Here is a 98,770-nt window from a genome sequence, read left to right as displayed (position 1 = left end):
TCATTTGCCCGATGAGCAGAAGGCAATCTTTGAAGCCAACGACTGGCAGATCGTCGACGCTGCTCAGCCGGCTCACACCGAGCCGCCCGAGCTGTGCTACTCCTCTGTGTGGCTGTCCATGAACGTGCTGGTGCTCGACCCCGACACCACCATCATCGAGGCTTCCGAGAAGTATCAGCAGGAGCAGGCCGACCAGCTCGGTCAGAACGTCATCCCCGTTGACCTGCGCGGTGCCTACGCCTTCGGCGGCGGCCTGCATTGCTCCACGGCTGACGTTTACCGCGAGGGCGAGTGCCTCGACTACTTCCCGAACCGCGTTGCCGACCCGACGCTGATCCACCCGGAGATGTGGAACGACTAATCGCGTGAGCGCGTAGCTCGTCTCAACTGGAGGCTAACAGCTTCACATGAGACAAAGGGGGGCTTGCTCGAAAGAGAACAAGCCCCCCTTGATGAGGGGTTGATTCATCCGCTGGTCATGCAGACCAAAAATCAGACAGGGGATTTGAGTTCTGGTTTTTGAGACGGCATGATCTATGCCTGTGGTGCAGGTGCCCCTCGATTGTTCATTGCCAAAGGTTTTAAGGAGATACCCATGGCAGAAATCCACGTATCTGCTGTTGAGCAGCAAGCAACCCTAAAGAAGGTCGTGTTCTCGTCCTTCCTAGGTAACTTTATCGAGTGGTTTGACTATGCTTCCTACTCGTATCTGGCAACTGTCATCGCCGTCGTGTTCTTCCCCGGCGAAGACAAGCTTGTTTCCACCATGTCGGCGTTTGCCGTCTTTGCTCTGTCCTTCCTGGTTCGTCCCATTGGTGCTCTGTTCTGGGGCAACATGGGTGACAAGAAGGGCCGTAAATGGGCGCTGTCCATTTCCATTCTGTTGATGTCCGGTGCAACGTTCCTGATCGGCTGCCTGCCTGGTTATGCCGTTATCGGCGTTGGCGCTCCACTGCTGCTGCTGTGCCTGCGCTGTCTGCAGAGCTTCTCTGCTTCTGGTGAGTATGCTGGCGCTTCCACGTTCATCGCTGAGTTCGCTCCCACCGAGAAGCGCGGCCTGTACGTGTCCGCCGTTCCGGCTTCCACCGCAACTGGCCTGCTGGTTGGTTCGTTCTTCGCAACCGGCATGTTCGCCATCTTCGGTGCCGAATCTGACTTCGTGGTTAACTGGGGCTGGCGTATCCCGTTCCTGCTGGCTCTGCCGCTGGGCTACATTACGCACTACATCCGTACTCACCTCACCGACTCTCCGGTGTATGAGGAAATGGTTTCTCACTCCGAGGGCGGCACGGGTGCCAAGACCCCCGTTCGCGACGTTATCTTCAAGTATCCTCGCACCACCCTTATTTGCTTCGGTTCTGCAATGCTGAACGCCATCGGCTTCTACGCAGTGCTTACCTTCATGCCGAACTACCTTGAGGCTGTTTTGCTGTACGACCCCGCTAAAGCCGGTACGATTACCACCATTGTTTTGGTTGCCTACATCGCGATGATCTTCCTGTCCGGTCATATTTCCGACACGTTCGGACGTAAGAAGATGCTGATTATCGCTGCTGCTGGCTTCATTATCTTCACGGTGCCCGCTTACATGCTGCTCGGTACGCTGAACTTCGCGATCTGCTTGGCTGTCGAGCTGTTCATGGCGCTGCTACTCTGCATCAACGACGGTACGCTGGCTAGCTACCTGAACGAGCAATATCCCACCGAGGTTCGCTACACCGGATTCGCCTTCACGTTCAACCTGGCGAACGCTATCTTCGGCGGCTCCTGCTCCGCTATCTGCTTGTGGCTCGTTGACGTCACTGGCAACCAGCTGGCTCCCGGCTTCTACTTCGTGGCTATCGCCATCATCGCGCTCATCGCCATCATCTGCTCCAAGGAGCACTCTGGCACGAGCTTGACCGAGATCCACGGCCAGAACTAGTTCTTTTTTCGGACGAGTTTAACTCGGAACTCATAGGAGTTTTGAATCGCGCCCCGCATACGCGGGGCGCGATTGCGTATAGGTGGCCACTGATTAATGCTGTCATCCCTGCTGATTAACACATGAAAAGACGGCTTCAGCCAGTGTCTCCCTATACGTGTTTCATCGTGTTCTATCTTTTGTGATCCTCTGTGACCCTTATATCACGCGACAATTTGCGGATTCGACAGGTTTTTTCTCGAGACTACTTCAAAGCGGCACTATACTTGCCAACGGCAATTCCGCCGATACCGTAATGTACTTGAAACCAGAGGGAGCGTTATGAACGAAGCAGTGAAGAATCCGAAGTCATTGAAAGCGCAAATTACAAGGACTTCTTTGGTTTTAGCTGCTGCAGCGTTGCTTCGTGAAGAGGGGCCGGGCGCGGTTACGTATCGTAAGGTTGCCAAGTGGGCGGGCGCTGCATCTTCTTCCGTTGGTTATTACTTCGAATCGACATCTCAGTTGCTTCAGGAAGCTGCCCGTTACAACATGCAGTTGTGGATTCAGCGAGCCGACAATGTTGCAGCGGAGGCTGAATCGATGGATTGTGCGAAATGCCGTGCCAACGTGGTTGACTTATTGGTGAAGGCGTGTTTACCGAATGAGGACACGCAGCTCTCTGCGCACTATTTGCAGTTGTTGTTGGCAGATGAGTCTCCGAGTGTTACCGAAGCGTATCGCACGGGGAGGGCATCACTGAATCGGGCTATCGAGCGAATTGTCACGCGAAGTGGAGTTGCCTTGTCGTCCGATATGGTGTCGATTCTTGTAGATGGTGCGATCGTCCAGGGTATATCGGAAGGGCGCAGCGCGCGCGAGTTTGCTACGGAAGTGCTGAACACCTATATCGAAACACATGCTGTCATGGCGTAATGCCGCTTACTGAACATGATAGTTAAATTATCGCTAACATAAAAGAAACCCCTTTTCAATTATGCTAACCATGGTAGTATAACCATGGTTAGCAAATGAGATCGCTCATGAGCGAACCATGGCGATGAAATGGCACCTCTTTTTCGGCTGCATTCTGCACATCGCGACGGCCAAGTAGTACATAACTTGGCCGTGGTTTTGTGTATTCTGCATGATGTAAACGATGGTATCTGCAAAAGCAGTGTGCTATTTCGTAGAGTGCGTTGCACCCTACGATGTTGGCAATAACGGTAAAACCTATTCAAAGTCGTTACGTTTTGAGAGGATTGCGTTATGGGAAAGGGGAAAGTAAGCCTTGCGGCTATCATAGGCTTCTGCGGGGCGTGCATCGCGTTCTACATCGGTGCCGGTTTTGCGACCATGCAAGAGGTCATGCAGTACGACGCGTCGTACGGCTCGTTGTTCTTCGTGGTCGTTATTGTGGCCATGGGTATCTATTTGTACACGAACTTGTCGTTTGCCACAAACGGCAACCGGCTTAAGCTTGAGCGTGGTGGCGACATCTATGGGCACTACTGCGGCAAGTATATTGGCAAGTTCTATGATTACTTCGCAGCCATATTCTGTTATGTTTGTTTCTTTGTGATGTGCGGCGCCGCTAACTCAACCGCACAGCAGCAATGGGGCCTGCCGAACGGTGTTGGTGCCATTATTCTGACCGTTGCAGTAGTGGCAACCGTTGTATTCGGTCTTGATGGTATCGTGAATGCGCTGGGCAAGATTGGCCCGGTGATCGTTGTTATGATTTTCGCGCTGGCCATCATTTCACTCGGCAACAATATTGAGAATCTGCCAGAGAACATGGCAGCTGTTGATGCTGGCGAATACTCCGACGTGATAAGTCAGGTTGGTGGTGGTAACCCCATCGCGTCGGGTGCATCATACGCCGGTTTCGTTATCCTGTGGTTTGCCACGTTCCTTGCAGAAATGGGCGCTAAGAACCGGTTGCGCGAGGTGAACATCGGTATGATCTTATCGACGGTGTTTATCGCTGCTGCTACCATCCTGTGTGTGCTGGCGCTCATCGCTGACATTCCGAACACGAGCGTTGCCGACATTCCTGCACTGGTTATGGCGAACAAGATCAATCCAGTTTTCGGTACCATTTACGCCTTCATTGTGTTCTGCGGCATCTATACCACCTCGGTTCCATTGCTGTGGACCGGCATTGGTCGCATTGCCAAAGAGGGTACGGCAATGTATCGCCTGTTCGTTATCATTGGCGGCTGTCTTGGCTGTGCTGTTGCGTGCTTCTTGCCGTATCAGGGTTTGGTAAACATCTTGTACGGCTTGAATGGCTACGTAGGATTTGCGCTTGTTGCGTTTATGATTATCCACGATGTTCGTACGCGCATGGGAACAAAAAAGGCGAAGAGTATCTTCCCCGGTGGCGATCCCGAACCGACAACATCGTATGTGCTTAACGAGTACGACAAGGCCAGAGAAGACGGCTTCCATCGCTATGATGCGGAGGCTGAAGCGGCCGCCGCAGCAGAAGCGGAAAAGAACAAGATTGTCATCTGCTATCACGATATGTTCCAACAGCATTTCGTGCAAATGGAATCTCTGGAGGAATTTAAGGAATACTATCCCGACATCGAGCCCGATTTGGTGTTTGATATGACGTATGAGTTGCGGGCAATGAAAGAGAATGCCAAGTTGCCCCAGGGGAAGACAAGCTAATAAATAAGACTACGAGTAGAGCCACAAGGCCCTTGACGCTACGTTGCAAGGGCCTTGTTTTTTGGATAAACGAATTACAATCGAGGTAAAATGTACCGAATGTAAAAACTGTGCATAGAAAAGGGCATACTTAGAAGTAAGCTAACCTCGTGGTGCCTACGACCTGCCCTGTACGATTAAAGAGGTGAGTTCCGTTGGATGTGAGTCAAATCGTTTCCATCGTGGTATTCGTGGTGGTTATGATCTTCATCATGTCGGAGAAGCTGCACCGCTCACTTGCGGCTATTTCTGGTGCGGCACTCGTTATGTTGATCGGCATCTTGCCATTCGACGTAGCGTGTGAACACGTGGATATGAACACGCTCGGCGTGCTGTTCGGCATGATGCTGTTCGTGGGAGTGGTGAAGCAGTCGGGCTTGTTCGAGTTTCTGGCCATTAAGTGTGCCCGCGCCGCGAAGGGTAACCCGTGGCTCATTATGGTGTTGTTCGTGCTGTTGACCGCCTTATTGTCGGCGTTTTTGGACAACGTAACCACGGTGCTGCTTATCGGACCTATGACGGTGACGGTATGTAAGCTGCTCGAGGTTAATCCGTTTCCGTACTTCATGGTAGAGATTCTTTCGTCGAACATTGGTGGAACCGCTACGCTTATCGGTGACCCGCCAAATATCATGATTGGTTCGGCTGCGGGATACTCGTTTGCCGACTTTATTATGGTTGATGCGCCGGTGGTTGTAGTCATTTTGGCAGCGGTTATCGGTATGTTCTACCTTATGTACGGCAAGAAGATGCACGTTGATGACGAAAAGCGTCAGCGCATCATGGAGCTCAATGAGTACGATCAGGTTAAGAGCATGCGCCTGCTGAAGCAAAGCGTTGTGGTGATGGTGTTTGTGGTCATTGGTTTTATGGCCCACGGTGCGCTTCATGTTGAGTCGAGCGTCATTGCACTTACGGCTGCTGGCGTGCTGTTGCTCATTTCGGGCGAAAGCATTGAGCGTGCATTGCATGAGGTGGAATGGACAACGCTATCGTTTTTCGCCGGGTTGTTCATCATCGTGGGCGCCATGGCTGAAACCGGCGTTATCGAGATGCTTGCCAACGCGCTTATCTCTGCAACCGGCGGCGACGTGTTTGTCACCATGCTCGTGTTGCTGGTGGGCTCGGCTGTAATCTCCAGCTTCCTGGACAACATCCCGTTTGTTGCCACCATGATTCCGATTCTTCTGACCATGGAATCTACCGGCATGGATGTAACGCCTTTGTGGTGGGCGGTATCCCTTGGTGCCTGTTTGGGTGGCAACGGTACCCTTATCGGTGCTTCGGCCAATGTGGTGCTCTCCGATATTGCCAAGAAGAACGGCCACGAGATTACTTTCATGCAGTTCACGAAAACTGGCTTCCCGATGATGCTGATTACAGTTCTGATTGCTGGTGTGTATCTGGTGCTGCGCTACCCGCCGATGTAGTGGCAGACCTGCATCAATGCTTCGAACAGCCTTCCCTCTTTGTGTCGTACAATAGGGGAGGCTGTTTTGCGTAAATAACTAGGAAGAGGTGCGCGATGGATTGCGTCGACTTGAATTCCGACTTGGGTGAAAGTTTCGGTCGTTATACGCTGGGGCTTGACGAGCAGGTTATTCCCTTGGTTTCGAGCGTGAACGTTGCTTGTGGTATGCATGCAGGCGATCCGATTGTCATGCGAAACACGGTACAACGTGCTGCTGCAGCGGGAACCTCAATCGGTGCGCATCCGGGATATCCCGACTTACAGGGCTTTGGACGACGCGACATGAAGTTGTCGCCCGACGAAGGATATGCTTACGTGCTCTATCAGGTTGGTGCGATGCAGGCGTTTTGCCGTGCGGTAGGCGTTGAGTTGGCTCACGTAAAGCCTCATGGGCAGTTGTACAACCGTTGCGCTGTTGATCGGCCGTTTGCTGATGCAGTAGCGCAGGCTATCTACGATGCCGACCCGCAGCTGGTGGTGGTGGGGCTGGCGAACGGTCAGCTGATTGAGGCCGCGCGCACGCTCGGCATGCAAACGGCACAGGAGTTCTTCACTGATCGTAACTACACCGATGAAGGTGTGCTGGTGCCGCGAACGCAGGAAAACGCTATGATCGTCGACGAGGCGTTTGCGGTTGAGCGCGTGGTGCGTGTGGTGCGTGATGGTACGATTGAAAGCGTGAACGGAAAAACCATTACGGTGCAAGCTGACACGATCTGCGTTCATGGCGACAATGCTCATGCATTGCAGTTTGTGCAGCGGGTACGCGAGGCGCTCGAGATAGCGGGTATTGATGTGAGGTCGCCGGGTAGGCGATAGGCAATAGTCGCTCGCACATTGTGAGCCTTTGCTTTTGACAGGCTTGGAGTGCGGGATTTTACCGAGATGTAGTTTCATCCGACGTCACAAGCTGGAAGAAGAAACGAAGAACACCTGTGAAACGAAGAGCCCCTGTGTTTTAGGTAGAGCCTGAAACACAGGGGCAAGTTATTGCTGTGATCCGCTGGCTAAAACTACAAAGCCTTAAGCTGCCGGCGGTTCGTTTTTGTTCTTATCCGCTGATAAGGGCGGTGAGCGACGTGATGAAAGCGTTCATGTTGCGGTAGCACATGAACAACGTGATAACGATAATTAGCACGCCACAGACGTTTGCGAACGCATGGTTTCTAAACGTGCCCAAATCCTTGCTGTTGGCGCAGTACAGAACGAAGAACGCCATGATGGGAAGGATGATGGCGTTTGCCGCCTGCGCAACCAAGATGAGCTGCGTGGGACTGGAGCCCCACACGATGGCCATAACACAGCCGCACAGGAGCACGACAACCCATATAGCCTTGAACTGGATGTCATCGGTCGACTTCTTCCAGCCCAAAACGCCGTTCACGGCGTAGGCAGCCGAATACGGGGCAGTCATGGCACTGGAGAAACCGGCAGCCAGAAGACCAAGAGCGATCAGCCACGTTGCCCAGTCGCCCAGCACCGGCGACAGTGCCACGGCCATGTCGGCGCCGTTTTTGACCTCAACGCCGGTACCGAAAATGTTTGCACCCGCGCAAATGAGAATAGCCATGGAAATGATGCCGCCCAAGCCGATGGATAGTGCGGTGTCGAAACGCGCGTCGCTCACATGCTCGGGGTCGGTCCAGCGCTGGGCTGCCGATGAGGCATGGAGGAACAAGTTGTACGGCACGATGGTAGTGCCAATGAGGCCTACGGCAGTCAGGATGCCGGCACCTTCGGGAATCTGAGGAGTGAACAGGCCCTTCAACACTGCGCCCCAATCGGGACTGGAAGCGAGGGCGGTTACGAGGAAAACCACACCCATAAATACGACGATGGCAGTGAGTACCTTCTCAATGACCTTGCGACCACCGAACCACATGCAGGCAAATGCGGCCAAGCCAAGCACGATGACGATGGGGATCAACTGCAGGTCGGAATTGATGGCGCGAATGCCCAAGGTGCCACCGGTAATGTTTCCAGTTTCGTAGGCAACGTTGCCCACGAAGATGGCAACAATGACGATGATGATGGCGATCCACTTCAGCACTGCATTGGGGATACGGTCGCGGATGTTTTCGCCGAGTCCTTTCTGCGAGATGATGCCCACGCGGGCTGCCATTTCCTGGAAGATGATCGTGGCAACTGTAGCGAAGAGCAGACACCAGAGCATGGTGTAGCCGTAGCTTGCGCCGGAAACGGTGCACGTGGTGACGGTGCCAGGGCCAACGAAGCCAGCAGCCACCAGCGCGCCCGGGCCGATGTTCTTCAGCTTTTCGACGAACTTGTTCACGATTCCCCTCCTTTCTGCTCTTCCGAGCTTACGGTTTTCTGTGCCTTCGAACCTATGAAGGCACAGACTTGAACCACTATTGTACCCACACGCAGGTAAATTACTGTTACAACGGACGAAACATAAGTGCTTTACGTGCGGTTTTTCCGGTGCGCTGTTGTACTGCTGTGGTGGAGTGAAGCGTCTTTCCACCGTGGCGCGTATGCAGGAAGGCTCCCGAGCGTTCTAACCCTTCAAATCGACGTTCTTCGTGTCGGTGATGAGCATGTGCCCCGGTGCATGAGTGATGGCAAACGGCGGTTTGCTGCTCATAACCACCGATTGCGGCGTGACACCACATGCCCAGAACACAGGTACTTCGCCCGCATGGATTTCCACTGCATCGCCGAACTCGGGTTTGTTGATGTCTTTCACGCCGATAGCAGCGGGGTCACCGATATGCATGGGTGCGCCGTGTACTTTAGGAATAGCACCTGATATCTGCGTGGCCTTCACTACCTGGTTGTAGGGAATGGGGCGCATGCTCATGACCATGTTGCCGCTCATGCTGCCAGCTGGCGTGCATGCAACGCCGGTTAGGTACATGGGTACGTTGCAGCCCATGGTGTTGTGACGCATTTCGATGCCCGCCTCAATAAGCTCACTTTCGAAGCTAAACGAGCAACCTATTACGAAGGCCACCAAGTCGTCGCGCCAATAGTCTGCGACACTGTCAACTTCGGCGACCAGCTGGCCATATTCGTAGATGCGGTATTTGGGGAAGTCAGTGGCGATGTCGCAGTCGGTGGCGCAAATGGTAGCTTCGCGCTTGCCAACCTCGGTTACTTCGAGCAGCGGACAGGGTTTGGGGTTGCGTTGCGCGAACAGCAAGAAATCGAACGCCTGCTCTTTCGGCAGCACAATCAGGTTTGCCTGGGCGTAGCCGGGGCACAGCCCGCTGGTGGGAGCTGCGTATGCGCCGCTACGGATGAGGTGGCGTGCTTGCTGTGGCGTAGCGGAAAGCATCTGCTGCCATACGGTGTCGTCTACACCGGCAGGCTTTGTGAGCGTGTGGTTCTCGGTCATGGTTTTGCTTCCTTTCCGAAACGGGATGTGGTTAAACGGGGGGCGGGGTTGGCTTGCTGCGAAATGTGTTCGCCATGCCCACTACACTTCGCCGGCGAGAAATTTCTCGATGAAGCTCGTATTGGCGAGTCCCGCTTTGAACGTTTCGTTTTCCATGATGGCGAACTGGAAGTCGAGGTTCGTGTGAACGCCCACCACCACCATCTCTTCAAGGGCGGTGCGCATTTTGGCGATGGCTTCGGTACGATTGCGGCCGAGCACGATTATTTTTGCGATCATGGAGTCGTAGTAGGGGGAAATCTCGAAGCCGTCGTAGGCAGCGGTATCCACGCGCACGCCGTTGCCGCCGGGTAGATGCATTTGCGAAATGACGCCCGGCGAAGGCATGAAGTTTTTCTCGGGCGTTTCGGCATTGATGCGGCATTCGATAGCGTGGCCCTGTAAGCGCACGTCGTCTTGCGTAAACGACAGCTCGTCGCCGGCTGCCACGCGGATCATCTCGCCCATCAGGTCGATGTGCGTGACCATTTCGGTGACGCAGTGCTCAACCTGGATACGTGTGTTCATTTCCATGAAGTAGTAGTTGCGGTTCTCGTCCATGAGAAACTCAATAGTACCTGCGCTCGAGTAGCCCACGGCACGCGCCGCTTTCACGGCATCGTCCATCATAGAGCGGCGCAGCGTTTCATCGAGCAGCGGCGAGGGGCTTTCCTCGATCATCTTCTGGTGGTTGCGCTGTACCGAACAGTCACGTTCGCCGAGTGCCACCACGTTGCCATGGTTGTCGGCAATAATCTGCACTTCAACGTGACGCGGGTTCATGACGCAGCGTTCCAGGTACATGGTGTTGTCGCCGAAGGCATTCACGCTTTCGCGCTGCGCGATGTTGAACTGGTCAACGAAATCGCTTTCGTCCAACGATACGCGCATGCCTTTGCCGCCGCCTCCCGACGACGCTTTGATCATGATGGGCCAGCCGATGGCTTGTGCTTCGGCAAACGCCTCATCGGCATCGTGAAGGCCGCGTTTGGTGCCGGGTACCACGGGAACACCGGCGTCCATCATAGTTTTGCGGGCCTGGCTCTTGTTGCCCATGCGGTCGATGACCTCGGGGGTGGGGCCAATGAACACGATGTTATTGTCGCGGCAGAGCTTTGCGAACGTGGAGTTTTCGGAAAGGAAGCCGTAACCAGGGTGAATAGCATCGGCACCGGTTCCTTCGGCGGCCGCTAAGATGGCGGTGGTGTTCAGATACGAATCGCGTGCGGGAGCAGGGCCGATGCATACTGCCTCGTCGGCAAGGTAGGTGTGCAGCGCGTGACGGTCGGCGGTTGAGTACACCGCAACCGTTTTAATACCCATTGCCCGGCAGGCGCGGATGATGCGAACGGCGATTTCTCCGCGGTTCGCGATGAGGACCTTGGTGAACATGGTCTGTCTCCTGATCGTCGGTGCGCTATGCGGTTGCCTCAGTGGCGATGAGGAACAGAGGCTGGTCGTATTCGACCTGCGTACCGTTGGCCGCCAGCACTTCGGTCACGATGCCGGGAACGGGGGCGGTTATCTCGTTCATCATCTTCATGGCTTCGACGATGGCGAGCGTTTGGCCAGTCAGCACTTCCTGACCAATCTTCACGAACGGTTCCTCGTCGGGGCTCGGGCTTACATAGAACGTTCCTACCATGGGGCTTTTCACGGCGGTTACCGAGTCGTCTTCAGCAGGGGTGGGGGCGCTCGCTGCGCCGCTGGTGATGCCGCTGAGATCGTTGCGGGTGTTCAACAGCTGCCCAACGCGCTCGGCCATGAGCGGCAGGGTGGTTGCCGATATCGAACCGGGTGTGCGCTCGAGCTCGATTTTTACGTCGCCGTCGTCGTATCGCAGCGCGGACAGCTCGCCTTCGTCCATGATGGCCAACAGTTCCTTGATGTTGCCCGTTTCCATACGTATCTCCTTCTATCGGTTGCGCAGTCGCAGTTGTTTCGTTCACAAAAGCCTGCGGCTACGCAAAGTTACCAGAGTTACCAAAGCTACCCTTGTTCGCCGCGTGCAGTGGCGTGTTTATGCGCATCGGTCTGCGACAGCTCGATCCATAGCTTCTCGCCGTCGGAGGCGAGTGCCTGTGCTTCAAGGATGGGGGTGAGTCGGCGTGCAGTTCGGCGAGGCGATATACCACCTGAACACGGGCGCCTCACCATTTTCTCCAACGCTTTCATGTGCCGCGCTTCCTCGCGGAAGAGCTGCTGGGCCTCCTGTACGCTGATGCGTTTAAAGCGTATAGTGCGTCCCGGGGCGCATTGCACCAGTTTAGGGACATCGACCGAGACAACTGTGCCTATTTTTGCGTAGCCGCCTGTGGTTTGGCGGTCGGCCAACATGATGATGGGCCGCCCATGGCTGGGTATCTGCACAGCTCCGTAGGCAATGCCGTCGGATATAATGTCCGAGCCATTAACTGTTTCAATTTCTGGGCCGTCTAAGCGAAACCCCATACGGTCACATTTTGTGGTGGTGGAAAACGGTTCTTCGAAAAACGTTGCCATGCCGCGTTCGGTGAACAGGGAATCTTGCGGCCCTGGTACTACGCGTAGCACAGTTTCAGTTTCGTCGAATCCGTAGAATGCCGCGTCGCCGTTCAGGGCATGCGAGCCGAGGTTTGGCAGGAAATCGAGCCCTTTCGTTTCGAAAGGAAGGTAGTCACCGGTGTTCAGCGCGCGACCCTTCCATCCGCCGATGCCGCATTTCAAATTCGTTGAGCGACTTCCCATGACTTCGGGTACGCGGAAGCTCTCGCCGGCAACGGCTAAATATCCGTACATGCCGCGCCGCGGTGCGCCGAACGACAACACGCTGCCGCGGCGCACGAATACCGCTGCGTACATGGGCACGGGGCGCCCGTCGACTTTCGGATCAAAATCACCGCCCGTGATGGCAATAAAGGTGTTCGTGGTGAATCGCAGCGTAGGTCCGGCCAGGCAAAATTCCAAAACAGGGGCGTTTTGCGAGTTGTCGACCAGCAGGTTTGCAATGCGGAAAGCCCGGGTATCCATGACGCCCGAAGGCGAGAAGCCGCTGCCCATGTAACCGCTGCGACCCCAGTCTTGCACGGTGGTGAGAACGCCGGGCTTGATGGTGGTGACGCCCATGTTTTCACGCTCCTTCCACAATGAACTCGTACTCGTATTCGCCGGCGGTGATCTGCGTTTCGATGGCCGCATACTGCTCAGGAGTTATGGGTGAAAAGCGCAGGTATTCTCCCGCCGAGTACAGAATGGGTTGTTCGCGGGTGGGGTCGTACGGGCGCACGGGGCTTCTGCCGATAATCTGCCATCCGCCGGGCGAGTCGAGCGGATAGATACCTGTTTGGGCACCGCCGATTCCCACTGATCCCGCTTCGATCTTTGTGCGGGGAACGGCCAGGCGTGGCGTGTGGAGCCGCTCGTCAAGGCCGCCCAGATAAGCGAAACCAGGTAGAAAGCCCAGCATGTCAATAAGGTAGTCGTGTCCGGTGTGGATGCGCACCACGTCATCCTCGGAAAGACCGGAATGTTCCATCACCGTTTGCATGTCGGGGCCAAACGCGCCACCGTAGCACACGGGAATGACGCAGATGCGCCGCACTTCGTTCTCGGCGCTGTTTAGGTTACGCAGCTTGCCGCGGATTTTTGCCACCAGCTCATCAAAGCCGATGGCGCAGGGGTCGTAGATGACCATGAGCGAGCAGAAGGTGGGAACCAGTTCGCGCACACCTTCGATAGGGTCTTGCTCAAGTGTTTGAGCAGCTGTTCTGATGAGCCCGCTTGTTTGAGCCGATATGGTGGTGGCGAACTCCAGGTTCAACGCGGAATCGCCCGCAATAGTGATGGCAAAATCTGTCACGGCACACTCGTTTCTCATTAGCGAACACTCGTGCGGGCTGCGGCGTGGGTTGCACGGGTGCGGCGCGCATGAGACGGACTCGCGGTTCGCGCATTACAGAAGAAGTAGGACGGATTCGCGATAGGCGCATCGCGAGCTTTCGTACTATACTAAGAACCCCTTCACTCCAATGCGCTATCGCGAAATAGTTTGAGTATCCGAGGATTGTACCACATATGAATAAAGTGATTTTTCTTGCTGCGTTTCTATTTGGTTACACGATGCAAGCCATAACGGGCTTTGCGGGCAACATTTTCTGTATGCCCGTGGGTACGCATACGCTGGGGCTCCATGAATCGGTGAGTGTGCTGAATGCTATGGGCTTTTTTGCGTGTGGTTTGCTGGGTGTGATGAACATCAAACACGTGAACTGGCGTGAGCTGGGTAAGATCGTGGGCATTATGCTGCCGTTCGTGTTGTTGGGAATTTGGCTTGACACCGTGCTGCCGCTCGACGCGCTGCTGATCATTTACGGTGTGGTCATCGTGGCGGTGGGCGTGAAGAACCTGATGCAGAAGCAGCAGCGGTTCCTACCCGAAGGGGCGCTTGTTGCTGTAGTGATGGGAGCAGGGCTTATTCAGGGTATGTTCGTGTCGGGCGGTGCGCTGTTGGTTATCTATGCCGTGCAGAAAATACGCGACAAACAGCAGTTTCGGGCCACGCTGTCTATGGTGTGGGCCATACTGAATCTTATTTATGCTGTTATCGCATTCCAGCAAGGGCATTTCACGTCGGATGTGGTGCAGGTAATTGCTTGCTGTGTGCCCCTTGCCATCCTCGCGACGTTTCTGGGCAATAAGCTGCAGGCTCGCATCAGTCAGCAGCGCTTCCTCACGCTTACGTATGCGCTGCTTATTGCCATTGGGGGCGTTTTGCTGGTTACGTCGTTGGGCTCTTTGTAGGCGCAGGCGTGGGCGTGTAGCGCCGGGTAGGTGCTACGAACGAGAGCGATGTGAGTGCGGTCGCGATTCGATCGAGGGCGCGTTACGTGTATGCTACGAGTTCGTTACCGTTCGTTACCGTTCAGCAAGGCTTGTGTGTTTTGGGAAGGGCTTTGCTGTCGGCGCGTTACAATGAAGCTGCAGGAGGTTTTCCGAAGAAAGGGGCTAAGATGTCGTTGCATTCTCGTATCTTCGTAGCGTTAGATGGCTCATCCACGCAGGATTTCGTTTCCCGTAAGGCAATTGAGGTTGCCGACCATAACGAAGCCGAGCTCATTTTTGGCCACGTGATCGATTCCGTTCCATACGAGGCGTCGGGTGTCGATTTTGAAGAGCTGTGTGCCGAAGCTGAACAGCGAATCAGGACTGATCTGGCTGAGGTGTTTGAAATGGCGCGCAAAAACCCGCGCATCAAGTCGGTTGAGCTAGAGGTTCGTGCAGGTCGTGTTGCCGATACGTTGATCGCGCGGCTGATTGAACCATGCAACCCTGATCTGGTTATTTGCGGTGAGCGTGGTCTGTCGAACTTCAAGTATGCGTTTGTGGGCAGCGTGTCCACTAATCTGGTGCGCGGTGTTGCGTGCGACGTGTTGGTAGTGAAGACCGAGGCCAACGCGGCAAAGAACGCGCCGAAGAACACGCCGAAGCGGTAGCGCGACGCGCTGTGCGACGATGCTGTGGGCGATGAGCTGCGGCAGGTTGTCATCGCCGATAGTGTGCGCCGCGCGATGCGCCATGTTATAAGGAAGCAATGCGCGCTATGCGCTGCTTCATGTATACAGGAATGTTGTCAGGAAGAGGTGTCCCATGAATCTGCTCGACTCGATGAGCGCCGCTTTGAGCCGCGGAACCAATGTGGCTGACCGTGCGGCCAAGAACCTGAAATACGAGGTGCGCTTGCGCGAGATAACCCGGGAGCGGCAAAGCCTTGCTGCTCAGTTAGGCGCAAGTCTGTACGAAGACACAAAAGATGACCCAGATATGCGTGCGGGGCGTGAGCGGCTTTACGACGGTATTGCTGCACTCGACATTGAGCGCGAACAGGTGAGAGCTCAAATAGCCAATCTCGCCGAGCAGGCGCAGACCGAGGCGCAGCAGTCGCCGCTGTGTCCATTCTGTGGGTCGCGCGTGGCTGGCGATCACTTGTTCTGCAGCGGATGCGGACGGTCTATCGACGACATTCGTGCCGCATGGTTTGCGCAAGCGGCTGCGGCGGAACCTGCGCCAACACCTGCCGCTTCGGCACCCGAGGGCGGTGCACCAACTGCGGATGCGCCAACCACAGCGGATCCGATCGAGGTTGAAGCCACCATCGTCGACAATCCGCGCGCATAATATGCGCTGAGCGCGCAAGACAGTGGGGGATTGAGAGGGTTCTATTACGGCATACTCTTTCAAGACCCCGCCAATTTTCCGATAATGTGCAGATCGCGAATATACCTTCATTTTTCCGTTGACTTTGCCTGATGAGGGCGGATACAATGCAAAAGTTCGCTTATCAAAAGCCCCGTGCATGCAGCAATGGGCGGAAGCGCCGTTGCCTTAGGTAGTCCAGGCCCGAAGGTGGCGTGCTGGCGTAGGAAACCAGCATCCGTTTGAGCTGCACTTTTGACAAACGACATTCATTGCAGAAACGAAACGAGGCTGCTTCTCCTGGTTTCGGCAAGCGATGGCCGCCTGGTGGGAAACCGCACAGGCGAAAGAGCTTATTGGAGGAATGTAGAGTGAAGACGTATTACGCGAAGCCCAACGAAGTTGAGCGCGAATGGGTCTTGATCGACGCTACGGATCAGGTTTTGGGTCGCGTCGCTACTAAGGCCGCGCACATTCTGAAGGGCAAGCACAAGCCGCAGTACACGCCGCATGTGGACACCGGTGACTTCGTGATTATCATTAATGCGGACAAGATCCGTCTGACTGGCACGAAGGCAACCAGTAAAGAGTACTACCGTCACAGCGGATATCCGGGTGGGTTGAAGTGCGAAACTTTCGCCGAGGCTATGGCCAAGCATCCTGAGCGCGTTATCGAACATGCTGTGAAGGGCATGCTGCCGAAGAACACGCTCGGCCGCGCCCAGGGCAAAAAGCTCAAGGTGTACGCCGGTGCGGAGCATCCGCATATGGCTCAGAAGCCCCGCGAGATCAAGATGGAGGACTAACCCATGGCAGGTGAAGCTTTGTACTACGGCACCGGTCGTCGCAAGAATGCTGTCGCCCGCGTGCGTCTTGTTCCTGGTACCGGCAAGGTGACCGTCAACGGTCGCGAAGGCAAAGAGTATTTCGGCCGTCAGGCCTTGCTTGATGCCGCGCTCGTTCCGTTCAAGGTGACCGACACCGTTGATCATTTTGACGTTATCGCCCGCATCAATGGCGGTGGCGTTTCGGGTCAGTCTGGCGCGTTGCGTCACGGCATTTCCCGCGCCCTGCTGGCAGCTGGCGACTATCGCGCCGAGCTGAAGAAGGCTGGCTTCCTGACGCGTGACGCCCGTGTGGTCGAGCGTAAGAAGTACGGTCTGAAGAAGGCCCGCAAGCGCCCGCAGTTCAGCAAGCGCTAAACTCAAACACGCAGCAAGTTTTCGTTTCGCCGGCTTTTCAAGTCGGCGAAACTTATTTTTGGGCGAGAAGCGTCGATGAAAAACAGTTCGTTCGCGTTTGGTGGTGGGCGAAGGGATCTACTTGGATTATCGGAGATTCCTTGTGTGCGCGTATTATGGGTCTCGGGGTGCTTCAAGAGGCTTTTTCACCTGCAGCAACCTGCGGCAATCGGCGCGAAACATTGCGACGTTACTTTGGTAAGGGTGCAATGTCGCTGCGCTTGTTTGCGCAGGCGTGCTATTGTATGAGAGTTACCTTCTCGGCTGACATGGTGTAAGGAGTACGGGGTCACATGACGAACATTTCCGAAATTTACGGTTCTATGGTGTTTGATGTTCATACGATGCAGGAGCGCCTGCCTTCCGCAACGTTCAAGCAGCTTATGAAGACGGTACAGGATGGCGATCCGCTGAACCCCGAAGTTGCCAACGTGGTGGCTCATGCCATGAAGGAATGGGCCATCGAACTGGGCGCCACACATTACACTCACTGGTTTCAGCCGCTTTCGGGTATTACGTCCGAAAAGCATGACAGCTTCATCGATCCGAAACCCGACGGCCGCGCCATCATGACATTTTCGGGTAAGGAGCTTATTCAAGGCGAACCTGATGCGTCGAGCTTCCCGTCGGGCGGTCTGCGTGCCACCTTCGAAGCGCGCGGGTATACCACGTGGGACCCCACCAGCTATGCCTTTATCAAAGACGAAGTACTGTGCATTCCCACGGCATTTTGCAGCTATACCGGCGAGGCGCTCGACAAGAAAACCCCGCTGCTGCGATCGATGAAAGCAATTGATGTGCAGGCTAACCGCGTGCTGGCACTGTTTGGCGAGCGGCCGCAGCGCGTGACCACCACACTCGGCGCTGAGCAGGAGTATTTCCTCATTTCTGAGAAAATGTACGAGCAACGGCTCGATTTGGTGCTCACCGGCCGCACGATGTTTGGCTACTGCCCGTGCAAGGGCCAAGAACTTGAAGAGCACTACTTCGGTGCTATTCGCCCCACGGTGAACGAGTTCATGAAGGAGCTCGACAACGAGCTGTGGGCGCTTGGCATTGCTGCGAAGACCAAACACAACGAAGTAGCACCCGCCCAGCACGAACTGGCACCTATTTTCACCACCACGAATCGTGGTATCGACGAGAACCTGCTCACCATGGAGAAGATGAAGCTCTTAGCTTCGCATCATGGCTTGGTGTGTTTGCAGCATGAGAAGCCGTTCGCTGGAGTAAACGGTAGTGGCAAGCACAACAACTGGTCTATCTCGGCAGGCAAGAAGAATCTGCTTGACCCAGGCGAGAACCCCATGGAGAACCTGCGATTCCTGGTGTTTTTGACAGGCGTCATCCAAGCCGTCGATGACTATCAGGAGCTGTTGCGCATGTCGGTGGCTTCGTGCGGCAACGATCATCGCTTGGGTGCCGACGAGGCACCGCCTGCCATCGTGTCGATCTTCTTGGGTGACGAGCTAGAAGCCATTGTGGAAGCGTTGGTGAGTGATCGCGAGTACGAAAGTGCTCACAAGGTATCCATGGATTTGGGCGTCGATGTGCTTCCGAACTTCCTGAAGGACAACACCGACCGCAACCGTACCAGCCCCTTTGCGTTTACGGGCAACAAATTCGAGTTCCGCATGCCGGGCAGTGCGGTGAACCTGGCTGACTGCAACACCATTTTGAATGCAGCTATGGCCAAGAGCCTGAAGGATTTCGCCGATGCCATGGAGGGCAAGCGCGGCGAGGAATTCGAGGCGGCTGCCATTAACTACATCAAGGACACGTTGCGTGTTCATCGTCGCATCATCTTCAACGGCAATGGCTATTCTGCCGAATGGGAACAAGAAGCCGCACGTCGCGGTCTGGCGAATAACAAGACCACAGCCGAAGCGCTGCCGTGCTTTATCGAGCAGCGCAGTATCGATTTGTTCGAGATGTTCGGCATCTTGTCGGAAACCGAAGCGCGCAGCCGCTATGAGGTGAAGCTGGAGAAGTACAACAAGCTTATGAACATCGAGGTGCGCACGATGAAGCGCATGGTGCGTCGCATGTTCCTTCCCGCTATCAACGAATATGCGGGCCGCATCGCCAGCAACATCGCCGCCATCAAGGCCGTTGCTCCGAACGCGCCGGTGCGCCAGCAAGAAACATTGCTGAACAAACTGCTCGGCGGTGTCGACGAGATCAACGAGCATCTGGAGGCGCTGCACACGGCGCACTATGCGGTGCTTGAGGTTGAGAACGGGCAGGAGAAAGCCAATACGTACGCCCACGAAATCATTCCCATTATGGATGCGCTGCGCGCGGCGGTCGATCGCATGGAAATTCTGGTTGACGACGCGCTGTGGCCCGTGCCCACCTACAACGAGATCTTGTTCTATTCGTAAGAAAGGCACAGCTATGGCCGAAATCAGAACGAAGGAAGTCGATGATCTGCTGCGCGTGCTTGCCGAGCTTAACGACGAAGACACCATCTTTGCGTTGCTGGAGGACCTGTTCACTATCCGCGAGATCAAGGACACCTCACAGCGCCTGACTGTGGCGCGCCTATTGTCGGCGGGGAAGTCGTATGCGGCTATCGAAGAGGAAACGGGCGCGTCGGCCACTACCATCGCGCGCGTGTCGAAGTGCTTAAGCTACGGTGCGGGTGGCTACGAGATTGCGCTGGGCATCTTAGACGGGGTATCTTAGACGGCGAAGCGCCCAAGCGGTAGGTGCGATAGGCGCGGTAGGCTCGGCCGCTGAGTAGGGAACTCATTTATGCATGGTAAAACGGGAGGCGCCCACCGAAGTGGACGTCTCCCGTTTGTAGTGCGGCAAAGTTCGCTTTTCGCAATCCGTGCGATTTGCGCGGCTGTGCGGCTTTGCAGGCTAGCAATGCGCTACTGCAAGATAACCATCGCTGCGGTGAGAACCAGCATGCTGACCACACCCAAGATGATGAATAGTTTCGCGCCGAACTTCAACCAGGTTGAGTACTCGATTTTAGCAATTGCCAAGCCGCCCATGATAGCACCGCAGGTGGGGGTGAACAGGTTCACCAGGCCATTGCCGGCGCTGAAGATGACCACCATTGTCTCAACAGAGAAGCCGAGATGACTTGCCAAGGGGCCCATGATGGGCATGGACACCGTTGCCATGCCCGACGAAGACGGAATCAGGAACGACAGTATGATGTAGAGCAGGTATGACAGTGGGGCGAAGATAACTGCCGACATGCCAGCCAGTGCGTTGGCGGCGTTCTCGAGAATCCAAACCGACAGGCCTGTTTCAGCCATGAGTACGGTGATGGAGCGGGCGAGTGCGATGATGAGCACGACCGACATCATACTGGCGCAGCCGTTAACGAACGCCTTCACGAAGCGGCTTTCGGAAATGCCGCCGATCAGGCCGATGATGATTGCCATCAGCAAGAACCACGTAGATGCTTCGTCAAAGTACCACTGACCAAGCGGGAGGCCCGTCAGGAACGATGACCAACTGCTCGACACTTGCTCTTCGGTAACAGCAACACCGGAAGCTTCGCCATTAAGCGTTAAGGCAGAGTCGGTGGCCTCGTCGTATACGGCGGTAATTTCGTCGCCGTTCACATCGGTGGCAACCTCTTCATAAGCAGCGCCGGCGTTAAACATATCTACGCCAAGGTCTTCCCACGGAATGAAACTGATAACCATGACCAAAAACGTCAGGCCGAACACGATAAGCGTTGCCTTCTGGCGGCCGCTGAGTAGCTTTGCGTTTGGGTCTGCTTTGGCTTCCTGTGCAGCTTTGGCTTCCTCGCCAAATTCCTTATTCATGACTTCTTGTTCTTGCAGCGACAGAATAGTGGAACCCTTGTCAGCTTTAACCTTCTTTGCGTAGCGCATGACAAACACGATTGAAATAGCCAACGAGATCAGCCACAGTGCAGCACCCAAGCCGATGATAATGCCTTGGTTTACCTCAAGGCCGGTGCCTGACAGCGAGTCGACCGCAGCGCCGATGGCGAACGGGTTTACCGTGGAACCCAGCACACCGCAGCCAGCGCCCAGCAGCACCACGGATGCGCCAACCATGCTGTCGAAGCCGGCGGCCACCATGGTCGCCGCGAGCAGCAGGTAGAATGGCACGGTTTCCTCGAGCATGCCGTAGGTGGTGCCGCCAATGGAGAAGATGAACATGAGGATAGGAATGAGGATAAGCTCGTTGCCGTGCATCTTTTTTACCAGCGCCGCGATGCCGGCATCAAGCGCACCGGTTTCGGTGACAACACCTAAAAAGCCACCGAGGATGATAACAAACAAACAGATGGGTAAAGCGTCCGTAAAGCCCTTCACCGGAGCAGTGAGCACGCCTGACAGCGTTGCCCCCTCAATGCCTTCGGTTCCGGTAAACGCCATGATGAGCGTAAGAATGGCCAGAACCACCAACATGATCAAAAGAATGGTGAATGAAGATATCGAGCGTTTCTTTCTGCTTTTCTTGGCAGCGTCAGACATGATAGCCCCTCCTTTTCTGGTCGTTTTCCAAGGGTCCTTCCCAATGGATGCGAACGGTACATCTATGCTTCACGCTGCAGAACTTTGGCGGACGTCAAAGCGCAGCGATCGTGCTGCAAGGGTGCGAATCGAAGGTGTTGCGCTTCTGTCTTGTTTGGATGTCCCTCTCCCGTGTTACTACATAGCCACCATTGCATGGTTTTGGCGTGCCGTGAAGGATTAACGGGGGTGCACGGCTTGGTGTATCTTGTGGTTAACGTGTTTGTAAAACTTGCTAATCCCTCAATAAACGCCTGATGAAAGTATATGTGCGAAAATCAGAAACGCGTCTTTTCGTTTACGCAGCGCTTCCTTTTTGAGATAATCCTGTTGAACGAAACGCGCGTGTTTATGAAAGCAAAAAGCACCCGATTCCACCGCGCGGCGCAAATGGTTTGAGTTCGGCTTTTGAGTTTCAAGTGAAGTAATCTTCGAGTTTTGCTTTGGGTGTTGGCAAGCGTCCGATTATCACCTGAAGACTATTCATGTAGACGCCATCCCCCGTGGATGTGAGCGAAAGGTCGAGCGTCATGGAACTACTGCTGTTCTACGAGATGATCCTCACGCTGCTCGCATCGTGTTTGGCGGCTGCGGCGTGCTTGTCGGCGTTTTTGGTAGGCCGCAGCAAAATGATGCTCTATTCCTTCACGGGTTTCCTGTCGTACTTTTTCGATGTGGTACTGGTGTTTCAAGACGTGTTCATGGAGCACATTGATGCGGCATTTGTACACGACGGCACGTACTTGCTCGTTCGGTCGTTTTTGGTTATCTTCACCGGTGCGGGTTTTCTCGTTTCGCTTTGGCTGATCATTTGCGAGTACGTGGGAGATACGCGTGAAGCGATGCGCATCGTGCCTGGCCTGGTGTTCATTGGTTTGAGCGAGTTCGTGCTGGTGGGCTTTCCTGATAGCGGGTTTCAGCGCTTTGCATTCTATACGTTGCGTAGCGTGTTTTTGCTGTGGATGCTCTGCGCGGCAACTATGCGCTTCCTCCGCACGAAAGACGAGTTCGAACGGGCGCGTCTGTGGCGGAAGCGCTGGATTGCGGCCACGTTGGTCGTGTTGGGTGCCTGTATTGTCATTGAGGATGTCTACGGGTTTTTGATTTGCGATACGCCGTACTTCCAAATTGGACCAGTTCTTATAAGCTCAGAGCGAAACTACGCCGAAAATGTACTGCTGCTCGCCTGCGCCTTTTTTGCCTGTCGTGACGCAGCACGCATGCTGCTCATGCGTTTTCACGAGCCAACTGCCATTAAGGATGGCCCTGATGACGAGAAGATGCGTGAGAACTTGCTTGCCTATGCGCGTCGTTATGGGCTGTCGGCGCGTGAGCGCGAGGTGTTGGGGCAGGCGCTGTCGGGTAAGGACAATCAGAATATTGCGTCGGGCATGGGCATCGCGCTCAATACGGTGAAGGTGCACATGCACAACATTTTTAAGAAGACGGGTTGTGCCAACCGCAAGGAGCTTTCGCAGGATTTCTGGAAGCGCATGTAAGAAAACGCAGTGGCAGGATAGACGCAGGTGGCGCGGCTGTCGGATGCGGCAAGGCTTGCAGCGCGATTTGCTGCGTGCTTGCTTCCAAACGCAGGAAAGCGACCACGTGGGCCGCTTTCCTGAAGGAGAAAGAAGGGGTGAAGCGAAATGGGGTAAGGGGTTGCTTCACCCAAGGGGGGCTGGTTCGGTAGCCGGTGAGCTGCATGGTGCAGTTGTCGGCTACCGCTTGCCGGGCAGCTTAGTCGATGGCGATGCTTCTCGACTCTTCCAGCTTGGGCTGCTCCTGCTTCTTCGGTACCGTAATGCTGAGGACACCGTTCTCGAAGCGGGCGCGGATTTCGTCCTCTTCGATGTCTTCGCCGGCATAGAAGGTGCGGCTGCACTTTCCGCTGAAGCGTTCCTTGCGAACGTAGGTGCCAGCCTCATCCGTGTCGCTTGACTCGCTGCGAGTTTCAGCAGATACGTGCAGGTTACCTTCCTTCAGCTCGATCTTTACGTCCTCTTTCTTGAAGCCAGGCAGATCGATAGTCAGCTCGAAGGCGGTCGGGGTTTCCTTGATGTCGGTGCGCATGAGTGTGGGTGCCATCTTCTGCGCGGGCATGGCCGGCATGTTAAAGAAGGCATCGAACGGATCGCTCATCAGCTCGTTGAGTAGGCTGCGGTGGGCATTGCGCGGTGTGGTTACCATCATCTTCGTCATGAGTGTCAACTCCTTTGTGCGTCGTGGCCGGTTTGGCTTCGATGCGCCGAGTTAGTGGATGCATGAGCGCAGGCGGGTGATGTGTGTACCCTGTACAGGTGGTGCTGTTACATGCCTTCCGTATCGCTTGCGCTTTACATCCTCGCATCGGGGGTCTCGAACCGGACCGTTTTTTGGTTCGCAAAGAGTATGGCACGATTATTAGCACTCGTGAAGCGAGAGTGCTAAATCGTCACATCGTCGTTACGCTTCCGTAATAATGGGTGCTCAAGCGTTGTGAACGAACGTTGCATATCGGAGGTTGGGTATAAGGAGGGGTGAGTGAACGGTGGCTATCTGCGCATGGAGGGCTTGATCCAGTGAGATTATGCGCAGATAGCCGGATGGTTTGTTTTCTAACTTACGCGTTCGTTAAAAATGCTGCGTAGCCTTTGTAGGCTTCGAAGATGTCGGCCTTGCTGGTTACCTCCCACGGCGAATGCATTGACAGCACCGGCACACCCGAGTCAATGACGTCCATGCCATATTCAGCGGGAATGTAGGCGATAGTGCCGCCGCCGCCCGCATCGACGCGCCCTAACTCGGCGGTTTGGAAGCTTACGTGCGCATCGTCCATCACCCGGCGCACACGTGCCACGAATTCGGCACGAGCGTCGTTGCTACCGCTTTTGCCGCGCGCCCCCGTGTACTTGTTGAATACCAGGCCACGGCCTAAATATGCGGTGTTTTTCGTTTCGAACACGCCCGCATATAGTGGGTCGAATCCTGCCGACACGTCGGAGGACAGCATACTCGACGCCGCCAGGCAGCGGCGTAGCGCAAGGCCGCCGCCAACTTCGGCGCGCCGTCCGGCAAGCTGCTCGTCGGCCAACGCTAAGATTTCGGCCATGGTGTTCTCAAAGAAGCGCGATGTCATGCCGCTGGCTCCGACGCTTCCGATCTCTTCCTTGTCGACTAGGAGGCACACCGCCGTTTTGTTCAGCTCGGCTGGCGCATCTAACTGCGCTACCAGCGAGGTGTACGCGCATACGCTGTCGTCTTGTCCGTAGCCGATTACCATGCTGCGGTCAAACCCGAGTTCGCGCGCCCGTCCGGCGGGCACCACCTCAAGCTCGGCGGACAGGAAGTCCTCTTCGCTGATGTCGTATTTCTGCTGCAAGAGAGAAAGCACGTATGTCTTTACCGGGTCTTTTGTGCTCCCTTCTTTATCGGTGGCTCCGGCAGGCGTTGCGGGATCGTTGGCGGCAGCGTCGGTATGCTTTGTGTCTTCGGTACGAGCCTGCGTGGCCGGACGGCTGCCTACCAGCACGTCGAGGTCTTCGCCTTCGACGATCTTCGCTGCGGGCTTCTCCATCTGTTGCGCACCCAAGTGCGGCAGGATGTCGGTTACGCAGAACACCGGGTCGGCCTCGTCTTCGCCGATGCAGATATCGATCACGGTGCCGTCGGTTTTGGCAACTACCCCGTGAAGTGCCAAAGGAAGCGTTACCCATTGGTACTTCTTAATTCCACCGTAATAATGCGTGTCCAGCAGCGCGAAGTCGCCCGATTCGTACAGCGGGTTCTGCTTGATGTCTAAACGTGGGCTGTCCACATGTGCCCCTAAGATGTTTATTCCCTGTTGCAGCGGGGCGCTTCCTAGCTGCACGAGCATGAGCGCCTTGCCTTGCATGTGCGCCCACACCTTGTCACCTGCGTGAAGCGCGCGGCTGTCGCTCACGGCGCGCTCGAGCGGCATGTAGCCCGCTTGTTCGGCCATGCGGATCGATGCGGCCGTCACTTCGCGCTCGGTTTTGTTCTCTGATATGAAATCGATGTAGCCCTTGCTAAGCTTCTCAAGCTCGGCTAAGGCTTCCTCGTCGTAGTTCTTCCATGCGTTTTCGCGTTCCATAGCACACCTGCCTTTCGCGTTGGGCCGTCCGCGTGGGATTTTGCCCTCTGGCTTGGGCTCGCACTTCCGTGTGGCCCCTTGTTCGCGGACGACACTTGTTGAACGCACCGATTCTACCGCGAATGCGGCCTGCACCTAAGCGACAACTTGTAAACCTTGCGAAGCTTCTGCTATTGCTCGCCAATCCTGTTCTGGGTCCAATTGAAAAACGATACAAACTGCTGTTTTCTATGGTGGGTATCATAAAGAGCGACCCATAGCAGCGCGATAGAGCAAGGCGGAAAAGTACGGATGGTGGTGTCTGTGCCGCTGAAGCAGTCTACGGGATTCTAAAGCAAACCCAGCTGTTGAGCCTTCAGTATGGCCTCGCGTTGTCCAGAAATGTTGAGCTTTTCGTAAATATGGTGAAGGTGCGTGCGAACGGTTCCTGTTGATACATAAAGCGTTGCAGCAATTTCTTTTGGAGAATGGCCGTCGGAGAGTAACGTTAGTATTTCCAGTTCCCGAGAGGTGAGAACGCACTCTTCGCTTACAATAGTTTGGGGAAAGAGGTGTAGGAGACGCACAACAAAGCGGGGAGACAGTCCTCTTTTTCGAGCTTTGACAAGAAGGCTTTTCATCGCTTCTCCCTCATCGAGAAAAACCCGTACGCTTCCGCAGCTTTCACCTATGCGCAATGCTTCGGATAGGGCATCAAGGGCGTCTATTTCACGGTGTGTCTTCGAAAGCAGGATGCTTCGAATGGCCTGTGCCTCCATGGTATATCGCAATAGTCCGATTGATCGAGCATCGTCAGCTACGCTCTTCAAACTCGAATCTGCATAATCCCATTTCTTTTGCTCAATAGCGGTTTGCGCAACTCGTCGCAGGTGCCACAGATGTGAGAATCCCCTTGATGAAACTCTTGAGTGGGAATCATCGTCTGCGCTCTTGTTCTCCATGATTTCGGTACACATCGATAAGCGCATGAAGGATGTTGGCATCGCGTGACTTTGCTGCCGATACTTCCGTCGGTATTTTTCTATCCCGCCCATATCGTTAAGTGCAGTTAATACATAGAACAGGATCTCGCATCCAACGGAAAGGAAGGGAGATGACGGTTGGTCTCGTAGGATAGATGTGCCTTGCAAAGCTTGGCTGCGACACTCTTCAAGCTTGTTGGTATCGTAGAGCACCCATGCATACATAATCCGAAGCATGCCCTCGATTTCAAGTGATTCTCCGCGATTGTTGTGTGCTTTCGCAATCGACTTTTCTATGAGGCGTTGTGCATCATCGAGACGTGCACGCTGATACAGGATTAAAGACATGTAAAACGCTGCCAAGAGTGGTACGTACAGTGCAACTTCCTCGTCGTCGAGTTTCTCGAGTTGACGAGAAAGTTGCTGTTCAGCAGTTGAGAGGTCTCCTTGCAGCATGTTTCCGATGCCGTTCATAAGCGTTATGCTACTTTCGTAAGCTTGGCTGCTTTGCGTTCCAAGTAGTTTTTTCGTTTCGGCTGCATAGGCAATCAGGCTTGAGCCGTTATTCATAGCAAAAGCGGCGTTGTAGGCACGAATAATAGGTGGCCCGCAGAAAAATGGGAAGTTATCTTCTGAGATGTCGTGAGTATTCGGTTGTCTTTCGAGATTCTGGGCTACTTTGGCGAGAAGGTGCTCTGTTTCCTCTAGCGGGCCGGAGGGTATGAGTGCCGTGGCTTTCGCCAGGTTGAGTTCGGGGTTGGCATCGAAGTATTCGTGAGGAATTTCATCGAGCCACTGTATGAGTTTCTTGAATTGTCCTTCCATGCCAATCTGTGAATACGTTTTCAGGATAAGACCAACGGCCATATCCCAGCACTCGCCTTTGCATGCGTAGGGGATGGCCTCGATGGGTCTTTGGTGCTGCACAAGCGTATTGGCTATGTTCTCGTTGAGACTGTGGTGCAGTTCTGGGTTCTCTTGTTGAAGCTGCTTTTGAAGTATTGAAGCTATGACGGGATTGCAGCGATAACCGTAGCCGCTCACTCGTTCCAAAAGACAGTAGTCGCGGTAGAGTCGTTTTATGTGCAAGTCTGCGGAACTGCCGATAGTATGGCAAAGGGGAAGCACTATTTGCTCAAAGGTGCTTTGTGCTATGACGGGCAACGCTGAGACGACCTTGAGAAAGTCAAGAGAGTCGGAAGGCACGTTCACAAAGACTTCCTCTTGGATAAAATCAAGTGCGAGAGTATTAGAATGAGGGACGAGAGCTTCTTTCAGATTCGAATTGCCTTCCTCCCAGGATCTGATGAGAGCAAGAGCGATAGTTGGCCATCCGCCGCTTGATTCGTGGAGGACGGTTGTGGCGGGTCCTTTTCCCGATGGCATAGATGCTTCGATGAGTTGGCTGATTTCCAACCTATTGAAGGCAAGTGCCGAGAATCCGATCTGTCGCATCCGATTGTCGATAGAGGTGCGGGAAAGCGGAAACTTCGGTAGCGACCGACCGGCGAGCACAATACGTCCAAAGGGCGATACGCTACTGCAGAAGCTGTCGAGTTCCTGCCAAATGACTTCACTCTTTATGTTTTCAATATTATCTATGACGAGGGAAAAACTGCGCTGCTGTTTTGCCAGGCGGTTAATCAGTAAATTGATGGTGGCGCGGGTCATTCGGTTTGAAATGCCCTGGAGTAGAGTTTGCGCTCCTATTTCGGGAATGGTATGTCCGAGGGAACAGATGACGTAGCTCCAGAAAACGGTGCTGTCATGGGTGTTAGGCTCAACGGAAAGCCAAGCGCATGCTCGGTCTGTCGATGCTTTGCACCATTGAATGAGCGCTGTGGTCTTTCCGCTTCCTGCAGGCGCCGCAATAACCATCGGGTTTCCACTGCTGTCTTCGATAAGGTTCGTTATGCGCTTGCGATAAAACACGGTGGCGTGTGATTCAGGCACTCGGCAGCGAGAAATGAGCACTACGGATTCAGCGGTATTCAATGAGTCCCCCCTTCTCTTTTGCGGGCTTAAAGTACAAAAAGCCCTGCTTAAGACGGATGATGGACAAGCAAGCTGTCATATTCTCTATCAATTATTGAAGTGACATACATTATCTGCGATGAAGCTCTGCTAATACATATACCATTTGATAGATGTTGCCGAGATTGAACTCTCGTATTATCAAACTGCTTCGAAGCAATGAAACCAACCAAGTCGGATAGGCCACTCGATAGGAGTGTGGTTACTGTCCTGACGTCTTTTCCCAAGGAGTTGGAAAAATGAAGGAATTCATGCTTCAAGATAAGGTCGCCCTCGTCACAGGATCTACTTCCGGCATCGGTGAGCAGACTGCCCGTCTGTTTGCTAAAGAAGGTGCCAAGGTTATCATATCCGGCCGTCGTGCCGAGCGTGGCGAGAAACTCGTTGCAGAGATTAAGGCTGCTGGCGGCGAGGCTACGTTCATCCAGTGTGACATGACACATACCGAGCAGATCAAAAATCTCGTCGACAAGACCGTTGAAACCTACGGACGGCTTGATATTGCCGTCAACAACGCCGCTGAGAATCCCGACAACAAACTCATCACCGATATGGATGAGGATAAGATGGATCGTCTGCTGATGATCGACATCAAAGGAACCGCTGTGTGCATGAAGCATGAGATTAACCAGATGCTCAAGCAAGGTGATGGCGGCTCGGTGATCAACATTGGATCGTGCATTACGAGTCGCGTCCAGCCGGCTTCTATCGGTTACATTGCCGCTAAGTACGCTGTCCTTGGTATGACTGAAGGTGTTGCCAAGGAGGTTTCGGGACAGGGCGTTCGTGTGAACTGCATTCGTCCCGGTGCTATTTGGACAGATATGCTGGCTGAGTATTTCCAGGAAATGGGAGCCGAGAAGGACGCCTACGCGCAGTCTCAGACCGCTCTCGGTCGTTGCGCCGACCCGAAGGAGATTGCTGACGGGTGCCTATGGCTGGCCTCTGATCTTTCCTCTTACGTTACCGGTTCAATTATTGACATCGACGGCGGTTACCGTCTCATCTAACCGGTGTAGTTCTAAGTCCGGAGGGGCGTAAGTCTCCTCCGGACTTTCACAGATTGGAGTAATCATGTCTTATTTCCTCACTGAAGAGCAGGAGCTTATTCGTGAATCCGTTCGCGAGATGGCTGTCAACGAGATTCGTCCGCGTGTCATGGAGATTTACGACGTTGAGAAACATGAGCAGTTCATCCGCGATATGCAGAAGCGTTTCGGGGAGTTGGGTGTGCTCGGAATCATTGCACCCGAGGTTGTAGGTGGCAGCGAGATGTCCCTGAGCGCGCTTCTTGCTGTGCAAGAAGAGGTGGCCAAGGAATGTCCCGAACTGGCTCTTCACCTGATGCTTCAGTGCGCCTACACGCCTGCGCTTATGCTTATGCCCGAGGTCGGCATGAAGTGGTGCCCGAAGGTCTTCAGTGGTGAAGCGATTTTTGCAGGCACCATGACTGACCCCGCTGGCGCCATGAATCATGGCGAGTGGAGCGAGGGCGTTGTCAAAGTGGGGGATGAATTCATCATCAACACCACGAAGAATTTCTGCACCGCTGGTGATATCGCCGACGTGCTCTTTGTCTATGTGCAGTATCAGGGCTCGATGATGGGCCTGGTTGTTGAGAAGGACACCCCCGGTGTGGAACTGTCTCTAGACCCCACGTGTGGCCTGACGGCTGGATTCACCAACATCTCGTTCACCGATGTGCATGTGCCCGAGTCGTGGACATGCGATATGAGTTGGTGGTCGAAGGACGGCGTGCCCGTCATGGGAACGGTGGGCGGTCCTGCCTCCACTCTGACGGCATCGGTGTGCAACTTGGGTTTGATGGAGGGTCTGTTTGATCGTACCGTTGAGCATTGCAAGAGTCGCACCATTCAGGGCAAGCCTATGATCGAGCGCTCTGACATTCAGGCGAAACTTGCCCGTATCAAGGTGAAGATCGAGGCGCTGCGTGCTGTTCTCTACGATGCCGCGCGTTTGAGCGAAGAAGGCAAGCCCAACATGGAGTTGGTGCATTGCGCGAAGGTTATGGCCAACGATCTTGGTGCTCCGGTGTGCTACGAGCTCGTTACGCTGTTTGGCGGTCTGGGCTTCGCTGTCGAAACTGGTGTGGAACGCTATTACCGCGATACGCTTGGTCTGGCCATTGCTGACTGCACTACGGACATGCATCTGTCCTCCCTGGCAGCTCAGATGGGCTTCCCGGGTGCGGTGAATGCGGCGTTCTAAGCGCCTTGTCGACAACAGCACAAGAACTGTTGGGTAGCGATAATTCTGACGAAATTGATACCTGCCAATGAGCGAAAGGGAAGAGATGAAGATACTGGTCGCTTTCAAAATTCTCCCGGATGATCAAGACATCAGGGTGGCAGCTGACGGAAGTCTCGATTTCTCCAAGGCGAAACCAATCGTGTCGTCTTACGATGCGAACGCTATGGAAGAGGCAGCGCAGTTGGCGAAAGCGTGCGGTGCTGAAGTGGTGGGAATTACGGTGGGCTCTTCAGCTATCGATGATTCCAAGGTGAAAAAGAACGCGCTGTCCCGGGGTTTGGATCGACTGGTGATGGTGGCAGATGATACGTGCGACAACTTGGATTCTCACGCTACAGCAGCCGTTTTGACCCAAATTGCCGAGAAAGAAGCCGGATGGGATCTAATCCTGTGCGGTGATGGATCGGCGGACAACTACGCTCAGCAGGTAGATGTGCAGCTTGCTGCAGCTCTTGGCGCTCCAAGTGTTAACGGGGTGACCTCCATCAAGCTCCAAGATGGATGCATCGTCTGCGAGAGGGCGCTCGAATCCTCGATTGAAACAGTTGAGGTTTCCTTGCCGGCCGTTGTGTCGGTGACGCCCTCAATCGCAGAGGCCCGTGTTCCAGGTATGAAGGACATTCTGGCGGCAGGCAAAAAACCCGTAGAGGCACTGGTTTTGGAGACAGATCTGAGTGCATCGGTTGAAGTTGTTTCGGTTAAAGCTCCTGATCAGGCATCGCGGGCATGTGAAGTGCTCGAAGCGGGAGAAGACAGAGCTATAGAAAAGGTCGCTGCAGCCATTCGCGCTGCTCTGTAAGGAGGATTCCATGACTAAGGCAATGGTAATTGCGGAGCATGTCGATGCGGCACGCGAACTTTGCGCCGGAGCACGATCTCTTGCTGATGAAGTGGTGCTGGTGGCGTTTTGTGCGGCTCCAGATAATTGTGCCGACCGCGTAGCGGCGGTCGAGGTGCCGAGCGGCTGTGCTCTAGACGATGCCTATGCGACGCTCATACCTTTTCTTGAAGAAGAAGGCCCCGAAGTTGTTTTGGTGGAGCCGACCAAGCGTATGAAGTCGGTTGCCGGTAGGTTGGCGGCCTATATGGGAACGGCCGTGATTACCGATGTTGCAGCGCTTGAAGACGGTGTTGCGCGCGGCATGTACTACGGAGGCGTGGGGCAGAGAGATCAAAGGCCGACAACGAGTTGCGCGATGTATACGATTCAGCCAGGTGTTTTTGCCGAGTGCGTGCCTTCTGGTGAGAACCAGGTCGTTGTCCTGGACTGGGTTGCTCCTGCAGCGGCTCTAAAGGTTCTCAGTACTACTCCGATTGAGAAGAAAGGTGTCGACTTAACGAAGGCCGATGTCGTTGTTGCGGTGGGTCGTGGGTTCGGCAGTGCCGAGGAACTGCAAGTAGCAGAGGATTTGGCTGCATCGCTCGGCGGTGGCGTGGGTTGTACACGCCCGCTTGCCGAAGGTGCCGATTTGATGCCCGCAGAAACCTATATCGGAGTGTCGGGGCTTGTTGTTGCACCGAAAGTGTACGTTGCTGCTGGCTTGTCCGGCCAGATGCAGCACATGGTTGGATGCGCGAAGTCGGGTCTTGTCGTTGCGGTTAACAAGGACAAGAATGCCCCGGTGTTCAAGCAATGCGATTACGGGCTGATCGGCGACGTCGCAACAGTTCTTCCCGCACTGACTGCTGCACTGTCATAACCGCGCGGTACGTTCGAGAGGCGGTTAAGTATGGAAGAGCGAGATTTCGACATCATCGTTGTCGGTTGTGGATGTGCTGGAGCTATAGCGGCATATGTGGCTGCGAAGCAGAGCAAGTCGGTTCTTGTGGTCGAGCGAGGAGAATTTGCCGGAGCTAAGAACATGACCGGTGGTCGTCTTTACACCCATTCACTTCGGGCGGTGCTTGAAGCATATGCCGATGGCGAGGTGGATTGGGACGATATTCCTTTTGAGCGCAAGATCACTCATGAGCGAATGTCACTGCTCGGTACGTCATCTGCGATGACTGTCGATTACACGTCGGAGGCGTTTGGTCGTGAGGGGCAAGAGAGCTACTCAGTACTGCGTGCGACGTTTGACCAGTGGCTATTTGATCTGGCCGAGTCTGCCGGTTGCGAAATGATAACGGGCATTGCCGTAGAGTCTCTGGTGAAGGATGAATCGGGTGCTGTCATTGGCGTAAAAGCTGGCGATGATGAGATTACCGCCCAGGTTGTCATCATCGCCGAAGGTCAGAATTCGCTTCTTACTGAACGTGAACTTGGTGCTCCGCGACCTAAAACCAATCAGATGGCAGTTGGCATCAAAGAGGTGTTTGCGCTTGATTCCGATGTGATTGGCGATCGTTTCCTTTGTCAGAAGGATGAAGGCGCTGCCATGCTTTTTGTGGGCGACTGTACGCATGGAGTTGTTGGCGGGGGGTTCATGTACGCCAACAAAGAGAGCGTGAGTTTAGGCTTGGTGTCAACGATATCCGAGATGGAGAAGGCAGACACAACGATTTATCAGGCTATGGAGGATTTCAAACATCATCCTGCTGTTGCGCCCATTATCCGTGGTGCGGAAATGGTCGAACATTCTGGTCACATGGTTGCTGAAGGCGGCTTCAATATGATTCCCCGTTACGTATATGATGGGGCGCTTGTTGCAGGGGATGCCGCCATGCTGTGCATGAATCTCGGTTATATGGTTCGGGGAATGGATTTGGCTATTGCCTCGGGCCGTTTCGCCGCCGAGACTGCTTGCGAAGCCATAGACAACCACGATGTGAGCACGAAGGGTTTGAGCTCATATCAGAGTCGGCTTGAGAATTCCTTTGTCGTGAAGGACATGAAGACGTTTAAGGAATGGCCGGAGACAATGGAGCGATGGGACTCCATGTTCAGTGACTATCCCCAAATGGTAGGAGAGTTGTTTGACACGATGTTTGTGGTGGACGGCACCCCGATGAAGCCATTAGGTAAGCGCATGTTTCCCATCATCAAGCGTCGAGGGTTGCTCAAGCTTGCCGGTGAGGTTCGCCGCGCGTTGCGAGCATTGTAGAGAGGGAGCCAGAAGATGACGAGCTTTCCCGAGATAATCGTAAACGTTGACGAATTGATTAGCGTTAACAGGTACGAGGTTGATGAAGACAATGCCCATATCGAGCTGAATTCTCAGGATATCGACAGTCTTGATGACGTTGAGTTTGGAAAGCTCGTGCGTGTTTGTCCGGCGGCTTTGTACAAGGTCGATTCCGACGGCCACAAGTCGTTTGACTATGCAGGTTGTCTTGAGTGCGGTACGTGCCGCATAGCCTGCGAAGGGACCATTGTATCCAAATGGGAGCAACCGGGTCCCACGATGGGTGTTCAGTATCGGTTCGGATAGGTGAGGCTGATACGCGCTTGTGCAAGGCGCGTTGAAGTACAAGGGGGAGCAAGGAGGCTCCCTAGAAAAGAAAGGAAGAGAGTCATGGCAGAGAAGAAGCGTTATTACACCGACGAGGAACTGCAGCAGATGGCAAAGACGCCGGTCGAGATTACTCGTGAGGCGCTTGAGAATGGCGACGTGGAAACCGCTAAGCAGGGTTTCGAAGGCGTCATGGGTTATTTCAAGATGGTACATGATATGTATCTCGATTGGTGCACTGCTCTGATGACCTACATCTACGAGAACGAGGGCGCTGATGCTCTGGAGAAGGCATTTACACCCAGCGTGCGTGCATCCATGGCCGATACGCTGCGCATGCTTCCCCAGATGACCTACGAACAGGCCGTGCAAGCGATGGTCATGACGTATATGTGCCATCTGGAGCCTCTTGAGATTTCCGAGGACGACGAGAAACTCACCGTGAACATGAAGCACTGCGGGGCTTGCCAGCGTCAGCGTGAGGACGGATGCTATGGTTGCGACGGCCCCTTCGCCGCGATGTCTAAGCATTCTACGACGTGGGATACGGATGATTTCCCCGTTTATGGTGTGCATGCGCCCATCATCGACAAGATCGCCATTGAAGAGACGGGACGCATTTGGTTTGCTTATGAGCATGCGAATCCGGTTGGATCGGCTCCTTGCAAGATTTCCCTGTACAAGGATCCCAATGATATTCCCGAAGAGCTTTATACCCGCATTGGCTACGAGAAGCCCCAGATGTAGGCCATTGTCCTGTAACCTCACAGTCTCCTGAAACTGCTGCCCCCTTCCAAAACGGAAGGGGGCGTTTTTTACTGTCGGTTTACGTTGGCGGACAGTGGGCGCTATGGCTTGCTGAAGCGGGCGGAAGTTGGAGATAGCGTATAATTACCCGAAAGCTCGCGCGGCGCGCACTTCACCGCGCAGATGAGGTATCAAGCGAGAAAGCGGCATTCATGGACAAAGGAACTCCCGGCATCTACGAAAACGGGATCTTTCGTAAGGGCAACGTGCGTATATCCGATCTGGCGGGCCGCAAGGTGTTGCCTGTTGGTAACAGCAGTTTCACCTCTGTTGTTGAGAACGCAGTGTTTGTCGATAAATCCATGCTTATAGCTGACGTACTCGATAGTGGGTCGGTCGCCATGCTGTTCTGTCGCCCGCGCCGTTTTGGCAAATCGCTCAATTTGAGTATGCTGCAGCGGTTTTTCGAAATTCCTTCTCCGAACGACTTTGTTGGTGCGGATACAAAACCTCTGTTTTGTGGACTTGCTATCTGGGATGCAGAGGGTGGGCGCTACCGTGAGTACTATCAAGCATATCCCGTTATCCGTTTTTCGTTCAACAACTTAAAAAGCCTGGACTGGGAGGGTTTTCTGAGTGGCATTGCCGCTTCAATTGCTGCAGAGTACCGTCGGCATGGTTATCTTGCGGAAAGTGATCGTTTGAGCGATATCGACCAAGGGCTTTTTGCTCGTATTGCCACAGGCGAGACAGACCAAGGCTCTCTCGTGCAATCGTTGTTGCTACTGTCGACGCTTCTGGCCAGGCATTATGGTCGCCGTTCTGTGGTGTTGATCGATGAATACGATGCACCGGTAATGGCCGGGCATTCCTACGGCTACTATGACGAGGTTGTTGCTTTTTTAAAAGCTTGGCTCACGGGCGCTCTTAAGGATAACGAGGCGCTTGCATTCGCTGTGCTCACAGGTGTGCAGCGTATTTCGAGAGAGTCAATCTTTTCCGATCTCAATAATCTTGTGGTAAACACATCATTGAATGTCGATTCAGATGAGCGTTACGGATTCACCAAGGAGGAGGTGGATGCGCTTGCGGAGTACTGCGGAACGACATCATGCATGGATGACGTGCAAACTTGGTACGATGGCTATCGGTTTGGCAAAGTGGACGTGTACAACCCTTGGAGTGTGGTGAGCTGTTTCAGCCAGGGATATCAGACCGACGTATATTGGGGCAACACCTCCAGCAACTCGGTAATCGGTGAAGTGGTGCGTAATGCAAGCGAGGATGTGCTGGCTGAGTTGTTTTCCCTGTTAGAGCAAGGCGGCACGATTGCTTCCCCGCTTGATTTGCGCGTTGTTTTTCCCGATCTGGGTGTACGGGAGGAAGCAGTATGGAGCATGCTGTATCTGGCCGGTTATCTGACGACCGACGACACGGAATTCCCGAATGACACCGATGTAATGCGCCTTCTGCGTATTCCTAATTTGGAGGTGGCGAAACTATTCCGCAGCGAAATCCTCCAACGGTTTTCCGAAGCAGCTGGTGGGCGAGATCGGTTGAGTGCTTTGCATCGGGCGTTGATTTGTGGTGAGGCGCAGGCTGTGCAAGAAGAGCTCACACGTATTATGCTGAGCTCGGCTAGTTTCTTCGATTTAACGCGCGAAAACAGCTACCACATGCTTATGCTGGGTCTCTTGTTTGGCTTGCGCGGCTATGCAGATCCGGTGTCGAATCGTGAAGCAGGGCGCGGACGTTTTGATATCCTTCTCACTCCTTGTGAGCCTGACCGCAATCCTGCTATTGTCATCGAGTTAAAGTACGCTGCACCTGATACACCTGGCGCAGCCGACTTGGCCGCTCTTGCCACTGCTGCGCTTACACAAGCAATCGATCGTGCTTATGGAGCGGCGAGTGCGCACGGCGCTGCCGGAGTACAGTACTTCGGCGTGGCTGCGAGTGGAAAAAACGTAGTCGTTGCATGCGCTTAGGTATCAACTTGTAAACCTTGCGAAGCTTATTGATATTTTGTATCAATAAGATACACTTGCGCTAGCTTGAGGGAGGAAATGCGCTGCCAACGTTTCGGCGGATTGCAGAGGAATCCTGAAGCACTATCCCGAAGACGAAAAGGAGATCATGATGATCGTTCGCGACGTTATTCCCACCCCTGAGAATTCTTCCAACTTCCATGCGGTAACTGAGTCCGCCACCACGGCTGGCACCACGCTGGACAACCTGAAGGCAGCCGTTTGCGGCGAAACAGGAGCTTCCGCCAAGTACGCTGCGTGCGCCGTTAAGGCTGACGAGGAAGGATTCGCGCAGGCTGCCAAGCTGTTCCGCGCCGCTTCCGCTGCCGAGCAGATTCACATTGGCATGGAAGCAGCTCTTATTGCCGAGCTGGAGGAAGGCTATGAGCGCCCTACCGCTGATGAGGTTGTTGTTGAGGCAACTGACCTGAACCTCATTGGTGCTGCGCAGGGCGAAATCTACGAGACTGCTGACATGTATCCTACCTTCATCAACAAGGCTATCGAAGAGGGCAACGCCAAGGCTGTTCGCGTGTTTACCCGCGCCAAGCTGGCTGAGTCGGTGCATGCAGAGAAGTATATGGAGGCGTACAACAACCTGGATGCCGTCGATAACGACGACTACTTCCTGTGCCCCATCTGCGGCTACATCGAGAAGGGTGACAACTTCGAGAAGTGCCCCATCTGCGGTTGCGCCGCCGACAAGTTCCAGCGCTTCTAAGCTGTGCGGAATCGCAGAACAGCACCATCGCGTGTGACGAACGGGTCCATTCGGGCCCGTTCTTTTTTGCCGTGTGCGGGACTGCGCCAGGTATTCCCGTGCTTTGCGTAGTACAATAGCGCGATATTCGTTCATCCATCGTGCCGAGTGAAGAAGGAGATCTCATGGCCTACTATTTCGAAGAGCCGTCCCGTACATTTAATGAGTATCTGCTCGTTCCGGGGCACACTCCTTCCACGTGCGTTCCGACTGCAGTCAGCTTGAAAACGCCGCTGGTGAAGTATCGCCCCGCCGAAGAGGAATGCCCGCTGTCGCTGAATACACCCATGGTGAGCGCCATCATGGCTGCCGTGTCGGATGATCACATGGCGGTGGCGTTGGCGACCGAAGGCGGCTTGTCGTTCATCTATGGCAACCAGTCTATTGAGGATGAGGCTGCCATGGTGAAGCGCGTTAAAGACCACAAAGCCGGCTTCGTGGAAAGCGATGCGAACCTGTCGCCCGACATGACCTTAGCCGATGTTGTGGAGCTGAAGGAGCGGCTGGGACACTCTACCATGCCGGTTACCGTGGGCGCAAAATCCAACGGCAAGCTGTTGGGTATTGTAACTGAGCGTGACTACCGTCTTTCGCGCATGAGCTTAGACGAGAAGGTTGCCAATTTCATGACTCCGCGCGAAAAGCTGATCGTGGCACCGGCCGATACCACGCTGAAGGCTGCCAACGATATCATTTGGGATCACAAGCTGAACTCGCTTCCCGTGGTTGATGAGAACGACTGTCTGAAGTATATGGTGTTCCGTAAGGACTACGATTCACACAAGTCGAACCCCAACGAGATGCTCGACTCACAGAAGCGCTACATGGTGGGTGCGGGTATCAACTCGCGCGACTATGCCGAGCGCGTTCCGGCGCTGGTGGAGGCCGGCGTCGACGTGATCTGCATCGACAGTTCCGAGGGTTATTCCGACTGGCAGAAGATGACTATCGAGTGGGTACGCGAGAATTACGGCGACACCGTGAAGATTGGCGCTGGTAACGTCGTTGACGACGAAGGCTTCCGCTTCTTGGCCGACGCAGGTGCCGACTTCGTGAAGATTGGCATCGGTGGCGGTTCCATCTGCATTACCCGCGAGACGAAGGGCATCGGCCGCGGCCAGGCAACTGCCACCATCGAGGTTGCCAAGGCTCGCGATGCCTACTTCAAGGAGACGGGTGTGTACGTGCCTATCTGCTCCGATGGTGGCATCGTGTATGACCATCATATTTCGCTGGCGCTTGCCATGGGTGCCGATTTCGTGATGCTGGGTCGCTACTTCGCCCGCTTTGACGAAAGCCCGTCTGCTAAGGTGATGGTCAACGGCACCTACATGAAGGAATACTGGGGCGAAGGCTCTGCGCGTGCACGCAACTGGGGGCGCTACGATTTGGGCGGCAAGAAGAAGGCGCTGTCGTTCGAAGAGGGTGTTGACTCGTACGTACCCTACGCCGGCAGCCTGAAGGATAACATGGATGTCACACTGCTGAAGCTGAAGTCGACCATGTGCAACTGTGGTGCGCTTACCATTCCTGAATTCCAGCAGAAGGCAAAACTAACGCTCGTGTCGTCAACATCTATTGTTGAGGGCGGTGCACATGACGTGCTGCTGAAGGACAAAGCGCCGTACGTGAGTAACGCGCGATAATATCGAACAATAACGATGTATAGCGGCACCCCTTAACTGCGGGGTGCCGCTTGTTTCAACCTATAGAATGCGGCGGTTTATTCTCCGCTTTAACGCTTTCCCATAACTGTGGAGTGCCGCTGCGTTTCAACTTACCCCAAATAGTGCGTGACAGTGGGGTTCGCTTCAATGATGCGGTGTAGTTCCGACAAGTAGCTGCGAAGCAGGGCATGTGGCTTGCGCTCGTTGTGCATGATGTAGCCGACCTGCATCACTTCGTCGCAGGTAAGCGGAATACGGCTGATTCCCGATGTCATTTCTCCTGAAAGCACGCCGGTTGACAGCGTGTAGCCGTTGTGACTCGAAAGCAGCTGTGAAAGGGTGCCGCGGTCGGAGATGCGGATGTTGCGGGAATGTGGCAGGTATGACAGTGGCTCTTCTGCGTAGTAAAACGAGTTCATGGAACCCTGCTCGAATGAGTAGCGCGGGTACGGCTCTAAGTCTTCGGGAGTTAGCGATGTGTGGTTTGCCAGTGGGTGTCGCTCGCCCACGAATACGTGTACCTTCGCGTCGAACAGGGGAAAGAACGCCACGTCGGCATCGTCAAGCGCTTTTTGAATGACACGCTTATTAAAGCTGTCCATATATAAGATACCCACTTCGCTGCGAAACGACCGTACGTCATCGATGATCTCGCTCGTTGCGCATTCGCGCATGATGAATTCGTAGTCTTCTCCCTCGCACGACTCGATGACGTTCACAAACGCCTGCACCGAGAACGCATAGTGTTGTGTGGAAACAGCGAGGCGTACGTGCGAGCTGTCCTGACCGGCGTAGCGCGCCTCCAACATGTCGGCCTGTTCGATGACCTGGCGGGCGTAACCCAAAAGCTCGGTGCCGTCGTTGGTGAGGGTGACGCCGCGGTTACTGCGCGTGAAAATGCTAATGCCCAGCTCGCGTTCGAGCTCCTTGATCGCAGTCGACAGGTTCGACTGCGATGCGTACAGGTTTTGGGCGGCGGCGTTAATGGAGCCGTACTCGGCGATGGCAATGAGGTATCGAAGCTGGGTGAGGGTCATGAGGGACCTCCGTTGAAGCAGTGGGCGTAAACAATCGGATTCGGTGGCAATGCGCTGCGCAGCGTGCGACGCGCGAGGTGTTTCCATAGCTTAACGGTAATAACGAAAACGTGGCAATACAATATAGCGATAATAGGTTATCGGTATGTGAAAGGGGAGGGGGTCGAAGAAAGGGTGAACGCAAGGCGAGATGAGGACTCGTTCTTGCAAGGGCGGATTCCGGCAGAAGTTGAAGCGACATCATCTCAGTCTTTTATTTCACCTGGCAATCTATTATACAGATAACAAAGCATCAAAACATCGAATGACGCCAAGGGTTGATCGATACGTGTCGCCATGGTTTCATAAGCGGTGCTGTTTTCAAGAGGATACGAGAGAAAGCGACCGACATGGCAAAGAAGGACATTCCGTACGATCAGAAGTACTACGACCCGGAAATCGAGTGCATGCCGCGCGAAGAGCTTGAGGCGCTGCAACTTGAGCGCCTGCAAGCCATGGTGAGCTATGCCTACGAGAATGCGCCGTACTACAAGCGCTCGTTTGACGAGGCGGGCGTGTCGCCGCAGGATATCACGTGTCTCGCCGACATCGCAAAGTTCCCCTTCATCGATAAGAAGACCGAGCGTGAAACACAGCATGTGGGCAGTTTCTTCGGTGAGCTGTGTACGGTTCCTGAGGAAGACGTCATCTTTATGGCAACTTCGTCGGGCTCAACCGGCGTGCCCACGGTGTCGCCGTTCACGCAGGAGGACTTCGACCTGTGGCAAGACACCGAAGCGCGCCTGTTCTGGCAGGCGGGCATGCGTCCGAACGACCGCTACGTGCACGGCCTAAACTTCGCTCTATACGTGGGCGGCCCCGACGTCATCGGCGCGCAACGTTTGGGCGCGCTCGCCATTTGGGTGGGTGCCGTGCCGTCCGACCGGTTGTTGTTCGTGCTGAAGCAGTACCAGCCGACGGTCATTTGGACAAGCCCTAGCTATGCGTGGACTTTGGGCGAAAAGGCCAAGGAAAAGGGCTACGACCCGCGCACCGACTTCAACATTCACACTATCATCGTTGCTGGTGAGCCGGGCGGTTCCATCAAGAGCACGCGCGAGGCTATCGAGAATTTGTGGGGCGCGAAGGTGGTTGACTTCTTCGGTCTGTCCGACATCTACGGCGCGTGCGCCGCGGCGTGTGAAGCACACGATGGTCTGCATATCGTGGAAGACCAAATTCTGGTCGAAACAGTTGACCCGGCAACTGGGGAGGTACTTGAACCCGGCAAGACCGGTGAGCTCGTGTACACCACGCTCATGAAGAAGGCTCGTCCGATGATTCGTTTCCGCACGGGTGATATCGGGTACGTGTCAACCGAGAAGTGCGAATGTGGTCGAACGCTGGCGCGCATTCACATTACCGGCCGCAAAGACGAGATGTTCATTGTGGGTGCTGTGAACGTATTCCCCAGCGACGTCGAGTACGTGGTTCGCGCCGAGAAGGGGCTGACTGGCGAGTACCTGATTCGTGTATACGATCAGAACTACACCACGAAGTACGAGGTGTCGGTTGAGCGCGCGCAGGGCAGCGCTGAGCCCTTCGACGAGGTGGCTCGCCGTGTAGAGGCGGCGCTGAAGGCCCATTGTGGCGTGCGTCCGGCCAAGGTTTTGGTGTACGATGCCGGCAAGCTGGGAACGTCTTCCGAGCACAAGGCATCCCGCTTCATCGACGAAAGGGGCAACTAATGTCTATCGCGTTCTCCGTTTCCCAACAGCACTACCTGTTCGGTGTCCAAACGTTCGCCCATACCGTTTTGGCTGCGGGCGGCGATTCTTACCGCTATCTGCTGCGCGACACCACTACGCAAGGCGTGTTCGACGATGTTTCCTCGGGCGTGAGCGAAGTGGGCCTGATTATGCGTACTACCACGTCGGAAGCGGTGCTCGACGCGGCTATCGCCGAGGCTGGTTTGGAATTCACCGAACTGGCGAAAAGCGCGCCGCGTGTGGCGCTGCCGGTAAGCCATCCGCTGTCGAATGCGTCACGTCTTTCCTTAGACGATCTGGAGGATTGGCCTTACATCCGCTTCGATCAGGGTGCTGATGTGCCAGAGGAGTTCTTTGAGGAAGCGCTGTCGGACGTGGCGCGCGACAAGACGATCATCTGCACCGACCGCGCTACCTTAAGTGAGCTGGCCACGGCGCTGAACGGCTACACGGTTACCAGCGGCATTTTGGTGGGCATTGCCGACGGTACGAGCTTGACCACGGTTGAGCTTGATACCGATGTGAAGCTGCACCTAGGTATTGTTACGAAGCAGGGCGCGTGCTTAAGCCCACTTGGTGAGCGCTTCGTGAGTGGCCTGAAGAAGAGCCTGGAGCGTTACGCTCGGGAGTAAGCGGTAGGTTCGAGGTTCGTGCGTACCGCGCTCGCGTGATATGTGGAGGCCCGTCTCCCCGCAGGGGGCGGGCCGCTGTTGTTGTTAGAAGCGCGGGCAGTTCGGACGGTTGCGGGTGGCGGTGTGCGAGGGCGAGCCATCTGTCGACGACTTTTTCTGAAGCAGCGCGGGAGCGGTATACTTGCATTCTCTGTAACTGGATGAGAGTTATTCGTCAGAGAGGGACGTGCATGATCGAAATACTGTGGCATGGACGCGGCGGACAAGGCGCGTTCACGGCGGCGCGCCTGTTGGGCGCAGCGTCATCGCTGCGTGAAGGGCGCTATGCGCTAGCGTTCCCGTCGTTTGGGCCGGAGCGGCGTGGTGCGCCCATGCGTGCGTTTACGAAGGTGTCCGATGCGCCCATTGGCGACCGCAGCGCTGTCACGCGCGCCGATTATGTGGTATATCTGGACGAAACGCTGCTTTCGAGCGGATGGCAGGCTGAGGTGAAGCCGGGCGGTTGCGTGCTGGTAAACAGCGCTCGCTCGGCAGTCGATCTGACTGCCGCCTTCGGAGACTCGGCGGACGCCCACATTATCGCCATCGACGCGAACGGGATATCCGAAGCGTTGCTTGGCAGACCCATTCCTAATACAGTATTCTTAGGAGCCATTTCGGCGCTTGGCAACACGCTTTCTGCCGACGAGGTGAAGCAAGCCATTCGTCAGTACATGCCAGCGAAACTGCACGAGAAGAACGAGCGTATCGTTGACGAGGCGCGCCGTGTAATGCGAGAGGGTAGTGTCGATGGCAAGGAAGGAACACTCCGATGAACAACGACGTTTCTCGCATTGGTACGGCGGCGAATGTGCCAGTTGGCGATGTGGTGCGCACCTGCGAGCATATTCCCGTTCTGCGTTCGCATCTTGCCTGCCCACCGAGCTTAGATCATGCCGTGTATGCGCGTACTACGTGTTATCCGGCGGGCCACTTGGTGGCGAAGAACGCCGGGTGGCGCAACATACGCCCCGTCATCGATGCCGAGAAGTGTACAAACTGCCTGCAATGCTATCTCTATTGTCCCGATGGCGCTATTTATAGAGTTCCGTCGGTCTGCCGACCGACGGAACTCGCCGACGCTGCGGCCGCACAGGCCACGCCATCTTGCGGCTCCGATCCCTCGTCGCGGCCCGAAGGCCGCTTCCTCGGACTCTCACCGCAATCTGACGTACCCTGTGCGCCCTCGCTGACTGATGTGGACCAGGGAGGTACAAGTCGGCAGGTTAGCCCAGGTGGTGTTGCTGTTGATTACGACTTCTGTAAGGGCTGCGGCATTTGCGTGCGGATGTGTCGCTTTTGGGCCCTTCGCATGATTCCTGAAAGCGAGGCGAATGAGTAGATGAAGCGCTTTCTTTCTGGTGACGAGGCGTTTGCTGAAGGCGTGCGTCTGGCTCGCCCGCAGGTAATTTCCGCCTATCCCATCACGCCGCAGACGGTGGTGGTCGAGCGATTGTCCGAAATGGTGGAATCGGGCCAGCTTGCCGCCGAGTACATTCATGTGGAATCCGAGCATTCGGCTCTGTCTGCTGCCATGGGCGCTGCCGCCACCGGTGCCCGAACGTTTACAGCAACGAGCAGCCAAGGGCTGTTGTACATGGCCGAGGTGCTAACCTACGCGGCAGGCGGGCGGTTTCCCATTGTTATGATGAACGCCAACCGAGCAACGGCACTGCCCTGGAACATCTACGGCGACCAGCGCGATTCACTGGCGCTGCTCGATCACGGGTGGATTCAAGCGTACGCCGAAAACAACCAAGAAGCACTCGATTTGGCGCTCATGGCCTACGCTGTTGCGGAAGACATGCGTGTTCGTATGCCGTTCATGGTAAACCTTGATGGATTTGCGCTCACACATACGTACGAGAACGTGGACATTCCCGAACCCAGCGAAGCTGACGCGATTCTGCCTCCGTACGATGCGGCGGGCAACTGCTTTGATTTCGACCATCCGGTGAACATGGGGTATTCTGCGGGTCCGGAGTTCAATCGTTACTACAAGTATTGGGCACATCGCGATATGGCCGAAGCGGTGCCGCAGGTGGTATCCGTTGTGGAGCGCCGTTTCGAAGAGGTTACCGGACGGCGGTACCCAGGCATGATAGAGGCGATTGATTGCGATGACGCCGAAGTGGTGTTAGTTACGCTCGGGTCGGTTGCCGGGCTCGCCCGTGGTGTTGTGAGCCACTTGCGTGCAAGCGGCGTGCGTGCCGGCTTGCTGAAGATTCGCTACATGCGTCCGTTTCCGGCGCGTCAGATCGCGCGTGCGCTGCACGGTGCAGAAGCGGTGGCCGTGCTGGAAAAAGATATCTCCTTCGGTGCGGAGGGCACGGTGTTCACAAATGTCAATTCGGCGCTGCAACAGGCGGGGATAACCGCTCCTACGTACAACTTCATTGGTGGCTTGGGTGGCGACAATATTTCGGAAGATCACGTTGTGAGTATATTTCGTGCGTTGCAGTGCGTGGCTGCTCAGGTGCGCGAGCAGGGGCGTGCTGCGGCAACCGAGCTACCGCGTGTAACGTTTTTGGGTGTCGATTCTCTTGACCCTGAACCTGGCTGCGGTCGAGTGCTTGGTGGCGAGCTTCGCGACAACGGCGCCGGGTGCGCCGCGCCGAGCTGCGATGGCGACGGCGACTCCAGCAAAGCGCAGGTTTTCTCGGTACGCGAAACGGAGGTGCGGTAATGGCCATCAATGCACGCAACATCACCGATGACGAGCTGTTTTTCGGCCACAAAGCATGCGCGGGTTGCGGCGGATCGCTTGCGGTACGTGCGGCGCTCAAGGTGCTTGGGCCACATGCCGTTGTGGCGCTGCCAGCGGGCTGCATGAGTGCTGTGGGTTTTAACTTTCCGCAGCTGTGCTTTTCCACCAATGCCATCATCACACCGTTTGCTGCCACCGCCGCCGTGCTGTCGGGTATCGAGGCAGGGCTGCGCGTGCAGGGTAAGAAGCTCGAGGATTGTACGGTAGTGGGCTTTGCTGGCGACGGAGGCACGGCTGATATCGGCATCCAGGCGCTGTCGGGTGCTATCGACCGCAACGACGACATCCTGTACATCTGCTACGACAACGAGGCGTACATGAATACGGGCATCCAGAAGTCGTCGCTGACGCCGTTCGGCGCGAAGACCACGACGACACCTGCGGGGAAAAATGCGCACGGGTGCCTGACGCAGAAGAAGAATATGTTCGAAATCGTGGCCGCGCATGGTATTCCGTATGCTGCCACGGCGTCTGTCGGGTATTTACCCGATTTCATGCGCAAGGTGCAGCGTGCAGCCTCCATTCGCGGCACGAAGTACATCCATGTGATTGCGCCGTGTCCGACGGGTTGGGGCTGTGCGGTGGACGACACCATTGATATCGCGAAGGAAATGGTCGACTGCGGGCTGTGGTATTTGGCTGAGTATGAGGGTGCGGACGTGTCGGGCGTGCCGGGTGGCAGTTTCAAGTTGAGCCGCAACCCAAAGCGCTTCGAGGCCGATCCAGTGGCGTTTGGCAGCGTCGAGCATTACCTGCGTCGGCAAGGACGCTTCCGCGCGCTCACCGACGACGAAGTTGCCAGTGTAGTGGCCGGCCGCGATGCGAAATGGGAAGCAATGCGCCGCGATTGGGTATAGGACAACGTGGAATCAAGCACGCAACCTTGCCAAGACTGCTACAATGGCACCTGCGATTTTACCCCGTTACAACGCAAGGAAGAGCGATCATGAAAGCTTATAATCCGCACGAGATCGAACCTCGCTGGCAGCAGGCCTGGGCCGACGCCGACCTGTATAAGGTGACGGAAGATCCTTCGAAGCCGAAAAAGTACGTGCTCGAGATGTTCCCGTATCCCTCGGGCGACATTCATATGGGGCATGTGAGCAACTACACCTATGGTGACGTGGTTGCGCGGTATTCCCGGATGCGCGGGTACAATGTGCTGCATCCTATGGGTTGGGATGCGTTTGGCCTGCCAGCGGAAAACGCCGCCATCAAGCACAAGAGTCATCCCGCGAAGTGGACATATGCGAACATCGACACGCAAAAGGCAAGCTTTAAGCGCATGGGGTTTTCTTATGACTGGGACCGCACCGTGGTGGCGTGCGACCCCGAGTACTACCGCTGGGGGCAGTGGATCTTCCTGCAGTTCTGGAAGCGTGGGCTGGTTGAGCGTCGCAACTCGCCGGTGAACTGGTGCCCGAGCTGCGCTACGGTGCTCGCAAACGAGCAGGTTACCGAAGGCCGCTGCTGGCGCTGCAACTCCGAGGTTGAGAAGCGCGATCTCACCCAGTGGTACTTCAAGATTACCGACTACGCGCAGGAGCTGCTCGACGATCTCGATCAGCTGGAAGGCTGGCCGGAGCGTGTGAAGCAGCAGCAGGCGAACTGGATCGGTCGCTCGGAAGGCGCCGAAGTCGATTTCAAATTAGTTCCGCTTGCCCTGACGGGACAAGCGGAACAGGCCGACGCTGCGACTTTCTGTGGCACCCAATCTTGCCATGCTGACGAAGGCTCGCCTACCGAAGTAGGCTTCGCCTCCGCCAGCCCGTCAATCTCGGGCACCACAGAAATCCTCGCTGACGCTACGAACGACCAGGGCGACCAAAACAATCCAAACGATCAGAACAACCAATCCTCCTGGGAAACCATCACCGTGTTCACCACGCGTGCTGATACGTTGTTCGGCTGCAGCTTTTTCGTGTTGGCTCCCGAATACAAAGGCTTGCGCGACTTGGTAGCGGGTACCGAATATGAAAAGCCTGTCATGGAGCTCGTGGAGGCTGCGGCAAAGGTAAGCGCCGTGGAGCGCGCTCAGGGCGATCACGAGAAGCACGGCGTGTTTACGGGCCGCTACGTGGTGAATCCCATCAACGGTGAGAAGGTGCCTGTGTGGGTTGCCGACTACGTGGTGGCCGACTACGGTACCGGTGCAGTCATGGCCGTTCCCTGTGGTGACCAACGCGACTTCGAGTTCGCTCGCAAGTACGACTTGCCTATTATTCCGATTATCTTAGGTGAGGATGACCCGCTGTATCCCCAGCTCAAAGACGAGCAAAACCGTGCAGTTACCACGGTTGATTGGGAGTGCGCCTATGCAGCCGAGGGTATTCTTGTGCAGTCCGGCCCTTACACGGGGCTTGTGGGCGGCAAGCACTCGCCGGCCGAGGAAGCCGTAGTCGCCGAACTTGAGCGGAGTGGCACGGGCCGTCGTAAGGTGGAGTTCCGTCTGCGCGACTGGCTTATTTCCCGTCAGCGCTATTGGGGCAACCCTATTCCTGCCATCCATTGCCCCACGTGCGGTGTGGTACCCGTTCCCGAAGAAGACCTGCCGGTGCGTCTGCCTGAAGACATCGATCTGGCCGCTGGCGAAACGCTTGCTACACACGAGGGTTTCGCGTCCTGCACGTGCCCTGTCTGCGGAGGGGTCGCACGGCGCGAAACCGACACCATGGATACGTTTACGTGTTCAAGCTGGTACTACATGCGTTACACCGATCCACACAATGCGCAGGCACCGTTCGATCCGGAAAAGACCAACGCATGGATGCCGGTTGACCAGTATATCGGTGGTATCGAGCACGCCATTTTGCACCTGTTGTACAGCCGCTTCTTCACGAAGGTGCTGCGCGATATGGGAATGCTCTCCTTTGATGAACCGTTCACCAACCTGCTGTGCCAAGGCATGGTGCTTGATTCGAACGGCGAGGTTATGAGCAAATCGAAGGGCAACGTGGTGTCGCCTGAGGAAATGATCGCGAATTACGGTGCCGATGCGGTACGTGCTACCATGCTGTTCATGGGTCCGCCCGACAAGGAGAAGCTGTGGAACGAAGACGGCCTGGCGGGCATGTATAAGTTCCTGAACCGCGCCTGGCGCACTGTGTGCGATCTGGTGGGCGAGGCAGGCGACGATACCCTGTTCAGCGGCACTGAAGCCGACAAGGACGCCACACATGCGGCCATGGACGAGTTGCGACGCGAGCGCCATCGCGTGGTGGGTAAGGTTATTGAAGACTTCGAGCGCAACAACTTCAACACCGCCATCGCGGCGATCATGGAACTCGTGAATGCTGCTGGAGCATTTCTGCGTGCAGCTTCGCCCGAGCGCCGGTTGGGGTGTGAGAAGGCAGGTTCTTTCAGCCGCGAGGTGGCCGAGGTGTTGGTGAAGCTTATGGCGCCGATTGCGCCGCACTGGGCTGAAGAGCTGTGGCAGACAGCGCTGGGGCACGCAGGGATTTCCGTACACACCCAGGCGTGGCCCGAGTTTGACCCCGATCAGGCCAAGGCCGACGAGGTGGAGCTTGCTGTGCAGGTGAACGGCAAGGTGAAGGCCAAGATCACCGTTGCCGCCGACGCCGCCGAGGATACGGTGAAGGACGCCGCGCAAGAGGCCGTTTCGCGGGCGCTTGAGGGCAAAAACGTCGTGAAGGTGATCGTTATTGCAGGTCGTCTGGTGAACATCGTGGCGAAGTAAGCGGCTCGTTCACGCTGCTGCTCGTTTACGCTGTTCTACGATATCAACGATAGGGACCCGGCTGTAATGGCGCGGGTTCCTATCGTTGTGCCAGAGCGTGTCAGAGACGCCCACTGTCACACGCTGACACATTTTCTTTTGATCGGCATGCGTCGTGAGTGCGTTATCTCCGGCTGAATGGCGGCAGCGTTGCAGGTATGCCGCCTTCCATGATGAGCTTCGGTTCGCCTTCGATCAGCGGACGGAAGTACGACAGCGCCTCGTCTGTCACGCCGCGGTAGTCGGGAAGAATCCACTCGGTAGGAAAGTGACGCACGTAGTTGGCGAGCTCGCGTGCGGGTCTGGCAAAGAAGCGAGCGTTGTATTCGCCAGCTGCAATCTCTTCGGCTGAGCGTGGGGCCACGCCCACCACTTGTGCGGTGAAGTCGGGGTGTGCACTGCGCATGTGGGCACTGAGCCCCAGCTCATACGCTTCGGTAACATCAACCAAACTTTGTGCGAAGTTGCTCGACCGCGCGGCGCGTGACAGGTCCTGAACCAAGCCGCGTGGCGCGATGTGCGCGTCGATAATCATCTGCTTGATAACGGCTCCAGCGCCCCCGAGCACCGCATGTGAGAAGCCGTCATCTTCGCTTTTGCCTGCAGAAACATACGTTCCATCTGCGTAATGCGCTCCTTCAGACACCACGATGTAGCATTCGCCTTTTGCTTCCATACATGCTTTTACCTGGTCAAGGAACGAGTCGCGGTCGAAATCAACTTCGGGCAGCACTACCAGGTCAACGTCGCCAGTGACGCAACAACTCGCCGCCAGCCAGCCGGCGTCGCGTCCCATGGTTTCTAGTACGAACACTTCAGGTCGTGTATATGCGGCGTAATCGAGAGCGGTTGCATGCACGATCTGATTCGCCACTTTTGCCGCGCTGGCAAATCCGGGGCAGTGGTCAACGTTCACGAGGTCATTGTCGACCGTTTTCGGTATTCCTATAAAGCGCTTGCCCGAACCATGGGTGATGGAGTATTCCGCCATTGCAGCCACGGTGTCCATCGAGTCGTTGCCGCCGATGTAGAACATCGCGTCGATATTGGCGTCATCTAAGACATTGAGTAGTCGCTCGAAATCGGCAGGGTTGTCGCGTCTCATCTTGTACCGGCACGTTCCCAGTGTGGATGAGGGTGTTTGTTCGAGTAGGTCGAGCTCATGGCTGGTCAGATTTGTCAGGTCATACAGCGCTCCGTTCAGCACGCCTTCGATACCACCGATGCCGCCAAACACGCGGTCGTAGATGGGGTTGAGCTGGTTTGCTCGGATGACGCCCGCCAAAGTGGCATTGATGACGGCGGTTGGTCCGCCCGATTGCGCGACGAGACAGTTTCCCATAGGCATTCTCCTGTTCGTAAGGTTCGCTTTGCTTTGCGGGTGTAAAGCGAAGGCGAAACGCGTTCGCTTACAGGGTACCCTAATCGGCGAGTAATTCGCGATGAAATGCAGGGAGGGTTGTGGGACAATAAGGCCAAATGACGTTTACAGCATGTGAGGCGCGATTACCATGTCGGTTCAGTTTAGCATTAAGTCGGCCGATTCGGCCGTCGTTCAGTTGATTCATCGCGAGTTGGGCATTCCCCGGTTTGTGGCGCGTGTGATGGCTTCGCGCGGCATTCGCACCGTCGAAGATGCCAAACGCTTTCTCACGCCGTCGCTCGGTCGCGATTGGCTCGATCCGTATAGTATTCCCGGTCTTGCCGCTGTTGCCGACGCGCTTGAGAGCGCCATGCGTGCTGGCGAACGCATTTTGGTGTTCGGCGATTTCGACCTTGACGGTATTTCGGCTACCACGGTACTTACGCGTGGACTGCGCTGCTTAGGGGCCGATGCTGTGCCGTTCATTCCGCGGCGTTTCGAAGAGGGTTACGGTCTGTCGCAAGCGTCTATCATGCGCGCGTGCAGTTTCGGACCCGACTTTATTGTAACGGTTGACTGCGGCATCTCCTGCAAGGAGGAAGCCGCCATGATCGTGGATGCTGGCTTGAAATTTGCTGTTACCGACCACCACGAACCCTCCGAGTCGGTACCCGTTGGTGTGCCGGTTGCCGACCCAAAGATCGGAGACGATTGCCCCAGTGCCATTCTGGCAGGCGTTGGCGTGGCACTCAAGCTCGTGCAGGTGCTAGGCGCGCGCTTTGGGCAGCCACACCTGTGGCGCGAGTTTACCGACTTCGCCACGTTAGGCACAGTGGCCGATCTCATGCCCATGCGTGACGAGAACCGTGCGCTCGTTGCTGACGGTCTGGCTCGTATGAACGCGCATCCGCGCCCATGTATCGCGGCGCTTTTGGAAACGAGCGGTGCGGCCGGTAAGCAGGTAACCTCAACCAACATGAGCTTTTCCGTGGTGCCGCGCCTGAATGCGGCAGGACGTATGGGCGACGCGCAATTGGCACTCGACCTGCTGATGACCGATGATTTCGAAGAAGCTCACCGTTTAGCCGAGCGGCTCGAAGCAGTGAACGATCAGCGCCGTGCCATCGAAGCCGAGCTATCGGAAATTGCCAAGGCTGAAGCCGAAAAGACCTACCATGGGCAGCGGGCACTGGTGGTGGCGGGCGAAGGCTGGCATGAGGGCGTTAAGGGCATTGTTGCAAGTCGCCTGTCGAAAGCGTACGGCGTGCCGTGTTTGCTGTTTACGATCGAGGATGGCGAGGCTCGTGGCAGCGGTCGCAGCGTGGGTACGGTAAACTTGTTCAAGGCAGTGGAAAGCGTATCTGATCTGTGTATTCGCTTTGGTGGGCACGAGGCGGCAGTGGGTGTGACGTTGCCAGCCGACGTGTTGCCTGAATTTGAGCGGCGCTTGTGTGCGTACATGGATGCGCTTCCTGCTGACGATTTCCACCCACTTGTCGAAATTGATGCTCGCGTGGAGCTTGATGAGCTCACGCTCGAAGGTGCACAGCAGCTGAACATGCTGGCTCCGTTTGGGCAGGAGCGCAAGTCGCCGGTGTTTTTGGCGAGTAACGTGACGCTGTCGAACTGTCGGGCCGTGGGCGCAGAAAAGAACCATTTCTCCTGTACGCTGTCGGATGGTCGAGGAACGGTTTCCGGTATCATGTTCCATTGCTCGAACATCGACACGCTTATGCACACTGACAGCGTGGTGAATGCCGCATTTGAGGTGCAAATTGACGAATGGCGTGGTCGGCGCAGTGTGAAGGCCATGTTGCAGTCACTTTCCCCCGCCCGCGCATGTGCGGCGCTTGAAGCGTGTCTTGACCCCGATAACCTGAATTTCGTGGCCGATTTGTACGCCATGAGCGATGTCGACTTGTGTACCGATCATCAGCACACTCCTGAAGAGGTGGAAGCGTACGAATCAGCGCAGGAACGTCGCCGAGCTATTTGGCGGCGTACTGCTGATGCCGACCCGCAGGGTTTGGAGCGCGCCGTGGTGCACGCCATTATTGGCGACGCGAAGTTGCATCCCGCACAAAGGCGCATCCTCGACCATTTGGGGCAAAATGTCTCTACGCTTGCTGTTATGGCGACAGGCCGTGGCAAGTCACTCACCTTTCAGGTGCATGCCGCCACGCGTGCATTGCGCGATGGCGAGGCAAGTTTGTTCGTGTATCCGCTACGAGCACTTATCGCTGATCAGGCATTTCATTTGCGCGCTTCGCTTGAATCGTTTGGTGTTGGCGTGGCCACGCTCACGGGGGAAAGCACACCCGAGGAACGGCGCCGCTCCTTTGATGGACTGGCGGATGGCTCGATCGATGTCGTGCTAACTACACCGGAGTTTCTTGCCTGGCACGCCGACGAGTTCGCTGCCGCGCGTCGCATTCGCTTCGTAGTAGTGGACGAAGCTCACCACATCGCCCTTGCTCGCGCCGGACAGCGCAGCGCGTATGCGAACTTGGGGTCGTCGGTGGCTAAGCTTGGCGACGTCGTGGTTTTGGCGCTCACTGCAACGGCTGACGATGTGGCAGAGGCCGCTATCATGCGTGAGCTTCCCATTAAGGAGCGTGTGTTCGATTTCTCCGATCGCCCGAATCTGCGAGTTGTCGACAAGCGCAACTGCCGAAACCGCGACGACTACCTAGCGAACCTCATTGCGCAGGGGCAAAAGACGCTCATTTTCGTAAATTCCCGCGAGCGCTCAGTCGCTGTGGCGCGCGCTCTTCGTCGCCGCGTGCCCCAGTTGGCACCGATGATTGGTTTCTACAACGCGGGGCTCTCGCGCCTTGAGCGCAAGCGTATTGAGGATTTGTTCCGCACCGGGTCGCTGTCGGTACTGGTGGCTACGAGCGCGTTTGGTGAAGGTGTGAATATCGCTGACATTCGGCACGTGGCACTGTACCATTTACCGTTCAATGAGATCGAGTTTAATCAGATGAGCGGCCGCGCTGGTCGCGATGGCAAACCAGCATTTGTGCATCTTCTATTTAGCCGGCAGGACTGCTCCATAAATGAGCGCATCTTACATGACATGACGCCCGATCACGATTGCATGGCGCAGGTGTATCGCCGTCTGCGCGCGATGCAGCGCGAGTGCGGGGCGGGGTCCTTTGCGGTGGGTAACGCCGATCTTGCCGCGGCGGCGAGTACCGACGCATTTCCGGTAAGTGCGGCTGCGGCGGCGTGTGGAGTTGCGGTATTCCGCGAGCTAGGACTTATTGAAACCCATACGACGCATGTTGCCGATGGCGTTGCACATGCTATCCGCGTGATTGACACGAAGAATAAAGTCGAGCTCACTGACAGCATCCGCTACCGTGAGGGCCTCGATGAGCGCGAAGTGTTCCATGCATTTCGCGACTGGGTTATGAGAAGCGATCGGGATGCCGTGCACGGGCGCATATCGAGACCGATCATGCCTAACGATGCACGCAGCTTCGATGATGACGAGAATTCGGGTGGATGCAAAACCCCCGGTGCGCTACGATAGGCGCTGCGAAGGAAGGAGCGCGCATGGACGCATCGAACGACCGCGAAGAGCTGCTTGGCGAAGCCGCGAAGCAAGCTGTGAAGCCAACACCTGGCATCGTAGCAGAGCATCACGACGACATGATCGGGCGCGCACATGTTGCGCAAAAGGCGTTTGCTACCGACGTCAAAACCAGGCTGGCCTCGAACGGCTCGCCCGAAGAACGTTTCGCCGAATTACAGCGCTTAACAAGAATCTATCTGTCCGAGACCGACGAGGCGCTGCTCGAGCGGGCATTTCGCTTCGCCTCCGAGGCACACGAGGGTCAATGCCGCAAGAGCGGCGAGCCCTTCATTGCACATCCGGTGGAAGTTGCCATCATTTTGTCCGATTTGCGCATGGATGTCGAAACGCTGTGCGCGGCGCTGCTGCATGATACGGTTGAAGATACCGACGTGACAAGCGAGCTGGTAGCGAAGCGCTTCAGCCCCCAGATATCCCAGCTTGTCGATGGCGTGACGAAAATCACGCGCATTGAGGTGGAAAGCCTATCCGATAAGCAGGCGGCGACCATCCGTAAGATGTTTGTGGCCATGAGCAAAGACATCCGCGTCATCGTCATCAAGCTTGCCGACCGTCTGCACAACATGCGTACGCTCGGCGCGCTGCGTGAAGACCGACGCATCTTCAAGAGCCGCGAGACGCTGGAAATCTACGCGCCTATTGCACACCGGCTTGGCATCAACTCCATTAAATGGGAGCTTGAGGACCTGGCGTTTTTCTACCTTGAGCCCAACAAGTTCAAGCAGATATCGCGCATGGTTACCGAAAGCCGTGCCGAGCGTGAAGAATACCTAGCGCTTGTTATTGGCGTACTGCGCGGCGAAATGGACAAGGTGAGCATCGATGCCCAGATTATGGGGCGTCCGAAGCATTTGTGGTCCATCTACCAGAAGATGACGCGCAAGGGAAAGGGATTCTCGGAAATTTACGACCTCATAGCCGTGCGCATCATCGTGAAAACGGTGAAGGATTGCTATTCGGCGCTCGGCGCGGTACACACCCTGTGGCATCCCATGCCTGGACGCTTCAAAGACTACATTGCTATGCCCAAGTTCAACATGTACCAAAGCCTGCACACCACTGTTATCGGACCTGCGGGTCGTCCGCTTGAGGTGCAGATCAGAACTGAGGACATGCATCACGCCAGCGAGTATGGCGTGGCGGCTCACTGGCGCTACAAGGAAAAGGGTGCCTCTCGCGACGCTGCGATGGATCAGCAGCTTGCGTGGTTGCGCCAGATGATTGACTGGCAAGACGACACACAAGACTCGCGCGAGTTCCTGAAAGACTTAAAAGTCGACTTGGCACCGAGCGAAGTGTTCGTGTTCACGCCGAAGGGTGAGGTCATGAACTTGCGTGCGGGATCAACCCCGATCGATTTCGCCTATGCTATCCACACCGAGGTAGGAAATCACTGCGTTGGTGCGAAGGTGAATGGCTCAATTGTGCCGCTGTCGTACGAGCTGCAGCTGGGCGATCGTGTGGAAATTCTCACGCAGAAAAGCGCCACTCCATCGCGCAACTGGTTGAATATGGTGAAAACTACCTCGGCGCGCCATAAGATTCGTGCCTTCTTCAGTAAAGCGAGTCGATCGGACGATTTGCAGGAAGGACACGACCGTCTGGTCCGTGAAATGCGCAAGCATGGGTTGGGCATTTCGAACGCTCAGGCAACACGCGCCGTTAAAGGTGTCGCCGATACGCTGGGCTACAAGGATGATGAAGACATGCTGGTAGCCATCGGCACCGGTCGTGAGAACCCTCAGGCTGTGGCGAATCGCCTGCTGAAGATTCTGGTTGATCGCGGGTCAGAGTCGGGTGAAGAGGTACGTATTGCCAACTCTGCCATGTCGACGGGAAAGATGCCACCCATGCTCACTAGCGTGAAGCGGCCCAAGCGACACGAAACACATGCCGACAACGGCATTGTGGTGCGTGGTGTTGATGACGTACTGGTGCGCTTGAGTCGGTGCTGTAATCCTGTTCCGGGCGACGAGATACTCGGGTTCGTGACGCGTGGTCGCGGTGTTTCGGTGCATCGAGCCGACTGTCCGAACGCAGTTGATCTCAAGCGCTCGCCGGAACGTATCATCGAAGTGTCGTGGGAAAACGATTTGCCGCGCAATACCTCGTACAAGGTTGAGGTGTTTTTGGAATGCCTTGATCGCACGAATCTGTTACGCGACGTGGTGGTTGTACTCAGCGACATGGGGGCGAATGTCTTGTCGAGTTCGACCACGTCGCATCGCGACAGCATGGTTGAGATGCGCTTTTTGTTCCAAGTGTCGGATATTAACAGCATCGAGATAGTGCTTGACAAGTTGCGCCGGATTGAGGGCGTGTTTGACGCACGCCGCATGGTTCCCGGTGTGTCGAAGAAGGCAAAGTAAGGCGCCGATGCGCGGGATGCGCCCAAGTGTTTGTAACGGAAAGGATTGCAATGCCGAGGAAGTACGCGATTGAGAATACCTGCGTTGACGTCGCATATCAGCGCACGGGTTATTTGGAAGTTAATACGTACCAGATAAGCGATGGGGCAGGGCTTATGGTGGTCGATCCGGGTGGTCAGGCCGACGCTATTATTGAAGCAGCGGGTGGTGTGCCCATCGACGCTATCGTGCTCACTCACTGGCACGCTGATCACGTGGGTGCCGCGCGCGAACTTCGCGAGAAGACCGGGGCTATAACCATCGCTTCGGCGGTTGATGCGCCGCGTATTTCGGGAGACGTTGCCCTTCCTGAAGGCCATGTGAAGGCCGATCCATGCCCGGTTGACCATGTGGTTGAGCATGGCGACATCTTACAAATTGGTAATATGGCCTGGAAGGTTATCGCCACGCCTGGTCACACGAAAGGCGGTATTTGCTTGTATCTCGATCCGCAGTTCGGAGTACACAAGCAAGGGAAGCCGGTACTGTTGTCGGGTGACACGCTGTTTTACGGAACCATCGGTCGCACCGATTTCGACGATAGCAGTATGGATGACATGCGAGTATCGCTGAAGCGGTTGGCGGCGCTGCCTGATGATACCATCGTGCTTCCTGGGCATAACTACTACACCACCATTGGTGTGGAAAGAAAGCGCGTGTTCGCGGCATTTGCCCAGTAGTGTGTCAAATTGTCACCTTACGCGGTTTTTACGTTTCAAAGTGCGCTACACTTGAGTTGCGCGTTATTTGAACGCGGGCTTTAAGGAGAAAGGCGCTGCTATGGCTAAGAAAGACAGGTTTGACTACTTCGACGCATTTGAGCATCAGGCGAAGCTCGCAGTTCAAGAGGCCGAGGTGCTTCTCGAAGCCATCGAGAACTTCACCACTGCCGACAAGTTGCAATCGGTGATAGATAAGGCGCATGAAATCGAGCATCAGGGCGACGAGATTAATCATGCGGTTAGCAGAAGTGTGGCAAATGACTTCATCACGCCGTTCGATCGCGAAGATCTTCTCGCGCTTGCTCACAACCTCGACGGTGTTATTGACCTTATTGAAGACGTTATCCTGCGCTTCTACATGTACGACATTCATTTCATGCACGAACATGCGATTGACTTTGCGAAGCTTATCAAGAAGAGCTGCCAAGCGGTTGAAGAGGCTATGGGTGACTTCCGCAACTTCAAGAAGTCGAAGCACTTCAAGAAGCTTATTATCAAGGTGAACGACTGTGAGGAAGAGGGCGACCAGCTCTATATCGATGTCATCCGCAGCTTGCACACTGAGGATCGTGATGAGCCAATGCGCGTGCATGTGTGGTCGCAGATCTTCGAGCGCATGGAGCGTTGCTGCGATGCGTGCGAAGACGTGTCAAACATCATGGAAGACGTCATGTTGCGCAACGTGTAAACTCTCAAGGCTCACATAAGCTCTTTGATAGTTACCATGAGGGCGGGTGCTTCACAAATGGAAGCGCCCGCCTTTTACTGTGCGGCGCAAGGTCGCAAGGAAAACACTGATCAAGGCCAGCTTACTCAGTGTTTCCTAGCGTTTTGAGGCGTTTACCTGGTGATGCTTCTCGTAGAGCTCTTCGAGGAAGCTACGCAGCTCGCCGCGGTCGACGCTTATCAGGTCGCTTTCGATACATTCTTCTTCATCGGGGCAGGACATCGATTTATTCTTACCGCTTTGCGTGTTGTTCTCAGTATTCTTAGGGATAACGGTTACCTCGTCAACCTCGAACTGCGTGACCCACTGCTGCAGGCGCGCCGCGATTTTGCCGTAGGTGCTTAGCGACTTTTCGCGGGCGAGTTTTCCTTTCGGCGGGCGTGCCTTCTGCGCGGCGATAACTACCGGCTTCGTGATGGCACGTACTACGATGCCCGAATGGTCGCGGGCGGTTTGCGTGCTCCAATTGAAATACAGCGCGGCGTAGCGCAGCACAATGACCAGAATCACGCATGAGGTGGCGGCGTATTGTTCGAGCAGGTGATTCTGCTTCATGAGCGCAAACACCGTGGCTCCCACGAGCGCTGCCACGGAGTACAGTGGGCCTGCTTGAAACGTCGACGGGGGGCGTGTCATGCAGATGTCACGCACAACACCGCCGCCGATTGCGGTTATCATGCCCAGGATGATGGCAGGCACCACCTCTTGCCCGGCCGACAGCGCTTTTCCTGTGCCCAGTACCACGAACAGGGCAGTTGACAGGCACTCGACGAAGTCGGTGATAGGATTGAAATACGTGACCAACCTGCCCAGGTAGAACACTACCAAGCCCATAATCACACAGGCGAGGATGAGTGTGGGTTGCTGGAACGCGTAAATGCCGTAGTTTTGTAAGAACACGTCGCGGATCATGCCGCCGGCAAGCCCCGTGACAATAGCGAGACACACGACGCCGAAAATGTCGTAATGTGCGCGTACCGCCGCCATGGCACCGCTGATGGCGCAAAACACCGTTGCGGTGAGTTCTAGCCAGTAGGGGATGGCAAGCACTACCTCGAGCATGCATCCTCCTTCGCGGCGATAGGTTCGACGCTGGTGATGTAGGCGGCTGCGGGTTCACCCGAGAAGTTCAACTCGCCGGTGAGCGCACGGGCTTCGGCTTCGCTGAAAGAGGGGCTTTCGAATGCGACAATGTTGCGCTTCGCCACATGAAGGGCCTGATCGTACAATTCCCAAAATCCATCGGTGCTGGTGCTTCCCGTGAATGGGCACGTCCAAGGCGCATGGTCGTGATTGTCGAATGCGCTGTGCGAAAGCGCAACGTTGCGATGGCTCATGGCGCGGAAGAACGAGTACGGGCGAACAATTTCTTCGGCGGCTCCCACAATGCTGCGCTTGATGCCGGAAGGCGAGCGGAACGCACGCTGCGCGATGCGGAAATCGTGTACGGCGATAGAGAACAAGTGCTTAGGCACGCGCACGCCATAGGTGGTGCTCGCAACGAAGGCATACATGGCACTTATGATGCGCAGTACGCGTTCGCTTGCCTGCAGGATTTCGCGTGAGGGATTAAACGACGCAATGGTAAGCCCTCGTTTGGTGAACAGCACCATTTCGTCGAACTCGCTTTCGATAATGGCATGTACTTCAGAGCCGTCTTCGCGCGAAAGTCCGTGTACGCCGGCATCGCATAGGGCGAACTGGCTTGCGTAAACGAATGGGTGCATCGTGCTGTCGAGTGAGTAATGGCAGATAAACCCTAAGGCGTAGGCTCGACCGATTGCGCGGTCGTGCTCGTCAAGCTCGAAAATGGACGCCTTCAAGGCATGTATGAGTTCGGAAGGCGCATCTAGGTGCATGCGTGTGCCCAGTGTGTGGAAGCGCGCGACTGTAGGTGTGATGACACTGTAGAACAGTGGGTCGGGCCCTTGGTTTCCGAGCAGGAACGCATCCGCTTCGTCCTTCGAGCCGCCAATGAGTTGGAACAGGTCGTCGTATACATCTCGGCCAAAGAAGTCGTGGGTTATGATCGCTGGCATGTTATGCCCTCCTTGTCGTTTTTGTTCCAACAGCGAGGGAACCGCTGATTAATTTCGCCACCCCGCTCGTTCTTGACTAACAGTGAACTCTAACTGCCCCATATGCTTTTTACAAGCCCGTGAACTGGCTCTACATATTCGAGAGTTACGAGAAACACGCTAATAGCGTTAACTTAGGATATAGTTAGGATATGAAAAGTTTACAATCTCCGGCACATAAAACGCACAAAGAGCGGGGAATTCCGAAGGACACACCGCAGATTATTGAGCCCTTAATATGCGTGAGTTGAAACCGATCGGCGACACCAGCTCAACTTTCACCGCAATCCTTGTCAAACGTACAAAATATAGAGATTCACCTCATATTATTTCAAAATTTTTCTTGCATTATTATGTGGTATACCATATAATATCAAGTGCCAGGAAACGAAAGGAGGTGAAGCGATGAAAAGGGTTAGCGTGGAGCTGGCTCTGGGTGACTGGGTTATTCGTTTTAGCGTTTGGCACCGCAAGAATAACCGGAAAGCCACCCGATAGCCAAAAGGTGCCGCTTGCAAAAGCGGGCGGCACCGCTTCACCGCCCATCATACCATCGCTATAGATATGAAAACAGATGCACAGAGAAAGGCAGAGAACACCTACAGGAAAAAGAGCGTCAAGCAGCTTGTACTACGGTTCTATCCGAATGCCGAAGATGAAGCCATGTACGATTGGCTGAAATCTCAAGAAAACGTCACCGAGTATCTGAAAACACTTGTTGCAGACGATATGAAAAAGATCAGATAGACAACTTTCGTAATCGCTCTCTAACGCACGAATTTGGGGCACCGATTCCACGGTGCCCCAAATTGTCGCTAGACTACAAGCCTTTGCCCTGGATAGATTTTGTTCGGGTCAGCAATACCGTTCTTTGCCGCAATGTCTACGTAAGTTGTACCGTACTTTGCAGCGATACGAGAAAGCGTATCACCAGGCTTGACGGTGTATGTACGCCCTGCTGACACATTGCTGTTAATCACGGACATAAATATCAGCAAGTTTCACCTGGTTCGCTTTGAAAAACTCGTCTTCGTATGCATCGGGTCCATCTGGTGTTCTAAACTCAACGTAGCAGTCGCCGTTATCGAAAAGCTCGATGATGTGGCCAATCCGTCCATCGGGTACGATAACCTCGTCGTATTCCTTCATATCACACCACCTACTCGTTAACGTATATTGAAGTCAGCCTAAGCTTGCCTAATTATCGTATTCCTTCCACTGCCGATACAGCTCGTTGGACATTTCCCTTGTATGGGACAAATAATCTACGAAAGTATGGTAAAAACGTCATATACAGAGCGTAGGTTAAGAAAAGAAAAGAACCCTCGAAAGGGTTCTTCGTGAGTCAGAATATGCCACCTACGTGGCGCCTTCGAGAAAGGCATTTTTGGCTAAGCCGTATTTTGACTCGCAGTAACGTCCTGACTGGTATCAAGACGTTGCCACTTTAGCACGCAGGAAAGGAAATGGGAAGCATGAACCTGAGAAATGTTGACGAATACAGCATAGGCCTCGATATCGGAACAGGCTCCGTGGGGTGGGCGGTTACTGATGCCGAGGGCAATCTGTGCCATTTCAAGGGCAAGCCTACATGGGGTAGTCGTTTGTTTCCTAATGCTGAACCGGCTTCAGCGGCGCGTGTTCCGCGTGGCCAGCGGCGTCGTTATGTGCGAAGGCGGTGGCGTCTTGATTTGCTACAAGAGTTTTTCTTAGAAGAGATGAACCGAATCGATCCAGAATTCTTTGTGCGCCTCGGGCAATCGCGCTTGTTGTCAGAAGATCGCGAAGAAGGTCACGTAAGTTATACTTGGCCCCTCTTTAATAATTCTAACTTCTCTGAAAAGGACTATTACAAAGCGTTTCCTACGATATATCACCTGCGTGCATATCTGATGGAAACAGACGAAAAGGCAGATATCAGGCTTATCTATCTGGCTTTGCATAACATTGTCAAGCATCGCGGGAACTTCCTTCAGCAGGGCAATAAGGAGCTTTCTTCCAAACATGCAGACATGGATGCTTCAGTACAAGATTTGTGCCTTAAGCTAAGTGAATGGTGTGATGAAAAAGGCATTAGCTGCACCGCTCAGGATAATGCAGAGGCGATAGCCGAGGCTTTGGGTAATACACAGCAGTCACGCACAGCTATCAAAGAACGCATCGTTCCGCTTCTTGGAATTGCGGCACTGAGCGATGCAGACGAAGATGCGCTTGCTGGGTTTAATGCGAAGGCGGCAAAGAACATGGCAAAGGCTCTGGCTGGAGCTATTGTGGGTGTAAGTGCGGAACTTGCTCACGTGTTCTTTATCGGCGAAGAAGCGCCCGAGGACAAAAAGACCAAGATAAGCCTTTCCAAAGATGATGAGGTAGAGGATTTCGAAGCAATCTGCCCCGAAGAAGCTCGCCTGTTCTTTGACTCTATGAGAGCGGTCTACTCTTCTTATGTTCTACAGGGGTTACTTTCAGCTAATCCTGGAGGATCGCTTTCTCAGAACAAAGTAGCCGAATACAACAGGTATAAAGACCAGCTCAAGATGCTCAAAGCCCTGGTGAAGGATTATGCGCCTGAGAAGTTCGATGCTTTCTTCCGCGGTTCATTTTATCCGGCTACTGAGATGCATCCACAGAAATATATGTATGACAAGGCAAAGGCCAAGGGTTATACGAAGTACAACGAAGTGCATGGTATGACTTCATATGATGAATTCAAAAAAGAGACACAAGGTCTTTTTAAGGGTACGGCCGCAGAAGCAGACGGGCGCTATCTTCGCATGATAGAAGACTTTGAGAATGAGCGCTTTCTGCGCCGTCTTAAAACGAGCGATAATGGAGCCATCCCTTTCCAATTGCATCTTGAAGAAATGCACGCCATTATTCAAAACCAGTCGCGGTTCTATCCGTTTTTGGCTGAACATGAAAAAGAGCTGGAATCGCTTGTTGAGTTTCGCATCCCCTATTACGTGGGGCCACTTACGCAAAAGGGCGCGCGCAGAGCAGGCGACAAGCCCGACGGAGATCCGCGCTTTGCGTGGTCAATTCGCAAGCCTGGTATGGAGGATACGAAGATCTATCCTTGGAACTGGGAAGACATTATTGACAAGGATGCCAGTGCCGAGGCATTTATCCGTCGCATGACGGGCACGTGTACGTATTTGCAGGGTGAACCGGTTCTTCCTAAAAGCTCGCTGCTTTATGAAGAGTTTTGCGTGCTTAACGAGCTCAACGGGGCACGATTTACACAAGATGGAGACAAGAAGCATCGCTTCGATTATGCTGATCGCACTGACATGATGGAAGAGCTGTTCAAACAGCGCAAGGGCAAAATAACTTACAAAAAAGTATCTGATTGGATGGCGCAGAGCCCGCGCTGTCATAGTCATGTGCATGTGTCGGGTGGGCAAGGCGAAAGCGGCTTTGAGTCAAAGTTGACGTCGTATCACTTCTTCAAGGATGTTCTTGGTGTTGAGGATATCACGGGCTCAGATTACGATATGGTTGAAGAAATCATTCTGTGGAGCACTCTCTTCGAAGATCGCGGCATATTTCGCGATAAGCTCAAGACAAAGTATGGCGAGCGTTTAACAAGTGAGAAAATCGACAAAATCGTTCGTAAGCGATTTACGGGCTGGGGAAAGCTGTCGAAAAAGCTGTTGTGTGAGATAAAGGTCTCCACGGATGACGGTGAACGCTCAATTATGGATGTGCTACGTGAGGGGAATCCAAATTACACGGGTAAGTCGCATGGGAACGCCATGGTTCTTATGGAAGTCTTGCATGATGACAATCTGGAGTTTACCAAGGTAATTGATGATTGGAATAAAGAGCATCTTTTGGGTGCGGGATTGAATTTGGAAGATCTTCCCGGATCACCGGCGTTGCGTCGTAGTATCAGCCAGGCATTGCTCATTGTTAAAGAGATTGTTGATATAGCGGGACATGCGCCTGCCAATATCTTTGTTGAGGTTGCGCGTGGGGAAGATGCTAAAAAACGGGGGCAACGCACAAAAAGGCGCTACGATGCGTTGAAGGACGCCATGACAAAGCTGAAGGAAAATGCGTCTGGTTTTTGGGATAGCGAAGTATCGAAAGAGCTGGCTGAACACGCAAAGGGGAACGTCGATCTGAATGAGCGCTTGACGTTGTATTTCATGCAAGGTGGCAAGTCGTTGTATTCGGGTACGCCTATCAAAATCGAGCGGCTTTCTTCAGGCGACTATCATGTTGACCATATCATTCCCCAGTCATATATCAAAGATGATAGTTTCGAGAACAAAGCTCTGGTGTTGGCCTCTGAAAATGAAGCAAAGTCTGATCAGATGCTGATTGACCAGGGCGTTCGCAGGAAGATGGCACCGTATTGGAGGGCTCTTCACGACGCAAAGCTCATTGGAGACAAGAAATACAACAACCTTATGCGCTCAGGTATTTCTGAAAGGCAGATGAAGGGTTTTGTTGCGCGCCAGCTGGTAGAAACGCATCAAGTTGTAAAGACAGTGCAAATGCTTTTGGATGCGCAGTATCCAGAGGTGAGCATTGTGCCGATCAAAGCGGCTCTGTCTCATGAGCTGCGCGAATTTCCTGGTAAGCACAAACGAGAAAAAGATGGCATCCCACCGCTTTTCCCGAAGTGTCGTGAGGCGAATGATTTCCATCATGCTCACGATGCATTGCTGGCGGCAGAAATCGGACGCTTTATCTTGAAGCGTCATAACGATGTGTACGAGAATCCAATTCGATACGCGAAAATGCTAAGAGCCTTTGTGAAAAGGGAAGCAAACGAGGCACGTCGGGGGCATCTGCCTGGTGATTCGTCGTTTTTGATCAAGAGTTTTATGCGTCCAGGGTACGACACGGAGACAGGCGAGATTGTCATAGATGACTGGGCTCCAAATAAAGAGCTGGAACGCCTTAAGCGTTATTTTGATTGCCGCCAATGTTTCATTTCAAGGATGCCCGAAGAGACAAGCGGAGCGTTCTGGACAGCGACCATCTACTCTCCGCGTGGAGGGAAGAAAGCCCCAGGTATTTCGCTGAAAAAGGGGCTTGACCCCATGAAGTACGGTGGATATTCGGGAACCGAGTTTGCATACTTTTTCATTTATAAAGCTATGAATAAAAAGGGTGTATCCGTGCTGGAATTTGCGCAGGTCCCGGTTTCTGTGGCGTCGAGCATTACTTCCCATAGTGACGCCTTAGCTGAATACGCCCGAGGTCTTGCTAAGGAAAAGGGATTTGAGTTCGTTAAAATCGTTCGCCCAAAAATATACAAGCGTCAGCTGATGGAGTTTGACGGAAATCGCTTGTATCTGACAGGAAAGAGAGAGGCAAGAAATGCCGTGGCGGTTGCTTTCAATCGCGATGAGATGTGGACAATGCTGCGAGTCATTGAAGGAAAGCCGACTACAAGTGCAGAACGAGATCGGGTATTTCTGACAATTGTTAGCTCGCTTAAAGGGTATTCACCGAAGCTATCGCAGCTGCTTCAAATTGAGCGGCTTGAAGGTGTTTTTTCTGGATTGGGGGCGGAATCTCAGGGAGTTGTTTTGCGAGCGTTGGTTGAAGCGGCCAGTGGAGCGCGAAATATGGTGATTTTGGAATGTGCTGGGGGTTCCAAATATGCGGGGTGTATCCATCCCTCCTACAGTAACATTTTGACCAAAGGAGGTGGTATCACCTTTATCGACCAGTCTGTGACGGGAATGTTTGAAAGGCGGACGCATATTGGCCTTTAGGACGGTATTCGTAGAAAGCCCTTGTCGCTTGTCGTACAAAAGTGGCTACTTAGTGGTGCGCAAAGAGGATGGCACCGCAAAGGTGCATTTGTCTGAAATCTCAACCATTATATTGCAGACCAGACAGGTCTATATCAGTGCGTATCTTATGGCGGAACTGGCACAGAGCAAGATTTCTTTGCTGGTGAGCGACGATAAATGCAATCCGGTGGGGCAGTACTTACCCCTCTATGGAGCGCATAACACCAGTAAGCGCATAGCAGAGCAGATGGAGTGGGGCGAGCCCATCAAAAAGCGTGTGTGGCAGAAGGTTGTACGCGACAAGATTCGGGAGCAAGCGCGTTTCTTGGAAGAACGCGACTATGATCGTGAGGCAAAGACGTTGTATGGGGTTATTCCAGAAGTTCGTTCGGGGGACGTGACGAACAGGGAAGCTCAGGCGGCTCGGTTATATTTTGCGGCTTTGTTTGGACCAGATTTCTCTCGTGAGACAAACACACCAATTAATGCGGCACTGAACTACGGGTATGCCATTTTGCTTTCCATGGTTAACCGAGAGGTAACCTCTCGTGGATGCATCACGCAGGTGGGGATCTGTCATAGAAATGAGTACAACCAGTTCAATCTCACGTGCGATCTGATGGAGCCTTTCCGCCCTGCCGTGGACAGATTGGTGGTGGATTGCCTTGCGGGAGAATTTGATGCCGTCATGCGCAGACAGCTTGCCGACCTTGCAAACAAAGAGGTGTCCTATCGTGGCGGATTGTATCGTTTGGTGTCAGTTGTCTCTCAGTATGTCCAGCAATGCATCAATGCGCTCAATAAGCGAATTGCTGTAGATGACATTGATGACTTTGCCCTCATATGAGCACGACACAAAGCGATCAGAAGAAAGGGAGGGTTCGCTATATGAGACTGATTGTGTTCTTTGACCTTCCCGTTGAAACGGCACGACAGCGTAAACAATACCGACTCTTTCGTAAACACCTGATCAAGGAGGGCTACTTGATGATTCAAGAGTCGGTGTATGCGAAACTGGTGGTAAACGACAATGCGGCAAACAGCGCGATTGCGCGCTTGCGAAAGAACAGGCCGTCTGAAGGCTTGGTCCAGGTGCTGCAGGTAACGGAGAAGCAATTTGCCACTATGGTCTACATCACCGGGGGTCGCGGGGCTTATGATGAAGTGGACACCATGGAAGAGCTTTTAGTGCTATGAAAGTTTGCTTTGCAGGGATAGAGCATGCGGTCGAGATTGATTCCCAGTATGTTTCTGTTTTGCAAATAGAATCTCCAGCGTTTTTTGCGCGAATTTGTCAATCTGTTTTATCGGGAAAAGGAGAGGACTCGATAGAGCCTTATACGGTGTGGGATGATGAAGGTGAGGCAGTGAATGCTGGTGCGGCGTTCTTGCCAATAGTCAATCCCTTTGCATTACCGTGGAAACATAAGAAACTATTTGGGGGTTTGTACGCAAAGACGGTTGGAATTGCACATGAGGATGATGATCTAAGGGGGCAAATTGAAAGACTGGGTACTCAACTGAGGGTGGTGGTATCTCAGCTGGGGTATCAGATGCAAGGCGACTACGCTTTCGAGGTAGAATGGGATCTGGCCACATTTCTTAAGGCTTTTAACTTCAATGTTGAAGTGCCCGAGGATGCTTCGCTCTTTGACAATCTTATGTGCTTTGTTGAATATGCAGCTGATATGGGTTTTGACGGGGTACTTCTTTTCATCAATTTGCATACCTTTTTGGCCGAGAATGAGCTCGAATCCTTCTATGAACACGTGCTTTTTCTTGGAATTAAGGTGCTGGTATTAGAGGGAGGTTCTTCTTGTTCGGTATACTGCAAAGAAAGAAAACTGCTTATTGATCAGCGATTTCTTGAGACTTTGCTGATCGGACAGTCAGATCGTACGCCTTCTACGCAGGGAAGGATTTGCTTCAACGGTTTTGGAGCAGTGACATTCTGACTGGTACTCAAACCCTATGAACTGGGCAAATGATACCTAACCAGTTTTGGAGCAGTGACATTCTGACTGGTACTCAAACTCCACGCCGCCGCACCATGTTGTGGTTGTAGTTTTGGAGCAGTGACATTCTGACTGGTACTCAAACCTAAATCAGCATTGACGCTGGAACCAGTAAGTTTTGGAGCAGTGACATTCTGACTGGTACTCAAACGTGATTAAGTCACCAATTAGCGACGATATGGTTTTGGAGCAGTGACATTCTGACTGGTACTCAAACCATAAGTTCAAAATACCCCCTTGGTCTGGCGTTTTGGAGCAGTGACATTCTGACTGGTACTCAAACACGCCCGAAGAGCTTACCGCGCTCTGCGAGTTTTGGAGCAGTGACATTCTGACTGGTACTCAAACGGTTGGTTTTGTTTGCAAGGTAATTGGAATGTTTTGGAGCAGTGACATTCTGACTGGTACTCAAACCTAAATCAGCATTGACGCTGGAACCAGTAAGTTTTGGAGCAGTGACATTCTGACTGGTACTCAAACGAGCAATGCAAATCTAGGAGATTGAGTAGTAGTTTTGGAGCAGTGACATTCTGACTGGTACTCAAACCACCTCTTTGCGCACGCGTAACGAGGTGTTGTTTTGGAGCAGTGACATTCTGACTGGTACTCAAACGGCGTGGCAAAGCGACCAGCTCACCACATCGTTTTGGAGCAGTGACATTCTGACTGGTAATCAAACAAGGAAATCAAGCTTAAGCTTTTCGATGAAATGAAGAAGCAAGCAGGTCTCAAATAGCCCCTCACAGCGATATGAAAGGAGCATAGAGATGCTTTACGTATACGAGTTTGAAGTCTTTGAAGATGATGGGTTGTTTCTTGCCTTCCCTTATGACATGGATGGCGGCACCCAGGGTGCAAACTTTCGCGAAGTGTGTGAGATGACTGCCGACTGGCTCCAAGCAGAAATGGAGCACCGGGCAATGCATGACCAAGTATTCCCCGAACCAACATTCGGAAACAAGCCGGAACACGGCGGTCAAAACCTGGTAGTAGCCGTTAATGCTGGCAAGGACACAGTACCCCGCATGACATCTGCTGCGGCGGCACGAGAGCTTGGTATAACGCCTGGGCGTGTATCTCAGATGGTGAAGGCAGGATTGTTGGAAACCTTCGACTATGAAGGCCGCACCTGGATAACTCGCCACAGCGTGGAAGCCCGCAAGGCCGAATCCCCTAAGGCGGGACGCCCCAAGAAAGCGATACTTGCTTAAAGATGGTTCAGATACAAAGAATCCCCGCGCATATGGGCGGCAACCCTGCGCGGGGAACAGCAAACACCCCTGCCCACGAAAGCGGGTATGGCGGTGAAACGACCCGTAAGCACACGGCTTCATGAGATAGCGTGCGCCCTTATATCTGACGGGCGCGAGTGGCTTGCCGACCGTGGCGACGGGCTCCCGCTGAACACGCATGCACTCAATCGCTTGTGGGAGCCTTACTCTTTGGCAGCCGACGTTCCATTCGCCAACTTGCGCAAATCATGGCGCACTTTCGCGCAATACGATTGGGGCATCGACTACGACACTTTGGAGCTTTTAATGGGTCATAAGCTTCCCGGAGTAACCGGCACACATTACCTAAAACCATCGCCAGAAAAGCTCGCCGAAGCCCTCGCGAAGGCGTACGCAAAATCAGGCTTCCCTCGCAAAGTTCAAGCAACTTAGGATAAGTTAGGATATTTTACATTCATGAACTACAAAACACCTGGTCAGAATAGGGTTAATATTACACGAAGTTAACTAACAATTAACCTGTCGCACTGTTCCGCATACTATACAATGCGAAACCAGAGCACATAATTTTGCTATGTACGTTTCACATGATTGTCTGGAAGGACGTTCCGTGAAGGGAAAGCTAACCAAACAGGAGAAAAGCTGGATCCTCTATGACGTGGGAAATTCGGCGTTTGTTATGTTGTCAACGGCGCTCATTCCCATCTACTTTGCATCGCTTGCAGAAGAGGGCTCGTCGGTGGTGGTGGCGTGGGGCTATGCCGAAACGGTGGCCTCGCTTATTTTGGCGCTCCTCATGCCGATTCTGGGAAGTTTGGCCGACCTGCGCGGCAACAAGAAGAAGTTTTTAGTGGGAACCATCGGAACGGGTGCAGTTGCCTGTGCGGCGTTGGGGTTGCCGCAGGCGGCGTTGCCGTTTCTGATCGTGTACGTAGTGTCATCGGTTATGCTGAATGGATCAATGGTGTTCTACGATGCGTTTCTGGTTGACGCTACCACCGAAGATCGCTTCGACGAGGTGTCATCGCATGGCTATGCGTGGGGCTACATTGGTTCGTGCATTCCGTTCATCGCTAGCTTGGCTATTGTGCTCGGTGGTGGCGCGATTGGTATCGACACCGCGTTGGGTATGAAGATTGCTTTTGTACTGACGGCTGCGTGGTGGGTTGCGTTTAGTATTCCGCTGTGTCGCAACGTGCATCAGACCCACTACAAAGAGCGCACGCCAAACCTGGTGCGCGACACGTTCTCTGGTTTGTTGCGCACGTGCCGCAATATTGTGCGCGACCGAAAGTTGCGCCTGTTCATGCTCGCGTTTTTCTTCTACATCGACGGCGTGCACACCATCATTAAGATGTCTACGAGCTACGGTACCGATTTGGGCATCGATTCGACGCAGCTAGTGCTGGCGCTGCTGATGACACAATTCGTCGCGTTTCCCTCGGCTATCGCATACGGGCGCTTGTCGAAGCGTTTCGGATGTCGTCGCATGCTGATGGTTGCGGTTGCGGCGTATGCGGGTATCACGCTATTCGCGGCGTTCTTCCTGCGCACTGCCGTCGAGTTTTGGGTGCTGGCGTTTTGCGTGGGCATGTTCCAAGGCGGCGTCCAGGCGCTTTCCCGCAGCGAATTCGGCAAGCTTATTCCGAAGGAGCACGCCAATGAGTACTACGGCTTCTTCGATATTTTCGGCAAGTATGCAGCTGTTATGGGGACGTTCTTAGTAAGCGTGTTCACGCAGATCACGGGCAATTCGAGCGCAGGCGTGCTGTCGTTGGTGATCCTGTTCATCTTGGGCTTCGTGCTGCTCTGGCGGATGCCGGACACTTCAGAAAACGGTGATGTTGCGGGCGGCAACTAACAGCAACGAGCGAAGCACTGACTGTTGGGGGTCTTGTTCTGTGCTGGCGAGGCCGGAGTTAATTAGTGCTTCCCGCCACTTCGGTGAGCTTCACCGGAAGGTCGCTGTGCTAACGAAGCTGCAATTACTCAGTGTTTGCCCCCTGTGTTTCAGTTAGTTGGTAACATTGCCCGACTGATTTAGGCTGATCATTTCGCCGCCTACGGTCGAAGGTACCCCAACAATGGCTTTGAACAGGTCTTTTGTTCGTGCTGGAATTTCGCGCACGTCATACCAGAACTGCGCGCTGTAACTTTGGTAGTCGCTTGGCACGCCAATTGCCTGGGTTTTAAGGGTTTGCGCCACGGCGAGTGCACGTGGCAGGTGGTATGACTGCGTGGCAACTACGATACTGCGTGCGCCGAAGATGCTTTGCGCGCGGTACATGCTGTCGTAGGTGGAAAAGCCTGCGTGGTCGCAGAATATGTCCTCGGATGGCACGCCTTTCTCGATAGCGTATGCTTTCATTGCGGCAACTTCGTTGTGTGAGACGGTTGCGTTGTCACCACTCATGATAAGCTTCGGCGCAAGGCCGGCAAAATACAGTGCGATACCGTCGTCAAGGCGGTCGCGCAAGATACTCGAAGGCGTTGCGTCGGCGCGCAGTCCTGCGCCAAGCACCACAATAGCGTCGGCGATATACCCCGCCTGCGCGCGAGTGGTTGCTTCCTCGTAGGTGAGAATGCTCGACTTTGTGGAGGCGATAACCCAGATATTTGATCCCCCAACTACAACAGCACAGGCGATGGCGCACACCAGTGCTATGCGGGACAGTCGTTTCATGGGCTGATCCTTTCCGTGGTTGTTGTTGGGCGCATCGCGCGTTTGTTTGGCTTCAAGCAGCGTTTCTCGAGAAAAAATAAGGCCAAGCGGGGATGAATCGCTTGGCCTTATTGCACGATACGGAGGCGAATGGGGAGGGAGGGAGAGCCTCCGCCGTGCTTCGATACGGATAGTAGCACGAGTCTTCGAACGAAGACATTAAACTCATTCGGCAACAAAGCTTCTACATTTTTGGACGTCTGTAACGGAAGCGAGAACTTCAGCATTGCTTTCGTTTGCGGCGAGGGGACTACGGTTGATTACAGGTCTGATTTTTGCTTCGGCTGTAGGAGAACGTTCGTATTCTGGGACAGGACAAAGGCAGCGTATTTCTTTTAAAGGACGAATGCAAGCGGCCCGTTGGGTGAACATCCAAGGGGCCGCACATTGTTCATGGTGGTCGCTGCAGGATTTGAACCTGCGACCCACTGCTTGTAAGGCAGTTGCGCTCCCGCTGCGCCAAGCGACCGGTTTCGTTCATTGCCGAAGCAACAGTTGCACATTGTGCCACATCGAGCCGCATCGCGCAACAGTGCAAATTGGTAATCTTGTGCAAACTGCTTGTTGTGTGACTTCCAAAACTCGATGCTAACTTTTACAGCCTGGCGATATTGTTGCGCACTTCATCAAGAATCATTTCACCAAGCTCAGCGCAGTTCACTCCGCCGTCCTCCAATTGGGTAAGCGATTGCTCTATTGCACCTTCAACAGATCCCGCAAGTTCTTCGAGCCTTTTCATAGCACGACCACAGGGAAGTTTCATCGACTTTGCCATATTCTCGAATGACCCTGCAGTAACATCTTCAAGCGCATAGGTTCCACCAATAGACATAGCCATCCGTCTAGACAAACCGCTATAGCGCGACGTGCAAATAAGATCATATGCAGGCGCAAGACGCAGCTCCCGCCACGTCGAATCTCTCAACAAGGCGATATTTTTCAAATGAGCATCGCAGTTACCTATCAGATAGTTGAACGCCACAACATCCCATAGCATCCGGAGATCGGCAACTGGATCCGTCGACATCGATCCTATCAGGTCAACCACCTTGTCCAGATACCGAACGCCCCCCTCTTCATACTTGTGCTCAGGTACAGTACCCGTTGCTTGGCAGAAATCCTCCTGATGCAAACGGATAGGCACGGGCAAACCGGAAAGCTTACGAATCGACCTTGATAAATCACGATCAAAGCGCTCCGTGCAAACAATGGGCCCATCAATATCCAATATTTCGATCTTCGGAACAGTAAGCCCCATTATCCCTGCTGCGAGCGTACATATGCACTCATTAACCGCCGAATCAGGAAACCTCTCCCCAGCAGGCTTGAGGATGTGAGTGGACGGTGCCAAGCCAGTTGGCTCATACCATGTGCCATGAGGCCCTCGATATAACGCAATCTTTGCCTGGCTGCCCGCAAGGGAGAAGCGAACTCTCTCGCTGACCTCTGCCGCCACAGAATAACTTCGCTTCGCAAGACGCTCGAAAATGTCATCTTTTATCTCGACGTAGCTGTCCTCTCTGGTTGCAGCTGGACCCTGAAGCGATACAGCACCTATACACTCGCGACCCACTGCAGCCAACAGCTTGACATAAGCGGCATAAGAGACATGAACTCGCGATGAAAGCGCGCTGCGCGCACTACCTTCCGGGAGTAACCCCTCAAAATATGGTCGCATCTTTTTCGCCACAAACGCCTCGTTTTGCAAAGGGAGCGTTACTGACAATGGCCTAGCGTCGGGAGCAGAAAGCCATTCTTCATCATACGAGAAGGACTCCCCAACACCCGGCTGGGTCTCTATCGCGCCAGCGTGGATGCTGACACCATTCTTTTCGGCATAAACCTCCAGTTTCATAGCGGCTCACCGGTCCTTTTCATCGCAAAAAGATCCAAGCCAAGACGCCCCACTATGAACAGGGCCTTGCCTATTTCAGCGGTTTCTTTTCCGTTCTCCAAGTTTGACAAATACACCGCCGAGCATCCACAGTAGCTTGCCAGCTCCGCCTGAGTGTAGCCAAGCTCCTTTCTGCGCTTTCTAATGGCGGCTCCAAAATCGGATGCATTGACTATCCTCATTTTGCTCTCCTATTAACGTTCGCTAATATTTTTGCACTATATCACAATATATAAGCGTTCGTTAATATTGCTTTCGCTTTATACAGAAGATCAACGTACGTTTATATAGCTAGTTTGGAATAGCTGCCGAATGGCTTGTTTCGTACCGCTCGTTACTGCCTGCGGTAGGCAGTGATCTTGTTTCCCTTGGACTTCCACCTGGTTGGCGTTTGGTTTCTGCAAGGTTTCTGCAAGATGTTTCGTGTGGTCGTGCAAGGAATGTCATGAGGTTTCGCTTGATTTGCGTTGGAAAAGTGCTGCGTTGCGTCAAAGAGTCTGCTACGCAGTGCGAGAACCTTCCGTTCATACTCAGCTGTGCATCCGATCAGAAGGGGAAGGAATGAAGCGAAAGACAACGGTTGTGCTCGGCTTGGCATGTGGCGTGGTGTGTGCTCTGTGTGTGGGCTTGTACTTACAGGGGGTGCGCGGCGAAGTTGACGAAGCTCGCGCCGAGGCACTTGCGCGCTATGGTGGCGAGCAAGTTGAAGTTGTTGTGGCGAAGCGAGACATCTTTGCTGGTGAAGCGGTTGACGCTTCGGCGGTTGAAACTCAGCTTTGGGTTGCCGATTTGCTGCCAGAAGGGGCCGCGACGTCGATCGAGGACGTTCAGGACCGCGTTACTGCATCGACGATTTTGGCCGGAGAAGTGGTGAGCGAGCGACGCTTCGAAGGCGAAACGCGCCAGCTTGATGTGCCTGCTGGGTTGATTGCAGTTAGCGTTCCAGCGAAAGACGTTCAAGCAGTCGGTGGTGCCATAACGGCTGGATCGCGTGTCGACATGTACGCCACAGGCGGCACGTCGACCGATCTCATAGCAAGTGACGTGTTGGTGTTGGCGACGAGTGCAGGAGAACGCGACACTGATTCCCATGAAAGCGTTTCGTGGATAACCATCGCCGTGAAGCCCGATATCGCTCAGGGTATTGTTGCCGCCGCCCAGAAAATGGAGCTGTACTTCACGTTGCCCGGTGAGGGGGCGCAGGCTGTGAAGGCCAAAGCGAACGACACCGCTGACAAAGACAAACGTTCGTCCGCTGCCGACGGCGGGAACGCCTCCGATGATACATCGCAAAAGGATGCCGTCACAGAAGGTAATGCAGCGGATGGTGAACAGGATGCTGGCGAAAAGAAGGACGGCATTGAGCCGTCGAAAAACAAAAACGGCTCGAAGGGTAACAAGACTGATGGGGCCGAAATGGCTGGTTCCACCGATGCGCAGACTATCGCGAAGTTGCTGTACGAAGAAGAGCGGAAGGAGGAACGCTGATGGGAAAGGCTGTAGCGCTTTGCGCCGACGAGGCGAGTATGAGGTCCCCAGAGATTTTGGGGCTGGGTGGTGAAGATCTGTCGTCTCAACAATGGCTGAAGTTGTTCTCTTCGGGAGATGAGTTGCGGCGCGCTCTTGCGCAAGATGACGAGGTTGACGAGGTGTGGGTGGCGTCATGTGACGACGTGGAGCCGATCAATCTTGCTGCTGCAATCAAGGCTGATCGACGCTCCCGCAGGGTACATTTGGTTACGTGTGGTGAGTTGACCGGCTCGTTTGCCACGAGAATGGGAAAAGCCGGACTCGATGATCCGCTGCTTCCTCGCGATTTCGCGCGACGATATGCCGAACGGAAACGCATTGCCCGCGGAGAAGCTTATAGCGACAATTCAGCGCATGCGATACGGGGCAACGTTTCGTGCGAAGGGGGCGGTGTGTTGACTGCTCCAGCTTCGACTCCGGTTGTAGACGTATTTCCTGCGCAGGCAATGCAGGCAACGCAGGCGACTGCGGGCAAAGCGTTCGTGCTTCCCGTGGTGAGCGGTAGTGGCGGAGCAGGCAAGAGTACGGTGGCAGTGTTGATGGCGTTGGCGAGCCAGCAAGCGGGGCGTAAAACGCTTCTTGCCGACTTTGACCTGCAGTTTGGCGACGTTGCCCGGTTGGTGGGCGCATCTGATGCTTTGTCCATTGATGACGTGATGGACGATCCCAGTAAAATCGAGCGCTTAACGCCTCAGGACAACATGCCTGCGGTGCTGGCAGCCCCTCGTCGTTTGGAGCGCTGTGAGCTTGCCATTACCGCTGTGCCAACGCTCGTAGATGCCCTATCTGATCGGTTCGACGTAATAATTGTGAACACGGGTGCATTTTGGGGTGAGCAGCATGCTGTATTGCTGGAATCGGCTTCACGGGTGCTGTTTCTCGTTGATCAGCGGCCATCGTCGCTGTGGGCATGTCAGCACGCACTCGATCTTTGTGCTCGATGTGGCATTGCAACCGGCCCGTTTGCGTTTGCGCTGAACCGGTGCGCAAAAGGGGCCCCGTTCACGTCGGTTGATGTGTCTTGTGCACTCGGCGGGCCGCGCGTGATCGAACTTGCCGACGGGGGCGAAGACGTCGAAGGGCTGCTTGGCGCCGGGCTACCACTCGAGCTTTTCCGCGATCGTAGTGCCTTGTGCGTAAGCGTCGAAAAAACGCTTGCTGAATTGATGCCCGCTGCTTGTTCGCCGACATCAGCGTCTGGGTCGCAACGGAAGCGCGGATTGTTCGGTCGCAAGCGGTCGCGCCGGGCGGAAGGAGGGTCCCGATGACGTTACTAGAACGGGCGATGTGTGTAGCGGGCGCGAGTGGAAACGTGTCTGCGGGCTCATTTGCGTCGATTGAGGTGGCCGATGTGCGACGTATCGACGCTGCTCGCCAGTTTGAGCGCTTGCAGGAGCAGGTGCAGAAGTTCGTGTCTGTCGACGACATGGCAGCGATGATGGCGGATAATCCCAGCAGGGCGCGCAGCGAGCTTCGGAGTGCGTGTCGGCAGGTGTTCGAGGGCGAGCAGTGGCGTGCGGTTGACGAGATGCATCGGCGCGCGCTAACCGAACAGCTGATGGATTCCGTGTTTGGGTTCGGCCCGTTGGAGGGGCTGCTCGCTGATGACAGCATTACCGAGATCATGGTGAACGGCCCTAACCGAGTATTCTACGAGCGTGATGGCGTGATCGAGCGTAGCTCGCAGACGTTTTCCGGCGAAGGGCAGTTACGCGCGCTCATCGACCGTATCTTAGGGCCACTTGGGCGGCGTGTCGATGAGTCGTCGCCGCTGGTGAACGCGCGTTTGCCGGAGGGGCATCGCGTAAACGTGATCATACCGCCGCTGGCACTCGATGGCCCTGTGGTAACCATTCGGAAATTTCCGAAGGGGGTTATGACGCTCGAGGACATGGTTGCGCGCAGGTCGTTTGATGAGCGCATGAGACGCTTTCTGCAATGGGCGGTGCGCTCGCGCAAGAGTATTGCTGTGTCGGGGGGCACGGGCAGCGGCAAGACTACGTTGCTCAATGCGCTGTCGTGTGAGATTCCCGTCCGTGAACGCATTGTCACCATCGAAGACTCCGCCGAACTTCGGTTTTTAGAGCATCCACACGTGGTGCGGTTGGAGGCGCGCCCGCGGAATGCGGAGGGTTCAGGTGAGGTGACTATTCGCGATTTGGTGGTGAATGCCTTGCGCATGCGGCCTGACCGCATTGTGGTGGGCGAATGTCGCGCTGCTGAAGCGATTGACATGCTGCAAGCCATGAACACGGGACACGACGGGTCGCTGACCACGTTGCATGCGAATTCACCAGCGGAATCGGTGTCGCGTTTGACCACGATGGTACGTTATGCGGTCGATCTACCGGTCGATGTCATCGAGGCGAACATCGCGAGCGCACTTGATGTGGTCGTTCAGACAGCGCGCAGCTTGGATGGGTCACGCTTTGTCAGTGAGATCGCCGAGTTCTCATTCGATCGGCAACGTCGTCTTTGCCAGGTTAGCACGATGTTTCGCAGAATGTCGCCAGCAGACGAAGGTCGATGGTTGGCAATACCCTCATGGGTTGACGGCCTTGTCGATTGCGGCGTTGCCACTGCTAAGGAGGTTCAGGCATGGAAGCTTCAACTGCGCTTGCCCTGTGCGGCGTGATGGCGGTTACAGGGGCTTTCGCCTCAACAGCGCTGCTTGTTCGTGCAGTGCTGTTGTCGGCTCGCAGGCAAGGGGTGCTCGCAGGAAAAACCGGCTTGTCTGGCTTACTTGCTCATGCGCTTCGCAATGGTATTGTGCCGCTTGTTCCCTTCTCTCGAGTGCTTCGGAAGACGCGTCGCATACGGCGTATTTCGGATGAGGCCGCCGAGTGTCTCGAGGCGAAAGGGGTTCCTTCGTCGGGCGAAGCTGCGCTTTCGGTTGTGCTTGGCGTGTTGCTCACCGTATCCGGCGTGGCATTTGTGGCAACCCGTTCGTCGGTGTGCGCGGCGGCGGTTCCGCTGTGTCTTGCGGTTGCAGGTATGTCGGTACTGCGATCCGCGGATGATCGACGCCAGGAGGCGCTTCGTGATGCGGTACCCGACGCGCTGCGGGCGATGGGTGTGTGCTTTCAGTCGGGGTTGTCGTTGCTGCAAACGTTTCGGCAGGTGTCTTCCGAGCTGAAAGGACCTTTGTCTCAACTGTTCGCACGGGCTGCGCACCATTTGGAAACCGGCCACTCGGCAGAAGAGGCGCTTGCGGTTCTAAAGGGAAGCGACTCGTCGCCTGGGCTTGCTTTTGTTGCTGTTGCGTTGGACGTGCAACATGAATCGGGTGGCAGCATGCGACAAGTGCTCGATGCGGCGCGCGAGACGGTTGAGGGCGAAATCGAGCTCGCCCGGTCGCTTCGAGTGCAGACGGCACAGGCGAAGCTGTCGGCGCAGGTGGTTTCTATCATGCCATTCGTTTTGGTGGCGTTGTTTTCGGTCATGAGTGACGATTTTCTAACACCGTTTTTTTCGAGTGCCGCTGGAATCATGCTACTCACGCTGGCTTTGAGTATGCAGGCTGCGGGAATTGTGCTGGTCAGGCGTATGTTGTCGGTCGAGGTGAGGTGATTGCTGGTGATGGTTGATAGCTCAGCACTCGCGTGCACTGCGTTGGTGTCAGCAGGCGCAGCAGGTGCGTTTGCGGGATCCTGGGTGCTTGGCGTTCGGCGTGATGCTCGTTCGCGGCGAAGGTTGTTGTCTGCGGTTGGTGCGACGGAAGCGCGCTCTGGCACAATGCGCAACGACGATTTTTGGGCGAGTGTTGCGCGGGCGGTAGCGGACCTGTCGCGAAAGATAACGCTGAGCGCTTGTCGTCCGATTGCAGCGTCGCGTACGCCGCAGCGTGTACGTCGTTGGTTTGATGCCCACGTTCGGAAGGCGGGGATGGATCAGACGGCTGCAACGGCGGAAGGGCTGGTTGAAACGAGCGTTCGGGCTGCGCTTATGTTCGCGGCGTTGTTCGGCGCGTTCGGGTTAGCATTCTCGTCTGAGCTTGGCGTTCTCGGAGTAGTTGCAGGCGTGGCTTTTGGGGTGTCTTTACCTGCTCGGGCGATGTTGAAGCTACAGGCGCGTCGTGCAGCTTTGCTTGAGCGTGAGTTGTCAGAAATGCTTGAGGTAGTGGCTTTGGGACTGCGCAGCGGCCTTTCGTTTGACCGGGGATTTCGGTTGTATTGTGAGCATTTTTCAACGCCATTTGCGCGATCGTGCGAAGCGGCTCGGTGCCGGTGGATATATGGCTTAGTGCCGCGCGAGCAAGCGCTGCGCGATCTAGCTACTTCATATGATTCGCCGCAGCTGGAACGAGTTATGGAAAGTGTGATCAGGTCATTGCGATTCGGGTCGTCGCTGGCCGAGGTGCTCGAACAGGCGGCTGCCGAAGCTCGGCAGGCCCACCGTGCCAACGTGCAGGAACGCGTTGCGAAGGCTCCGGTAAAGATGATGGTTCCCACAGGGACACTTATTCTGCCGGCGATGTTGTTGCTCGTGCTCGGTCCGGTACTGCTTGAACTCATGAATGGGTTTTAACCGATGGAAGGGAGATTTGACCATGAAAATGCTTGCGGGTGCATGCCGGAAGCTGTCGATTCGTGCAGATGTAGCGTTTCGCACGCTGCTTCGAAGAAGAAGCGGACAGGGAACGACCGAATACGCAATCTTAGTAGGTGTGCTGGTGGTGATCGCTATTCTGGCTATCACGCTATTCAAGCCGAAGATCCAGGAGCTGTGGGATGCGATCGCGTCGGGTATCAACGGTTTGTAGGATTTCGCGCGAACGGGAACACCGCACGGTTACGGGCACAGAGCACGGTCGAGTACGCGATCGTAACGGCGGCGTTTATGGCCGTAGCTGTCGCGTTTGGTGCGATGTGGCGCTTGATGTCGAATGGCGAAATCGTCTCTCATGCCTTGGCGGCAGCGGCGCGGTGCGTGATCGCGTCGCCAGCGGGGTTTCTTTCCGACGTCTTTTTGTTCTGATTCGACAGTGCGGCGCACCTACTCGCAGTAGCAGCGCGATGGTAGCGGCAGGGCTGCGCGGTCAGTCAACTGTTGAAGCGGCGTGCATGATACCGGTGCTATTTGCGCTGCTGCTCTTGCTCATTCAACCAGCGATTCTGTTGTACGACCGCATGGTCATGCAGGCGGCGGCTACGGAAACATGTCGGCTGCTCGCTACCGCAGCGCCTGCGGGTGGCATTGATGAAGGACGTTGTGAGGAATATGCGCGCCATCGGCTGGGTTCTATCCCTTCGGTCGACGTGTTTCACGTGCATGACGGAGGGTGTACGTGGAAGGTTGAGTTGCAAGGAAACGAGTCGTCTGCTGCCGTGAGCGTGCGCATATCGACCGAGGTTGAACCGCTGCCGCTAGTGGGTATGGCAGCAGGGCTGCTCGGTGCGTCGAACGGACGGGGAAACTTCGAAGTTCAGGTTGAAGCGAGTCAGGCCGCGCAGCCCGAATGGGCACAGGCGGCCGAAGGAGGGTTGAATCCCCCTGGCTGGATAGGGGTGTGGTTGGAATGAGGAAACGCAGCGTTTCATCAGGGCTCTTTTGCGATAAGAATGGCTTTACGACAGTAGGCGCAGCTATTGCCTTATTACTCACGCTTGCTCTCGTGTTTTCGTCGGCGCAGGTGTATCGAATCAACGCTGCATCGGCAAAAGCACAGTCGGTTGCCGATGCAGCGGCGCTAGCTGCGATGAACGAGGTTGCGGAGTTTACCATCGTGGTGCGCTTGTGCGATGCTGTGGTGCTCACGCTGTCCCTCACAGGGCTTGCGGCTATGGGGTTAGGCGTTGTGGCGTTGTGTACGCCGGTTACGTTTGAGTTGTCGGGCACGCTCATTGATGCTGGTAAGAAGGTGCTTGATGCCCGCGATACGTTTTCGGCTGACGCGAAGCGCGCGCTCGAGAAGCTGCAACGGGCGCTGCCGCTGTTAGCCGCGGCGAACGCACAGTCGGTTGCGGCAGGAAATAACAAGGACGGCAGCTCCTATGTTTCGCTTGCTGTTTTGGTTCCCTGGGAGGGCGATGAAGTATCGGTTGGCTCTCAAGGCGCCTTCGACGAGGTCGAAGGCAACGTTGATGCTCGTGCGGATGACGTGCGTGCGGCGGCTGAAGCTGCGGAAGCGGCGGCGCAACGGGCAAATGAAGCGAAACTGCTTGCGTACGAGCACGATTGCGGGCTGAGTCCGTCGCGCTGCATGTATGAGCGCGCCGCTACGCTTGCCGGTATGGCTGGTGCGGTAAATCCGTACTACGGGAGTGTCGATTCGTGGTCGTTTTCCGTGGCACTTAATCGTGCGAAAGCGTATTATGCAGCACGGTTGAGTCAAGAGGCACCCGGGGGCGCTTCCGTTGCAGATCAAGCTCGTTCGGCGTTGAGAAAGCGCTTGTACGAATACGCGAACGACCAGATGAGCGGGGCGTACGTTCATGAAACAGAAGACTCGTTTTCGGCGAATTTCCCGCTGCTGCCGAAAAACACTGCCGAAATGCGCGGAACATCGCTCTACGAGCAGGCAGTTTACCCGATAACCTCGTCGGACGCGGGGCTAATCATGCACGCATGGCCGGGTTGTCCGAACGCTGCGGGTGCAAGTAGCGTGGGATCCATCGCTCAAATGGAAGCGGGCAATTTTGGGGAGTGTTCCGAATGTGGATTCACCGCATCCAGTATGGGAAAGGTTGCGGCCGCATCGTCGTCCATCGACAACGGGTTTGAGTACCACTACCGCATCGTCGCAGAGGCGGCACAAGAATATCAACAGGCGCGTGAAGAACTCGATCCTCTTTCTAACCAGGTAAAGCAGGGCGCATCAAGCTTGTTTTCCGACATTACTGACGCGATGCGCCAAGCAGGGCAGCAGCGCATTTCAATGCGACCACCGGGAAGCCAGGGTGTCATTGTGCTTGCGGCCGATGTGGGGTCGGTGCCAGTGGGCTTTCAGAGTAGCTTCGTTGCCTCGCCTGAATCGATGGGTGCACGCGCGGCGGTGTCGGCAGCCACACTGGTTGAAGAGCCCGCCTCAGAAGCAGGGAATGTTATCGCATCGGTACTTGATGGTCTTGCCGATACGGAAGGCGCGCTTGTTGGTGGGGCTGGCATTGTGCTTGATTGTTGGTCGGCGCTGCTTAAGGCTTACGCCGATGGACAACAGGCTCTAACGGGGGCTGTTAGCGAAGCCGCAGACTCGCTTCCGCTGGCCAGTGCAAGTGGTTTGGGAACGTGGGCTGCACGCGCTTTGACCGAAGCGGTTGAAGGGGCGGGGCTACAGCCAGCCGATCTCGACGCAGTGAAACCGTTGCTGGTGAACTCCCATCATGTTGCAAGCAACGGTGAAGGGACGTTTTGTGCCACGTTGCTCTCGGTGAAGCAGCGCGCCGCGACTGATTCCGGAGGGCTGTTCTCGATGCTTGTCGGCGGTGTGGAACAGGCAGCTGTCGAGGCCGTTTCCACGAATGGTGGCAAGATCGAGGTTGCAACGATCAGCATTCTTGGACCCAATGGGCCGCAGGTGCCCATCGAGATAGCGTTGCCGCCGCCGGTGGCGGATGCGGCAACAGGGCTGATTCATCGTATTGCCGATGGTATTCGTGGTGTGTACGCCCAAGTCGTGGGGGTAAAAGTATGGGAGTAAGGCTTGCGGGGCATAGGTGGCTTGACGCAACGTGCCTGCGTTCGATTTCGCGCCGTAGAGCCACTTTGTCAAACAGTGTGTCCCGAAAACGACTGTGTCAGAGGTTCGACGGGCAGATGACGGTCGAGCTTGCGGTTGCGTTTCCGGTGCTGGTGATTATTGCAGTTATCGCGATGAACGTAACGTTGTTCTTGGGAGAGTGCGCGGCCTACGACAACGCATTTTGTGAAGCGGTGCGCGTGAATGCGACATCTCCCGCATATGGCGAGGATGCCGGGCAATCAGTAACTCGCATAGATGCTGCTCTGGCCGAGCGGTTCAACAGGGAGTTTGAAAGCTCGTCGGTGTCAGTTTCGGGATCGACGGGTGGGATAGCGACGTTTACCGGCACGCTCACGTTGCGCCCGACGCTGTTCGGCATGGGATTGCGCTCGTCGGTGCTGGGTGTGAGCTTACCAAACATGACCCATGCTGTGTCACTCACCGTCGATTCGTACAAACCGGGGGTGTTCTTATGAGTGCGCGTAACCGTGCCTACCTAAGAGGGCAAGCCGCGCCGCATGCGCGCCAGAATGATGCTGCTTACGATCGCGGTGCTGTTGGAAAAAGCACGCCTGTTGGAACGCTTACCCGCGCAAAAGTTCTACCTTATGTTCGGCGGCACCATGCAGATGACAGCGATAAGCGGGATTACATCATGTATCGTCGCGCGCTTCGGGCGTTGGCAATTGTTGTTGCGATAATTGCCCTGGTGCCCGCCTCAGCGGCGGTAGCTGATCCGGAAGCTCAGCTGACAAGTGTCGGGCTGGTGTCTCACGTGGGAAGTCTGCTGCACCAAGTAGACCTCTTGGAACAGACCAGTCTGCCCGACGGATTCGAGGATGAGGTCATGTCGTTTGAGCGTTACTACGAGCGGCGTTGCGATTTGGATGCACAGGTAGTGGGCTTCTCGCTGGATGCCAACATTGATGAGTCCCTAAATGAGATTCGCCAACAGCTTACAGCGAAGGGTTGGGATGAAGTTCGAAGTGGCGTTGATGGCTGCTCGACCTTCACGAAGTCTAGTGGACGATACCAGTGGGCGTTTGTGCAGTGCGTACCTATAGAAGGATGGACGAGTGTTGTTGTTCGCTACGAATTGGGCGAGGGTGAAAGCGAACAGGAAGGAGGGTGATCGCTGTGGAAGATAGCGATGGTGTGCGCATGCGGTTTGCCGTGTCGTGGCGTGAACGGTTGAGGGGATTACTGCTGCGCGAAACGACCGACGAAGTGCTCGTACTCGTTCCGTGCAGCGACGTTCACACGTGGGGGATGCGCCGCGCTATCGACATCGCGTTTGTTGATGGATGCGGGCGGGTGCTCGCAGCGCATTGCAACGTGGGACCTTGCCGACGTGTGCGCCATCCTCGGGCGAAGATGACGCTTGAGCGCTTCTCGCGCGATGACGTCGAATGGTTTCGCACGGGTGATCAGATACGTATCGTACGTTTGAAAGGATAATAAAGATGAAAGTATGTCCTGTGTGTGGTGCCCGAGCATTTGATGATGCTGAGGTGTGTTACGGATGTCTTCACCGCTTTGCGGAAGAAAGGCTCGACCAATGCGCGTTCGGTGCAACTGAGGAAGCGGTGCAGTCCGATTCCCTTGAAGAGCCGAAAGAGTCTGAGCCAGTACATGCTGTAGGTGTGTCTGTACCACCGAATAGCCTCGATCAAACTTGCGGGCAAACGCGCTCGTTGCCCTCAGTGTTGCCAACAAGTCCCATGATGGCTGTTCCTGCGCATACGGTTGTTCCCATAGAGGGTAACGTTTTCTCGCTTTCGGCTCCGGCAGGGCTGATCATACAGCTGAGTGTGCAACCTGCTCCAGAGCCGGTCGCTTGTAGCGCATGAGCGTAGGAGACACGCTTTTGGCGCTCGCTCCTGCATTCGGTTTAGTAGTGCTGTTTGCGGCGGCGGTTGTGCTGGTGGTGCTGGCAGTTGAGGATGTGCGACGAAAAACGGTGCCGGGCGGAAGGTGCTTTGTGTTCGTAGCGCTGTGTGCGGTGTTTCAGGCGTGTTGCGGAGGCGCAAGTTCGCTCTGTGCCGGTGCGCTGTGGGCTGTAGCGTGCATCGCGTTTTGGGTAGCGGTGAACGCTGTTGCGCGCCGTCACACGGCGGATCGCTGCGCGGTCGCCCTCGGCGAAGGTGATGTGATCTGCATGGTGGGGCTGTGCTTAGCAAGCGGCTTCGATGCACCAATGGGGTTCGCATGCTGTTTCGCCGTTGCGGGTGCGTTTTCGCTTGCGGGTCTCGCAACAAAGCGCTTGCGCCTCGGCGATACCTTACCGCTCATCCCCTTTTTCTGCTGCTGGTTCGCCTATGCCGCTTTCCAAGTCATTGTATGAGTCTCGGTGCAATTCGTCGCTACATTGAAGCTGTGGGAGGCGAGCTTGCGCTTGTGGCTGATCTACCGACAGGGCGGGTACGCCTCATCTGATGAATTGGAACGGGGGAGGGGTTGTCAGCGATACAACTGCAACGAAACGTAACGATGATCTGGACATACGTACCATGTTGAGTAAACGCCGCTCTTTGAATTGTCAAAATCTCATCTACACTGCACCTAGCTACCTTTTGTAATGAGTTTGTAATGTAGCAATAGTGCGGGAGGGGGTGCCTTGCTTCATGGCTTGTGAAGCGTACCGGGGTGCCACTGTGCGAATGCTGCGCTGTATGCCTTCTCGAAGAGCACGTTTTTCTTCAAGGGGCAAAGCTGCTCTTCTTCTTGTTGTTGCAATCGCCTTCTTCCTTACTGCGATGGGATGTGTTCGTTTTGCATGGGCGGATGAGATTGGTTCTGTTGATGTGTCGCTTTTTCAAGGCGAGCCATCGGCAAACAAATCTTTCAGCGTTTCGGGAATGCTGCCCGGCGATAAGCAAACAACGAAGAGCGTTATCGAGGTTAGCCATCGCGATGAGCTGACGGTGTGGTTTGAGCTTTCTCTTACGGAAGACGACAGCAGACTTGCCGACGTTCTTAGGGTGCATATCGTTGACCTTCCGACAGGTGAGTTGGTGTGTGAGGGAACCGTCCGACAGCTTGATGTTCAAGATGTGTTGGGTATTTCCGTGCCCGCAACGGCTACAGGCACTTCAACGTTACAGTGGCTTGTTGAGGTAAGTTTGCCAACTTCGGCTGGAAACGAGTATCAAGCCTCCCGTTGTGTCTTCGACTTGCACTGGTATATTCAAACGGAAGACGAAGGCAAGCTTGTGCCACTTTCCCAAACAGGCGATGCGGTTTGGCTGCTTGTTGTGGCGATCGTAGTTCTTATCGTATGTGGCGGGGTGGCTTTGTTGGTATCTGCGTGCTGCCGACAGTCTCGGGCTGTTGCGGTAGCCACTTCGTGCTCGCCAAGTTTGTTGGGCATGCCTGAAGGACCGAACAATATTGCACCACCCCGCGTGATTACTGCGGGCCAGAGCGATATTCCCAAGAGGAGTGCCGGAATACTTGCAGGTTTAGCGGCGCTTGCTATGGTGCTTGTTGTGGTGCTGATCGCATGGGCTGTCACGCGATCGCACGTGGTGTTGCCCAATCATACGTTCGAAACGGCAACAGTGGGCGTTGACCTCAATAGCGGCAAGCCTGTGTTTGATGACGGCGTGTTCGCAGAACCCGGTCGCGCCATCGTTGAGGACTTTACGGTTACCAATACGGGAACTGTAAGTTGCTATGTTCGTGTGTATGCAGATAGCATCCAAGGGTTACTTGCTCCATCACTCGAAATATCAATATCAGACAAAGCTTCGGGCAGCGTGCTGTACAAAGGCGATTTGCTTGCTTTAGAGAGCAAGACGGCATGTATGACTTTCGACGCGCTTGAGCCGGGGCAAACACAGGTGTTTACCGCGGCGGTTCGCATGAGTGAAGACTCAAGTGATTCCTACCAGGGAAAAGGCGTTTCGTTCGATCTGCGGGCCGACGCTACGCAGGTGCGTAACAACGAGGGGAGGGAGTTCTAGTATGCCCCTGTTGACGCGCTTAAGAGCATGGCGGCACACTGTTTCCACCTGCGCACATGCTGGCGGAAATGACAACTCTATACACGCCGATACTCGCATGCCCGCTGCTGAGTGTTCGGCAGATAAAACCGCTCCCCAGCTTGAAAACGTATACAGAAAAACGATGCTTGTAGCAAGCGTTCTTATGTTGTTGGCGAGCTTTGTCTTGCTTGCGGGAGCAAGCTCTGCGTGGTTTACCGACGCAATTACGATCAGAGGAAACGTTATCAAGGCAAGTGACACGTTTCCAACGAAAGCGAACTCTGCCGCGCAATCCGACGTGGTGGAGGGAACTGATACCAGTCTTGAGAATCCTGGCACGCCAATGGTGTCTGACGGTCTATCAAACTCAAGTAAGAACACGTCAGATACTTCTCCCGATACCGTTCAACCTGATTCCAACCTTGAATCCGAAGAAGGTATCAAAGACAGCTCAACAAGCGAATCGTTGTCGGGCTCAGAAGAGGACAACAAAAAGCATGACGAAGTGGACTCCGCTTTGCCGTCAAATGGCGGAGACGATAAGGCAGGTGGTGTGTAGGACGTAGATGCGAAGCGAAACCATCGAAAGGATACTAAGAGGGAGGTTACCTATGGAGAAAACGTACAACAAGAAGCTCGTAGCAAGTGTGGTGCTTATGGTGTCATCGCTCGTGCTGCTCGCGGGCCTCACCTTTGCCTGGTTCACCGATAGCGCAGTGAGCTCGAATAACAAGATTCAGGCGGGAACACTAGATATTGAGGCTACGGTGGCGAATGTTGAAGCTAATGCAACGACGAAATATCAGATTGACGGCGTGAACGGTGGTGTTGCATTTGGCTTTGGCAATGCGGTTGATATCACTACGCCAGGTCCGATCATTGCCGAAGAGAAGTGGGAACCGGGCGCAACGAATGCCAAGCTGCTTACCGTTACCAACAAGGGCAACCTTGCTGCTCAGGTAAAGCTGCAGTTCGACATAAAAGACGAAGGTCTTCAAGATGCGCTCTGGTTCGATTTCGTGCAAGTTAAAAACGGTCAAGCAACCGGACAATTCACCCAGCGCCCTATGAACACGTTGAACACGTTCGCGAGTGGTCTTGAACTCCCAGTGGGACCATCAAACGAGGGTGTCGCAGCTGATGCTGATTTCCCCAATTCGGTAAGCTTCATTCTCGTATATGGCATGTATGAAGAGGCGGACAACAATTATCAGGGCAAATCGTTCTCAGCCGACGTAACTATCCTCGCTACGCAATATACCTATGAAGCAGATGGCTTTGGCAATAACCAGTATGATAAGGAGGCGAAATACCCTGTTCCAGTTTCAGATAATAGTGAGCTGAAAGAAGCTCTTGCGGCAGGTGAAAGCGTTTGTTTAACGCAGGATGTTTCTATAACGGAAACACTGAACATCAGTAGTAATGCGGAGGATCCTATCAGCATCGATCTCAACGGAAAGAAACTTTCAACGCCTGCAGAAAGCAACATCGATGGTGTGGTGGATATTCATTCAGGTACCGTTTCAATTCTGAATGGCACGATAGAGTCGAACTCCAGTCAAGAAACCTCATCAGCGTTATATGCAGGGGGTTCATCGAAGGTTACTGTTGATAAGTGTGTTATCACGTCAACGAAAAACAAAACCTACGCTGTGGTGACAAACGGCGCTCATTCTAAAGAGGCTACAATAACCATCACAGACTCTAAGATCATTGCCGGATCAGATGACAACAACAAGGGTTATGTAGGTTATTTTCCTGCTGGAACGATAACGCTGAAGAACTGTACTGCGACTGGCCATATTTTTATTTCTGGTGGAACCGTTAACATCGATGGAGGCACGTACACGGCTACTGGGTTTAGCAAACAGGATAAGATATGGTATGCGGAAGATAGTGCAACCTATATTAAGAACTTGCCAAGTGGAAGCGCTTGTAATTTTGGTGACTCCATTCTGATTTATGACAATCGTGATGGGTATACGCTCAGCGGTGTTTCAATCAAAAACGTCGTCTTCAATACTGAAATCTCCCTTCAGGGTGGGAGTGAAGCAGTAGCCTACGCAATTAAGTATGTAGCACGGGATTACGCAGCTGTACCAGAGAGCATTGTTGTTTCGAATTGCACGTATAACAACAAGATTAAGGACGCTAATCCTGTGATGTTCATTAACACAAACGCCAAGGCTCTTCAGTAGAGCTTCTGAGTCCCTCCACCGATCATGCCGCCTTGCGTATAGTGGGGCGGCATGATCTGCCCGTTTTCCGCTTGTTTTAGGATTTCGTATGCCTGAAGCTTCCTCAAATAGAACGCTCGACGTTGCTCTCAATGTTGCAACTACCGCCATATTCGTGGCAGCCCTTGCGTTTACCCTGATTGTGGTGGGAACAACGCTTACATCGAAGGGTGGCGAGGTGTCCTTTTTCGGGTGGAAGCCGTATGTGGTGTTGTCCGATTCGATGCAGACTGAGTTTCAGGTGGGCGACATCGCTGTCTCGCATGTCGTCGATCCAAACAACGTGCAGGCAGGTGACATCATAACGTTTTTATCTATCGACCCCAACGCCTACGGTGAGGCGGTTACCCACAAGGTTCGCGAGCGTACCGAGTACGAAGGCGAATTGGCATTCATCACGTATGGAACAACCACGGGAATCGATGATGCCTACCCGGCGCTCGCCAGTCACGTTACCGGCGAGTTTGCCTTTGCCATTCCTAAGGCGGGTTATCTTTTCCAGTTTTTCAAATCTCCTGCGGGCTATGTCGTGCTGGTTCTCATCCCGTTTGCCATCCTCATTGGGCTACAGATGCGCAACTTCTTTCGCCTGGTGAACAAGAAAAAGGAGCAGCAGGCAGTAGCTCAACTTCACGAAATCGAAAAGCAGCGGCAACAAATTGAGGCGCTGAAAGCAGAAATAGCGCGGTTGCGGGTTGAGTGCCTGCGGGTACCTACCGAAAACGAGCTGCCGACCGAGCCAATCAGGCGCGGTCGGCATGCTCGGTAGCTTTATGCCCGCTCTATCTGCGCAGGGCGGGCATAATCACGGAATTATTCAGCGTTGCCTAAGAAGGCAACCACGGCGCTCTCTATGTCGGCTGTTCCGTTGTCGATAATTTCCGTGAAGCGAATGGGCAGGTTGTCAAGCTGTGCGAGTCCGGCAGGAATGCGGGTGTCGCCGGTTTCTTTCGCGATAAGCTCGTTTAACTGACAACCGGAAAGCGCCTCCACGTCGGTGGGCAACGGGTCGCCGGGTGCAATGTCGTGCAGCGCGCGGTACACGTTGTCGCCGAACTTGGCCCAGTGCGCCGTGCTGGCAATAAGCACGGGGTTATCGCCGCGCAGTCGCTCGGCAGCGCGGTAGGCAACAGCGGTGTGGGGGTCAAGTACGTAGTTGTGCTTCTCGAACACGCGCTTGATAGTTTCCAGACATTCCTGGTCATCCACCGAATCGGCGCAGAACAGCTCGCGCATGCGGGCGAACGTATCGCGATCAACACGGAAGCAGCGCTTCTCGCGCAGGTCGGTCATCCATTGCGATATCGCTTCGGCGTTACGGTCGGTCAATTCAAACAGTTGCCGCTCGAGGTTTGACGACACCAAAATGTCCATGGAGGGTGACGGTGTGAGTACGAACTCGCGGTTGGAGATGTCGTAGGTGCCCGTGCTTATGAAGTCGGTGAGCACGCGGTTCGTGTTGCTTGCGCACATGAGAGTTTCGATTGGCACGCCCATGCGCTTAGCGTAGTACGCCGCTAAAATGTTGCCGAAGTTGCCAGTCGGCACGCAAACGTCAATTTTGGCGCCGCGGTCAACCTTGCCGTCGGCAACGAGCTGTGCATACGAACTCACGTAGTACACCACTTGCGGCAACAGGCGACCCCAGTTGATGGAGTTCGCGCTGGAAAGCGCCACACCGTGCTCGCGCATGAGCGACTCGGCGAACGAAGCGTCGCCAAACACATTCTTTGCGCCGGTTTGGCAGTCGTCAAAGTTTCCGCGCACGGCCCATACCTGCACGTTTTCGCCCGCTTGGGTGGCCATTTGCTTGTACTGAATGTCACTCACGCCACCGTGCGGGTACATGACTGCAATGGATGTTCCTTCGGCGTCCTTAAATCCTTCCAGCGCCGCCTTACCGGTGTCACCCGACGTTGCCACCAGAATGAGGAACCGGTGGTCAAGCTCGCCACGTTCGCGAAGCGCCGCTGCACTTGCGCTGAAGAACCGCGGCAAGCATTGGAGCGCCATGTCCTTAAAGGCGCTTGTGGGCCCATGCCAGAGTTCAAGCACATGTGTGCGTTCGTCAAGCGACGTAATGGGGCAGATGCGCTCGTCATCGAAGTTCTTGCCGTAAGCACCTTCCATACAAGTGTCGACCACACTGTCGGGTAGGTCGACGTCGAACAGCCGGTAGATGCTCGCCGCGCGCTGCGCGTAAGGCAGCTTCGCTAGCGCATCAAGGTCATCGAGCGTAAGCTCGGGTAAATGCTCGGGCACGTACAACCCGCCGCCCTGGGCCAAGCCGTCGATGACTGCTCGGGTGAAAGGCACATGCTCGGTGCATGCTCCGCGGGTATCAAGGTAGAGGTTCTCTGACATGGCTCACGCTTTCTCGAATGGGCACACGAGCGCCCGTCATGCGGATGCGACTTCGCAAGTATACCCACTTCGCGCAACGGTAGGTGCAGCAGATGGCCTAAAGCCGCAAAAACCCTGCGATCAGGTTCGGTCAGATCCGGGCGGGTTTGAGTGAATTCGGGCGACTTCGGTGGGGTGCAGTTCGGTTATGGAAAAGGAATCACTGAAAAAAGGGAGGGCTACCAAACCCCGAACTCACGGGAACGGTGAAAAGTTAGAAAAAGTTTCCTATATATAACAAAAAAGTTCACCAAGGCTTTCTTTTTCGAAAAGTTTGCTTTAGAATACTTTCCGGACATACCATACGGGGAAGTGTTGAGTAAGACTGGTGGTTTCAATCGGCGCTTCCCAAAGCTTTCGATGAGAAGAAACGAAGCGAGAAAGGAAGAGCATGGCAGACAAAACGCTGCGCGACGTGCGCATTGGGGAGGTCGGCACGGTCGTTCGCCTGGTTGGCGAGGGCGCCATCAAGCGTCGCATCATGGACATGGGTATCACCAAGGGCACCGCGGTATACGTACGCAAGGTCGCTCCTTTGGGCGACCCGGTTGAAGTGACGGTTCGCGGCTACGAGCTTTCACTGCGCAAGTCGGAGGCAGAACGTGTTGTTGTTGCGTAAAGGCCGGTAGTGCGGCAGTTTTGCCGCGTGGGCTGTAGCAGGACGCCACAGAACACAGAAGCGCGAAAGCGCTTTTTGAATGGCAGCTAGTTAGCTAAGGTAAACACTTGACCTCAAGCTAACTTCGAGAGATGAAAGGTAGAACATGACAGTTCGCATTGCGCTTGCCGGCAACCCAAATAGCGGCAAGACCACGATGTTTAACGAGCTTACCGGTGCCAATCAATATGTTGGAAACTGGCCGGGCGTGACTGTTGAGAAGAAAGAAGGAAAGTACACAAAGGACAAAGACGTCACCATAACCGACTTGCCGGGTGTGTATTCGCTGTCGCCGTATAGCCCCGAGGAAATTGTTACGCGCGATTACCTGCTTGACGGCAACCCCGACGTTGTCATCAACCTGGTTGACGCCACGAATCTCGAGCGCAACCTTTACCTTACCACGCAAATCATCGACTTGGGTGTGCCCGTGGTGGTGGCGCTCAACATGATGGACCTGGTGGAAAAGGCCGGTGACAAGGTGGATGTCGCAGGCTTGTCCAAACAGCTAGGATGTCCTGTTATTGAGACGTCGGCGCTGAAAAGCCGCGGTCTTGACGATGTGGTAAAGGCCGCCATTGCGGCGGGAAAGCGGGGATCGCTGCCCGTACCGACCTACCGCTTCTCAGATGCGACCGAAGAGGCTATTGGCAAGATCATTGACATCATCGGCTCGCGCGTGAAACCCAACGTCGCTCGGTGGTTCGCTATCAAGGCGCTCGAGGGCGAGCAGTGTTCCCTCAATACGTTGTCACTGTCGGCGGCCGACATGAAAAACGTAGATGTCGTTCGCGCCAGCCTCGAGCACTTGCTTGACGACGACATTGAGGGTGTTATCGCAGGCGAACGCTACGATGCTATCACCGACATCACCATAACGTGCGTGAAAAAAACTGGTGCGGGCATGACGCTTACGCAAAAAATCGACCGTGTGGTCACCAACCGTTGGGCCGGCCTTCCCATTTTCGTGGTGGTCATGGCGCTTGTGTACTACATCGCCGTCACGCTTGGTGGCGGCGTTGTTACCGACTGGGCAAACGACGGCATTTCCGGTGACGGATGGCTCTACACAGGTGGTGCGGCGTATGAGGAAGCGGTCGGCGCGTGGGAGGAAGAGGTCGCCGCGGCTGAGGCAGCTGGCGACACCGCGCTTGCCGAGGCGCTTGCGGAAGAGGAACCTGATCCTTCCGATGGTTCGTGGGGTCTGTGGATTCCAGGGCTTACGCCCATCATCGGCGGGGCGCTTGAGGCAATTGGTGCGGCCGGCTGGGTGCAAAGTCTCGTACTTGATGGCATTGTCGCTGGTGTTGGTGCAGTCATCGGCTTTATTCCGCAGATGATCCTGTTGTTCCTCATGCTGGCGTTTTTGGAGCACTGTGGCTACATGGCGCGCGTTGCGTTTATGATGGATCGCATCTTTCGCAAATTTGGTTTGTCCGGCAAGTCATTCATCCCCATACTCATTGGCTCGGGTTGCGGCGTGCCCGCCGTTATGGCCACGAAAACCATCGAGAACGAAAGCGACCGTCGCATGACGGTTATGACTACCACTATGATTCCCTGCGGCGCGAAAATGCCCATTATTGCGCTCGTATTCGGTGCTTTAGCAGGTGGCGACATGGAAACAGCGCGGTGGGTAGCTCCGCTGTTCTACTTCCTGGGTGTTATCGCCATCATCGTGTCCGGCATTATGCTGAAGAAATTGCGCGTGTTTGCAGGCGAAGCGACTCCGTTTATCATGGAGCTGCCGCAGTATCATCTGCCCGCCGCAAAAAGCGTGGCTTTAGCCACATGGGATCGCGTGAAGCACTACATTGTGAAAGCCGGCACCATCATATTCCTGTCAACCATTGTCATTTGGTTCCTTATGAACTTCGGCGTGTATGAGGGCTCGTTTGGCCTGCTCGATGCTGAAATGGATGGGTATCTGAACTACAGTTTCATGGCTATGCTCGGCAACGCCTTGGCGTGGATATTCGTGCCGCTGGGCTTTGGCGATTGGCAAGCGACTGTTACGAGCGTCACCGGCCTGGTTGCCAAAGAGAACGTAGTTGCCACAGTTGGTGTACTCACGCAGCTCGGTGAGCTGGGTGAAACCGATCCGACACTGTGGGAGGGTTTCGCGCTCATGTTTGGCGGCAGCACGTCGGCCATCCTGGCGTTCACTGCGTTCAACTTGCTGTGCGCACCCTGCTTTGCGGCCATTGGCGCTATTCGAAACCAGATGCGTTCCGCAAAGTGGACGTGGGCAACCATCGGATATATGACCGGGTTCGGCTGGTGTGTTGGTCTAATGCTGCGTCAGTTTGTGGGACTTGCCACGGGTGAAATTGGTTTCAGCGTGTGGACGGTGCTCGCTTGCGTGGTTGCTGCTGGTATGATCTTCCAGCTGGTGCGCCCGATGCCCGATTATGAGAGAATTGATGCATTGAAAGCGGCGAAGAAGTTGTCTGCCGACAAGAGCGCTGCGTAAGGTAGCACGCAGAATCCGATAGGCTTTATGGTTTATTTCCGGCGCGCCTATGGTTGGGTGCGCCGGAAGGCCGGTTTTCCGGTTCGGCGCAATTGGGTGGTTTTCGGCGGTGGTAGGTTGTTTTAGTTCGTCACCGCAGGTAGTCACGTGAATTACCCCGAGTCGAAAAACCGACGATGTGGAAAAGGTGATGGGAACATGATTCAACCACTGGACATAAGTGTTGGCACCGTAGTGGTACTTGTTGTTGTGGCTGCCTGGGTTATATGGGCCGTTCGCCGCTTGTTTTTCCGTGGCATGTGCGATTGTCATGACCAGTGTTCTGCCACATCGTCCGACGATGTGGGGCGACGCCGCGTTTCGTGCGGTGGCTGCTCGGGGTGCTCGGGTTGCGCGGGCTGCTCTATTGGTGCGGTCAACACGGTCAACACGACCGACGCATCTCAACGGTAGTCTCATTGTCGTGCCGACTTGGTGGGCCGCATAGCCGCTATGCGGGTTTTTGTGCAACATGGATAGCAGCTATGCCACCAGTGCAGTTTTTCCAGGTAACGTTTACGAATCCGGCTTGCTCCATCATATGTGCCAGTTCGCGCTGGTTGGGGAAAGCCCGAATGCTCTTCGACAGGTACACGAACCCTTCGCGGTCGCCGGTAACCACATTTCCCCAGAACGGTATGAGGTGCTTCAGGTAGAAAAGATACAGCGCACGCCAAGCGGGGTTTGGCGGTGTGCTGAACTCGAGACACACCAGATGTCCACCCGGTTTCAGCACGCGTAGTATTTCGGCGAGCGCTCGTTCGCGCTCCGGCATGTTCCGAATTCCGTATGCCATGGTAATAGCGTCGTAGCTTTCATTAGCGTACGGCATGTTCTGGCCGTCAACCACCTCGAAATCAACGGGAACGCCGTGCGCAGCACCGCGTTCGTAGTGCATGCGCGCCACGTCGAGCATTTCCGGCACGAGGTCAGTGCATTGGATGTGGCGCGGATGCAGCATGCGGGCCATGGTGAACGTTACATCCCCTGTGCCGCCGGCGATGTCGAGTACGTCGTCGTTGGGGCCGATAGGGGCTAAGTGCGCCATGCGCGCGAGCCATACTTTGTATGCTCCAAAGCTTGATACGGCGTTGAAGCGCTCGTATTTCTTGGCAATGTGCGAAAAGATGTCTTTTACGCGCGTCGAAGAGAGTTCGGCGGGCGCTTCGGCACCCGTGGCGGTGTCAATGCTCACGGAAAATGGACTCCTTTTGTCTCGGTGGGAAAGCAATGTCTAGTATATCTGTTTTCCGTTGCATGACGTTTTCTGAAAGCATTACTATAGCGAGGTTATCCAATTTTTTGCACGAACGGAGTCGCCCATGCTGTCCGAGCGTATGCTCACCACCATTATTAAACAGCTTGCCTGTCGCGGGCTGGCGCTTAATCCCACGAACGAAACCGTGATGCCCGCACCCGAGCCAGGTCGTAAGTACATGCTGTACATGCATGTGCCGTTCTGCGAGCGATTGTGTCCATATTGCAGTTTCAACCGCTATGCGTTTCGAGAAGACGTGGCGCGCCCGTACTTTGCTAACATGCGTCGCGAGATGCGCATGGTGAAGAATTTAGGCTACGACATCGAGAGCATTTACATGGGTGGTGGCACGCCAACCATCCTGCTTGATGAGCTGTGCGAGACGCTCGATGAGGCGCGCGATTTGTGGAACATTCGCGAAGTGGCGTCCGAAACGAACCCCAACCACCTGGTGCAGCCCTACCTCGATGCGCTGAAAGGCCGCATCCAGCGCCTTTCTGTGGGGGTGCAAAGCTTCAACAACGACCTTCTGAAACAAATGGATCGCTTTGACAAGTATGGTAGCGGCGAGGAAATCCTCGAGCGTATCGGCGAGGCGCTTCCGTATTTTAATTCGCTGAACGTCGACATGATTTTCAACTTCCCCAGCCAAACCGAAGACATTCTGCTTGACGATTTGGAGAAAATTGCCATGTGCGGCGCGCGCCAGACTACATTTTCGCCGCTGTACGTATCGAACGGCACCATGCGGAAGATGACCAGCACCTTAGGTAAGATGGACTATTCGCGGGAGTACCGTTACTACCAGATTCTCGACGGTGTGCTTGCGGGTGGCTCCGACCCGCTGTTCCATCGCACGACGCTCTGGACGTTCACGCGCAACGGCGAAACTGATACGCTGCTGGGTGCAGGCAGTGCAGGTGGTGCGGAAGATGCGTCAGCACCGCAGATCGACGAGTTCCAAACGTTTTACGACCAGTATCCCGCCATCGGGAGCGGCTCTATTACGTATCTGAATCGTAGTCTGTACGTGAACACGTTCAGCTTGCGTGAGTACAACGAAGCTATCGAAAGCGGACGGATGTCGCTCATGGGTAGAAGCGATATGTCCGAGCGCGATCTCATGCGCTACTGCTTTTTAGTAAACCTGTACAAGCTGCGTCTCGACAAGCACGCATTTGCGCGCGAGTTCGGCGTGAGTATCGAGCGCGGATTGCCGGTGGAGATGGCATTCATGCGTGCAAACCGGGCGTTTGCCACCGACACGTCCGACGAACTCACGCTCACTCCACGCGGGCGCTACCTGGTGGTGGTTATGTATCGGCAGTTCCTCAGTGCCATGAACAACCTGCGCGAACAAGCTCGCGCGGCGCTGTCGGGTCCCGAACGCGAGCTCCTCTTCGGCGACGGCACCATGCGGTAAGAAGTCCAGCGCTTTCGAGCTGCTTGAACATATACATTAAAATTTGCGCAACCAGAACGGACGTATGCGCGCAATCGCAAGGTGTCGTTGACCGAACTGTGTGCTGGTTGGGATGGCAACAAAGTTGGTGAAGAGTGGGGCGGTCCTGATGTGGGAGCCGAGGTGGTTGAGTGATGATGTTCGAGCAAGGCGACATTACTGAGGTTAATTTCAATCCTACCGTGGGGCATGAACCCCAAAAAAGAAGGCCCGCGCTCGTGGTGAGCGTTGGGCACTTCAATAACGTGGTGTCGAGTTTGACGGTGGTGTGTCCGATCACCTCGACAGTCAATGGGCATCCCCTTCATATTGAGCTTGCTTTCGGTAATGTGGTTTCGGGTTGTGTATGCGTTGAGCAGCTTCGCGCTATCAATTTGAACAACCCTGCCCGAGACGCGCGACACCTTGGTGGTTCGATCGATCACGCAACAATGGCATCGGTGCTTGACGCCATAGGGGCAATCTTTGGGATTTAAGGGGAGGGCGGTCGGACTCTTTTTCGAGGAGTCAAGCAGCTTGATTACCTGTTGGCCTGACTATTCAACAACTTGGCTGAAGTCTTTAGAGGATTTTGGTATGCTTAGGGTTCCGAAACACAGAAGAGAAAGGAGGGCAGCATGACGGCTCGGAGCAGCGTGGCTATCCTTAGTAGTCACGGCGACCTCACGTCTTTCTCCTTCGACGGACGTCGTATAAGATTCAAAACACCAAAACGTCTGGAACGGTACTTGGATGTACGAGAATGGGACAGCGGCTATCTTGCCGTTACCGCCCGTTATCACGGCCTGCCCGATACCGAGGAATACATCGACCTGGTGCCCATCCTGAAGAATCTCTACATTGACCCCGACAGCTTCCTTAGCTCCATCGAAACCGTGGAGGTTAGCTATGCCTGACGTGCTGCAAGTCGCCGATGCCGCCGATGTCATCATCAATGGATACGCTTTCACTCGAAACGGTGACAGTATCCGCGTGCTCAACCTCAATCGCCCGACAAGCGCTGCAGTTTTCAGCGCGCAGGGCGAGCTAAGGGAAACTACCATGGACGATATCGAGCTGGAAATAGTGCACGATTACCTGGATCGCAGTCTCAAATACATGGCGGCCTAATCATGCCGAAATACTTCAACTTCAAGGTCTGCGGCTACTACCTGTACTTCACCAGCCACTGTATCATCGAGTGCATGCACGTGCATGCCAGTGA

At 54.7% G+C, this 98,770-nt stretch carries 86 protein-coding genes, 1 tRNA gene, 2 pseudogenes and 1 CRISPR repeat array (1 of these 90 running past the window's edge); of the genes and pseudogenes, 68 read left to right on the top strand and 21 right to left on the bottom strand.

Annotated elements, in window-relative coordinates:
• The 6 genes and pseudogenes from G7Y44_RS04430 to G7Y44_RS04405 all read left to right on the top strand — a co-directional run.
• Nucleotides 1–361, top strand: a pseudogene (locus G7Y44_RS04430) (serine/threonine protein kinase); the annotation flags it as partial.
• Between the two features lie 234 nt (nt 362–595).
• Complete coding sequence (locus G7Y44_RS04425; RefSeq protein ID WP_165247878.1) at nt 596–1,924, top strand: MFS transporter; 1,329 nt, start codon at nt 596–598, stop codon at nt 1,922–1,924.
• 321 nt (nt 1,925–2,245) lie between these two features.
• Nucleotides 2,246–2,839: a TetR/AcrR family transcriptional regulator gene (locus G7Y44_RS04420; protein WP_165247876.1), complete on the top strand. Its 594-nt coding sequence runs from the start codon at nt 2,246–2,248 to the stop codon at nt 2,837–2,839.
• 333 nt (nt 2,840–3,172) lie between these two features.
• Nucleotides 3,173–4,582, top strand: a complete 1,410-nt coding sequence (locus G7Y44_RS04415; RefSeq protein ID WP_206214394.1) for a YkvI family membrane protein — start codon at nt 3,173–3,175, stop codon at nt 4,580–4,582.
• 194 nt (nt 4,583–4,776) lie between these two features.
• The gene (locus G7Y44_RS04410; RefSeq protein ID WP_165247874.1) at nt 4,777–6,051 is read left to right on the top strand and encodes an ArsB/NhaD family transporter; all 1,275 of its coding nucleotides are present in this window, start codon (nt 4,777–4,779) and stop codon (nt 6,049–6,051) included.
• Nucleotides 6,052–6,146: 95 nt separating this feature from the next.
• Nucleotides 6,147–6,911, top strand: a complete 765-nt coding sequence (locus G7Y44_RS04405) for a LamB/YcsF family protein (RefSeq protein ID WP_165247872.1) — start codon at nt 6,147–6,149, stop codon at nt 6,909–6,911.
• 232 nt (nt 6,912–7,143) lie between these two features.
• On the opposite strand, the gene G7Y44_RS04400 is transcribed toward G7Y44_RS04405, so the two are convergent.
• The 6 genes from G7Y44_RS04400 to pxpB form a co-directional block, all read right to left on the bottom strand.
• On the bottom strand, nt 7,144–8,385 hold the full coding sequence (locus G7Y44_RS04400; RefSeq protein WP_241159178.1) for an Nramp family divalent metal transporter: 1,242 nt from the start codon (nt 8,383–8,385) through the stop codon (nt 7,144–7,146).
• A gap of 225 nt (nt 8,386–8,610) precedes the next feature.
• Nucleotides 8,611–9,450, bottom strand: a complete 840-nt coding sequence (locus tag G7Y44_RS04395; RefSeq protein ID WP_165247870.1) for a putative hydro-lyase — start codon at nt 9,448–9,450, stop codon at nt 8,611–8,613.
• Between the two features lie 81 nt (nt 9,451–9,531).
• Entirely contained in the window at nt 9,532–10,881 is a 1,350-nt protein-coding gene (gene accC, locus G7Y44_RS04390; protein WP_165043206.1) for an acetyl-CoA carboxylase biotin carboxylase subunit, read from the bottom strand.
• A gap of 25 nt (nt 10,882–10,906) precedes the next feature.
• Nucleotides 10,907–11,392 carry an acetyl-CoA carboxylase biotin carboxyl carrier protein gene (gene accB / locus G7Y44_RS04385; protein WP_165247868.1) on the bottom strand — a complete coding sequence of 162 codons (486 nt, stop codon included), beginning with the start codon at nt 11,390–11,392 and terminating at the stop codon, nt 10,907–10,909.
• An 86-nt stretch (nt 11,393–11,478) separates the two neighbouring features.
• A complete protein-coding gene (locus G7Y44_RS04380; RefSeq protein ID WP_165247866.1) occupies nt 11,479–12,594 on the bottom strand; it encodes a biotin-dependent carboxyltransferase family protein in 1,116 nt (371 codons plus the stop codon).
• A gap of 4 nt (nt 12,595–12,598) precedes the next feature.
• Nucleotides 12,599–13,327 carry a 5-oxoprolinase subunit PxpB gene (gene pxpB / locus G7Y44_RS04375; RefSeq protein ID WP_165247864.1) on the bottom strand — a complete coding sequence of 243 codons (729 nt, stop codon included), beginning with the start codon at nt 13,325–13,327 and terminating at the stop codon, nt 12,599–12,601.
• Nucleotides 13,328–13,542: 215 nt separating this feature from the next.
• On the opposite strand from pxpB, the gene G7Y44_RS04370 reads away from it, so the two are divergent.
• From G7Y44_RS04370 to G7Y44_RS04340, 7 genes are all read left to right on the top strand, one after another.
• A complete protein-coding gene (locus G7Y44_RS04370; RefSeq protein ID WP_165247862.1) occupies nt 13,543–14,268 on the top strand; it encodes a sulfite exporter TauE/SafE family protein in 726 nt (241 codons plus the stop codon).
• 209 nt (nt 14,269–14,477) lie between these two features.
• Nucleotides 14,478–14,960 (top strand): universal stress protein, encoded by a 483-nt coding sequence (locus G7Y44_RS04365; RefSeq protein ID WP_165247860.1) that lies wholly within the window; start codon nt 14,478–14,480, stop codon nt 14,958–14,960.
• Between the two features lie 154 nt (nt 14,961–15,114).
• Nucleotides 15,115–15,642 (top strand): zinc ribbon domain-containing protein, encoded by a 528-nt coding sequence (locus G7Y44_RS04360; protein WP_165043191.1) that lies wholly within the window; start codon nt 15,115–15,117, stop codon nt 15,640–15,642.
• A 389-nt stretch (nt 15,643–16,031) separates the two neighbouring features.
• The gene (rplM, locus tag G7Y44_RS04355; RefSeq protein ID WP_165043188.1) at nt 16,032–16,466 is read left to right on the top strand and encodes a 50S ribosomal protein L13; all 435 of its coding nucleotides are present in this window, start codon (nt 16,032–16,034) and stop codon (nt 16,464–16,466) included.
• A 3-nt stretch (nt 16,467–16,469) separates the two neighbouring features.
• Complete coding sequence (gene rpsI, locus G7Y44_RS04350; RefSeq protein ID WP_165043186.1) at nt 16,470–16,862, top strand: 30S ribosomal protein S9; 393 nt, start codon at nt 16,470–16,472, stop codon at nt 16,860–16,862.
• 332 nt (nt 16,863–17,194) lie between these two features.
• Nucleotides 17,195–19,285 carry a glutamine synthetase III family protein gene (locus G7Y44_RS04345; RefSeq protein ID WP_165247858.1) on the top strand — a complete coding sequence of 697 codons (2,091 nt, stop codon included), beginning with the start codon at nt 17,195–17,197 and terminating at the stop codon, nt 19,283–19,285.
• A gap of 13 nt (nt 19,286–19,298) precedes the next feature.
• Entirely contained in the window at nt 19,299–19,589 is a 291-nt protein-coding gene (locus tag G7Y44_RS04340) for a YerC/YecD family TrpR-related protein (RefSeq protein WP_165247856.1), read from the top strand.
• 191 nt (nt 19,590–19,780) lie between these two features.
• On the opposite strand, the gene G7Y44_RS04335 is transcribed toward G7Y44_RS04340, so the two are convergent.
• Nucleotides 19,781–21,376 carry a YfcC family protein gene (locus G7Y44_RS04335; protein ID WP_165247854.1) on the bottom strand — a complete coding sequence of 532 codons (1,596 nt, stop codon included), beginning with the start codon at nt 21,374–21,376 and terminating at the stop codon, nt 19,781–19,783.
• 569 nt (nt 21,377–21,945) lie between these two features.
• On the opposite strand from G7Y44_RS04335, the gene G7Y44_RS04330 reads away from it, so the two are divergent.
• On the top strand, nt 21,946–22,914 hold the full coding sequence (locus tag G7Y44_RS04330) for a helix-turn-helix transcriptional regulator (protein WP_165247852.1): 969 nt from the start codon (nt 21,946–21,948) through the stop codon (nt 22,912–22,914).
• A 238-nt stretch (nt 22,915–23,152) separates the two neighbouring features.
• On the opposite strand, the gene G7Y44_RS04325 is transcribed toward G7Y44_RS04330, so the two are convergent.
• The 3 genes from G7Y44_RS04325 to G7Y44_RS04315 form a co-directional block, all read right to left on the bottom strand.
• The gene (locus G7Y44_RS04325; RefSeq protein WP_241158092.1) at nt 23,153–23,614 is read right to left on the bottom strand and encodes an Hsp20/alpha crystallin family protein; all 462 of its coding nucleotides are present in this window, start codon (nt 23,612–23,614) and stop codon (nt 23,153–23,155) included.
• Between the two features lie 400 nt (nt 23,615–24,014).
• Nucleotides 24,015–25,505 (bottom strand): aminopeptidase, encoded by a 1,491-nt coding sequence (locus tag G7Y44_RS04320; RefSeq protein WP_165247850.1) that lies wholly within the window; start codon nt 25,503–25,505, stop codon nt 24,015–24,017.
• A gap of 329 nt (nt 25,506–25,834) precedes the next feature.
• A complete protein-coding gene (locus tag G7Y44_RS04315) occupies nt 25,835–28,462 on the bottom strand; it encodes a LuxR C-terminal-related transcriptional regulator (protein WP_165247848.1) in 2,628 nt (875 codons plus the stop codon).
• A 290-nt stretch (nt 28,463–28,752) separates the two neighbouring features.
• On the opposite strand from G7Y44_RS04315, the gene G7Y44_RS04310 reads away from it, so the two are divergent.
• The 10 genes from G7Y44_RS04310 (at nt 28,753) to G7Y44_RS04265 (ending at nt 39,344) form a co-directional block, all read left to right on the top strand.
• Entirely contained in the window at nt 28,753–29,511 is a 759-nt protein-coding gene (locus G7Y44_RS04310; protein ID WP_165247846.1) for an SDR family NAD(P)-dependent oxidoreductase, read from the top strand.
• Nucleotides 29,512–29,575: 64 nt separating this feature from the next.
• A complete protein-coding gene (locus G7Y44_RS04305) occupies nt 29,576–30,730 on the top strand; it encodes an acyl-CoA dehydrogenase family protein (RefSeq protein ID WP_165247845.1) in 1,155 nt (384 codons plus the stop codon).
• 85 nt (nt 30,731–30,815) lie between these two features.
• Entirely contained in the window at nt 30,816–31,571 is a 756-nt protein-coding gene (locus tag G7Y44_RS04300; protein ID WP_165247843.1) for an electron transfer flavoprotein, read from the top strand.
• A gap of 10 nt (nt 31,572–31,581) precedes the next feature.
• A complete protein-coding gene (locus G7Y44_RS04295) occupies nt 31,582–32,472 on the top strand; it encodes an electron transfer flavoprotein subunit alpha/FixB family protein (RefSeq protein WP_165247841.1) in 891 nt (296 codons plus the stop codon).
• A 30-nt stretch (nt 32,473–32,502) separates the two neighbouring features.
• Nucleotides 32,503–33,816, top strand: a complete 1,314-nt coding sequence (locus G7Y44_RS04290; RefSeq protein ID WP_165247839.1) for an FAD-dependent oxidoreductase — start codon at nt 32,503–32,505, stop codon at nt 33,814–33,816.
• 15 nt (nt 33,817–33,831) lie between these two features.
• Nucleotides 33,832–34,143: a ferredoxin family protein gene (locus tag G7Y44_RS04285; protein WP_165247837.1), complete on the top strand. Its 312-nt coding sequence runs from the start codon at nt 33,832–33,834 to the stop codon at nt 34,141–34,143.
• Nucleotides 34,144–34,227: 84 nt separating this feature from the next.
• Complete coding sequence (locus G7Y44_RS04280) at nt 34,228–34,911, top strand: hypothetical protein (protein WP_165247836.1); 684 nt, start codon at nt 34,228–34,230, stop codon at nt 34,909–34,911.
• Between the two features lie 212 nt (nt 34,912–35,123).
• On the top strand, nt 35,124–36,899 hold the full coding sequence (locus G7Y44_RS04275; protein ID WP_165247834.1) for an AAA family ATPase: 1,776 nt from the start codon (nt 35,124–35,126) through the stop codon (nt 36,897–36,899).
• 148 nt (nt 36,900–37,047) lie between these two features.
• A complete protein-coding gene (locus G7Y44_RS04270; protein ID WP_241158091.1) occupies nt 37,048–37,659 on the top strand; it encodes a rubrerythrin family protein in 612 nt (203 codons plus the stop codon).
• 164 nt (nt 37,660–37,823) lie between these two features.
• Nucleotides 37,824–39,344 (top strand): IMP dehydrogenase, encoded by a 1,521-nt coding sequence (locus G7Y44_RS04265; RefSeq protein ID WP_165247832.1) that lies wholly within the window; start codon nt 37,824–37,826, stop codon nt 39,342–39,344.
• A 131-nt stretch (nt 39,345–39,475) separates the two neighbouring features.
• Here the strand turns inward: G7Y44_RS04265 and G7Y44_RS04260 are convergent, their stop codons facing one another.
• The gene (locus G7Y44_RS04260; RefSeq protein ID WP_165043168.1) at nt 39,476–40,402 is read right to left on the bottom strand and encodes a LysR family transcriptional regulator; all 927 of its coding nucleotides are present in this window, start codon (nt 40,400–40,402) and stop codon (nt 39,476–39,478) included.
• Between the two features lie 389 nt (nt 40,403–40,791).
• Between G7Y44_RS04260 and G7Y44_RS04255 the strand changes: the two genes are divergently transcribed.
• The 7 genes from G7Y44_RS04255 to leuS all read left to right on the top strand — a co-directional run bounded on the left by G7Y44_RS04255 (nt 40,792) and on the right by leuS (nt 49,285).
• Nucleotides 40,792–42,129, top strand: a complete 1,338-nt coding sequence (locus tag G7Y44_RS04255) for a phenylacetate--CoA ligase family protein (RefSeq protein ID WP_165043165.1) — start codon at nt 40,792–40,794, stop codon at nt 42,127–42,129.
• Nucleotides 42,129–42,782 (top strand): LysR substrate-binding domain-containing protein, encoded by a 654-nt coding sequence (locus G7Y44_RS04250; protein WP_165043163.1) that lies wholly within the window; start codon nt 42,129–42,131, stop codon nt 42,780–42,782. The genes G7Y44_RS04255 and G7Y44_RS04250 overlap by 1 nt, the downstream gene beginning before the upstream one ends.
• A 230-nt stretch (nt 42,783–43,012) precedes the next feature.
• Nucleotides 43,013–43,597, top strand: coding sequence for a 2-oxoacid:acceptor oxidoreductase family protein (locus tag G7Y44_RS10390; RefSeq protein ID WP_241159177.1), 585 nt, complete (start codon nt 43,013–43,015; stop codon nt 43,595–43,597).
• Nucleotides 43,594–44,163 carry a 4Fe-4S binding protein gene (locus tag G7Y44_RS10385; RefSeq protein ID WP_241159176.1) on the top strand — a complete coding sequence of 190 codons (570 nt, stop codon included), beginning with the start codon at nt 43,594–43,596 and terminating at the stop codon, nt 44,161–44,163. The genes G7Y44_RS10390 and G7Y44_RS10385 overlap by 4 nt, the downstream gene beginning before the upstream one ends.
• On the top strand, nt 44,164–45,507 hold the full coding sequence (gene porA / locus G7Y44_RS04240) for a pyruvate ferredoxin oxidoreductase (protein WP_241159175.1): 1,344 nt from the start codon (nt 44,164–44,166) through the stop codon (nt 45,505–45,507).
• Nucleotides 45,507–46,445 (top strand): thiamine pyrophosphate-dependent enzyme, encoded by a 939-nt coding sequence (locus G7Y44_RS04235; RefSeq protein WP_165247830.1) that lies wholly within the window; start codon nt 45,507–45,509, stop codon nt 46,443–46,445. Before porA ends, G7Y44_RS04235 begins: the two co-directional genes overlap by 1 nt.
• An 89-nt stretch (nt 46,446–46,534) precedes the next feature.
• Complete coding sequence (gene leuS / locus G7Y44_RS04230; protein WP_241159174.1) at nt 46,535–49,285, top strand: leucine--tRNA ligase; 2,751 nt, start codon at nt 46,535–46,537, stop codon at nt 49,283–49,285.
• A gap of 163 nt (nt 49,286–49,448) precedes the next feature.
• Here leuS and G7Y44_RS04225 read toward each other — a convergent pair whose 3' ends face one another.
• On the bottom strand, nt 49,449–50,666 hold the full coding sequence (locus G7Y44_RS04225) for a diphosphate--fructose-6-phosphate 1-phosphotransferase (protein ID WP_165247829.1): 1,218 nt from the start codon (nt 50,664–50,666) through the stop codon (nt 49,449–49,451).
• 169 nt (nt 50,667–50,835) lie between these two features.
• Between G7Y44_RS04225 and recJ the strand changes: the two genes are divergently transcribed.
• The 4 genes from recJ (at nt 50,836) to G7Y44_RS04205 (ending at nt 58,106) form a co-directional block, all read left to right on the top strand.
• A complete protein-coding gene (recJ, locus tag G7Y44_RS04220) occupies nt 50,836–54,225 on the top strand; it encodes a single-stranded-DNA-specific exonuclease RecJ (protein ID WP_165247827.1) in 3,390 nt (1,129 codons plus the stop codon).
• 23 nt (nt 54,226–54,248) lie between these two features.
• Nucleotides 54,249–56,657: a RelA/SpoT family protein gene (locus G7Y44_RS04215; RefSeq protein WP_165247825.1), complete on the top strand. Its 2,409-nt coding sequence runs from the start codon at nt 54,249–54,251 to the stop codon at nt 56,655–56,657.
• A gap of 50 nt (nt 56,658–56,707) precedes the next feature.
• Nucleotides 56,708–57,376 carry an MBL fold metallo-hydrolase gene (locus G7Y44_RS04210; RefSeq protein ID WP_165247823.1) on the top strand — a complete coding sequence of 223 codons (669 nt, stop codon included), beginning with the start codon at nt 56,708–56,710 and terminating at the stop codon, nt 57,374–57,376.
• A gap of 100 nt (nt 57,377–57,476) precedes the next feature.
• Complete coding sequence (locus tag G7Y44_RS04205) at nt 57,477–58,106, top strand: DUF47 domain-containing protein (protein ID WP_165043144.1); 630 nt, start codon at nt 57,477–57,479, stop codon at nt 58,104–58,106.
• Nucleotides 58,107–58,241: 135 nt separating this feature from the next.
• Here G7Y44_RS04205 and G7Y44_RS04200 read toward each other — a convergent pair whose 3' ends face one another.
• The 3 genes from G7Y44_RS04200 to G7Y44_RS04185 form a co-directional block, all read right to left on the bottom strand.
• Nucleotides 58,242–59,207 (bottom strand): trimeric intracellular cation channel family protein, encoded by a 966-nt coding sequence (locus tag G7Y44_RS04200; RefSeq protein ID WP_165247821.1) that lies wholly within the window; start codon nt 59,205–59,207, stop codon nt 58,242–58,244.
• Nucleotides 59,195–60,184 (bottom strand): zinc dependent phospholipase C family protein, encoded by a 990-nt coding sequence (locus G7Y44_RS04195; RefSeq protein ID WP_165247819.1) that lies wholly within the window; start codon nt 60,182–60,184, stop codon nt 59,195–59,197. The genes G7Y44_RS04200 and G7Y44_RS04195 overlap by 13 nt, the downstream gene beginning before the upstream one ends.
• 1,011 nt (nt 60,185–61,195) lie before the next feature.
• A complete protein-coding gene (locus G7Y44_RS04185) occupies nt 61,196–61,372 on the bottom strand; it encodes a hypothetical protein (protein WP_165046170.1) in 177 nt (58 codons plus the stop codon).
• 326 nt (nt 61,373–61,698) lie between these two features.
• On the opposite strand from G7Y44_RS04185, the gene cas9 reads away from it, so the two are divergent.
• The 7 genes and pseudogenes from cas9 (at nt 61,699) to G7Y44_RS04150 (ending at nt 71,084) form a co-directional block, all read left to right on the top strand.
• Nucleotides 61,699–65,955: a type II CRISPR RNA-guided endonuclease Cas9 gene (gene cas9, locus G7Y44_RS04180; RefSeq protein ID WP_165247815.1), complete on the top strand. Its 4,257-nt coding sequence runs from the start codon at nt 61,699–61,701 to the stop codon at nt 65,953–65,955.
• A complete protein-coding gene (cas1, locus tag G7Y44_RS04175) occupies nt 65,927–66,823 on the top strand; it encodes a type II CRISPR-associated endonuclease Cas1 (RefSeq protein ID WP_371807457.1) in 897 nt (298 codons plus the stop codon). The genes cas9 and cas1 overlap by 29 nt, the downstream gene beginning before the upstream one ends.
• Before the next feature lie 41 nt (nt 66,824–66,864).
• On the top strand, nt 66,865–67,173 hold the full coding sequence (cas2, locus tag G7Y44_RS04170) for a CRISPR-associated endonuclease Cas2 (RefSeq protein ID WP_165247811.1): 309 nt from the start codon (nt 66,865–66,867) through the stop codon (nt 67,171–67,173).
• Nucleotides 67,170–67,835, top strand: a pseudogene (gene csn2, locus G7Y44_RS10540) (type II-A CRISPR-associated protein Csn2); the annotation flags it as partial. The gene cas2 and the pseudogene csn2, both read left to right, overlap by 4 nt.
• 73 nt (nt 67,836–67,908) lie before the next feature.
• Nucleotides 67,909–68,670: a CRISPR direct-repeat array (repeat unit 36 nt; unit sequence GTTTTGGAGCAGTGACATTCTGACTGGTACTCAAAC).
• Between the two features lie 88 nt (nt 68,671–68,758).
• Entirely contained in the window at nt 68,759–69,202 is a 444-nt protein-coding gene (locus G7Y44_RS04160; protein ID WP_165247809.1) for a MarR family transcriptional regulator, read from the top strand.
• 87 nt (nt 69,203–69,289) lie between these two features.
• On the top strand, nt 69,290–69,655 hold the full coding sequence (locus G7Y44_RS04155; RefSeq protein ID WP_165247807.1) for a hypothetical protein: 366 nt from the start codon (nt 69,290–69,292) through the stop codon (nt 69,653–69,655).
• Between the two features lie 142 nt (nt 69,656–69,797).
• Entirely contained in the window at nt 69,798–71,084 is a 1,287-nt protein-coding gene (locus G7Y44_RS04150) for an MFS transporter (RefSeq protein ID WP_165247805.1), read from the top strand.
• Nucleotides 71,085–71,237: 153 nt separating this feature from the next.
• Here G7Y44_RS04150 and G7Y44_RS04145 read toward each other — a convergent pair whose 3' ends face one another.
• From G7Y44_RS04145 to G7Y44_RS04130, 4 genes are all read right to left on the bottom strand, one after another.
• Nucleotides 71,238–71,906, bottom strand: coding sequence for a SanA/YdcF family protein (locus tag G7Y44_RS04145; RefSeq protein WP_165247803.1), 669 nt, complete (start codon nt 71,904–71,906; stop codon nt 71,238–71,240).
• Nucleotides 71,907–72,339: 433 nt separating this feature from the next.
• Nucleotides 72,340–72,414 (bottom strand) — tRNA-Val (locus tag G7Y44_RS04140).
• Nucleotides 72,415–72,540: 126 nt separating this feature from the next.
• Nucleotides 72,541–73,800 (bottom strand): type II toxin-antitoxin system HipA family toxin, encoded by a 1,260-nt coding sequence (locus G7Y44_RS04135; RefSeq protein WP_165247801.1) that lies wholly within the window; start codon nt 73,798–73,800, stop codon nt 72,541–72,543.
• Entirely contained in the window at nt 73,797–74,021 is a 225-nt protein-coding gene (locus tag G7Y44_RS04130) for a helix-turn-helix domain-containing protein (RefSeq protein WP_165046135.1), read from the bottom strand. The genes G7Y44_RS04135 and G7Y44_RS04130 overlap by 4 nt, the downstream gene beginning before the upstream one ends.
• A gap of 379 nt (nt 74,022–74,400) precedes the next feature.
• Here G7Y44_RS04130 and cpaB point away from each other — a divergent pair, with 379 nt between their 5' ends.
• From cpaB to G7Y44_RS04040, 18 genes are all read left to right on the top strand, one after another.
• The gene (gene cpaB, locus G7Y44_RS04125) at nt 74,401–75,327 is read left to right on the top strand and encodes a Flp pilus assembly protein CpaB (protein WP_165247799.1); all 927 of its coding nucleotides are present in this window, start codon (nt 74,401–74,403) and stop codon (nt 75,325–75,327) included.
• The gene (locus G7Y44_RS04120; protein WP_165247797.1) at nt 75,327–76,637 is read left to right on the top strand and encodes an AAA family ATPase; all 1,311 of its coding nucleotides are present in this window, start codon (nt 75,327–75,329) and stop codon (nt 76,635–76,637) included. Before cpaB ends, G7Y44_RS04120 begins: the two co-directional genes overlap by 1 nt.
• Nucleotides 76,634–78,004 (top strand): CpaF family protein, encoded by a 1,371-nt coding sequence (locus G7Y44_RS04115; protein ID WP_241159172.1) that lies wholly within the window; start codon nt 76,634–76,636, stop codon nt 78,002–78,004. Before G7Y44_RS04120 ends, G7Y44_RS04115 begins: the two co-directional genes overlap by 4 nt.
• Nucleotides 77,968–78,939 carry a type II secretion system F family protein gene (locus G7Y44_RS04110; protein WP_165046138.1) on the top strand — a complete coding sequence of 324 codons (972 nt, stop codon included), beginning with the start codon at nt 77,968–77,970 and terminating at the stop codon, nt 78,937–78,939. Before G7Y44_RS04115 ends, G7Y44_RS04110 begins: the two co-directional genes overlap by 37 nt.
• Before the next feature lie 9 nt (nt 78,940–78,948).
• Entirely contained in the window at nt 78,949–79,896 is a 948-nt protein-coding gene (locus G7Y44_RS04105; protein WP_165046139.1) for a type II secretion system F family protein, read from the top strand.
• Between the two features lie 22 nt (nt 79,897–79,918).
• Nucleotides 79,919–80,131, top strand: coding sequence for a hypothetical protein (locus G7Y44_RS04100; protein WP_241158232.1), 213 nt, complete (start codon nt 79,919–79,921; stop codon nt 80,129–80,131).
• A gap of 77 nt (nt 80,132–80,208) precedes the next feature.
• The gene (locus G7Y44_RS04095; protein WP_165046140.1) at nt 80,209–80,346 is read left to right on the top strand and encodes a hypothetical protein; all 138 of its coding nucleotides are present in this window, start codon (nt 80,209–80,211) and stop codon (nt 80,344–80,346) included.
• A gap of 38 nt (nt 80,347–80,384) precedes the next feature.
• Complete coding sequence (locus G7Y44_RS04090; protein WP_165247795.1) at nt 80,385–80,891, top strand: TadE/TadG family type IV pilus assembly protein; 507 nt, start codon at nt 80,385–80,387, stop codon at nt 80,889–80,891.
• Complete coding sequence (locus G7Y44_RS04085; RefSeq protein WP_165247793.1) at nt 80,888–83,008, top strand: molybdenum cofactor biosynthesis enzyme; 2,121 nt, start codon at nt 80,888–80,890, stop codon at nt 83,006–83,008. The genes G7Y44_RS04090 and G7Y44_RS04085 overlap by 4 nt, the downstream gene beginning before the upstream one ends.
• Before the next feature lie 116 nt (nt 83,009–83,124).
• The gene (locus G7Y44_RS04080; RefSeq protein WP_165247791.1) at nt 83,125–83,526 is read left to right on the top strand and encodes a hypothetical protein; all 402 of its coding nucleotides are present in this window, start codon (nt 83,125–83,127) and stop codon (nt 83,524–83,526) included.
• Complete coding sequence (locus G7Y44_RS04075; protein ID WP_165247789.1) at nt 83,523–84,182, top strand: hypothetical protein; 660 nt, start codon at nt 83,523–83,525, stop codon at nt 84,180–84,182. Before G7Y44_RS04080 ends, G7Y44_RS04075 begins: the two co-directional genes overlap by 4 nt.
• A 5-nt stretch (nt 84,183–84,187) precedes the next feature.
• Nucleotides 84,188–84,508 (top strand): DUF192 domain-containing protein, encoded by a 321-nt coding sequence (locus G7Y44_RS04070; protein WP_241158234.1) that lies wholly within the window; start codon nt 84,188–84,190, stop codon nt 84,506–84,508.
• A gap of 5 nt (nt 84,509–84,513) precedes the next feature.
• Nucleotides 84,514–84,900 (top strand): hypothetical protein, encoded by a 387-nt coding sequence (locus G7Y44_RS04065; RefSeq protein WP_165046134.1) that lies wholly within the window; start codon nt 84,514–84,516, stop codon nt 84,898–84,900.
• Nucleotides 84,897–85,394, top strand: coding sequence for a prepilin peptidase (locus G7Y44_RS04060; RefSeq protein WP_165247787.1), 498 nt, complete (start codon nt 84,897–84,899; stop codon nt 85,392–85,394). The genes G7Y44_RS04065 and G7Y44_RS04060 overlap by 4 nt, the downstream gene beginning before the upstream one ends.
• Before the next feature lie 460 nt (nt 85,395–85,854).
• Nucleotides 85,855–87,015, top strand: coding sequence for a hypothetical protein (locus G7Y44_RS04055; protein WP_165247785.1), 1,161 nt, complete (start codon nt 85,855–85,857; stop codon nt 87,013–87,015).
• Between the two features lies 1 nt (nt 87,016).
• Nucleotides 87,017–87,595 (top strand): hypothetical protein, encoded by a 579-nt coding sequence (locus tag G7Y44_RS04050; RefSeq protein WP_165247783.1) that lies wholly within the window; start codon nt 87,017–87,019, stop codon nt 87,593–87,595.
• A 52-nt stretch (nt 87,596–87,647) separates the two neighbouring features.
• On the top strand, nt 87,648–89,234 hold the full coding sequence (locus tag G7Y44_RS04045; RefSeq protein ID WP_165247781.1) for a TasA family protein: 1,587 nt from the start codon (nt 87,648–87,650) through the stop codon (nt 89,232–89,234).
• A gap of 88 nt (nt 89,235–89,322) precedes the next feature.
• Entirely contained in the window at nt 89,323–90,042 is a 720-nt protein-coding gene (locus G7Y44_RS04040; protein ID WP_165247779.1) for a signal peptidase I, read from the top strand.
• A gap of 44 nt (nt 90,043–90,086) precedes the next feature.
• Here the strand turns inward: G7Y44_RS04040 and thrC are convergent, their stop codons facing one another.
• Entirely contained in the window at nt 90,087–91,637 is a 1,551-nt protein-coding gene (gene thrC, locus G7Y44_RS04035) for a threonine synthase (protein ID WP_165247777.1), read from the bottom strand.
• 430 nt (nt 91,638–92,067) lie between these two features.
• Between thrC and G7Y44_RS04030 the strand changes: the two genes are divergently transcribed.
• The 3 genes from G7Y44_RS04030 to G7Y44_RS04020 all read left to right on the top strand — a co-directional run bounded on the left by G7Y44_RS04030 (nt 92,068) and on the right by G7Y44_RS04020 (nt 95,260).
• The gene (locus G7Y44_RS04030; protein ID WP_165247775.1) at nt 92,068–92,295 is read left to right on the top strand and encodes a FeoA family protein; all 228 of its coding nucleotides are present in this window, start codon (nt 92,068–92,070) and stop codon (nt 92,293–92,295) included.
• A 145-nt stretch (nt 92,296–92,440) separates the two neighbouring features.
• The gene (gene feoB / locus G7Y44_RS04025) at nt 92,441–94,807 is read left to right on the top strand and encodes a ferrous iron transporter B (protein ID WP_165247773.1); all 2,367 of its coding nucleotides are present in this window, start codon (nt 92,441–92,443) and stop codon (nt 94,805–94,807) included.
• 198 nt (nt 94,808–95,005) lie between these two features.
• Nucleotides 95,006–95,260 (top strand): hypothetical protein, encoded by a 255-nt coding sequence (locus G7Y44_RS04020; protein WP_165247771.1) that lies wholly within the window; start codon nt 95,006–95,008, stop codon nt 95,258–95,260.
• Between the two features lie 37 nt (nt 95,261–95,297).
• Here the strand turns inward: G7Y44_RS04020 and G7Y44_RS04015 are convergent, their stop codons facing one another.
• Nucleotides 95,298–96,041, bottom strand: a complete 744-nt coding sequence (locus G7Y44_RS04015; protein ID WP_165247769.1) for a ubiquinone/menaquinone biosynthesis methyltransferase — start codon at nt 96,039–96,041, stop codon at nt 95,298–95,300.
• A 127-nt stretch (nt 96,042–96,168) separates the two neighbouring features.
• On the opposite strand from G7Y44_RS04015, the gene G7Y44_RS04010 reads away from it, so the two are divergent.
• The 5 genes from G7Y44_RS04010 to G7Y44_RS03990 form a co-directional block, all read left to right on the top strand.
• Nucleotides 96,169–97,527, top strand: a complete 1,359-nt coding sequence (locus G7Y44_RS04010; protein ID WP_165247767.1) for a coproporphyrinogen III oxidase family protein — start codon at nt 96,169–96,171, stop codon at nt 97,525–97,527.
• A gap of 173 nt (nt 97,528–97,700) precedes the next feature.
• Nucleotides 97,701–98,042 carry a type II toxin-antitoxin system PemK/MazF family toxin gene (locus G7Y44_RS04005; RefSeq protein ID WP_165247765.1) on the top strand — a complete coding sequence of 114 codons (342 nt, stop codon included), beginning with the start codon at nt 97,701–97,703 and terminating at the stop codon, nt 98,040–98,042.
• 141 nt (nt 98,043–98,183) lie between these two features.
• Entirely contained in the window at nt 98,184–98,462 is a 279-nt protein-coding gene (locus G7Y44_RS04000; protein WP_165045793.1) for a DUF7724 family protein, read from the top strand.
• Nucleotides 98,455–98,676 (top strand): DUF7723 family protein, encoded by a 222-nt coding sequence (locus tag G7Y44_RS03995; RefSeq protein ID WP_165045791.1) that lies wholly within the window; start codon nt 98,455–98,457, stop codon nt 98,674–98,676. The genes G7Y44_RS04000 and G7Y44_RS03995 overlap by 8 nt, the downstream gene beginning before the upstream one ends.
• A 2-nt stretch (nt 98,677–98,678) precedes the next feature.
• Nucleotides 98,679–98,770, top strand: partial view of a DUF4160 domain-containing protein gene (locus G7Y44_RS03990; protein ID WP_165247763.1) — the 5' portion only. It continues 187 nt past the right edge of the window; 92 of the gene's 279 nt are visible here — the first part of the coding sequence; it begins with the start codon at nt 98,679–98,681; the stop codon falls past the right edge of the window.

The sequence above is a fragment of the Adlercreutzia sp. ZJ141 genome (genome assembly GCF_011038965.1).
Taxonomy (GTDB): Bacteria; Actinomycetota; Coriobacteriia; order Coriobacteriales; family Eggerthellaceae; genus ZJ141.
Note: the sequence above shows the minus strand (reverse complement) of the source record. Positions and strands in the feature narration are given on the sequence as shown.

Coding starts and splice junctions, on each gene's coding strand:
- G7Y44_RS04020 (WP_165247771.1), top strand. CDS start 95,006: ATGATTCAACCACTGGACATAAGTGTTGGCACCGTAGTGGTACTTGTT.
- G7Y44_RS04310 (WP_165247846.1), top strand. CDS start 28,753: ATGCTTCAAGATAAGGTCGCCCTCGTCACAGGATCTACTTCCGGCATC.
- recJ (WP_165247827.1), top strand. CDS start 50,836: ATGTCGGTTCAGTTTAGCATTAAGTCGGCCGATTCGGCCGTCGTTCAG.
- G7Y44_RS04155 (WP_165247807.1), top strand. CDS start 69,290: ATGGCGGTGAAACGACCCGTAAGCACACGGCTTCATGAGATAGCGTGC.
- G7Y44_RS04065 (WP_165046134.1), top strand. CDS start 84,514: ATGAAAGTATGTCCTGTGTGTGGTGCCCGAGCATTTGATGATGCTGAG.
- porA (WP_241159175.1), top strand. CDS start 44,164: ATGAAGCGCTTTCTTTCTGGTGACGAGGCGTTTGCTGAAGGCGTGCGT.
- G7Y44_RS04120 (WP_165247797.1), top strand. CDS start 75,327: ATGGGAAAGGCTGTAGCGCTTTGCGCCGACGAGGCGAGTATGAGGTCC.
- rpsI (WP_165043186.1), top strand. CDS start 16,470: ATGGCAGGTGAAGCTTTGTACTACGGCACCGGTCGTCGCAAGAATGCT.
- G7Y44_RS04060 (WP_165247787.1), top strand. CDS start 84,897: ATGAGCGTAGGAGACACGCTTTTGGCGCTCGCTCCTGCATTCGGTTTA.
- G7Y44_RS04250 (WP_165043163.1), top strand. CDS start 42,129: ATGTCTATCGCGTTCTCCGTTTCCCAACAGCACTACCTGTTCGGTGTC.
- G7Y44_RS04050 (WP_165247783.1), top strand. CDS start 87,017: ATGCCCCTGTTGACGCGCTTAAGAGCATGGCGGCACACTGTTTCCACC.
- G7Y44_RS10390 (WP_241159177.1), top strand. CDS start 43,013: ATGATCGAAATACTGTGGCATGGACGCGGCGGACAAGGCGCGTTCACG.
- G7Y44_RS04360 (WP_165043191.1), top strand. CDS start 15,115: ATGAATCTGCTCGACTCGATGAGCGCCGCTTTGAGCCGCGGAACCAAT.
- G7Y44_RS04305 (WP_165247845.1), top strand. CDS start 29,576: ATGTCTTATTTCCTCACTGAAGAGCAGGAGCTTATTCGTGAATCCGTT.
- G7Y44_RS04185 (WP_165046170.1), bottom strand. CDS start 61,372: ATGAAGGAATACGACGAGGTTATCGTACCCGATGGACGGATTGGCCAC.
- G7Y44_RS04085 (WP_165247793.1), top strand. CDS start 80,888: ATGAGGAAACGCAGCGTTTCATCAGGGCTCTTTTGCGATAAGAATGGC.
- cas9 (WP_165247815.1), top strand. CDS start 61,699: ATGAACCTGAGAAATGTTGACGAATACAGCATAGGCCTCGATATCGGA.
- G7Y44_RS04295 (WP_165247841.1), top strand. CDS start 31,582: ATGACTAAGGCAATGGTAATTGCGGAGCATGTCGATGCGGCACGCGAA.
- G7Y44_RS04105 (WP_165046139.1), top strand. CDS start 78,949: ATGGTTGATAGCTCAGCACTCGCGTGCACTGCGTTGGTGTCAGCAGGC.
- G7Y44_RS04000 (WP_165045793.1), top strand. CDS start 98,184: ATGACGGCTCGGAGCAGCGTGGCTATCCTTAGTAGTCACGGCGACCTC.
- G7Y44_RS04370 (WP_165247862.1), top strand. CDS start 13,543: ATGAATAAAGTGATTTTTCTTGCTGCGTTTCTATTTGGTTACACGATG.
- feoB (WP_165247773.1), top strand. CDS start 92,441: ATGACAGTTCGCATTGCGCTTGCCGGCAACCCAAATAGCGGCAAGACC.
- leuS (WP_241159174.1), top strand. CDS start 46,535: ATGAAAGCTTATAATCCGCACGAGATCGAACCTCGCTGGCAGCAGGCC.
- G7Y44_RS04110 (WP_165046138.1), top strand. CDS start 77,968: ATGGAAGCTTCAACTGCGCTTGCCCTGTGCGGCGTGATGGCGGTTACA.
- G7Y44_RS04115 (WP_241159172.1), top strand. CDS start 76,634: ATGACGTTACTAGAACGGGCGATGTGTGTAGCGGGCGCGAGTGGAAAC.
- G7Y44_RS04080 (WP_165247791.1), top strand. CDS start 83,125: ATGACGGTCGAGCTTGCGGTTGCGTTTCCGGTGCTGGTGATTATTGCA.
- cpaB (WP_165247799.1), top strand. CDS start 74,401: ATGAAGCGAAAGACAACGGTTGTGCTCGGCTTGGCATGTGGCGTGGTG.
- G7Y44_RS04320 (WP_165247850.1), bottom strand. CDS start 25,505: ATGGAACGCGAAAACGCATGGAAGAACTACGACGAGGAAGCCTTAGCC.
- G7Y44_RS04270 (WP_241158091.1), top strand. CDS start 37,048: ATGATGATCGTTCGCGACGTTATTCCCACCCCTGAGAATTCTTCCAAC.
- G7Y44_RS04325 (WP_241158092.1), bottom strand. CDS start 23,614: ATGACGAAGATGATGGTAACCACACCGCGCAATGCCCACCGCAGCCTA.
- G7Y44_RS04275 (WP_165247834.1), top strand. CDS start 35,124: ATGGACAAAGGAACTCCCGGCATCTACGAAAACGGGATCTTTCGTAAG.
- G7Y44_RS04135 (WP_165247801.1), bottom strand. CDS start 73,800: ATGAAACTGGAGGTTTATGCCGAAAAGAATGGTGTCAGCATCCACGCT.
- G7Y44_RS04235 (WP_165247830.1), top strand. CDS start 45,507: ATGGCCATCAATGCACGCAACATCACCGATGACGAGCTGTTTTTCGGC.
- G7Y44_RS04005 (WP_165247765.1), top strand. CDS start 97,701: ATGATGTTCGAGCAAGGCGACATTACTGAGGTTAATTTCAATCCTACC.
- G7Y44_RS04030 (WP_165247775.1), top strand. CDS start 92,068: ATGGCAGACAAAACGCTGCGCGACGTGCGCATTGGGGAGGTCGGCACG.
- G7Y44_RS04150 (WP_165247805.1), top strand. CDS start 69,798: ATGTACGTTTCACATGATTGTCTGGAAGGACGTTCCGTGAAGGGAAAG.
- G7Y44_RS04345 (WP_165247858.1), top strand. CDS start 17,195: ATGACGAACATTTCCGAAATTTACGGTTCTATGGTGTTTGATGTTCAT.
- G7Y44_RS10385 (WP_241159176.1), top strand. CDS start 43,594: ATGAACAACGACGTTTCTCGCATTGGTACGGCGGCGAATGTGCCAGTT.
- G7Y44_RS04130 (WP_165046135.1), bottom strand. CDS start 74,021: ATGAGGATAGTCAATGCATCCGATTTTGGAGCCGCCATTAGAAAGCGC.
- G7Y44_RS04145 (WP_165247803.1), bottom strand. CDS start 71,906: ATGAAACGACTGTCCCGCATAGCACTGGTGTGCGCCATCGCCTGTGCT.
- G7Y44_RS04365 (WP_165247860.1), top strand. CDS start 14,478: ATGTCGTTGCATTCTCGTATCTTCGTAGCGTTAGATGGCTCATCCACG.
- G7Y44_RS04195 (WP_165247819.1), bottom strand. CDS start 60,184: ATGCCAGCGATCATAACCCACGACTTCTTTGGCCGAGATGTATACGAC.
- cas2 (WP_165247811.1), top strand. CDS start 66,865: ATGAGACTGATTGTGTTCTTTGACCTTCCCGTTGAAACGGCACGACAG.
- G7Y44_RS04040 (WP_165247779.1), top strand. CDS start 89,323: ATGCCTGAAGCTTCCTCAAATAGAACGCTCGACGTTGCTCTCAATGTT.
- G7Y44_RS04415 (WP_206214394.1), top strand. CDS start 3,173: ATGGGAAAGGGGAAAGTAAGCCTTGCGGCTATCATAGGCTTCTGCGGG.
- G7Y44_RS04425 (WP_165247878.1), top strand. CDS start 596: ATGGCAGAAATCCACGTATCTGCTGTTGAGCAGCAAGCAACCCTAAAG.
- G7Y44_RS04405 (WP_165247872.1), top strand. CDS start 6,147: ATGGATTGCGTCGACTTGAATTCCGACTTGGGTGAAAGTTTCGGTCGT.
- G7Y44_RS04160 (WP_165247809.1), top strand. CDS start 68,759: ATGCTTTACGTATACGAGTTTGAAGTCTTTGAAGATGATGGGTTGTTT.
- G7Y44_RS04225 (WP_165247829.1), bottom strand. CDS start 50,666: ATGGGAAACTGTCTCGTCGCGCAATCGGGCGGACCAACCGCCGTCATC.
- G7Y44_RS04210 (WP_165247823.1), top strand. CDS start 56,708: ATGCCGAGGAAGTACGCGATTGAGAATACCTGCGTTGACGTCGCATAT.
- G7Y44_RS04330 (WP_165247852.1), top strand. CDS start 21,946: ATGGAACTACTGCTGTTCTACGAGATGATCCTCACGCTGCTCGCATCG.
- accC (WP_165043206.1), bottom strand. CDS start 10,881: ATGTTCACCAAGGTCCTCATCGCGAACCGCGGAGAAATCGCCGTTCGC.
- G7Y44_RS04300 (WP_165247843.1), top strand. CDS start 30,816: ATGAAGATACTGGTCGCTTTCAAAATTCTCCCGGATGATCAAGACATC.
- G7Y44_RS03995 (WP_165045791.1), top strand. CDS start 98,455: ATGCCTGACGTGCTGCAAGTCGCCGATGCCGCCGATGTCATCATCAAT.
- G7Y44_RS04095 (WP_165046140.1), top strand. CDS start 80,209: ATGGCCGTAGCTGTCGCGTTTGGTGCGATGTGGCGCTTGATGTCGAAT.
- G7Y44_RS04340 (WP_165247856.1), top strand. CDS start 19,299: ATGGCCGAAATCAGAACGAAGGAAGTCGATGATCTGCTGCGCGTGCTT.
- G7Y44_RS04100 (WP_241158232.1), top strand. CDS start 79,919: ATGAAAATGCTTGCGGGTGCATGCCGGAAGCTGTCGATTCGTGCAGAT.
- thrC (WP_165247777.1), bottom strand. CDS start 91,637: ATGTCAGAGAACCTCTACCTTGATACCCGCGGAGCATGCACCGAGCAT.
- G7Y44_RS04205 (WP_165043144.1), top strand. CDS start 57,477: ATGGCTAAGAAAGACAGGTTTGACTACTTCGACGCATTTGAGCATCAG.
- G7Y44_RS04335 (WP_165247854.1), bottom strand. CDS start 21,376: ATGTCTGACGCTGCCAAGAAAAGCAGAAAGAAACGCTCGATATCTTCA.
- G7Y44_RS04380 (WP_165247866.1), bottom strand. CDS start 12,594: ATGGGCGTCACCACCATCAAGCCCGGCGTTCTCACCACCGTGCAAGAC.
- G7Y44_RS04395 (WP_165247870.1), bottom strand. CDS start 9,450: ATGACCGAGAACCACACGCTCACAAAGCCTGCCGGTGTAGACGACACC.
- G7Y44_RS04200 (WP_165247821.1), bottom strand. CDS start 59,207: ATGCTCGAGGTAGTGCTTGCCATCCCCTACTGGCTAGAACTCACCGCA.
- G7Y44_RS04260 (WP_165043168.1), bottom strand. CDS start 40,402: ATGACCCTCACCCAGCTTCGATACCTCATTGCCATCGCCGAGTACGGC.
- G7Y44_RS04010 (WP_165247767.1), top strand. CDS start 96,169: ATGCTGTCCGAGCGTATGCTCACCACCATTATTAAACAGCTTGCCTGT.
- G7Y44_RS04285 (WP_165247837.1), top strand. CDS start 33,832: ATGACGAGCTTTCCCGAGATAATCGTAAACGTTGACGAATTGATTAGC.
- accB (WP_165247868.1), bottom strand. CDS start 11,392: ATGGAAACGGGCAACATCAAGGAACTGTTGGCCATCATGGACGAAGGC.
- G7Y44_RS04265 (WP_165247832.1), top strand. CDS start 37,824: ATGGCCTACTATTTCGAAGAGCCGTCCCGTACATTTAATGAGTATCTG.
- G7Y44_RS04090 (WP_165247795.1), top strand. CDS start 80,385: ATGGTAGCGGCAGGGCTGCGCGGTCAGTCAACTGTTGAAGCGGCGTGC.
- G7Y44_RS04420 (WP_165247876.1), top strand. CDS start 2,246: ATGAACGAAGCAGTGAAGAATCCGAAGTCATTGAAAGCGCAAATTACA.
- G7Y44_RS04215 (WP_165247825.1), top strand. CDS start 54,249: ATGGACGCATCGAACGACCGCGAAGAGCTGCTTGGCGAAGCCGCGAAG.
- G7Y44_RS04075 (WP_165247789.1), top strand. CDS start 83,523: ATGAGTGCGCGTAACCGTGCCTACCTAAGAGGGCAAGCCGCGCCGCAT.
- G7Y44_RS04290 (WP_165247839.1), top strand. CDS start 32,503: ATGGAAGAGCGAGATTTCGACATCATCGTTGTCGGTTGTGGATGTGCT.
- G7Y44_RS04280 (WP_165247836.1), top strand. CDS start 34,228: ATGGCAGAGAAGAAGCGTTATTACACCGACGAGGAACTGCAGCAGATG.
- G7Y44_RS04255 (WP_165043165.1), top strand. CDS start 40,792: ATGGCAAAGAAGGACATTCCGTACGATCAGAAGTACTACGACCCGGAA.
- G7Y44_RS04045 (WP_165247781.1), top strand. CDS start 87,648: ATGGAGAAAACGTACAACAAGAAGCTCGTAGCAAGTGTGGTGCTTATG.